Annotated in this window: 90 protein-coding genes, 1 riboswitch and 2 other annotated features (1 of these 93 only partly in view); of the genes, 29 read left to right on the top strand and 61 right to left on the bottom strand. The window is 41.3% G+C overall.

The window, feature by feature from the left end; all coding sequences use genetic code 11:
• The 3 genes from EG2_RS07500 to EG2_RS07515 form a co-directional block, all read right to left on the bottom strand.
• Positions 1-115 carry the 5' portion of a hypothetical protein gene (locus EG2_RS07500; protein ID WP_060814202.1) on the bottom strand. 80 nt of this gene lie to the left of the window's left edge, so 115 of the gene's 195 nt are visible here — the first part of the coding sequence; its start codon is at positions 113-115; the stop codon falls past the left edge of the window.
• Positions 115-327 (bottom strand): hypothetical protein, encoded by a 213-nt coding sequence (locus EG2_RS07505; protein ID WP_060814203.1) that lies wholly within the window; start codon positions 325-327, stop codon positions 115-117. The genes EG2_RS07500 and EG2_RS07505 overlap by 1 nt, the downstream gene beginning before the upstream one ends.
• A gap of 1917 nt (positions 328-2244) precedes the next feature.
• Positions 2245-2598, bottom strand: a complete 354-nt coding sequence (locus EG2_RS07515) for a hypothetical protein (RefSeq protein ID WP_060814205.1) — start codon at positions 2596-2598, stop codon at positions 2245-2247.
• Positions 2599-2625: 27 nt separating this feature from the next.
• Here EG2_RS07515 and EG2_RS07520 point away from each other — a divergent pair, with 27 nt between their 5' ends.
• The 5 genes from EG2_RS07520 (at position 2626) to EG2_RS19545 (ending at position 6781) form a co-directional block, all read left to right on the top strand.
• On the top strand, positions 2626-3183 hold the full coding sequence (locus tag EG2_RS07520; protein WP_255210073.1) for a mannitol dehydrogenase family protein: 558 nt from the start codon (positions 2626-2628) through the stop codon (positions 3181-3183).
• 2 nt (positions 3184-3185) lie between these two features.
• Complete coding sequence (locus EG2_RS07525; protein WP_060814206.1) at positions 3186-4691, top strand: UxaA family hydrolase; 1506 nt, start codon at positions 3186-3188, stop codon at positions 4689-4691.
• A gap of 20 nt (positions 4692-4711) precedes the next feature.
• Entirely contained in the window at positions 4712-6097 is a 1386-nt protein-coding gene (gene uxaC, locus EG2_RS07530) for a glucuronate isomerase (protein WP_060814207.1), read from the top strand.
• 9 nt (positions 6098-6106) lie between these two features.
• Positions 6107-6376, top strand: coding sequence for an SGNH/GDSL hydrolase family protein (locus tag EG2_RS19540; protein WP_249024286.1), 270 nt, complete (start codon positions 6107-6109; stop codon positions 6374-6376).
• Positions 6377-6502: 126 nt separating this feature from the next.
• Entirely contained in the window at positions 6503-6781 is a 279-nt protein-coding gene (locus EG2_RS19545; protein WP_249024287.1) for an SGNH/GDSL hydrolase family protein, read from the top strand.
• Positions 6782-6959: 178 nt separating this feature from the next.
• Here EG2_RS19545 and EG2_RS07540 read toward each other — a convergent pair whose 3' ends face one another.
• The 6 genes from EG2_RS07540 to EG2_RS07565 form a co-directional block, all read right to left on the bottom strand.
• On the bottom strand, positions 6960-9041 hold the full coding sequence (locus EG2_RS07540) for a hypothetical protein (RefSeq protein WP_060814208.1): 2082 nt from the start codon (positions 9039-9041) through the stop codon (positions 6960-6962).
• Between the two features lie 382 nt (positions 9042-9423).
• Positions 9424-10230 (bottom strand): gluconate 5-dehydrogenase, encoded by an 807-nt coding sequence (locus tag EG2_RS07545; RefSeq protein WP_060814209.1) that lies wholly within the window; start codon positions 10228-10230, stop codon positions 9424-9426.
• A 20-nt stretch (positions 10231-10250) separates the two neighbouring features.
• Positions 10251-11093, bottom strand: coding sequence for a 5-dehydro-4-deoxy-D-glucuronate isomerase (gene kduI, locus EG2_RS07550; RefSeq protein ID WP_060814210.1), 843 nt, complete (start codon positions 11091-11093; stop codon positions 10251-10253).
• Positions 11094-11104: 11 nt separating this feature from the next.
• A complete protein-coding gene (locus EG2_RS07555; protein ID WP_060814211.1) occupies positions 11105-12106 on the bottom strand; it encodes a sugar kinase in 1002 nt (333 codons plus the stop codon).
• Between the two features lies 1 nt (position 12107).
• Positions 12108-12755, bottom strand: a complete 648-nt coding sequence (locus EG2_RS07560) for a bifunctional 4-hydroxy-2-oxoglutarate aldolase/2-dehydro-3-deoxy-phosphogluconate aldolase (protein WP_060814212.1) — start codon at positions 12753-12755, stop codon at positions 12108-12110.
• Between the two features lie 110 nt (positions 12756-12865).
• Positions 12866-13618: an IclR family transcriptional regulator gene (locus EG2_RS07565; protein ID WP_060814275.1), complete on the bottom strand. Its 753-nt coding sequence runs from the start codon at positions 13616-13618 to the stop codon at positions 12866-12868.
• Positions 13619-13801: 183 nt separating this feature from the next.
• On the opposite strand from EG2_RS07565, the gene EG2_RS07570 reads away from it, so the two are divergent.
• Positions 13802-14527 carry a MurR/RpiR family transcriptional regulator gene (locus tag EG2_RS07570; protein ID WP_060814213.1) on the top strand — a complete coding sequence of 242 codons (726 nt, stop codon included), beginning with the start codon at positions 13802-13804 and terminating at the stop codon, positions 14525-14527.
• A 172-nt stretch (positions 14528-14699) separates the two neighbouring features.
• Here the strand turns inward: EG2_RS07570 and EG2_RS07575 are convergent, their stop codons facing one another.
• The 5 genes from EG2_RS07575 to recQ form a co-directional block, all read right to left on the bottom strand.
• Complete coding sequence (locus tag EG2_RS07575; protein WP_060814214.1) at positions 14700-16064, bottom strand: gluconokinase; 1365 nt, start codon at positions 16062-16064, stop codon at positions 14700-14702.
• Positions 16065-16401: 337 nt separating this feature from the next.
• Positions 16402-17733, bottom strand: coding sequence for a 6-phospho-alpha-glucosidase (locus tag EG2_RS07580; protein WP_060814276.1), 1332 nt, complete (start codon positions 17731-17733; stop codon positions 16402-16404).
• Positions 17733-19355, bottom strand: a complete 1623-nt coding sequence (locus EG2_RS07585; protein ID WP_060814215.1) for a PTS transporter subunit EIIC — start codon at positions 19353-19355, stop codon at positions 17733-17735. The genes EG2_RS07580 and EG2_RS07585 overlap by 1 nt, the downstream gene beginning before the upstream one ends.
• A 194-nt stretch (positions 19356-19549) precedes the next feature.
• The gene (locus EG2_RS07590) at positions 19550-19969 is read right to left on the bottom strand and encodes a GNAT family N-acetyltransferase (RefSeq protein WP_060814216.1); all 420 of its coding nucleotides are present in this window, start codon (positions 19967-19969) and stop codon (positions 19550-19552) included.
• Between the two features lie 40 nt (positions 19970-20009).
• A complete protein-coding gene (gene recQ, locus EG2_RS07595) occupies positions 20010-21776 on the bottom strand; it encodes a DNA helicase RecQ (RefSeq protein ID WP_060814217.1) in 1767 nt (588 codons plus the stop codon).
• Between the two features lie 152 nt (positions 21777-21928).
• Between recQ and EG2_RS07600 the strand changes: the two genes are divergently transcribed.
• Complete coding sequence (locus EG2_RS07600) at positions 21929-23050, top strand: NAD(P)/FAD-dependent oxidoreductase (RefSeq protein ID WP_060814218.1); 1122 nt, start codon at positions 21929-21931, stop codon at positions 23048-23050.
• Between the two features lie 128 nt (positions 23051-23178).
• Here EG2_RS07600 and EG2_RS07605 read toward each other — a convergent pair whose 3' ends face one another.
• Positions 23179-25002: a glucose PTS transporter subunit IIA gene (locus EG2_RS07605; RefSeq protein ID WP_060814219.1), complete on the bottom strand. Its 1824-nt coding sequence runs from the start codon at positions 25000-25002 to the stop codon at positions 23179-23181.
• A gap of 285 nt (positions 25003-25287) precedes the next feature.
• Between EG2_RS07605 and EG2_RS07610 the strand changes: the two genes are divergently transcribed.
• The gene (locus EG2_RS07610) at positions 25288-26487 is read left to right on the top strand and encodes an enolase C-terminal domain-like protein (protein ID WP_060814220.1); all 1200 of its coding nucleotides are present in this window, start codon (positions 25288-25290) and stop codon (positions 26485-26487) included.
• A gap of 105 nt (positions 26488-26592) precedes the next feature.
• Here EG2_RS07610 and EG2_RS07615 read toward each other — a convergent pair whose 3' ends face one another.
• The 3 genes from EG2_RS07615 to EG2_RS07625 form a co-directional block, all read right to left on the bottom strand.
• Entirely contained in the window at positions 26593-27300 is a 708-nt protein-coding gene (locus EG2_RS07615) for a GntR family transcriptional regulator (protein ID WP_060814221.1), read from the bottom strand.
• Between the two features lie 371 nt (positions 27301-27671).
• On the bottom strand, positions 27672-28676 hold the full coding sequence (locus tag EG2_RS07620; protein ID WP_060814222.1) for a plasmid pRiA4b ORF-3 family protein: 1005 nt from the start codon (positions 28674-28676) through the stop codon (positions 27672-27674).
• 65 nt (positions 28677-28741) lie between these two features.
• On the bottom strand, positions 28742-30277 hold the full coding sequence (locus EG2_RS07625; RefSeq protein WP_060814223.1) for a zinc ABC transporter substrate-binding protein AdcA: 1536 nt from the start codon (positions 30275-30277) through the stop codon (positions 28742-28744).
• A gap of 288 nt (positions 30278-30565) precedes the next feature.
• Positions 30566-30666, top strand: a riboswitch (TPP riboswitch).
• Between the two features lie 91 nt (positions 30667-30757).
• Between EG2_RS07625 and EG2_RS07630 the strand changes: the two genes are divergently transcribed.
• Genes EG2_RS07630 through EG2_RS07645 form a run of 4 tightly spaced genes read left to right on the top strand, consistent with a single transcriptional unit; the run spans position 30758 to position 33980 of the window.
• Positions 30758-31369 (top strand): YkoF family thiamine/hydroxymethylpyrimidine-binding protein, encoded by a 612-nt coding sequence (locus EG2_RS07630; protein ID WP_060814224.1) that lies wholly within the window; start codon positions 30758-30760, stop codon positions 31367-31369.
• A complete protein-coding gene (locus tag EG2_RS07635; protein WP_060814225.1) occupies positions 31362-31964 on the top strand; it encodes an ECF transporter S component in 603 nt (200 codons plus the stop codon). The genes EG2_RS07630 and EG2_RS07635 overlap by 8 nt, the downstream gene beginning before the upstream one ends.
• Entirely contained in the window at positions 31961-33373 is a 1413-nt protein-coding gene (locus EG2_RS07640) for an ABC transporter ATP-binding protein (RefSeq protein ID WP_060814226.1), read from the top strand. Before EG2_RS07635 ends, EG2_RS07640 begins: the two co-directional genes overlap by 4 nt.
• Entirely contained in the window at positions 33300-33980 is a 681-nt protein-coding gene (locus tag EG2_RS07645) for an energy-coupling factor transporter transmembrane component T (protein WP_060814227.1), read from the top strand. The genes EG2_RS07640 and EG2_RS07645 overlap by 74 nt, the downstream gene beginning before the upstream one ends.
• A gap of 113 nt (positions 33981-34093) precedes the next feature.
• Here the strand turns inward: EG2_RS07645 and EG2_RS07650 are convergent, their stop codons facing one another.
• A complete protein-coding gene (locus EG2_RS07650; protein ID WP_060814228.1) occupies positions 34094-34603 on the bottom strand; it encodes a signal peptidase I in 510 nt (169 codons plus the stop codon).
• Between the two features lie 208 nt (positions 34604-34811).
• Here EG2_RS07650 and EG2_RS19550 point away from each other — a divergent pair, with 208 nt between their 5' ends.
• Positions 34812-36662 carry an ATP-binding protein gene (locus EG2_RS19550; RefSeq protein ID WP_249024288.1) on the top strand — a complete coding sequence of 617 codons (1851 nt, stop codon included), beginning with the start codon at positions 34812-34814 and terminating at the stop codon, positions 36660-36662.
• A 44-nt stretch (positions 36663-36706) separates the two neighbouring features.
• Positions 36707-36909: a binding site (T-box leader), on the top strand.
• A gap of 42 nt (positions 36910-36951) precedes the next feature.
• Positions 36952-38385 (top strand): proline--tRNA ligase, encoded by a 1434-nt coding sequence (gene proS, locus EG2_RS07665; protein ID WP_060814229.1) that lies wholly within the window; start codon positions 36952-36954, stop codon positions 38383-38385.
• A gap of 157 nt (positions 38386-38542) precedes the next feature.
• Here proS and EG2_RS07670 read toward each other — a convergent pair whose 3' ends face one another.
• From EG2_RS07670 to EG2_RS07695, 6 genes are all read right to left on the bottom strand, one after another.
• Complete coding sequence (locus EG2_RS07670; protein ID WP_003127112.1) at positions 38543-39547, bottom strand: lipoate--protein ligase; 1005 nt, start codon at positions 39545-39547, stop codon at positions 38543-38545.
• A 19-nt stretch (positions 39548-39566) separates the two neighbouring features.
• On the bottom strand, positions 39567-40304 hold the full coding sequence (locus EG2_RS07675) for an MBL fold metallo-hydrolase (RefSeq protein WP_060814230.1): 738 nt from the start codon (positions 40302-40304) through the stop codon (positions 39567-39569).
• Between the two features lie 180 nt (positions 40305-40484).
• Positions 40485-41300 (bottom strand): DUF975 family protein, encoded by an 816-nt coding sequence (locus EG2_RS07680; RefSeq protein ID WP_255210074.1) that lies wholly within the window; start codon positions 41298-41300, stop codon positions 40485-40487.
• Complete coding sequence (locus EG2_RS07685; protein ID WP_060814232.1) at positions 41285-42367, bottom strand: M42 family metallopeptidase; 1083 nt, start codon at positions 42365-42367, stop codon at positions 41285-41287. Before EG2_RS07685 ends, EG2_RS07680 begins: the two co-directional genes overlap by 16 nt.
• Positions 42368-42454: 87 nt before the next feature.
• Positions 42455-44512 carry an FtsX-like permease family protein gene (locus EG2_RS07690; RefSeq protein ID WP_060814233.1) on the bottom strand — a complete coding sequence of 686 codons (2058 nt, stop codon included), beginning with the start codon at positions 44510-44512 and terminating at the stop codon, positions 42455-42457.
• Positions 44502-45266, bottom strand: a complete 765-nt coding sequence (locus EG2_RS07695) for an ABC transporter ATP-binding protein (protein WP_060814234.1) — start codon at positions 45264-45266, stop codon at positions 44502-44504. The genes EG2_RS07690 and EG2_RS07695 overlap by 11 nt, the downstream gene beginning before the upstream one ends.
• Positions 45267-45563: 297 nt before the next feature.
• On the opposite strand from EG2_RS07695, the gene nrdD reads away from it, so the two are divergent.
• Positions 45564-47765, top strand: a complete 2202-nt coding sequence (gene nrdD, locus EG2_RS07700; RefSeq protein ID WP_060814235.1) for an anaerobic ribonucleoside-triphosphate reductase — start codon at positions 45564-45566, stop codon at positions 47763-47765.
• 190 nt (positions 47766-47955) lie between these two features.
• The gene (nrdG, locus tag EG2_RS07705) at positions 47956-48552 is read left to right on the top strand and encodes an anaerobic ribonucleoside-triphosphate reductase activating protein (protein WP_060814236.1); all 597 of its coding nucleotides are present in this window, start codon (positions 47956-47958) and stop codon (positions 48550-48552) included.
• A 106-nt stretch (positions 48553-48658) separates the two neighbouring features.
• Here nrdG and EG2_RS07710 read toward each other — a convergent pair whose 3' ends face one another.
• The 15 genes from EG2_RS07710 to dnaX all read right to left on the bottom strand — a co-directional run bounded on the left by EG2_RS07710 (position 48659) and on the right by dnaX (position 60045).
• Positions 48659-49324: a DNA alkylation repair protein gene (locus EG2_RS07710; protein ID WP_060814237.1), complete on the bottom strand. Its 666-nt coding sequence runs from the start codon at positions 49322-49324 to the stop codon at positions 48659-48661.
• An 18-nt stretch (positions 49325-49342) separates the two neighbouring features.
• On the bottom strand, positions 49343-50458 hold the full coding sequence (gene dinB / locus EG2_RS07715; RefSeq protein WP_005472399.1) for a DNA polymerase IV: 1116 nt from the start codon (positions 50456-50458) through the stop codon (positions 49343-49345).
• Positions 50459-50638: 180 nt separating this feature from the next.
• A complete protein-coding gene (locus EG2_RS07720; RefSeq protein ID WP_060814238.1) occupies positions 50639-50977 on the bottom strand; it encodes a P-II family nitrogen regulator in 339 nt (112 codons plus the stop codon).
• 14 nt (positions 50978-50991) lie between these two features.
• Positions 50992-52209, bottom strand: coding sequence for an ammonium transporter (locus EG2_RS07725; RefSeq protein WP_060814239.1), 1218 nt, complete (start codon positions 52207-52209; stop codon positions 50992-50994).
• Positions 52210-52367: 158 nt separating this feature from the next.
• Positions 52368-52823 carry a GNAT family N-acetyltransferase gene (locus tag EG2_RS07730; RefSeq protein ID WP_060814240.1) on the bottom strand — a complete coding sequence of 152 codons (456 nt, stop codon included), beginning with the start codon at positions 52821-52823 and terminating at the stop codon, positions 52368-52370.
• Between the two features lie 55 nt (positions 52824-52878).
• Positions 52879-53178, bottom strand: a complete 300-nt coding sequence (locus EG2_RS07735; RefSeq protein ID WP_060814241.1) for a nucleoside triphosphate pyrophosphohydrolase family protein — start codon at positions 53176-53178, stop codon at positions 52879-52881.
• 114 nt (positions 53179-53292) lie between these two features.
• Positions 53293-54150: a 16S rRNA (cytidine(1402)-2'-O)-methyltransferase gene (rsmI, locus tag EG2_RS07740; protein WP_060814242.1), complete on the bottom strand. Its 858-nt coding sequence runs from the start codon at positions 54148-54150 to the stop codon at positions 53293-53295.
• 51 nt (positions 54151-54201) lie between these two features.
• The gene (locus tag EG2_RS07745) at positions 54202-54549 is read right to left on the bottom strand and encodes a DNA replication initiation control protein YabA (RefSeq protein WP_003127096.1); all 348 of its coding nucleotides are present in this window, start codon (positions 54547-54549) and stop codon (positions 54202-54204) included.
• Positions 54550-54568: 19 nt separating this feature from the next.
• Complete coding sequence (locus EG2_RS07750) at positions 54569-55369, bottom strand: PSP1 domain-containing protein (RefSeq protein ID WP_060814243.1); 801 nt, start codon at positions 55367-55369, stop codon at positions 54569-54571.
• Between the two features lie 15 nt (positions 55370-55384).
• Entirely contained in the window at positions 55385-56329 is a 945-nt protein-coding gene (gene holB, locus EG2_RS07755; protein WP_060814244.1) for a DNA polymerase III subunit delta', read from the bottom strand.
• A gap of 13 nt (positions 56330-56342) precedes the next feature.
• On the bottom strand, positions 56343-56672 hold the full coding sequence (locus EG2_RS07760; RefSeq protein ID WP_060814245.1) for a cyclic-di-AMP receptor: 330 nt from the start codon (positions 56670-56672) through the stop codon (positions 56343-56345).
• 31 nt (positions 56673-56703) lie between these two features.
• The gene (gene tmk / locus EG2_RS07765; RefSeq protein ID WP_003127091.1) at positions 56704-57351 is read right to left on the bottom strand and encodes a dTMP kinase; all 648 of its coding nucleotides are present in this window, start codon (positions 57349-57351) and stop codon (positions 56704-56706) included.
• A 19-nt stretch (positions 57352-57370) separates the two neighbouring features.
• The gene (recR, locus tag EG2_RS07770) at positions 57371-57967 is read right to left on the bottom strand and encodes a recombination mediator RecR (RefSeq protein ID WP_003127090.1); all 597 of its coding nucleotides are present in this window, start codon (positions 57965-57967) and stop codon (positions 57371-57373) included.
• Between the two features lie 15 nt (positions 57968-57982).
• Entirely contained in the window at positions 57983-58297 is a 315-nt protein-coding gene (locus EG2_RS07775) for a YbaB/EbfC family nucleoid-associated protein (RefSeq protein ID WP_003127089.1), read from the bottom strand.
• Between the two features lie 20 nt (positions 58298-58317).
• Positions 58318-60045, bottom strand: coding sequence for a DNA polymerase III subunit gamma/tau (gene dnaX, locus EG2_RS07780; RefSeq protein WP_060814246.1), 1728 nt, complete (start codon positions 60043-60045; stop codon positions 58318-58320).
• Between the two features lie 304 nt (positions 60046-60349).
• Between dnaX and EG2_RS07785 the strand changes: the two genes are divergently transcribed.
• From EG2_RS07785 to EG2_RS07795, 3 genes are read left to right on the top strand one after another with little or no spacing between them, the layout of a single operon-like run.
• A complete protein-coding gene (locus tag EG2_RS07785) occupies positions 60350-61582 on the top strand; it encodes an SPFH domain-containing protein (RefSeq protein WP_005472382.1) in 1233 nt (410 codons plus the stop codon).
• Between the two features lie 17 nt (positions 61583-61599).
• Complete coding sequence (locus EG2_RS07790) at positions 61600-62724, top strand: TFIIB-type zinc ribbon-containing protein (RefSeq protein ID WP_003127086.1); 1125 nt, start codon at positions 61600-61602, stop codon at positions 62722-62724.
• On the top strand, positions 62721-63530 hold the full coding sequence (locus tag EG2_RS07795) for a TPM domain-containing protein (protein WP_060814247.1): 810 nt from the start codon (positions 62721-62723) through the stop codon (positions 63528-63530). Before EG2_RS07790 ends, EG2_RS07795 begins: the two co-directional genes overlap by 4 nt.
• 89 nt (positions 63531-63619) lie before the next feature.
• Here the strand turns inward: EG2_RS07795 and EG2_RS07800 are convergent, their stop codons facing one another.
• The gene (locus EG2_RS07800; RefSeq protein WP_060814248.1) at positions 63620-64588 is read right to left on the bottom strand and encodes a pyridoxal-phosphate dependent enzyme; all 969 of its coding nucleotides are present in this window, start codon (positions 64586-64588) and stop codon (positions 63620-63622) included.
• 283 nt (positions 64589-64871) lie between these two features.
• Between EG2_RS07800 and EG2_RS07805 the strand changes: the two genes are divergently transcribed.
• Together EG2_RS07805 and EG2_RS19125 are read left to right on the top strand one after the other, a co-directional pair.
• Positions 64872-65891: a branched-chain amino acid aminotransferase gene (locus tag EG2_RS07805; protein ID WP_060814249.1), complete on the top strand. Its 1020-nt coding sequence runs from the start codon at positions 64872-64874 to the stop codon at positions 65889-65891.
• Between the two features lie 183 nt (positions 65892-66074).
• Complete coding sequence (locus tag EG2_RS19125) at positions 66075-66248, top strand: hypothetical protein (RefSeq protein ID WP_169793129.1); 174 nt, start codon at positions 66075-66077, stop codon at positions 66246-66248.
• A 195-nt stretch (positions 66249-66443) separates the two neighbouring features.
• On the opposite strand, the gene rplL is transcribed toward EG2_RS19125, so the two are convergent.
• The 4 genes from rplL to rplK form a co-directional block, all read right to left on the bottom strand.
• The gene (gene rplL, locus EG2_RS07810) at positions 66444-66815 is read right to left on the bottom strand and encodes a 50S ribosomal protein L7/L12 (protein ID WP_003127081.1); all 372 of its coding nucleotides are present in this window, start codon (positions 66813-66815) and stop codon (positions 66444-66446) included.
• Between the two features lie 55 nt (positions 66816-66870).
• Positions 66871-67371: a 50S ribosomal protein L10 gene (rplJ, locus tag EG2_RS07815; protein WP_003127079.1), complete on the bottom strand. Its 501-nt coding sequence runs from the start codon at positions 67369-67371 to the stop codon at positions 66871-66873.
• A 74-nt stretch (positions 67372-67445) separates the two neighbouring features.
• Positions 67446-67572, bottom strand: a sequence feature (ribosomal protein L10 leader region).
• 61 nt (positions 67573-67633) lie between these two features.
• Positions 67634-68323: a 50S ribosomal protein L1 gene (gene rplA, locus EG2_RS07820; protein ID WP_003127078.1), complete on the bottom strand. Its 690-nt coding sequence runs from the start codon at positions 68321-68323 to the stop codon at positions 67634-67636.
• Positions 68324-68427: 104 nt separating this feature from the next.
• On the bottom strand, positions 68428-68850 hold the full coding sequence (rplK, locus tag EG2_RS07825; RefSeq protein ID WP_003127077.1) for a 50S ribosomal protein L11: 423 nt from the start codon (positions 68848-68850) through the stop codon (positions 68428-68430).
• Between the two features lie 299 nt (positions 68851-69149).
• Between rplK and sdaAB the strand changes: the two genes are divergently transcribed.
• The gene (sdaAB, locus tag EG2_RS07830) at positions 69150-69815 is read left to right on the top strand and encodes an L-serine ammonia-lyase, iron-sulfur-dependent subunit beta (RefSeq protein WP_060814250.1); all 666 of its coding nucleotides are present in this window, start codon (positions 69150-69152) and stop codon (positions 69813-69815) included.
• A gap of 13 nt (positions 69816-69828) precedes the next feature.
• Positions 69829-70704, top strand: a complete 876-nt coding sequence (sdaAA, locus tag EG2_RS07835; protein WP_060814251.1) for an L-serine ammonia-lyase, iron-sulfur-dependent, subunit alpha — start codon at positions 69829-69831, stop codon at positions 70702-70704.
• A 206-nt stretch (positions 70705-70910) separates the two neighbouring features.
• Here the strand turns inward: sdaAA and EG2_RS07840 are convergent, their stop codons facing one another.
• The 5 genes from EG2_RS07840 to rpmG all read right to left on the bottom strand — a co-directional run bounded on the left by EG2_RS07840 (position 70911) and on the right by rpmG (position 74423).
• Positions 70911-71828 (bottom strand): alpha/beta hydrolase, encoded by a 918-nt coding sequence (locus EG2_RS07840; RefSeq protein WP_060814252.1) that lies wholly within the window; start codon positions 71826-71828, stop codon positions 70911-70913.
• A gap of 89 nt (positions 71829-71917) precedes the next feature.
• Positions 71918-73297 carry a DUF1576 domain-containing protein gene (locus EG2_RS07845; RefSeq protein WP_082709538.1) on the bottom strand — a complete coding sequence of 460 codons (1380 nt, stop codon included), beginning with the start codon at positions 73295-73297 and terminating at the stop codon, positions 71918-71920.
• Positions 73298-73423: 126 nt separating this feature from the next.
• Entirely contained in the window at positions 73424-73966 is a 543-nt protein-coding gene (gene nusG, locus EG2_RS07850; protein WP_060814253.1) for a transcription termination/antitermination protein NusG, read from the bottom strand.
• 121 nt (positions 73967-74087) lie between these two features.
• Positions 74088-74258, bottom strand: a complete 171-nt coding sequence (gene secE / locus EG2_RS07855; protein WP_003127070.1) for a preprotein translocase subunit SecE — start codon at positions 74256-74258, stop codon at positions 74088-74090.
• 12 nt (positions 74259-74270) lie between these two features.
• On the bottom strand, positions 74271-74423 hold the full coding sequence (rpmG, locus tag EG2_RS07860) for a 50S ribosomal protein L33 (protein ID WP_005472365.1): 153 nt from the start codon (positions 74421-74423) through the stop codon (positions 74271-74273).
• Positions 74424-74580: 157 nt separating this feature from the next.
• On the opposite strand from rpmG, the gene cbpA reads away from it, so the two are divergent.
• On the top strand, positions 74581-75219 hold the full coding sequence (gene cbpA, locus EG2_RS07865; RefSeq protein WP_060814254.1) for a cyclic di-AMP binding protein CbpA: 639 nt from the start codon (positions 74581-74583) through the stop codon (positions 75217-75219).
• A 91-nt stretch (positions 75220-75310) separates the two neighbouring features.
• Here the strand turns inward: cbpA and EG2_RS07870 are convergent, their stop codons facing one another.
• Positions 75311-75820, bottom strand: coding sequence for a QueT transporter family protein (locus EG2_RS07870; RefSeq protein ID WP_060814255.1), 510 nt, complete (start codon positions 75818-75820; stop codon positions 75311-75313).
• A 1056-nt stretch (positions 75821-76876) separates the two neighbouring features.
• On the opposite strand from EG2_RS07870, the gene EG2_RS07880 reads away from it, so the two are divergent.
• Positions 76877-77845: a diacylglycerol/lipid kinase family protein gene (locus tag EG2_RS07880; RefSeq protein ID WP_060814257.1), complete on the top strand. Its 969-nt coding sequence runs from the start codon at positions 76877-76879 to the stop codon at positions 77843-77845.
• A 60-nt stretch (positions 77846-77905) separates the two neighbouring features.
• On the opposite strand, the gene EG2_RS07885 is transcribed toward EG2_RS07880, so the two are convergent.
• The 3 genes from EG2_RS07885 to EG2_RS07895 are packed head-to-tail and all read right to left on the bottom strand — an operon-like array spanning position 77906 to position 81165.
• Positions 77906-79069: an ABC transporter permease gene (locus EG2_RS07885; RefSeq protein ID WP_060814258.1), complete on the bottom strand. Its 1164-nt coding sequence runs from the start codon at positions 79067-79069 to the stop codon at positions 77906-77908.
• Positions 79056-80222 carry an ABC transporter permease gene (locus EG2_RS07890; RefSeq protein ID WP_060814259.1) on the bottom strand — a complete coding sequence of 389 codons (1167 nt, stop codon included), beginning with the start codon at positions 80220-80222 and terminating at the stop codon, positions 79056-79058. The genes EG2_RS07885 and EG2_RS07890 overlap by 14 nt, the downstream gene beginning before the upstream one ends.
• Positions 80223-80232: 10 nt before the next feature.
• Positions 80233-81165, bottom strand: a complete 933-nt coding sequence (locus EG2_RS07895) for an ABC transporter ATP-binding protein (RefSeq protein WP_029486934.1) — start codon at positions 81163-81165, stop codon at positions 80233-80235.
• A 115-nt stretch (positions 81166-81280) separates the two neighbouring features.
• Between EG2_RS07895 and EG2_RS07900 the strand changes: the two genes are divergently transcribed.
• Positions 81281-82357, top strand: coding sequence for a sensor histidine kinase (locus EG2_RS07900; RefSeq protein WP_060814260.1), 1077 nt, complete (start codon positions 81281-81283; stop codon positions 82355-82357).
• On the top strand, positions 82354-82974 hold the full coding sequence (locus EG2_RS07905) for a response regulator transcription factor (RefSeq protein WP_060814261.1): 621 nt from the start codon (positions 82354-82356) through the stop codon (positions 82972-82974). The genes EG2_RS07900 and EG2_RS07905 overlap by 4 nt, the downstream gene beginning before the upstream one ends.
• A 48-nt stretch (positions 82975-83022) precedes the next feature.
• Here EG2_RS07905 and EG2_RS07910 read toward each other — a convergent pair whose 3' ends face one another.
• The 5 genes from EG2_RS07910 to EG2_RS07930 form a co-directional block, all read right to left on the bottom strand.
• Positions 83023-83256 (bottom strand): hypothetical protein, encoded by a 234-nt coding sequence (locus EG2_RS07910; protein ID WP_060814262.1) that lies wholly within the window; start codon positions 83254-83256, stop codon positions 83023-83025.
• Positions 83257-83350: 94 nt separating this feature from the next.
• Complete coding sequence (gene recD2 / locus EG2_RS07915) at positions 83351-85927, bottom strand: SF1B family DNA helicase RecD2 (protein WP_060814263.1); 2577 nt, start codon at positions 85925-85927, stop codon at positions 83351-83353.
• Between the two features lie 17 nt (positions 85928-85944).
• Complete coding sequence (locus EG2_RS07920; RefSeq protein WP_060814264.1) at positions 85945-86598, bottom strand: histidine phosphatase family protein; 654 nt, start codon at positions 86596-86598, stop codon at positions 85945-85947.
• 27 nt (positions 86599-86625) lie between these two features.
• Entirely contained in the window at positions 86626-87129 is a 504-nt protein-coding gene (trmL, locus tag EG2_RS07925; protein ID WP_060814265.1) for a tRNA (uridine(34)/cytosine(34)/5-carboxymethylaminomethyluridine(34)-2'-O)-methyltransferase TrmL, read from the bottom strand.
• Positions 87130-87426: 297 nt separating this feature from the next.
• Positions 87427-88269, bottom strand: coding sequence for a methyltransferase domain-containing protein (locus tag EG2_RS07930; protein ID WP_060814266.1), 843 nt, complete (start codon positions 88267-88269; stop codon positions 87427-87429).
• Positions 88270-88357: 88 nt separating this feature from the next.
• On the opposite strand from EG2_RS07930, the gene EG2_RS07935 reads away from it, so the two are divergent.
• Entirely contained in the window at positions 88358-89002 is a 645-nt protein-coding gene (locus tag EG2_RS07935; RefSeq protein WP_060814267.1) for a copper homeostasis protein CutC, read from the top strand.
• A gap of 55 nt (positions 89003-89057) precedes the next feature.
• Here the strand turns inward: EG2_RS07935 and EG2_RS07940 are convergent, their stop codons facing one another.
• Entirely contained in the window at positions 89058-90839 is a 1782-nt protein-coding gene (locus EG2_RS07940; protein ID WP_060814268.1) for an ABC transporter ATP-binding protein, read from the bottom strand.
• Positions 90826-92577 (bottom strand): ABC transporter ATP-binding protein, encoded by a 1752-nt coding sequence (locus tag EG2_RS07945; protein WP_060814269.1) that lies wholly within the window; start codon positions 92575-92577, stop codon positions 90826-90828. The genes EG2_RS07940 and EG2_RS07945 overlap by 14 nt, the downstream gene beginning before the upstream one ends.
• A 141-nt stretch (positions 92578-92718) precedes the next feature.
• Here EG2_RS07945 and EG2_RS07950 point away from each other — a divergent pair, with 141 nt between their 5' ends.
• Complete coding sequence (locus tag EG2_RS07950; RefSeq protein WP_060814270.1) at positions 92719-93555, top strand: AraC family transcriptional regulator; 837 nt, start codon at positions 92719-92721, stop codon at positions 93553-93555.
• Positions 93556-93623: the final 68 nt, after the last annotated feature.

Below are 93623 nucleotides of genomic sequence, written 5' to 3' on the forward strand. Positions count from 1 at the left end.
AAACACTTATTATCCATTGAACCATCCAATCTAGAAATGTAAACAAACCCAGGAAAAAGAAACTCACAAATATACCCCCAGCAAATACCAACAACATCATTTCACCAAGTGCCATTACTCAATGTCCTCCTTCACTATGACACAACTTTCATCAAAAGTATCAATCATTTGATGAACCTGTTCCATCGGTATATTCAAAGAATGAGATAAATAGATCATATGCATCGCGCATAAAACAAAAATTGTGTCATCTGATAACCCCTCTGATACAAAGGAGCTTCCCTCATCATTTATTTCCATATGAATATATCCTTTTCCACCTTCCATTTGAATTCCTTCCTTTCTGTTATTTCCTTGATAGGTTGAGGGATACGGGTGTTCATTGAGTAGAGTATGTTTTTTTGAAAGTCATTTTTATCGTTGGAGTTTGTTTATGCCTGTTTTAGTTATTATTTTCACCATTTAGTAAAGAAAGAAAAAAATCAAACACCCGTATCCATCAACCTACCAAAGTTTTCTTCTCTATGGACAGTACCAATATCTATTTTTAAAGCCTTTTTCTCTTTTCGCTTGTTCCCGTGTTGGAAGATAAAGCGTTGGAATAAAAGGCTCTTCTTCAAAATAAAAAGGAACTATCGTGTAATGAATTTTCATATGCAAACCATCTAAATAAAGATACCCATTCTTAACATCATGAACTAAATAACAATAACCGGAACTTGGTGAATAACCAGTCCGTAATAAGATATCCCCCCTTTTGTATGGGCATTCCTGCAATATCTATTCACTTCCTTTCCTGTATAACAAAAAGCCGTCCGAATGGACAGCTTGAATTTTTATTATGCGTGTTCTGTTCTAAAATTCAACTGATTCTTCGTTCATTTTGTCCCTCCTAGTTCATCAACTTTCTCAAACTATTCGAGTAAAGCTCGAATAAACTAGATGATAAACAAAATGATTGAAGTGATCGAAAATATCATGAAACTCAAATTTACTTAGAAACATAAAATAGGAACAGCTTTTTTCTTGTTCTTATTTTTCAGTGACACTATTGTTTCTTTTTTGAAATCCTTCCTGAAGCAATATTCGAACTTTTGTTAGAAATAATCAAAACTTTATCTTCGACTATTTCCTAACAAAAGACAAGCCTAGTTAGGATTCTCTAACTAGGCTTGTTTCGATACTTGGTTGGACAATTATAAACGACATCATCCAACATGTTTTAAAAATGAATATTCTTGTCAATCTTATAATTGTCGAACTCATATATAAGAACCAAACTAAGTAAACCAATACAAAGAAAAGAGTTGATCGCTATCAAAACACGTTTCATTATTAAGTATCATTCTACTTGTTGGAATGTCTGCTTATACTCATAATAACTAAAAATCACTCCAAAGAACGGGCTCAGCTCGTTCTCTTTTTTCGAAGCAATCAACTCTTTCTTCAACCCCTTTTGCTATAATTAGCATTTTGAAGATGCAAGAAGCGTGGAAACGTCCTAGCACCGAAAAAAAGCCGTTTAAGTAAAAGGATAAATAGAATATTTTTTATTCTATTCGGTCAATGATCCATCACTTATTGATCACTCAACGAATAAAATAAAAAAAGCCTTTGTTTTCTTTCACAAAGTCTCGTTTTCTTAACTCTTGTTTATCCGGAGAAATGGACTCTCTTAGTCGGTTGGTGACATTACACTCATAAACTGTTCCTGTGAAAAAGGTCGCAAGGATTGCGTAACGTCCGATTATATCCTCAGAAAAGATTCCCTATTTCTGTAGAAATAACCTCATCCTCTTGTTGGATTCATTTCCCCTAAAACAAGATTCTGACCGATCCACCCACCCTAACGTTACTACGCCCCTCATGACTGACGTGTTGACCGTGCAAGCATTCCTCATGAATACCGCTTCTCTACCTGTATCTTAGGAGTTGCATAAGATAAAATCCTATTCCGTCCGACCACTGACAGATAACGACTCACAACGGACAGTATATGCACTAAACATATACCGGGTGTCGCTGTGCCCTTTTGATAATGGAGCACTATAGGCCTTTGCATTTTCGCCACCTATAGCTTATCGGGCTAACTCCCGCTAGAATTGTGAAATTTACTTCCTCATACCTAGCTCATTTTATTCAATTGTTATTCATAAGTTACATGAATGAGGTGAGTATTCTTTCTTGGACAACGATAATCAACTTTATCAATATGAACGCTAGTTTTCAAACCAACTTGACGCTTCATTTTTCTTCCTTGCGTCGCTCTCTTCGATAACGTTGCTCATATTCGTCTAATTCCCAAAAAGAAAGTTCCAGGAGTCGAGCAATGACTTTTCTCGGCTTTCTCGATCGAGCAAGCTGTTTGTACTCCTCATACTTCGTACGATAGATTACTTCCTTTAACTGGATCCAACAAATCGTAATTCGTAAATAAGCGACTTTTTCTCGTTTCAACTTTCGCTTCATCTTCATTCGAGCAATATCCATTGCCTTCTCTTTTGATTGGTCGAATGTCGTTACTTGAAATACATGCATCTTATTTACGCCGTTTTGTTGAACAGCTACCGCTTCGATCAGCCATTGAAATAATTTCATTGGCTACCTCCATATTAAAAATACTCTATGGTGCTTTGGTCTTTTACTTACCTCTGCACTATAGAGTTTAAACCGCCGCTTGATCCTGATTTTACACGCTTCATTGATGAGTTATTCAGTGAGGAACTGATTCCCATGCTAGATCTGCCGCAAGAAGAATTGCTCCAGTATGCGGAACAGATCAAAGAACGGTTTAAAAATCCTTATGTTCATCATCAACTGCAGTCGATCGCCTTGAATAGCGTCTCAAAATTTAAAGCACGTCTCTTGCCGTTGTTGCTCCGTCATCATCAGCAACAGTTACTGCCGCCAAGAATCATTGCGTCATTAGCCGGACTGATTTACTTGTATTTAACGACCGATTATCAAGACGATGAAGCTGTGCTAGCTCTCTTTGAAAAGGCACGCGCCCTCAAATCTTCTGAACAAGTCAGTTTTATTTTAAGACAAGAAAAGTTATGGGGAGTGGACTTGTGCGTGTTCAACAAAGAAGTTTCACAAATGGTAGTGCTACTTTCAAACAAGGGTTCTCGATACCTCGTTGACTCATTAAAAAATGAGCCGACTCAAAAAAAGGCGGAATGATTATGACAGAAATAAAAAACAAGACCGATTTTCTTAAATTGCATCCAAAAGACAATGTTGCGGTTGCTTTGCATGTAATCACTAAAGAAACACAGCTTACCTTTGAAGGACAATCCTATAGCTTTACAGAGGAGATTCCTCAAGGTCACAAGATCGCACTTATTGATCTGAATAAAGGGGATTACGTCATCAAATATGGCTACCCTATCGGTCATCTTTTGTCTGATGTAAAAGCCGGACAATGGCTGCATACCCACAATGTCAAGACCAATCTTTCAGGAACGCTGGCTTATACCTATGAGCCGAACCTACAACCAGTAGTGTATCCAAAAAGCCAATTGACTTTTAAAGGCTACCGGAGAAAAAATGGCAAAGTAGGCATTCGTAATGATCTTTATGTCGTGCCCACAGTAGGTTGTATCAACGGAATCGCTGAGATCATCGTCGAAAATTTCAAACAAAGTCATCCCGACTTAGGAACTTTTGACTCGATCACGATTCTCAAACATCCTTATGGGTGTTCGCAATTAGGGCAAGATCACCAAAACACCCGGCAAATTTTGATTGATGCTGTGCAACACCCAAATGCTGGTGGTGTGCTTGTTTTTGGACTCGGATGTGAGAACAATACGGTAGCCGAATTTAAAGAAAAACTCGGTCGTTATGATGGGGATCGTGTCAAATTCTTAGTCGCTCAAGAAAGCCAAGATGAGATTGAGGCTGGTGAAGCATTATTGCAAGAATTACTTCAAGCAGCCAAAAATGATCGACGTGAAGATGTCCCTTTGAGTGAGTTAAAAGTTGGCTTAAAATGCGGCGGCTCAGATGGTTTTTCGGGAATAACCGCCAATCCTCTTTTAGGGGCATTTTCTGATTTCTTGGTTTCTCAAGGCGGCAGCACTGTGTTGACGGAAGTGCCAGAAATGTTTGGAGCCGAGCAAGTACTGATGTCCCGTGCCAAAGATCAGGCGACTTTTGAAAAGATTCTTCATCTGATCAATGACTTTAAAGATTATTTTCTTTCGTATGGAGAACCTGTTTACGAGAACCCTTCTCCAGGCAATAAAGCGGGTGGGATCACCACTTTGGAAGACAAGTCTTTAGGCTGCACACAAAAATCGGGCACATCTGCTGTTGTCGATGTCTTGAAATACGGAGATAAGATCCGCGAAAGCGGGCTGAGTCTTCTTGAAGGACCTGGTAATGACCTAGTGGCTGCTTCCGCTCTCGCTTCTGCTGATTGTCAGTTAGTCTTATTTACGACAGGACGAGGAACACCCTTCGGCGCGTTTGTCCCTACGATGAAAATTGCAACAAACCAAGAATTATTCGAGAAGAAACCCCACTGGATGGATTTCAATGCGGGTCGGTTATTGTATGAACCAATGGAAGACGTTCTCGCTGACTTTATCCAAACAATCGTTGCTGTTGCCAGCGGCATGCACACCCGTAATGAAGCAAATAATGTTCGAGAAATCGCCATCTTCAAGAATGGTGTTACTTTATAAACGAAGAAAAGAGGAAGCCAATGTTTTTAAACGACGATTTTTTATTAACGAATAATTTTGCCAAAGACTTGTTTCATCGCTACGCCAAAACTATGCCTATCATTGACTATCACTGCCACTTAGATCCCCAAGAGATTTATGACAATCAGCCTTTCCGCACTATCACCGAAGCTTGGCTAGGCGGCGATCACTATAAATGGCGACTGATGCGGGCCTGTGGTGTACCAGAATCTTTGATCACTGGACCAGCAACCGATTATGATAAATTTGTTGCTTGGTGTCAAACAGTTCCTAAAATTATCGGCAATCCGCTCTATGTCTGGTCCCATTTAGAATTAAAACGTTTCTTTGGTGTCGATCTTTTGATCAATGAAGAAAACGCGCCAGAAATCTGGCAAACCGTCAACCAAAAGCTTCAATCGCAGAGCTTTAGAAGAAGAGAGATCATCGCCACTAGCAATGTGCAAATCATTTGTACCACCGATGATCCGACAGACTCGTTGGCATTTCACCGCAAATTAGCTGACGAAGAAAGCCGCTTTCGGGTATTACCAACCTTCCGTCCTGATAAAGCCTTAAATATCCAACAAAGTGGGTTTAACGACTATATCGATCAATTAGCAACAGTTGTTGGCCATAGGATCGATAGCTATGAAGACTTGTTAACAGCACTTGACTGCCGAATTACTTTTTTTCACCAAATGAATTGTCGTTTATCCGATCACGCATTGGATCACTTACATTTCCTAGAAAACAGCGTGTCTCCTCAAGCTATCTTTGAAAAAGTGAGAAATCAGGAAGTCATTACAGAATCAGAAGCAGCAGTCTATCGCTCTGCCCTCTTGCTTCATTTATTTGAACAATATCACAACCATGGCTGGACGATGCAACTGCATCTTCATGCTTATAGAAACTGCAACACGAATATGCTCAATCAATTGGGACCTGACACAGGTTATGATGGCATCAACGATCAGCCGATCACTAGCCCACTTCAAGCATTACTGGATGCTGCAGAGAGGAAAGAAGCTCTTCCTCAAACGATTTTGTATTCATTGAATCCAAATGATTATGACGTGCTGGTGGCACTAATGGGCTGTTATCAAAAAGAAAGTAAAAATAAAATACAATTAGGTTCTGGCTGGTGGTACAACGATACCCGTGCCGGCATGCGTCAGCAATTGACGAAGTTTGCAGATGGTAGCGTATTAGCAAATTTTGTTGGTATGCTGACTGATTCCCGTAGTTTTCTTTCGTATACCAGACATGAATATTTCCGAAGAGTTTTTTGTGAATGGTTGGGAGAACTCATTCTTCGCGGCGAAGCACCAAGTGATACCAGACAGTTAAAAGAATTTGTTGAAGGTATCTGTTACCAAAATGCAGCGGATTATTTTGATTTTTAGAGGTGGATGATGGTTAAACTAATTATTGTCGGTGATTCAACTGCTGCAACTAAAATGACTGACAAGTGTCCGGAAACTGGCTGGGGAGAAAAAATACCAACCTTCCTCTCCCCAGAGGTTACGGTCATTCATTTAGCAATGAATGGACGTTCAACGAAAAGTTTCATTCAAGAAAAGCGTCTCTTGCACGCAGAACAACTACTTGCATCCGGAGACTATTTCTTGATTCAGTTTGGGCATAACGATCAGAAAACAGATCCTGAACGAGGAACGACGTGAAACGAATATCAAGAAAATTTAGCACAGTTTGTTGCTGTTGCACAAAAAAAGAAAGCAAATCCAGTCTTACTGACTTCTATCACTCGCTTGAAGTTCCATCAGAATAATGACTTGGATCCCCTAGCCGTGGAACCTTATCCAGAAGCTATGAGAGATTTTGTTGCTACCTTTGAGATTCCTTGTCTGGATATATTCACGATGACACAAAACTATTTTTCCACATTTGCACCTGGGAAAGCTCGCCAGTATTTTTTTCATCTTTCAAAAAACGAACATCCGAATTATCCCAAAGCTATCAGTGACAATACTCACTTGAATGATCAAGGGGCTTTAATTGTCGCTCGCTTGATTTGTCAAGCAATCAAAGAATCAAATCTTGCTCTCAGCAGTGAGATACTGCTGTAAGTTGACCAGAATCCTCTCTTTGCCAATCAGCAACAAGCAACGTGTTTCCAAAGGGAGAAAAACACGTTGCTTGTTTATTTCAGCTATATGAATGTCGCAGCCTAGTGAAATAAGGGCTTGTTTCTTACTTTATTTTATTATGAAAAAAGGTTGGACTTTACGGATAGAAAAAATTTTTTTACTGAGGCGCATCTTCAAGCGTCCAGACAAGCGAGCCGCTGTACTCTCCCACATGATCTGTCGGTCGTAATAATAGCTTCAAACGATTCTCAGCTAATGTGGCAGATCCGCTGCCTTCCCAGACCGACTGCTCTTGGTCAGATAAGAGGATGTCCCCTGTTTTATCAACAAAAATCAGTGCATCTCGCAACTCTTGTTGCTGGCTGTTTTTAAGCGGCGTTTCGATTTTTACTTTCACTGTCCATTTACTTTTTTCTAATCGGCTATTGTCTTCCACTTTGATTGGCTGACTTTCAGCAAAAAGATACTGATTAAAAGCTGGAATAGGGTGTGTTCCAAAAGATAAGACTGGCGGCACTTGCTGCCTTGGTCCTGACTCAGGAACAAACACGCGGGTTTCTGCTGCTGATTGATCGCCCTCTTTATTCTCTAGATATAATTTTACCTCTTTGTTAAGCCATTCTTCTGGTACTTTGAAAACGACCGAGTCTTCCGTTTGTGTATTTCCCAAGTCATAGTTACTTAACACTTGTTTTTTCTCTCCGTATTGAGCAACAACTTGGACGCTTTGATGGCTGTCATGGGAAAAGTCATAAGATAACTTGACCTCTTTAGAAAAGCGAGAAATCACGATTTTTTGTTGTCGATCTTTTAATGTAAAGAGCAGTGGTATACCTTTTTTATAGTGATGGAACACTTCTTGTGTACCTGGCATGACAATGATGTGGTCTTTTTCTTCTCGGATCGGATAGTAACCAGTGATGGTGGGATAGAACGAAGATAAGTCAACAGAATGGGTGATCAGCCCTTTGATTTTCCCCGGATCTAAGAGTGGTTGATTGTTTTCATCAACGAAATTGATCTTCACTTCGTTATAGTAGTAAATGGATGCAGAAAGTCTTCCAATTAACTGTTCCCCAGCGCCAGTATCTTCATAAAGAATTGGTTGGAGTTGAAAACAATCATTATCGATCAGCGCTTGATCGACCGGTCGTTCAGCACTTCCTACAAAGGTGTGGTGAATGGTAAATTGATAACTATTGTCGTAAAAGGCCCGTTTTTTTAGTGTAGAAGCTTTTGCATGAACAAGTAAATTCCCCTCATCATCGATGGTCTGGTCAAACCAATTTGTTCGATCCGTTCCAGAAAAATCTTTGACCTCGATTCCTTTTAATTGAAACTGATTTTGATCTGGATTTTCGATTCTATAAGATAAAGTTGTTCGAGAATTGTTTGTTTCAGTGTAAGGAACTGTTTGTTGGAAACGAGTGATCACTTCATTGTTTTCGATGTTCTGAGTGGCTAATGTTTGTGGATAGGCATAAGGAAATTCAACTGCTGGGAAAAAAACGGATAAATATTGTAGTTCAGACTTAAATGTAGCACCAGGTCTCGTATCATTGTTTTTGACAGTAAACTGAAATTTTGAGATAGGTTTTGTTGTGATTGCTAGTTTGCAAGCATCATTCGCCCAATTGTCCGCGTCTCCTTTTCCTTTTAGAGTCAATATTCCTTGATTATCTTCACTGTATGTGATAGTGGAATTGGGGGTGGCAAAAATATGTTCTACAACAGTAGCTGCCTGATGAATACGAATGTCTTTCCATTTATTTAATCCCATCTCATTAAACGTCGTTCTTAATGTAACAGGTTCCAGCTTTTCGTTCAAAAATTCATAAGTAATTTCTGCAATTCCACTTGGCCATATTTGTAATCTTAAAAAGTCTTTATCCGTAAGTAATATATCAGTTCCCGAAGGCTCCAACATCTTCACTATTACTCTAACGTTTATCATATGACCTTGATAATAACCAACATTCTTTATCAGGGCAGAACTTTCTTTTACGGAATCAACACCGGTGATTATTCTTTCATTAGTTACGACTCCAGATAATTTGTCGATAGTCGTAGTATCCCCTTTTCTCATAATAAAGGCATTATCTGCAGGAATCTTCTCGGTTAAAGCGTTTCGGTAATAAGAGGAATCTGTGATCGAGCCCTCCGTTTGGGCAGCTGCCTTTTGGGTACTAACAAAGACACTACAAACAAATAGCATTGCTACTAGAAACCATTTTTTCATCTTAATCCTCCTAATCTAACTTGTTATTTCTATCAATTGATTTAGTGGTAAATCGATAGAATCCCTAATTTATTTACTCATATCCGCTGACAATTGGATAGTCTAAAAAATTTATCAAATAAAGAAAAAAATTAGAGCAGATCTGCGAGGAAAAATCATTGAATTTTTTAGTAAGAGACTAATCTCTTCTTCTTGATAGGACTTGGCTAGAACCACGATCCGCCTTCTCAGAGAAAAGGTTCTTCCATTCATCTTATTTATCGAAAAATTCGCCAAAGAAAACCCCTACTCTTCGCGCAGAATCCATTGAGAATGTGCGGAGAATAGGAGCTTTTTTGATTGTTAAGTTCGCCTGTTTTAGAAATCAGGAACTTTGCGATGTTTATTCAGGTTGTTTGCCAATATAAGCCAAGATACCACCGTCCACATATAAAACGTGGCCGTTGACGAAATTAGAAGCATCAGAAGCCAAGAAGACAGCAGGACCGGCTAAGTCTACTGGTTCTCCCCAACGCGCTGCTGGCGTTTTTGCCACAATGAACTGATCAAAGGGATGACGAGATCCGTCTGGTTGGATCTCTCTTAATGGTGCAGTTTGTGGTGTCGCGATATAACCAGGGCCAATGCCGTTACACTGAATGTTTGCTTCACCAAACTCGGCACAAATGTTTTTGGTTAACATTTTAAGGCCGCCTTTAGCAGCTGCATAACCCGCCACGGTTTCGCGGCCAAGTTCACTCATCATAGAACAAATATTGATAATTTTGCCATGTCCTTTTTTGATCATGGAAGGCAAAACAGCTTTAGAAACGATGAATGGCGCATTCAAATCAACATCAACTACCTGACGGAAATCAGCGGCTGACATCTCCAACATTGGAATCCGTTTGATGATCCCTGCATTGTTGACTAAAATATCAATGACACCTACTTCTTCCTCTATGGTTTTGACCATTTCATTGACTGCTGCTTCATCGGTGACATCACAGACATAGCCATGGGCTTTGATGCCGGCTGCTTGATAATTTTTTAAGCCTTCATCGACTGACTCTTGTGTTAAATTATTAAAGACGATCGTTGCACCAGCTGCTGCCAAAGATTGGGCAATCGTAAAGCCGATCCCATAAACTGCGCCGGTAACTAATGCAATCTTGCCATCTAAACGAAAGTGATCCATTGAAAAATCCATCTTCATCCTTCTTTCTTTTATTATTTCAACTCATCCATGGGAACCATGTCCATATCTGTGTATGTGATGTTCTCCCCGCACATTGCCCAAATAAAGGAATAGTTGCTTGTTCCGACTCCAGAATGGATCGACCAACTTGGGGAAATGACTGCTTGCTCTTCTGCGACTACTAAATGTTTGGTTTCATCTGGTTTACCCATCATATGGAAAACTTTTGTGTCCTCATTGGCGAAATCAAAATAAACATAGGCTTCCATACGGCGTTCATGGGTATGACAAGGCATCGTATTCCAAGCGCTACCTGGTTCTAGGATCGTATACCCCATCTGCAGCTGACAGCTTTCACACACATTCGGATGAATATACTGATAAATCTTCCGTTCATTCAGCGTCAAACCTTCACCTGTTTCCATTGGTTTGACTTGATCGATACTGATTTTTACATTCGGGTATTTATGATGTGCCGGTACACTGGATACATAGAATTTCGCCGGATCATTTGGATCTTTTGAAGAAAAGACTACATGTTTCGTTTCTTTTCCGATATAGTATCCGTCTTGCTTTTTCATGTCTTCTTTGGTGCCGTCAATCTCAATGGTTCCTGCGCCACCAATATTGATCACACCTAGTTCACGGCGTTCCAAAAAGTACTCTACACCTAACTCTTTGCTCAATTGAACCTCTAATGGTTGATCCGTAGGCGTTACTCCGCCAAAAATCATGCGATCATTATGGGTATAAGTCAACTGGATCGTTCCGGGTACAAAAATTTTCTCTACCAAAAATTCATTGCGTAATTGTTCGGTACTATAGTGTCGAATATCTTCTGGGCTGTGTGTATAACGGGTTTCCATTTCTTGCATGCTGGTTCCTCCTAGCGAATGATTTTTCCAGATCCGGATGCTAAAAATTCAGCTACTTCCGCTTCTGTAAATTGATTACAATCTCCATGAATCGTGTGCTTTAATGCAGATGCTGCGGTAGCAAAGTCAATGGTTTCCTGAGAAGAATACCCACTTAGAATGCCATGCAGGACGCCTGCACAAAAAGCATCCCCTCCTCCTACTCGATCAACAATAGGATCGATACGGTGTTCTTGAGAAGCTGTATAATGGCCGTTATGCCAAAGAGTGCCCATCAATATATTGGCACTGGCGGAAAGCACTTCTCGTTTTGTCGAATAGAACAGTTCAATATTCGGATAACGTTGGTTCATTTGTTGGTAATAATACAGCAACTCATTTCCTTGACCTGTATAGGCTGGAATCTCCATAAAAACTTGTGCATCCAACTTGCCCGCCGAGCAATAATCGACCAAAGGAAGTATTTCCTTTAGAAAGGCGGCGGCTTCATTTGTCGTCCACAGTTTGCCACGATAATTGATATCGAAACTGATTTTGCAACCTGCTTTTTTCGCACGCTTAACAAGTGAAAGGGTTAAATCCCGCCACGTCTCGGATAACGCTGGTGTAATGCCGGATACATGGAAAAGTGTGACATCTTTAAAGATCGCTTCTGACCATTCATTGGTCTTGATTTCCGCAAAACTTGACCCTGCACGGTCATAAATGACTTTTGCCGCACGTTCTCCTACTCCAGATTCCATATAGTAAGTACCAAGCCGGGGACCACCGCTTAGAAGCAGACTGCAATCCACTCCGTAATTGCGTAAATGATGGATAACAGCTTTTCCGAGATCATTTGCCGGGACTTTACTTGCAAAGGAGACGTCGTGCCCATAGTTAGCTAAAGAGATAGCAACATTTGCTTCACCACCGCCATAGTGTGCGGCAAAACGCCCACTTTGCTCCAAGCGTACACCAGAACTAGTCGATAAGCGCAACATAATCTCGCCTAAGGTAATAATTCTAGCCATCTCAGTTACCTCGAATGTCATTTAACTTGGCCACATATTGTGAAGCAACCGCTGTCACTTTCTCGAAATCACCACTAGCAGCTGGCGCTAATAAATTACCACCGACACCAACAGCGACCACTCCGGCATTGAACCACTCAGACATATTTTCCAAGCTGACTCCGCCAGTAGGCATAATATTCAATTGGGGCAATGGTGCTTTGAAAGCGGAAATGATACTAGGACCATAGGCACTTCCTGGAAACAGCTTGATGATGTCTGCGCCTGATTTCAAGGCTTCTTTCATTTCAGTGATCGTCATACAGCCTGGCAAATAAGGCACTTGATACAAATTACAAATCTCAGCTGTTTCGCGATCAAATGTCGGGCTGACGATATACTCTGCGCCAGCCATGATCGCTAAGCGGGCAGTCACTGCGTCAAGTACCGTGCCAGCTCCTATGATCACTTCTTGGTCCTCTTGATAGTCATTGGCTAACTCTGCAATCACTTCAGCAGCTTGCGGAACCGTGAAGGTCAATTCAATTCCTTTAATACCGCCTCGGACGATGGCACGGCTAGCTTCCAGCGCTTCTTGACTTGTAGTGCCTCGAACCACTGCAACGATTCCACAGGCTTTTAATTTTGATAATCGCTCTACTTTTTTCATAAACCCCTCCGTTCTTAATTTCCTATTTGGAAATTAAGTTTTATTATAAAGAAATCTTATCTTTATTATACCTGCTCTTTTTTCTTTTGCAAGGGGTTTCCAAAAGTATTTCAAATGGCTGCTTCGATTTTATCTTTTGTGGCACGTATTTCTTGAATCAATGTTTGTTTATAGCTCTCGGTCAATCGGTATTTTGGCAGACTGACTGAGAAAGCACCGACAATTTCCTCATCTTTCAAAAGAGCCGCGCCGATACAAAAAATTTCTTTCTCCATTTCTTCATCATCAAAAGCGATCTTCAACTGACGCACTTCTCTTAACTCTTGATTTAATTTAAGAACATTCGTGATGGTGTTCTCAGTATAAGGTTGTAAAGGTGTTTCATCTAAATAAGCTTCATAGCTTGTCTCATCGAATTCTGCCAATACAGCTTTCCCCATAGCTGAGCTATATAAAGGTCTTGAAATTCCCACCTTCGACGACATGCGAATGGTTTGATTTTGAGGTTCCAGTTTATTGACATACAAGATTTCATTCGCTGTCAAAACCCCCAAATGGATGGTCTCATCGGCTTTTTCCTGCAATTCTTCCAAAAATGGCAGGCTGATCTCTACCAAGTCAAGTTCTTGAATATTTTTATTGGCATATTTGACAAGTTTAGATCCTAAGCGGTATTCTTTTTGCTTGTCCTTTGCCACATAGCCGATCAGCTGTAATGTTTCAAGAATCTTTAACGCGGTTGAATTGGTTAAGTCTGTAGCAGCCGCAATCTCTTGCAACGATTTGTTGGGTTCTTCCGCAAGATAATCCATGATTTTCGCGGCTTTAATCAAAACAGTCCCATAGGGTTTCGTCATTTGTATTCCACCTTTATTTTTTCTATATAAGAAATTATAATCTCTTATAATGAAATAAACAACCAAACTTATCCATCTTCTCCTGCGAAGAATGTGTAAGAAGGTTGTTTAAAAAAAGGATAAAGAAAAAGTTTTACTTTCTGTTTCTCTTCATTGTATGATGAAGTTACGACGAAAAGGAGCAATAGCATGGACTTAAATGTATTGACCAAAGGGAAAAAAATTTCCGAAAGCGAGCAGCACATCCTCACTTATTTGGTGTCTCATACGGACAAAATCGAAGGCGTCCCTTTGCGAAAAATCGCGCAAGAGCTTTATACTTCTCCAGCAACACTGGTGCGATTAGCACAAAAATTAGGTTTTTCCGGCTATTTGGAATTACTTTATTTCTTAAAAAATCGACTGAATCGTCAAATGACCACTGAAGCAGCCATTGACTATCAGATCAACACAGAAGGCATTGCAGCTTCAATTGATGCGATCAAAGAAATTTATGCTCAAAACAATGATAAATTCATTACCATTTATGCCACTGGCTTTTCTGGTATCATAGCAGAATACCTTCATAAAAAAATGTTGGTTAATGGCATTAAAACTTTACTGGTGAGTGCTTCTGATTCCGGCGGTATCATTAGTAATAATATCGACAACATCAGTATGCTGATCACGATCTCTAAATCGGGGGAAACACAGAAAGTGCTAGAAAAAATGCAGCTAGCGAATGACCATCAAATCCCCACTGTCCTTTTTTGCGGCAATGGTGAACACCGAGCCAATCAACTAGCAACTTTTTCTTTTGGTGTCACTGATGAACGACCCTATGATACGCAGAACATCCAATATACGAGTTTTTACGGAAAGCTTTTACTGCTGATGGAGTACCTCGTAGAGGCTTTTACTGCCGAAATCAACTAAAAGAGTCCAGGGCGTACTTCAACATACGGAATAGCCAAAAAATTCTAGGATCACCCCTGCTATCTGGCTGGCCTGCTTCGCCTCTACTCGATAAATGAAGCCATTCAGTTGCTTTCTGATCGTTCAATCTTGTCGTTCAATCTCGCTGATACTTCAGCCGCAACCCTTTGTGCTAGTCAAAATAATGTTCAGCGAGCGACGCGTAGGCTGCGCTCGTTTTTTGATTCGGCGTAATGGTCTGCAAGTGGTCTCTTGCTGCCAAACGATGACCAAAATAAAGATCATAGAGACCAAAAATTGGTTCGTTTGCCGGTGACAAATAACATGTCACGCCCAATATATCAGCTGTTAATTGTGCAATGGCTTTCGATTGGAAAACACCACCGCTGATCGTCACTTCATCGGTGATTGCTGCCATTTCTTTTAAAACACCAATATTCATCAGCATTCCCTCAATTGCTCCGCGAATCATATCTGCCCGAGTATGTTGAATCGTCAAACCATGATAAGACGCCGTGATATCAGATGTCCAATAAGGAGCCCGTTCCCCATTGATAAACGGAAAAAAGCGCAGACCATGGCTGCCGATTGTGGTTTCTTCAATGATTCTTGGGAGACTTTCATAGAAAGTATCAGGATCTTGTGCCAATGTTTCTTTGATCCAAGCAAGGACGCATCCCCCATTATTCGACGGAGCACCAATGACATATTGATCTTCTTTAAGGTAATAACAAAAATTTTGCCGCTGATCGAATACCGGTTGATCCGTTACCTTTCGGACAGCAGCACTAGTGCCGATCGTCAGACTATTTTTGATTCCAGTCGATACATACCCTGCATAAGCCGCCAAACAGCCATCACTGGCGCCGCACATGATCTCTACTGTTTCATTCAATCCATAGCGAGCGGCAGCGGCAGCAGCAATCGGAAACCGATCGGTCGTGTCGCAGATTGGCGCAAACTGTTCAACGGAAAGGTCCAAATAGTGAAGAATCTCTTGACTCCAATTGGCTTCTTCAAGGGAGTAGAGGCCTGTTGCCGATGCAGTACTTCGGTCGATCCAAGGAGCTCCGGTAAATAAAAGCATCACCAATTCTTTCAGCCCATACCATTTTGTCTTGCCATCAAAACCGCCAGCGGATTTGAAGTAAAGCAACTTAGCAAATGGCGACATCGCATGGATCGGTGTCCCAGTCTGCCGATAAAAGGATTCTGATAATGAGGATTGACGAAACTCTGCAATCACTTGGCTAGCCTGATTATCTGACCAAATATAGATTTCTTCAAATTTCTCATTTACCACTGGCATTAGACTATGCATCGCTGTACTGAACCCAATCGCTGTTATTTGCTCTCGTAAAGAGGAAGGAATCTCCGTGATCCCTTTCAAAAGTACAGCTGTAATTTCTGACGCAGACTGTGTGCGACCTTTTTCTGTTTTGGTATAAATAGGAAAAGAACGTTGATAAATGATTTTCCGTTCTTCCAACAAACCGATTTTTATTGCCGTCGTTCCAATATCAATCCCTAAAAACATTCCTCTCGCTCCCTTATCTCTGCTAATTCATTTCTATTTTAGCATACTTAAAAAAGATCACCGCAAAAAGACCATTGCTCATCTCCCTTTGAATTCTTGATAAACATTTAGAATGTCAGTGATTCCAGCAAAAAAATCCGAATGATTGACAAGAGGGTTGGCAATCATCCAGCTTGCAGCCATCAACTACTGCACCACAGATGCACTCCCTCTCGTTTATCATTCAGATCCTCTATATCCTCTGTCATCCTCAGACTTTTTAGCGAACACTAATTGTTGCAAGGTTTTTCAAAGTGAAATCTTTTGATCAGAAATGTTTCTCAGCATGTGAAACATTTCAGTGGAGTCCCGGCCAATAATCACCATTTTCTGAGACCAGATCATCTAAGAGATCTTTGGCTACTTTTGCGCTAGGAATGGTTTTGGAAAGGGTTAACGCCTGCCACATTTTTTGGTAACTCTTTTCCACATATGCCTCCACCACTAATTTTTCCACAGTGACTTGTTGGAACATCAAAGCTTGTTGGAAAGATGGAATCTTGCCTTGTGCCAAAGCTTCTGGTCCATCAGAGCCAACAATACAAGGAACTTCTACCATGGCATCATCAGGAAAGTTAGCGATTGCCCCGTTATTCTCAACAATCATGACCATTCGTTCATGCGTATTGAACGCAATTGCTCGTGCCAGATCCACAATAAAGGTTGCATGAGCATCGATTTCAAATGCGATACCCTCTGCAGATCCTTGTTCGATGATTTTTTTCGCATGGTCGAAGACTCGCTTTTCTCTTCCTTCCATGACCTCATTCGAACGAGTATATTCGGGATGCTCTTTCATATGATCATAAACGTAATCTGGGTATAAGTAATATTTTAAATACGTATTTGGCAAATACTCTGGTGTCAGAGCCAAAAGATCTTTGGCTTTTTTGTGGGTTTCTTGCCAACTAGGATCTGTATGTTGGGTGTCCACTTCAACTTGAGTGAGATAGCCATTCTGTGCGACATATTCCCTGATTTGTTGGATGTATTCGTTGCCTTCTTTGTCCTTGATGCTGGTCCACCAGCCAAAATGATTCAAGCCAAAATAACGAACTTCTAAGTCTGCTGGATTTTTATCAATGATTTGCGACATCCGTCGCAAGGTACCCACTGGCATATCGCAAATATTCAACACTTTTGCATCAGGTCGCAACACACGGCAGGCTTCTGCTACAATCGCTGCCGGATTCGAATAATTTAACATCCAGCAATCTGGCGAATACGTTTCCATATAATCAATGATTTCCAACATTCCGGTGATACTGCGCATACCATAAGCGATACCGCCAGGTCCACAAGTCTCTTGACCGAACACACCATGGCGTAAAGGAACCTTCTCGTCTTTTTCCCGCATGTCATATTTGCCTACTCGAATATGGGCCATACAAAAGTCAGCATCAGTGAAAGCTGCTTGCGGATCCGTCGTATAAGAAAATTCGATCTGTGGGGCCTGTTCTTTTAATAAGATCGTCAATGCTTCACCTAAGGTTCTTTGTCGCGCTTCATCATTGTCATAAAGTGTCAGCTTTCTCAAAGGGAAGCGGCTTTGATTATCTAGCAGCATCATCACGATCCCTGGTGTGAAGGTACTTCCTCCACCAGCAATCACTACTGAAAAATTCTTCATCATTCAATCTCTCCTTCTCGTCCTAGAAACTTTTCTAATTCTTCTCGTACTTTTGGTACGGTCAATCCATAAACAACATGGACATTCTCACCATTCTTGATAACGCCTTTGGCTTGGGTTTCTTCTTTTAGCAATGTCTCATCCACTAGTTCTGGATTTTTTAGTTTCAAACGCAGTCGTGTATAACAGTTGTCAATCGTTTTAATATTACTGTCTCCACCTAAGCCTTTCGTGATCAATGCTGAAATCGAGTCCGTTGGTACAGATGAAGGGATTGCTTCTGCCGTCACTCCAACACCAGCTCCTGCTAACCGTTTCTCTTTGTACTCTTTTTTTGAATACAATTTTGTTTCATTCCCTTCATCTTCCCGACCGACTGTTTTCAAATTCATTTTGGTAATCAAAAAGCGGAAAAGAGCATAATAGAGAAAGAAAAATACTACGCCAATGGCGATATAGATGGGCCAGCGGGTCTTTTCAATCCCTAACGGCAAGTTATACAAAAGGAAATCAATAAAGCCATTCGGACCAATCGCTCTTGAGCCAAAAATATTCAAAGCAACCATACTCAGTCCACTTAATGCGGAATGGATCACGAACAAAACTGGTGCAACGAACATAAACGAAAATTCGATTGGTTCCGTTACCCCAGCAATAAAGGAAGTCACCACTGCTGGGATCAAAATAGCTTTGACCTTGACTCTATTCTCTGGTTTTGCGGTCTGATACATAGCTAGACAGGCACCAAGCAAGCCAAACATTTTTGAAATTCCTCGCGCATCCCAGATGACACTTTGCGAGAGAACCTTTACTGCCGGATCCGCAATTTCTGCAAAGTAAATGTTACGGGCTCCTTCAAAGACTTGACCCCCGACTTCAGCGACTCCTCCAAGTGAGGTATATAGAAATGGCGTATAGATCAGATGATGGAGTCCAGTTGGAATCAATAATCTTTCTAGCGTCCCGTATAAGAAGATACCGAAGTTTCCTGTTTCTTGAATGATTCCACCTAATCCATCAATACCCGTTTGAATCACTGGCCATACAATCGAAGACAGGATGGCCAACAAAACGACGACTGGAATCAAAATGATAAACACAAAACGGGCACCACCATATACCTGAAAGGCGTTATTGAACGTGGTATCGATGAAACGATTATGAATCAATGCAACAATAATTCCTAAAATGATTCCTAAAAAAACACCCATGTCTAAAACTTGAATTCCTAAGACCAGTGCTTGTCCTGATCCTTGAAGTGCATCTGCCGCTACTAGCATCTCCCGAAGTTCCAAGAATTTATTCATGGCATATAAGAATACCAGATAGCCTAATAACGCTGTAAAACCGGCTTCCGCCTTTTTCTTTTTGGCAAGACCAAGAGCGATCCCTACACAAAATATGATGCCGAGATTCGTCAAAATCGGTAGGAGCGAAGCAGATAATATACTCCCAAAACCAGTTGTGATCGGATTATCCAAAAATGGGAAACGCTCAATCAAACGAACATTTGTAAAAACATTACCAATTGCGATCAAGATTCCGGCAATCGGCAATATCAGTACCGGAACAAACATGGCTTTCGAAAACTTCTGCATCGCATCCATCACTTTTTCTTTCATTGATGAGACTCCTTTACTTTTTTATCGGTAGGTTTATTATAGGGAAGTTTGACATTCATTGGAACAGGAACCGCTTTCAAATCAACTTGTTGCAAAGATTGGAATGCGTTTCAGCATTCTAACAAACTCCGCACAAGAAAAAAAGCGAACCTCGAATTGGCTCGCTTGAGATAACGTGATAGACGATTTTTTGATCATAACGGCTTCACAAAAAACAATTCCAACGGCTGTTCAAAACCCGGTACGTCCATAATCAATCCACCGGCATCTTTGTAGCCGCATTTTCGATAGAAATGCTGACCGCTCTCATCAGACTGAGTTGAGGTCATACACATCCCATACCCTTGTTTCCGCATTCCTGCTTCCCAAAGGCGGAGGAAGTGCCTTCCTCTCCCTTTTCTCTGCTGGGATTCGTTGACCACAAGCATGGTACAAAAGGGAATGGTATCCCAAAACAATTGATAGCGAAGAATCCCCACAGGTTCTTCCTCATCGGTCAAGATTAACGCCTGTTGATCTTGGAACTTTTTTGCTAATCCTGCTTTTGACAAATGATTATCTAGCTCTAGCCAGAATGTCGTATCACTTTTTTGCGCATAACGAATCTTCAGCATCTTGGTTTCTCCTTGTTTTTTCCTGAATCGTAAAGCAGCACTATTTTTCTGTTGTTTCTCGGTATTCTTTCAGCACAGCCAGAAATGCATCGCCGTATTTATCTAACTTGTTTTGACCAACTCCTTTGATCTGTAGAAATTCGATAGGGGTTTTAGGCTGCTGCTCCGCAAGTTCCCGCAATGTCTTGTCCGAAAAGACGACATACGGCGGCAAGTTTTGTTCTTGTGCGAGGGTCAATCGCAGGGAACGTAATTGGTCAAACAGTTCGTCATCGACGACCAATTGTCGTACTTTGGCTTGTTTCCGGTAAACTTTTGCCTTGCCTAGAAGAACCTCTACACCGGCAGCCGACACACTGAGCAGGGGGTATTGTCCTTCCGAAGGGACTAAATAGCCTGATGCGGTTAAGTAGTCAATGAGTTGATTGACTTCTTTTTGTGACCATTCTTTCAGTAAACCATATGTCGGTAATTTTTCAAATCCCCATTGGGTGACTTTCTGATCTGCTGATCCGGTCAACACCTTCCCCACTAACGCTTTACCAAAACGTTCACCCATTCGTTTCACACAGGACAACACTTTTTGCGTCTCAACGGTGATATCTACCTGTTCTCGTTCATCTAAGCAATTGCTGCAGCGGCCACAATCGGGACCGTCTTCCCCAAAATACCGCAATATGTAACGTTGAAGACACATTTGTGTATGCCCATATTGACTCATTTCTCTCAACTTGAGGTATTCATTTTGACGATACTGAATATCGGACTCAGATTGATCGATAAAAAATTGCTGAATCTGCAAATCCTGCGGAGCGTATAATAAAATGGCTTCGCTAGGTTCACCATCTCGTCCGGCACGTCCGGCTTCTTGATAATAAGATTCTAAATTACCGGGGATTTGGGCGTGGATCACAAAGCGCACATTGCTTTTGTTGATTCCCATACCAAAAGCATTGGTTGCTACCATCACTTGAAGACGATCAAAAAGAAAATCTTCTTGGTTTTGCGTACGTTCTTCTTCTGTTAATCCGCCGTGGTAGCGTCCAGCAATGATGGATTGATGCTGCAATAAGCGATAGATCCGCTCGACTTCTTTGCGTGTGCTGGCATAAATAATCCCTGATTGGCCTTTGTTCATTTTTAAATAGGTCAGCAAGTAAGTGTCTTTCTGCTCTTTGACGACTTCAAATGACAGGTTTTCACGAGCAAAACCCGTTTTTACTTGGTTTTCAGGTGGAATCACTAGCAAACGTTCGATATCTTGGGCAACTTTTGGCGTTGCCGTAGCTGTCAATGCCACCACCGTTGGCTGCTGATCAAAACTATGGATCGTTTCAGCTAAGCGTAAATAGCTAGGACGAAAATCATGTCCCCATTGTGAAATACAGTGGGCTTCATCAACAGCGAGTAGGGATATAGGAACATAGCGCAGCAATTCGCGAAAATGATCTGATTCCAACCGCTCTGGGGCGACATACAGGAGTTTGATCTCTCCTTTCGATGCTTGCCTTAACCGTTGGTTGATTTCCGGAGCTGATAAGGTACTATTGATATAAGCGGCCGGGATACCCATGTCATTCAATGCATCTACTTGATCTTTCATCAATGAAATCAATGGTGAAATAACTAATGTCAGACCGTCTAACAATAAAGCCGGGAGCTGATAGCATACAGATTTTCCTCCGCCAGTCGGCATGATGCCTAAAACATTTTGATGAGAAAGAATGGCATTGATGATTGATTCTTGACCTTCCCGAAAGCTGGTATAACCGAATTTATCTCTTAAAACTTGATTGATTGATTGCATAATATCCTCTTTTCCATGTCCATTATACGAGAAAATCCAGTCATTTGAAATGGGAACAGTTTGAGAATCACTTTCGACAGTAACTTTCAGTCTTTGATTTTTTGAGAAGAATATGGAACAATGATTGAAACAAAAAAGGAGTTTGCAGTTTTATGGAAAAAATCGTAATTATTGGTGGCGGCATCATTGGGATGACCTTAGCAAATTATCTAGATACGACCAAGTACCAAGTGACCGTGGTTGACGACCCTACGGGACAAGCCACTAAAGCGAGTGCCGGGATCATTTCCCCTTGGCTTTCGAAACGGCGAAACAAACGATGGTATCAACTAGCTAAAGACGGAGCTGCTTTTTTCGAAAAATTGGCCCAAGATTTCTCACTGACCACGGATATTTATCAACGCTCAGGGACATTGATCATTCGCCCAGAAAATCAGTTGGCAGCATTAGCGGAACTGGCGGAGGAACGGCGCAAAGAGGCACCGGAAATCGGTCAAATCACCTGTCTTTCTCCTGCTGAAACGCAGCAAGCTTTACCTTTGCTCAAACCACTACCGGCTTTGAAAATTTCCGGAGGTGGTCGACTAGATGGCGCTGCTTATCTAGCGTTCCTAGAAGAACGGGCCCGTACCAATGGGGTCGTTTTCGTCCAAGGGAAGGCTAGACTTTATAAAGAAAAAAATTGGGTCGTTTCTACTACATACGCAAAAATCCCAGCGGATCATGTTTGTTTAACCGCCGGACCGGGATTAAGCCAACTGTTAGAACACTTGAACTACCACGTCGATGTTCGTCCCCAAAAAGGTCAGCTGCTCTCCTTCGAAACGACAGAGCCAGCAAAAGATTGGCCAGTGGCGATGTTAGAAGGCGAAGGCGATTTGATTCCTTTTGCGAATGGGAAGATCCTTTTAGGAGCGACTCACGAAAATGATGGCGGTTGGGATCTGACTCCCACTGAAGCAGCAAAGCAACAATTGCTGACTGGCATCGGTTCATTTTTGGCAGCCCCCGAGAAATTATTTGCTGCGCCAATGACAGTTCGCGTAGGAACACGGGCCTATACTTCTGACTTTGCGCCATTTTTTGGACTGCTTCCCAGTGAGCCAGGATTAGTGGTTGCCAGCGGACTGGGATCTTCTGGATTAACAACAGGTCCCTATATCGGTTATTTATTGGCTGAATATTTTAATCAAGGTCAGAACCCTTCTGAAAAGAAAAAACTTTTTGAGAAATATAGTAAACCTATAGCTGCCTATATTACTCAACGTCACTGATGGTAAAAAAAGGAGCTGTGACAAAAGTCTTGTCGCAGCTCCTTCTTTCGAACAATTGGATAGAATATACCGCATCTGTTTTTGCCAGATGCATCGCCCCTCTTGTTAAACCTCTTTTTTTCTTGAATTTAAGCGTTTAAAATCACCTTTTCTAATAAGGCACCGGCTTGATGATTTCCTTCAAGACCGATCGTTCCTGAAAATTGTTGGACACGTTCCATGTTCGTGATTAGGACGATGACCATCGTTTCTTTGCCTTGTTGTTTGATATAAGGCAAGTCCATCGCTGCTAGTTTCGATTGTGGGGTTACTTTCTCTCCTACTTTTACGAATACTTCAAAGCCTTTGCCATCAAGAGAAACTGTATCGATTCCCATATGGACTAGAACTTCCACACCATTCGATGTGGTGATTCCCACCGCATGTTTGGAAGGGAAAACCGAAGTGACTTCACCACTGACTGGCGAATAGATTTGGCCGTCTTTAGAGTGAATGGCATACCCTTCACCCATCATTTTTGTTGAAAACACTTCATCGGGTACATCTTCCAATGGAATGTATTCTCCTTGCGTCACCGCATGCAAATCAAGCTCGTTGGTGAAGGTTTCTGTTTCTGCTTGATTAGGAACTAGGAAATAAGTCAGAGCAAAAGAGGAACCGATCGCCAAGACAATGCCTAGGACCGCATAGATAAAGTATTCACCAATATAAGCCGGCAAACTAAAGATACTGGATAAAATATAGCCATAGATCCTTACGCCAAAAAAGCTGATGAACGCTGATGCAATCGAACTACCGATGGTAGCTGCTAAAAATGCTTTTTTATATTTTGATAAAATCCCAAACAATGCTGGCTCAGTGATGCCCAGCAATCCTGACACGGCTGAGGACAGAATGATTGATTTTTCTTCTTTTGATCTTACTTTAAAGTAGATCGCTGCGGTTGCGCCGGTGATCGCCATATTTGCCATGAACATCATTGGCATCAACATATCATACCCTTGATTAGCAAAGTTTTGTAATGCGATTGGCGTCATTGCATGGTGTAATCCGGTAAAGATCGCAATTGGACGAATAGCACCTACAACAATTCCTGCCAATACAGGAGAAATCGTAAACAAGCCAGCCACACCATCTGCAAGCAAATTGCCTAAATGAATACTGATTGGACCAATAACTGTCAGTGTGATCAGTCCAGCCACAAACAAGGAAATCGTCGGTGTAAAGACGGTCCGTAGAACTTGCGGCAATACCTTGTCTACCCAGCGATAAATGTAGCTTAATGCTAAAACAGCAAAAATGATTGGAATAACGGTACCCGCATAATTGAAAACGGGAACTGGTAAAACCCCAAATAGTCGAAAGGCCGAAATATTGCCTTCAGCAACTGCATTCGTCATCGTTGGAAATTGTAATGTTGCAGCAATGGCGATCGCCAAGTATTGATTCGTTTTAAAGATGCGCGCAGCAGATGCAGCAACAAAAAATGGCAAGAAGGTAAATACGCCGCTGGCGATCATATCAATGACTAAATACGTATCTGTTTGATTGGAAATCACATTTAAGGCAACCAATCCTGCCATCAACCCTTTGATCATTCCTGCCCCAGCGATCGCTGGAACGATCGGTCCAAATACACCGGAGACTGTATCCATAAACAACGAGACAGCGCCTTTTTTCTCAGATGAGGCTTGGCTCGTTTCATCCAAATTCAGTTCTTTGGCTAATGGAGCATAATAATCCGCTACATCTGTACCGATCACCACTTGGAGCTGATTGCTTTGATATTTCGTTCCCACCACTTTAGGTATTTTTTCTAAAGCAGTATAGTCAACTTTCTTTTCATCCTTCAAATCAAAACGAAGCCGCGTCATACAATGCCAAGCATTATTGATATTCTCGGATCCACCAACATCTTTTATGATCTGTTTTACGATGTCTTCTTTCATCATCATTTTTTCCTCCTGTTGTTTGCTAACGGACTGAACCTTGAGGCGCCCTTTCAAGTGGGTCCGTTTTCAAACACATAGTAGCATGGCTACACCTGCTTGTAAAACCAGTCCTTTTATTAAAAAAATCCATGAAAAAGGCTATGTATCAATAAATAAATGAGTAATCAACAAAAATTGGACTGGTTTTATGGGCCATAGTCATCTTTTTTTGAACCAAATTGACAGCGGTTGCTCTGCGTGTTTCAATGGCTATATCAACTAGATACAAAAATTGGAGTGAATAAAATGACACCAACTATCATCACCGACATCAAATCCTTTGCGATCAAACCTGATCGCCATAACCTTGTTGTCGTTAAAGTAGAAACCAACAAAGGAATTTCCGGACTAGGCTGTAGTACGTTTCAGTTTCGTCCGTTAGCAGTTAAAACAGTCGTTGACGAGTATTTACGTCCCCTTTTGATGGGTAGAGACGCGAATGAGATCGAAGACATCTGGCAAGTCATGAATGTCAATTCCTATTGGCGCAACGGTCCGATTACAAACAATGCTATCTCTGGTGTTGATATGGCCTTATGGGATATCAAGGGACAGTTAGCTGATATGCCGCTGTATCAACTGCTGGGGGGAAAAGCAAGAACCGCGATCCCTGCTTATACTCATGCGGTAGCAGATAATTTAGACGATCTCTATCACGAAATCGATCGCTTTTTGGCAGCCGGTTATCGCTATATTCGTTGCCAGCTCGGGTTCTATGGCGGGAATCCAAGCCAGTTGCAAACAGCCGAAGAACCAATTTCCGGCTCTTACTTTGATCAGACAGATTATATGGAAACGACTTTGAAGATGTTCGCAGCAATCAAAGAAAAATATGGCAACCAATTTCAAATGCTGCATGATGTTCATGAACGCCTCCATCCGAATCAAGCCATTCAGTTTGCCAAAGCAGCAGAACCTTATCAGCTCTTTTTCTTAGAAGATATTCTTCCGCCTGACCAAAATCACTGGCTGACACAATTACGCAGTCAGTCAGCAACCCCCATTGCAACAGGTGAATTGTTCAATAATCCAATGGAATGGCAAGAACTAGTCAAAAATCGGCAGATCGATTTCATGCGGGCCCATGTATCACAGATTGGCGGCATTACGCCAGCATTGAAGCTGGCTCATTTTTGCGATGCGATGGGGGTTCGAATTGCCTGGCATACGCCTTCTGATATCAGTCCAGTCGGCTTGGCAGTCAATACGCATTTGAATATCCATTTGCACAATGCTGCGATCCAAGAAACGATCGAGCTGCCGGCAAATACCCAATCCGTGTTTGGCGGCAGTCCCCAACCCAAAGGCGGCTTCTTCTATCCAATGGAAAAAAGCGGGATCGGTATTACATTTGATGAAGAAGCTGCGGCTGATTTTCCGGTTGTTTACCGCCCCCATGAGTGGACACAAAGTAGAACGCCGGATGGTACACTAATCACACCTTAAATAATGATCCTAAAAAAACTCAGCAGCCTGACTCAAATTGTTGAATCAGAGCTCTGAGTTTTTTTGATTTATCATCTAGGAAATTTGTGACTCTTCCTCTGCCGATCAATCAATGCGTGAACGATGGATTTCTCGATCGAAAGGTCGAATATAGGTGACTGCATAGTCGATGGCGACGATGTTGCTGAATTCATAAACCCGCCCATCTTCCAAAATTGCCCGATTCGTGATCTGCATCGCTGGGGTCCCCCGTTTGCACAGCAAGATTGCCGATTGAGCCATTGAAGTCGCAATCGGGGTATAACTGCTGATGTAATGGGAAATCCGATACCCGCAACTCTCAACATAGCGCTGAATTGAATGTTCTACTACCTCCTGAGTGACATTAGGAAATAATCTTACCGGTAGTTTCGACGTTTCTAGCTGCTCAATCTTATAATTGACGATTCGCACCCGTTCAAAGGTCCAAACTTCTTCATTGTCTGCTAACTGAAAGATTTTTTGTTCATCTGGGGTAGCGGGTGCTTTACTCAAAGAAATCATTTTGGAGTGGATCCGATCATAAGGAGTCCGTGTCAAGGAATTAAAGATCATGGGATTTTTGACCCACTTCTCATGGATAAAGATTCCTGATCCTTGGACCACACGAACGATGCCGATTTCTTCTAAATTTTTGATTGCTTGTTGAATCGTAAAGCGGGAAACGCCATAATTTCTGGCAAGTTCTCTTTGATTCGGTAATTTTCCTTCGATAAATTCTTCCTGATAAATTTTACTTAGCAAATCTTGAACGATAAATTCTCGTTTTTTCATAAAAACTCCCCTCACTTGCTCTCAGCTGTCGCCAGAACAGATAACCCATTTTCTAGAGCGATTGAAAGATGCACCTCACAGCAGATAGAGCATCGTCGCTTGTCCAGTATCATTACGAACTATTGTACTCGAATGTACTCGAAAATCAATCTGCTGAATCATTGGCTCTAGGGTTAAAAAATTAGAAGCTGTATCAAACCAGGCGTGTCGCCACAGAAATGAGTATTTCCTATGTCAGCTGGCTTGATGTAGTTCATGAATGGTCACACCTTAATCAAACAAGGACCAATCAAAAAAGATGTCACGAACTGTTAAACAGATTCGTCACACCATCGTATGAATCGATTATTGCACTTATTCCGAGAAAAAAATTAGTCGGACGAATCAGTTTCCCAGTAATCCTGGAGTTCTTCAGTGATTGTTTCAACATTCACTGATTCTCGCTGATCCTCTGGTAAATCTTCGTTTGACACATCGCCAACTGCTTTTAAACAAGCAGGCTTGACTGTTTCTCCCACTTCAGCAGCCGTCATTATTTTCTCGATTTTTATTTTGTGGGTCCAGTCAGCACCCATGTCATAAATGTAGGTCAGTGTTTGGCAGGTTTGGAAATCATGGTCGATCACCAATGCATTTGTAGGTTCCGTGTTCGGCACATCAATTGAATTATTGCCGGCAAAGAAAAGATACAAATGGGAATCTTGCCATTCAAATGCGATTTGGATCATACTGTGCAATTGTTCATAACTGATGCCTGCAGGAATGAGCAACCGGCGCCAAATAGGCGGTTTGAAACCTTCCAAATCAATACGGATTTGATAAGCAGCGACCTTTTCTTCGCTGGCTTCAGGAACTTTTTTTATTGGAAAAGGGACGATTTTTTGCGACCGTTGATTTTCATAGGGATGTTCGATCGGAACTAGATCGTGGTCTTCCGGTTCGACATCGTGAAGCATCTCCAGCATTGCCGCTTTCTTCTCTGGAGACCAGAAATGCGGTTTTGACATGCGAGAGTAAAACACAGGCTGTTTTTCTGCAAGAACAAAGATAATCTCTTGGTATTGTTCTTTTGTGATGTGCTGTTCTTTATACATGCAATAATAAAAATCTTCAATAGCTAATTTAGCAAAGGGGAGGAAATTCAAATCATAAGGAATCTCTTGAGGCATCATTTCCGTATAGACCCATTCGACAAACTCTTTGTCTGTCAGCATTCTTTTATTCGTCTTTTGTTCTGCACAAAAAATCAGATAAAAAACCGGATCTAAGTAATGATCTAAATCATCATTGCTGACAACACTCGGACCGCCGAACAATGCGACATGATCCATCATGCGATCAATTACTTTTGCTAACTTTTTCAATGTTTTTTCCAAAAAAATACCGCTCCTTTCTATCAGTTTAACTTTGACGAAAAGAGCAGTAATTGTCAATCTTTTTTTTAATGGGCAAGCATTTCCTGTGCAATTTCTAATCCAGACAAATCTGTTGGATAGAAAGTTGGCCAATGATCCATTTCTGTCAGTAATGTCTCCTGACTTTCGTTGCCAAAATAAAGATGGAAATGATGGGAATCGGTTGGTGCAATCGAGTGATCGCTAAATTGGATATATTTGAAGGCTGCATCGTTATCTTTTGATTCAAACAAATAACGGACACCGCGATTCCCTGCTTGGTAATTCAAGATCTTTTTGCCTACATATTGATAGGTTGCTTTCTTAGTTGTGCCATCATCAAAGGTAAATGACATCGTATCACCTGTGATCGTAATTTCTGCGACATCGGTTTGGTAGCCAGTCGTATAATATTCTTTGTATTCCTCGGCCGTCATGGTTTTATTCTGTTTCGCTTTGTAGTCAAAAACTTGATCCAATGTGCCGTCTTTTAAGTAAGGATAGACCGATTGCCATTGTCCTTTCCAGTCTGTTAGTGAGCGATCTTGAACATCTGCGTCGTCGAAATAGCCATTATAAACGGTCTTTTCTTTTTCTGATTCTTTCACTTCTTTCTCATTGGCTTGAGCGGTCGTTAGCATCAAAGCATCTCGATTTTGTTCCATGATGGAAATGTAGTCTTCCCCACGATCCATTTGCTCTTGAGTCAATCCTTCCAGTGGATTCAAAACGGCTAATCCGACGCCAGCTTCTGACGCCAGTGTTTTTGCAATACTGTCTTTGGCGTTCTCTTCAAAGTAAATCGTTTTGATCCCGGTATCTTCTACAAAGTGTTTCAACTCAGCAATGCGTGCAGCTGAGGGTTCTTCGTTGGGAGACAGTCCGGCAATCGGCACTTGTGTCAATCCGTATTCCAAAGCGAGGTAGCCAAAAGCAGCATGTTGGGTGACAAAATGTGTTTGCTTGGCATTCTCAAATGCTGACTGATAAGAATCATCCAATGACTGTAATTTTTCTAAATAGGCCGCAGCATTCCTTTCAAAAGCAGCTTTCTTTTCTGGATAAGCCCTGCTTAGCTGATCACGAATGCTTGCTACTTGTTTGATTGCAAGGCTTGGGGCTAGCCAGACATGAGGATCTAATTCATGAGAGTGCCCTTCTTCATGATCGTGCTCGTGATCGTGGCCATGCTCTTCATCACCCGGCAGCAACACCATCCCCTCCGTAGCTTTCACAACGGTGACATCGCCTTCTTTCAATGTAGATTCAATGGCAGGCACCCACATTTCCATATTCTCATTATTATAAACAAAGACATCCGCTTCTTGGATTTTTGCCATATCTTTTGCCGATGGTTCATAGTCATGTGAGTCTGTCCCTGCCGGCATCAACAATTCGACATTGCCTTCATTTCCCACCACATTGCGAGTAAAGTCATACATAGGATAAAAACTAGCGACCACTTGAATTGACGGATCACTTGTTTTTGCTGTCCCTTCATCCTCCGATTCCTTTGACCCGCCGCAAGCAGCCAACCCTAGAGCCAAAAGTGAAATACCTGTTATTTTAAAAAAATTCTTCATCTCTTTACCAGCACTCCTTTTTGATTTAGTAAAACGCCGGTCTCTCCTTAGAATCGCATCAGATTCCTTGTTACGATTTACATTTTACAAATCGTAACATTTACGTTTTACTTTCGATTAATTACTTTACACAAGGGATAACAATCTGTCAACACCTAAAAACATGTTTTTTTATATGTATCTCCTTTCATATCAGCAGCGATTCATTTGTCTTCTCATTGATTGCTATCGCTGTCTGACTTGTTCTTCCAAATCGTCTGTGCTACACTCAGGAAGTAATTGAATCGAATTATCCACTAGGGGCGCTTTATGCTGAGATAGACAGTTTGTCTGGTCCCTTTGAACCTGATTTGGTTAATACCAACGTAGGGAAGTGGTAGCGCAGCTTATTTCGCGTTCCCATTTTTCTGTCTACCCGTGGATAGAAAAAGGAGGAGCGCTTTTTTTGTAGACAGAAAATCACTCGAAAGGAAGAATACTATGGAAAATTGCTCAATGAATCAAATCGATATCACAGGGTGCCGCATCAGTCTTTATCCAATGAAAGATGATTTTGCCCCCCACATTCTTCGAAGCATCGAAGAGACCGATACCACAGCCGTTTGGCAGCAGACAGATCTTTTCAGTACACTCTACCGTGGTGAAGCTGCCAGTGTGATTGATGCGGCAGCAGCTCTTTTTGTCAATGCCTATGACCCAACAACACATATGGTCGGTGAGTTCACTTTTTCGAAAGGCTGCCCGGGAGATCTGGCAGGAGATGCCTTTCTCGACGGCAAGAATGAGCAGCCCAATCATCAGCAGATTATCACAAAAGGTACGTTCATCGTCCATTGCAAATATTCTTTCTACGTCTTTGGACGTGAAAACTATATGGAAGAAATTGCACATATCGTCTCATTGGCGGATGCCATGGGCTTACAACCGCAATCGGCCCATTACGTGACGCTACTATCTGGCACAGCCGCTCAATTGTTCGCCTATTTTGAACAAGCACTGGCCTATGCCCACGAAAAGCTGCCACATTATGTTCTTGAAGGAACCGTTTCGGTCAATAGTCCCTCGTTGAAGGAGGCCTCTTTGCATGAGTAAGTGGCAATTAAAGGATGTGATCATGGTAGGCATCGTTTCTCTCGTATTCGGTGTCGTTTATTTAGGGGCCGTTCACTTGGGGGTTCTACTAAGCACCTTGTTAGCCCCATTTGGCCTCGCAATTCTAGCGAATGAATTTCTCTTTGGGATTTGGTTTATGGCGGCTGCATTTGCTGGTTACGTACTAAGAAAACCAGGTGCAGCCACGATTACTGAAATGATCGCCGCTTTGCTGGAGGTTTTCATGGGAAACTTTTATGGTCCAATCATCTTTGTCAGCGGCTTTCTTCAAGGAATCGGCACAGAGGCTGGCTTTGCCGCTTTTCGGTATCGAAAATTCGGCTGGTCTTCTTTGATCCTGGGAGCTTTGGGAGCGACTGTCACCAGTTTTATTTGGGGCATGATCCGTTCCAGCTTTCTTGATTTAAAGTGGCAATTACTGTTGACTATTTTCGTGATCCGTCTGCTTTCCGCTCTCCTTTTTTCAGCTGTTCTTGTTAAAGTGGTTTGTGATCACTTAGCAAAAATGGGGGTTTTGAATAGCTATCCGATTGCTCAACATACTCGCCTCAAACAAAGCCGTGTGAAAGGATGAGTTTGGCGTTAGACTCCTGTGTCTTTACGATTGATGAGCAAAAACTTACTGCTACCTTTGAATTAGCTCCTGGAGAAATCAAAGGGATCTATGGTCCTTCTGGTTCAGGAAAAAGTACGCTTTTTCGCTTATTAGCCGGTTTGTCGGATCAAGGGTTCGAATCTGGACACTATGTGATCGATGAGAAAGATTTTACTGATTTATCCCCCTCGCAACGGATTGCGTCCGTTAGTTTGATGTTTCAAAATCCCGATACGCAGTTTTGCATGCGAACTCCCCGAGAAGAGCTGTTGTTTTGCTTGGAAAACAGAGCCATTCCATTAAACGAAATGACTCGCCGTGTAGAGTCGGCACTCGATTTTTGCGAGATTCGGCATTTAGAAGATCGAGTGCTGACAACCCTCTCGGGTGGGGAGAAACAACTAGTAGCGCTAGCATGCTGTCTTGTTTTAGAAAGTCGCTATCTTCTGTTGGATGAGCCTTTCGCTAATCTCGATTCGCTGACCACCCAATCATTGCTTAAAAAGTTAACAGAAGTTCAACTAAAAAAGAAGATCGGAATTCTTTTGATCGACCATCAAGTAGCACCGGTCGCTGACTGGGTGCAGGAATGGCTCCTATTAACAGATGCTTTTCAGTCGGTTCCTTCTCAGTTGCTTTTAGAGCAAGAAGAACAGCTAAGACAAACTATGATTAAACCGCCCCCCACCGCTATTGAGCAGCAGCCCCTCTTGCGGTTTGAAAATTTTCGTTTGCCAATTGGCAGACATTCTCTGCTGATCAAAGACGAAGTCTTTTCGACCGGAGAACGAATAGGCATCACAGGAAAAAGTGGGATAGGAAAATCAACCTTTTTTAAAGCCCTGTTGCAGCAAGTTCCCTATGATGGAACGATCTATTACCAAGAGCAATGCTTGACCTCTCGCAGTCGTCCTTTCGATCGGATGAGCTGGGTCATGCAAAACCCGCAGGATCAGTTTCTAGCTTCCTCCGTGGCACAAGAATTAGCCAATGGCCAAGAAAGAGAGGATCTCTCTGAAAAACTGAACCAATTGGGACTATGGGAGAAACAGGAAGATTCTCCTTTCCTATTAAGCCAAGGACAACAACGGCGATTAGCTGTTGCCTGTTTGATCGATCGTGAGATCCCGATTTTGCTTGTTGATGAGCCAACCTATGGACAAGATTTGCGGCAGTCTTGGCAATTGATGTCGTTATTGGCAGACAAAGCGGCCAGCGGTACACTGGTCTTCATCATTAGCCATGATTTGCGTCTTCTGTCAGATTTTTGTGACCGAACATTCGATTTTAATCATTTTGTAAAGGAGTCTTTCGATGAAGTACCGAAACCCAACAGTCAAGCTGCTGACTTTATCCGCGCTGGCTTTGCTCGTCTCTTTTCAAAATAATTTGTTGCTAAATAGCAGTTTAACTTTATTTTTCTTGTTGCTGCTCTTGGTTTATCTGCCTCTGAAAAAATTGCTCAAGTTACTTTTTCTCTTGTCTTTAAGTGCAGTCGGGATCTTTTTTACCGGGCTATTATTTTTCCAAGAAGGTAAAAATGGCAGCACGACAGCGGCATATGCCTATGGCATTCGTCTCGCCAGTCGCGTTTACTGTTTTGGGACATTAGGAAGTGTCTTTGCCGCTACGACCTCACTAACAGAGCTGATCTATTCTTTGCAACAGCAACTTCGCTTGCCTTCTGTTTTTGCTCATGGCTTAATGGCAGCTTTTCATATGGCACCTATGATTCCTAAAGAGTACCGCAACATCCAGTTTAGTTTGAAATCACGAGGAATCACTTATTCCAAACTATCCTTAAAACCACTGATTCCACTGATGGTCAAATCGATCCGCTGGTCAGAACTTCTAGCTGCAGCCATGGAATCTCGCGGATTTGTCGGTGATGCACCTCGAACCTATGCAGTGAATTATTCAGTCACCCTTAAGGATTGGTTGTTCGGATTTGGACTTCTTGGCGCTGGATTGATCCTTACCTTGCTTCCAGTATGAAGCTAAAAAAGGGATAGAATAAACAACAAATCTGATTCCAAACAAAAAGATACCGCAAACAGGACAGCACTTGCTGAACTTGTTTGCGGTATTTGTTTATTGATTAGTGGAACTTACATTGCCATTCGTTTCCCTTGTTTGATTTGAGAAATCATCACCAAAAAAGTAGTTGCTGTAATATAAATGGTGAAAACCAAATAAAGCTTTTTTACAATAGAAACAGTTTCGCTCGTGACTAGATGACCGATTCGAGGCAAATGGAACAAAGGTTGGCCAAGTAATTGACTTTTTCTGATTTTGGTCGTTTCCATGTGGTCTTGATTGTCTCCGATCGTATACATCACTTGCTCATTTTGATCAATTGCAGCAATTCGCCGCGTGTATATTTGTTCCCCTTGGTTCACAAAATAAGTGATCTCATCGCCGACAATCAAATTTTCAGCATCCACACCTTTAACAAATAATAAACTTCCAGAAGAATATGTCGGTTCCATTGCATCACTCTTCACAATAGCGATGCGTAACCCTAACATTTGTGGAATAACAATCATGAGTAAAGAAAGAAGCATAATAATTAATGTTGTAAAAGAAAGAAGGATACTTGGTTTAGAAATTTTTTTCATCACAGGTCTCCTTTATTTTTGATATTTTTGTATATTACGTTTATATTATAACGATTAATGATTTTTTTCAAATAATATGAGTCTGCTTTTTCAAATTATTTTTTTATTACTTGTTTTATTATTTCTGGTATAACACCCATTATCATTTGACTTAATCAATTGTTTTGTTTTATTCTAGACGTGAATAAAAAAACAGGAGAATTCATATATGTTTAAAAAAAATAACAAACTGAACTTGAAGAATGCAATTCCCTTCTTGACGATTTCTGCTTTTTCTCTGGGAATTATTTTGTTCTATCTTTCTGCTCTGATTAATCCAGTGATCAGTCTTCCTTCTATTGAAAAACAGGAAGATTGGCTGTATTATTCTGCAGCAGAACCAGAAACAACTTTCGACAGTAACTATGTGAATTTTTTGCCTAACATTCCTACCAATGAGAATTTGGTGATGGAACGTAAAATCACCAATGAACACTACTACCCGACATTGCTGTTGGTGGGCGATCATCAGAAAATGACGGTTTATTTAAATGATAAACTTTTATATACCAATAAAAAAGAAGTAGCAGAAGGTCTTGTGAATCCTGGAAAAACCCTCTCTTTTGTCACCTTGCCAGAAAATTACCAAGGCCAAACACTACGCATCTATGTATCTAGTCCTTTCAAAAATTATTCAGGCTATCCCGCTGAGGTCTTTTTTGGTTCTTCAAACGCTTTAGTCAGTTATGTCTTTCGTCATTCGATTCCCAATATTTTCATGCTTCTTCTGACAGGTTTTATCAGCCTGCTTAATTTGATTTATGTAGGGGTTAAATTAGTTAAGAAACGAAAATTACTCGTTTCGAATTTATTATTCAGTGCTTTTGCACTGTCAGCTGGGCTAGAAGCCGGTTTTGGCGATATTCTTGGAGGGTTGCTCTTTAACCCCACCATAAATTCAGTGATGTTGAATGTCTTATCGATCATTACCCCAATGTTCTTGATCGGCTTTTATTTATCGAAAATGGAAGTCCTTCAACAGAAGTACAAGATTTGGGTAATCTTCCATGGCATTTGTGGTGCAGCAGCCATTTTATCTGTCTTTTCCCATCAACTCCACTTGCCGGAGATTATGGATTATATCCATTTACTGAATATTTTTAGCACTTTTGTGACATCCTTTGCTGCCATCTATGAAGCGGTTAAAAAGAATCAATTTTTTGTTCTTTGTTCTCCATGGATCGTTTTATCCGCGATTGGTCACTGCTTTATCTACATTCAAGATGTCCTAAACAGCCATCAATCAAAAATCAATTGGAATACGATTTTCTTCGTACTCTTGATTATTGTCTGCTGGTGCTATGATTTGCTGCGTTTGTTTTTCTATAATGAAGGGAAAACGAAAAAACAGGATATCGCAGGACTCAAGATTCGCTTGTATGAAGAACAACAACCGATAATTCAACAACAAATCAATCAATGGCAACAAGCTTTTCTCGGTTTTCGCAAACAGTTGACTACTGCAAAAGTCATGCTGGAAGACAACAGTTTGCTGGGAGCTTTTGATCAAATCAACCTAATCGAGCAGACACTAGAAGAATCTTGTCCAACCAAAAGTGAAGATCATTCTCTAACAACCCTGTTATTGACAAGTTATCAGCAATTGACTCAGCAAAAAAGCATTGAATTCTCTTATGATGTGGATATTCCCGCAATCAAAGAACTAGCTGAAGAAGATTTTCTACAATTATTTGCTCATTTAATGGACTATGCAATTCGGGAAACGTATCTACTCAAAGATCGCGCCCTGCGAAAGATTCATCTAAGTGCTATCAAGCAGCAGAATCAGTTGTTCGTCAGCTGTCAGTTTCCAACTTTGGCTACTTCAGAAAAAGAAGCCATGCCGAATGTTGAAACCTTTGAAGAAGAAAACTATTTTGATCTTCAGATTATTGAAAAACTTACCCAGCAAAATTTTGGGTCTTGCTCGGTCTTACATGAGGAACAATCCACTCGTTTTTCTCTGACATTTTCTTCAGATGGGTTGCCAGATTTCCTAGAGCTAGTCAGTAATGAATAACAAAATGACAAAAAAAGCTTGCTTTTTTCCGAGTTTCGATTTAGCATGAATGTAAGATTTGGATCAGTATTCTTATGATGGTTAAAGAGAGTTGGAGCAAGCTGGAAATCCAATACCCGCTGATAAGAAGAACCTGCCAATGGTAGTGACCGCAAAACGGTCGGTGTGAAGACCTTATCCTTCATGAGTTGGACTAGCAATAGTCAACAAAGGTGGTACCGCGAAATTCAAGCATTTCGTCCTTTTTATAGGACGGAATGCTTTTTTATTTTTTAAGGAGGAAAAAACAATGACACAAAAAAATGATTTTACAGAATGGTACATTCAGACCATTCAAAAAGCCGAATTGATGGCTTATTCGCCAGTTAAAGGATCAATCATCTTCCGTCCTGACGGCTTTGAGTTATGGGAACATATTCAAGAAGAATTTAATCGCTTTTTAAAAGCAGAAGGCATTCGCAATGCGTATTTCCCAATGCTGATCCCACAAAGCTTTTTCATGAAAGAAGCGGATCACATTGAAGGATTTGCCCCTGAATTGCCTTGGGTGACAGAAGTCGGTAATGAAAAATTAGAAGAACCATTAGCATTGCGTCCTACTTCTGAAACCATGATCGGTTCAGCCTTTTCTGATTGGATCAATTCTTACCGTGATCTACCATATGAAATCAATCAATGGGCCAATGTTTTTCGTTGGGAAAAGAAAACACTGCCTTTTCTCCGCACTTCTGAATTCTTATGGCAAGAAGGACATACCGCCCATGAAGATGAAGCAGATGCAAGAAAACGGACGTTAGGAATTTTGGATGAATATGCACGTCTTTGCGAAGAATTTTTAGCCATTCCAGTGTACAAAGGACAAAAAACACCTTCTGAACGTTTTGCTGGCGCGGTGGATACCTACTCCATCGAAGCCATGATGAAAGATGGAAAAGCTGTCCAAGCCGGTACGAGCCATTATATGGGGACGAAATTTGCGGAGGCTTTCGATATTACTTATTTATCGAAAGAAAACAAACATACCCATGCACATACAACTTCTTGGGGTGTTTCTACACGTTTATTAGGCGCATTGATCATGACTCACGGTGATGAAAACGGATTGGTTTTCCCACCAACGATCGCCCCTACGCAAATCGTCTTGATGCCAGTCGGACCTTGGAAGAAAAATCCTGCCATTTTAGAAAAATTGGAAGAGTTGTTTGCATCTTTCAAAGCCAAAGGTATTCGTGTTCGCTTAGATGATTCTGACAATTCGCCAGGTTACAAATTTAACGAGTGGGAATTAAAAGGCGCTTGCTTACGAATCGAATGTGGTCCAAGAGATTTAGAAAATGGGCATGTAATGGTCAAAGTGCGTGATCTTGCCGAAAAACAAACCGTAGCCTTTGATGACCTTGCTGATTTCGTGGATCAGCAATTGGCTGCGATGACGCCACGTTTGCTTGAAGCAGCTCGTAACAGAAACAAAGAGAACGAGTATTACGATATCGAAACACTGGAAGAGTTAAAAGCACATATCGAAACCTGCAAAAAAGAAGATAAAGTCACTGGTTTTGTCTTAATTGGTTGGGACGGGACAGAAGAAACTGAAGCCAAGATCAAAGAAGAAACTGGCTTTACTACTAGAAATATCCCGTTTGAAGCTCCTATGGAAAAAACAGTTGACATCGTTAGCGGGAAACCTGCTAAACACACCGTTTGGATTGCCCGAGCTTACTAAGCAAAAAGAAAAAAAGCACAACCCGTAAAAAACGGCATGTTCACTAAGAGAAAAAGCAGCCACAGATCGTAGGATCTGCGGCTGCTTTTTCTTAGCGTATTTCAGTTATTCTATGAATTTTCGTTGTATCCACATCATTTTTTGGTTTGCTGGAAGATCAATAAACTAATTCCAACAAATCCTCAGGGGTAATATTGCCAAAATATTTTTTGACATCAATTTGATCAATCACATCTTTCAATGCAGATTTATCATAGCGAGTGCCGATAAAAGCTTGTTCAACGTCAGCAATATCTCCTAATCCAAAGAAATCTCCATAAATCTTTGCTTCTGTAATCTTGCCTTCTTGAACGTTAAAGCGAACTTCGATCGATCCAATTGGAAATCGTTTGCGGCGTTCAATATCAAACGCGGGAGATTTCCCGTAATTCCAATCCCAATTTCGATAATACTTGTCGGAAATTTCATTGATTTTGACCCAATCTTCCTCAGTCAATGTATAGGTCTTGACTTGGTCGACTGAATCCACACCAAAAATCTTCAAAAGAATCTCTTCACGAAACGCTTCGGTTGTCATATCTTGTTTGTCTTTTGGTAAGAAAGGTTTGATATTCGTCACGCGAGAACGAATCGATTTGATCCCTTTTGATTCGATTTTATCTTTGCGCACCTTCAGCGCATTGACCACTTCATTAATGTCACTGTCAAACATGATGGTCCCATGAGCAAACATACGACCATTGGTGGCGTACATTGCATTACCAGAGAACTTCATATCATCAATGACTAGGTCGTTGCGACCTTTTAATTGTGCCCCTTCTACACCCATTTCATGAAGCGCCTGAACAATTGGTTTCGTCAATTTTTCGAAATCACGGAATGAATTACCGTCATCCGGCATGATAAAGCTAAAATTCAAGTTTCCAAAATCATGATAGACAGCCCCACCGCCACTAAAACGGCGAACCACATGGATTCCATGAGCATCGACATAGTCTTTATTGATTTCTTCGATCGTATTTTGATTTCGTCCAATAATAATCGACGGCTCATTGATATAAAACAGCAGGATCGGTTCATCCACCTTCATTTCCTGCAGCAAAAAGATCTCAATGGCTAGGTTGATTCTTGGGTCGTTGTTTTCATTTGGTACAAAAAGCATCTGCTACTCCTCCTCGGGTTTAAATCTCAAAGATTTTTTGAACTGCTGCCAATTCAACCGGTATCCCGTTGGCCGCCGCTGCTGCCTCTTCTTTCAGTTGCTCCAGATCGCCATGCTGTGGCAGATGAGTCAAAACCAGTTTTTTGACCTTCGCTGCGGCAGCAATTTCTCCGGACTCTTGAGAAGTAAAATGAGCTTTGTGTCGTTCATTCCCTGCAAAGAGGTAGGTATCTGCTAAAAATAAGTCGGCATCTTTGGCAAAATCGACAAAACTTTCTAAGTAGCCGGAATCGCCTGTGAATACAAATATTTTACCTGTACTATTCTCCACAAAGCGCATGGCATAACAAGTTACAGGATGAATCGTCTTCATAAATGTAACAGAAAACGGTCCCAATTCCAACTGTTTTGTTTGTAAATAATCATGCCCTTCTGTAATTCCCGCCATGGTCAACTCATTGAAATGAATACTGTCTTCTCCATGCCCATAGATAGGCAATACGTTCCGCTCTGCTTGCTTAGGAAATAGCTGCCAATAATACTGCAAGACACCCAGATCTGCGATATGATCATGATGGTAATGACTCAAAATCACTGCATCCAATGCTAACGGATCCAAAATTTTTTCCAATTGAATCAGTGTCGTGCTGCCAGCATCCAGCAACAAATGATATCCCTCGGACTCTAATAAATAGCCAGTAGTTCCCTCACCCTTATAGGGATATGCGCCTAAACATCCTAAAACTGTTAGTTTCATACTTCCGCCTCCTTGTCTCTATGCTATCACAAAAGCATTGGATTACTCAAAAATAAACAGCAAAAACGGCTGCGACAACCGGAGCTCATTAGCAAAAGAAATCGATGATTTTCTCTCTCATTGCTGCATTGAGTCACCTAACGTCACAACCGTGGATCATATCTTTACAAAAGGCGTTCTTTAGCTAAGAACTCGATCATTTTCTTTTTCAATCAACGCTTGATAAAAAGCGGCATTCGCAGTGTTTGCGTAGGCCAGCGCCCAAAATAGACCGATAACAAAAGCAAACAAACCTAAAACCATCCATCCTAATAAAGAAATCTGCAGCAAAATATACTGACCGATATGATTCTTCATTAAATGCCAAGCCTCTTTTATCGCTTGCAGCGTCGTCATTTCTGGATGGTCGTATCGTACATAGATCGCAAACTGAAATAATCCGCTTATGATCTGGGAGACAAATAAGAAAAGGACCACAGAAATAAGAAAACTGATGATGAAGGAAATCGACGAACGGAAGAGACTCCAGTCAACAGTGATCCGACTGTTGACATTCAAGACTAAATCAAGGTACTGATTCATTCCGCCAACAACTAAATGGGGTAAAAACGTCACAAAACTAATCAGATAATTTACGAGAGCATTCACCAAATTCAGCAATAGAAAAGGTACGTAATAACGCTTGTCATAAACAAGAAAAATATCCGACACATGGATCTCCCGCTGACGAATCAAGAACAGTGCCATAATATTTAAACTTATCGTCAATGCGAAAAAAACAAAGTATTCCAAAATATAATCAATGATTGTTTCTCGTGTCTGTTGAAAGGTATGGTTTGTCAATGACAGCACCAAACTGCTGACCATGCTTTGAATGGCTATCGTAGCAATAAAGGCTAAAATATACCGCCCCCACATGCCCTTTAATGCACGTGATGCCATGGAGCGGATCTCACTATTTTTTTCATCCTCTACTCCTTCTAATAGCTTCGTAATTCTTTCACGGTTTTGTCATCTAAGCGACGAACAACTTCTGTTACTAATTTTACTGTATTTAAGTAGTCATCTTCATGAATGACAGAAGTATGGGAATGCAAGTAGCGTACTGGAACTGTAATTGCGATCGATGGTACACCATCACGGGTCAGATGCATTTGACCGGCATCAGTTCCCCCACCGGTGATCACTGTATATTGGAAAGGTATCTCTAATTCTTCCGCAACATTGATCACAAAATTCAAGAGTTTCTTATGAGGAATCATCGATGCATCAAAAATCAAAACTTGCGGCCCCTTGCCCAAGACAGAATCTGCTTCTTTTGGAGACATTCCTGGCGTATCACCAGCTGTCCCGGTATCAAGAGCAATCGCGATATCTGGATTCACTAGATGCGTACTTGTCCGTGCGCCACGCAATCCTACTTCTTCCATTACATCACTGCCAGCAAACAAGCAATTTGGATGCCCTTCAGCAGCCAACGTTTCCAACACACGCAAAGAAACTGCAGTTCCAATACGATTATCCCACGCTTTAGCTAGCAAAAACTTACTGTCATTCATCCGTTTGTATTGGATATATGGCGTAATCATATCTCCAGGACGTACGCCCCAATCTTTTGCTTCTTCCTCGCTAGAAGCACCGATATCAATGAACATGTCTTTGATATCATAAGGCTTGTTGCGAACTTCCGGTGTCAACACATGAGGTGGTTTAGAACCGATTACACCATGAACCAATTTGCCAGCTTGCGTTTTGATTTCTACTTCTTGTGCCAGCATCACTTGGCCCCACCAGCCGCCTAATGTTTGAAACTCGATGAAACCTTTATCGGTGATCTTTGTCACCATAAAGCCAACTTCATCCATATGTCCGGAAATAAAAACTTTAGGTCCGCCGCCATCCCCTACATGTTTAGCAATCACGCTTCCTAACCCATCGTAAAAGATATCTTCGGCAAAGTCTTTCGCATATGCTTTGAAGACTTCACGTACTTCTTCTTCATTCCCCGGAACACCACGGGCAGTTGTCAGATCAATCAGTAATTGCTCTTCTTTTTTATCCATCCTATCTACTCCTCTACTCATTTATCCCTTAAATTATACCATTCCTCGTGTCTTGTACCAGCTCAAAATTGAAAAAAATCTGACAACTTACTCTTCAATGATCCGCAAGCATAACTTAACTGTAATCAAATAAGCAATGAAGAATACGACGGCTGCGACACCTGCAAACAGATGTGCCACCCAATACCCTGGACTCACAATGATTTGCGTCAGCGTGTTGATTGCGAATGCGGCATGTAAAATCGCGAGTAATGTACCTGGCATGAAAACCCAAAAATTCTGCCAGTAGACGATCGAACGAATTTCTTTTTTGCTATAACCGAGTGTACGCAATAAACGATAATTTCTTTTTTCCCGCTCCGTATTAGAAAATTGCCGTACAATCAAACTGCTAGACGTAGTGATCAAAACGATCACCCCGACGAATAAAGAAACGAACAAAATAATGCCGCCTTGTCGCCTCATAGCACGCATATTGAGATAGCGATTCGCCAAGTTTAACCGATATCCGTTGAGATAGTCCTTGGACGCCTGTTTTTTTTCAAAAACCCCTGCTTGCAGCAAATACTTGATTTGTCCATTTTCTTGCGTGCGTTTATACGAAAACGGATAGGTCCATTCAATCGGTAAACGTTTTTCCACTGCTTGGCTAAGACTTTCCTGATCCTCTGTATCAACATTGACATAGGTCAATCGATAGTCAAGTCCTGACATTTCTTGAAAGTCTTTGTCATTGACCACTAACACATTAGGTAAAGAATAGCGTAAAGAAATATCACCAAAATAATCTTGGTATGTTTTGTCCAAGAGGAATCTTTTCCCGTTTTCTAGAGCAATATTCTTCTGGAAAGTTCTCAAGTTGTTGGCAATATCATAATTATCATCAAACAAAACAGCTGTCTCTTCTCCTAAAGAAATCTCTGGCGCGTCTGGCACTAATCGCCGAAATGCGTGGTAATCGGATAAAGAAATCGCATTGACCAAGAACGTTTCCTGACCAGTACTGGTTGGATTGGCTAAATATTTCGCACTGGTCGCTAACGGCACGATACGAAAAGTGAGCGTCTGCTCCGCGACGACCTGACTCTGATTTTCCTGAATCACTTGTTTTAACTCTTCTGCATTTTCTGCTGCGACTTGAAAATCGACGGGATAATCACGATTGGTCGCCTGATAATTCAAGGAAATCACTCCCATTGTGCCACCAATCAAAGAAATCGCGATCGCAGTAATGATCGTCAGTAATGAAAAACTTTTCCACGTCCGCTGCAAATAAGCCCGGATATTGTTGAATGCAATCAAGCGTGTGCCTTTGCTGATTTTTTTGCGAGGGAGCGTTAAGACATGCAACAACATTGGTAATGTGCAGTCAAAGAACAAATACGTCGCTGTGATACAGCAAAATAAAATCAGCAATGGGATCCATAAAACAGCAGTATAATCTTCTGTATAATTAATATAGCGCTCCAGTGTCGTTCGTAGCGTCAGAGCTAAGTAATAGCCGATCCCTAACAGAAGCAAACCGATGATCCCCATTGCCATCCGAAATGGGCGACACTTCATTTTGCTCACTGGCAGTGTATAGTTGTTCTTCATTAGATCGATCAAAGGATTCTGCCAGACAAACAAAACCACTTGACCACTCAAAACTACCATGGCAAGTAAGAATACCCACACGGTAGTCAAAATCGAACGAGGCGAATTAAAAAAATGACTAGTGATGGATAGTCCCATCACTCGAATCAAGATCATCGAGAAAAATTTCGAAAATATAATCCCCATGAAAATGCCCACAACAAGGGAGAAAAGATTTAGCAGGAACGTTTCTCGCAGCAACAGCCAGCTTAACTTCGCTCTGCGCAAACCCAGGAGCTGATAAACACTGATCTCTTTTTGCCGTTGATTCAAGAAGAAATGATTGGCACTTAGCATAAAAAAAAGCACCACAACAGCAACGATCGTACTACCAAAACCTAATACGCCATCGATGCGAATGTCTTGCTGCACTCGTTGAGTCAGCAAACGGTCATTCATCATGGCACTAAATGAATAAAAAATCATGACTGCCGTCATCATGCACACAAAGTAAACGACATAATTGCGAAACTGCTGCAAAAAACTGCGCCAGCCAATTTTATAGAGCATGACGATCCCCGCCTCCAATCGTCGCTTGCATATCGATGATTTTTTCGAAAAATTCTTTGCGGGAACCTTTTTTGACTACCTCTGCAAAAAAGACACCATCTCTAATAAACAAAATCCGATTGCAATAACTTGCAGTGAAAGGATCATGGGTCACCATGAGAATCGTCATATCTTCTTGCAGATTGATTTCAGCTAAATAACGCAACAGCTCTGTCGCCGCTTTTGAGTCTAAGGATCCCGTGGGTTCATCTGCAAACAACACGGAAGGCCGGCTGATGATTGCCCTGGCGGCGGCCACCCGTTGCTTTTGACCGACCGATAGTTCTTCTGGGTAGCGGTCTAACAAATGAGCGATTCCCAATAAGTTCGCCAGATGCGCCAAGCGCCGGTCAACTTCACTGACAGAAAGGCGGTCGATCGCCAGTGGTAAGATAATGTTGTCTTTGGCAGTCAACGTGTCTAGTAAATTAAAATCTTGAAAAATAAAGCCGATTTCTTTCCGGCGAAAATCGCTTAGCTCATTTTCTGACAAGCGGGTGATCTCTTGTCCTCCGATTGCAACAGAACCTAGACTCGGACGTAGGATGGAGGAAAGGATATTCATCAGTGTCGTCTTTCCGGCACCACTTGGTCCCATGATTCCCACAAATTCCCCTTGATCAACGGAAAAAGAAAGATTGTCTAGTACTTTGGTTTGATTGAAGCGGGTTCCATAGGTTTTTGTCAGGTGCTTCACATCGATCATTTTTTTCATGCAAATTCTCCTTGATCTATTTCTACTTTTCTTCATATTTTCTTTATGGTAGCACATTTTCTTCTCTATCGCCCCTGCTTCGTTTTTACACATAAAAATTTTTTACAATTTTTATTCATTTTGTGAAACGTGAAACATGTAAGACCTTGTTATCATCAAGTTTTTATTGAAAACCGCTTTTGAATATACACTACATATTGTGCATACTGAATTATTTATCGAATAAAAGCCACTATATATAGTTGCCGAAAACCATGTTTTGTTTTATGATATTGGAGAAGATAAGGAGTGATAGTAATGATGGACTTAAAGAGAAACACTGAACAAAGCGGGGGTAGCCATCCTCAATTATCCCAATTAAAGATCGTGAAACGTGATGGTCGCTTAGTAGATTTCGATGACCAAAAAATTTACGATGCATTAGTAAAAGCCCAAAGAAAAGTTAAAGGAGAACTATCTCCCCTCGATCATGAACGAATTTTAGAAATCGTAGAAGGAATCGATCATGAGATCGCCGAACGGTTTACCAAAAACGTTAAAATTTATGAAATCCAAAATATCGTTGAGCATATTTTATTAGCAAAAAATGAATATGCATTGGCCGAAGAGTATATCAACTATCGGACACGTCGTGATTTTGAACGCAGCAAAGCGACGGATATCAACTTTACGATCAATAAATTAATGAATAAAGATCAAACAGTGGTCAACGAAAATGCCAATAAAGACAGCAATGTCTTCAATACTCAAAGAGACTTGACTGCAGGGATCGTAGGAAAATCCATCGGCTTGAAAATGCTGCCCCCTCATGTGGCGAATGCCCATCAAAAAGGCGATATCCATTATCATGATTTAGATTATCATCCTTATACTCCGATGACTAACTGCTGTCTAATCGATTTCAAAGGCATGCTGAACAATGGTTTCAAAATCGGAAACGCAGAAGTTGAATCACCAAAATCGATTCAAACGGCGACGGCTCAGATCTCTCAAATCATTGCCAATGTGGCATCTAGTCAATATGGCGGTTGTTCTGCAGACCGGACGGATGAATTACTCGCACCTTTTGCTGAATTGAACTATCAAAAACACTTGCAAGATGCGCGTGAATGGATCGACGGCGAGGATCGCCAAGAAGCTTACGCGAAGAGCAAGACAAGAAAAGACATTTACGATGCGATGCAAAGTTTGGAATATGAGATCAATACTTTATTTACTTCAAATGGACAGACACCTTTCACTTCCTTAGGCTTTGGTCTGGGAACAAACTGGTTTGAACGGGAAATCCAACGTGCAATCTTACAGATCCGGATCAACGGACTTGGCAGCGAAAAACGGACAGCAATCTTTCCGAAGTTGATTTTCAGTATCAAACGTGGCGTAAATCTGGAACCCACAGATCCAAACTACGACATCAAAGAATTGGCTCTGGAATGTGCAACGAAACGGATGTATCCAGATGTCTTGAATTATGACAAGTTGATTGAATTGACGGGTAGTTTCAAAGTACCGATGGGTTGCCGTTCCTTCTTGCAAGGTTGGAAAGATGAACATGGCGAAGAAGTCAATGTAGGACGGATGAACCTTGGGGTCGTAACATTGAATATTCCCCGCATTGCCCTAGAAGCTAACGGAGATCGTGACAAATTCTGGTCTCTTCTGGAGCAACGTCTGCAAATCGTCAAAGATGCGCTTGTTTACCGAGTAGAACGTTGCAAAGAAGCGAGTCCGGCAAATGCACCAATCCTATATATGTATGGCGCATTCGGCAAACGCCTCGATCGCAAAGACAGTGTCAACGAGTTGTTCAAAAATAAACGAGCTACTGTTTCCTTAGGGTATATTGGATTGTATGAAGCTGCTGCTGCTTTCTTTGGTGGTGAGTGGGAAAATGATCCTGAAGCAAAAGAATTTACGTTAGCCATCGTGAAAGAGTTAAAAGCCCATGCAGATGCTTGGGGCGATGAATACGGTTATCATTTTAGCGTCTATTCTACACCAAGCGAAAGCTTGACCGATCGCTTCTGTCGTTTAGATACAGAAAAATTCGGCATCGTTGAAGACATCACGGATAAAGAATATTACACAAATAGCTTCCACTACGATGTCCGCAAAAATCCAACACCATTTGAAAAGTTGGATTTTGAAAAAGACTATCCAAAGTATTGCTCTGGCGGCTTTATTCATTATTGTGAATACCCAGTTCTGCAACAAAATCCCAAAGCTCTTGAAGCAGTTTGGAATTATGCGTATGACCGTGTCGCTTATCTAGGAACCAACACTCCGATCGATCATTGTTATGAATGTGGATATGAAGGTGATTTCAATCCAACTGAACGTGGCTTCGAATGTCCACAATGTGGCAATCACGATCCAAAGAGTTGTGACGTCGTCAAACGAACATGCGGTTACCTAGGAAATCCTCAAGCTCGACCAATGGTTCACGGTCGTCACAAAGAAATTTCCGCTCGTGTCAAACATATGAAAAACAATGACTGAAACAAGTGTCCCCTTCGCGACTAAAGCGTAAGCAAATTCTGCTCCTTTCTAACTGACAACTGTTGGCCAGAAGTCCGCAGAAAACGAGTGCTGGAATTGCTCGCGCATTTGTGCTTGCTAATATTTTTTTGCTACAGTCGCGAAGGACATTTTTATCGAATAATCGAATAGTTAGAAAGAAGTTTTGCACATGAGAAATCCTCGTCCCAAAGAATGGCAAGCAAAAGAGTATAGTCAAAATTATATTGCAGATTATAAAGCCTTCAACTTTGTTGACGGCGAAGGTATCCGCAATAGCCTGTATGTCAGTGGTTGTTTATTTGCTTGCGAAGGCTGTTTCAATAAAGCAGTCCAAAATTTCCGCTATGGCACCCCATTCACAGCAGAACTCGAAGAACAAATCATTGAAGATTTGCGGCACGATTATGTTCAGGGACTAACACTATTAGGCGGCGAACCTTTTTTGAATACTGAAGTATGTCTGCAAGTGGTAAACAGAGTCCGTGCCGAGTTCGGTCATGGCAAAGATATTTGGAGCTGGTCTGGTTACACCTTCGAGGAACTACTGTTGGAAACAGAAGATAAGCTTGAGTTGCTGTCTCGCATCGATATCCTAGTTGATGGCCGTTTCGAATTGAGCAAACGCAATTTGAATCTGCAATTTCGCGGCAGCAGCAATCAACGAATCATTGATGTTCCTAAATCCCTAGCACTAGGAGAAGCGGTGATTTGGGACAAATGCAAAGACGCAGAAAAAAGCTATGAACAAATCAAAAAGAGTATTTAACGACTTGAAAAAACTTCAGTTTTCAAACTGATACAAAAGATAAAAACCAGTAGGAGTGCTGAACTACTCCTGCTGGTTTTTATTTCGATCGTAGGACATACCATCATTACAAATGTTTGCTTGCTTCTTTGATACTTAACGGAGCTAACTGATCTTTGTGCGTTAACAGAAAAGCCTGCACCCACTCAGGGTTTGTTTTAGCATAATCGCGCAAACTCCAGCCAATCGCTTTATTGATAAAGAATTCATCGCTACCTAAATTATTTAAAAGGATCGTCTCGAAAAGCTCGCGATCGGTTTTTTCTTTTCTAAGCAGTTGGTGGTCAATGGCGATGCGTCGGAGCCATAAATTTTCTGCTTTGCTCCAAGCAAGCATCTTTTGGCTCAATTCCGGGTAGGTCATAGTCAGCCCGCCAACAACTTTATTCAAGCCATCAACAGTATCCCACCAAGACTTTTGAAGGACTAATTCACTTATTTTCTCCAGTTCGTCTGGTTGGAGGACCGACTGCATCGTTACCAGATAATCGATAGCTACATATTGCATTTCACGATAAGGTAGTTGCCAACAGGTTTCAACAAATGCCCAATCGAGGGCGGCCTTTTTCATTGCAGCAAAATAAGGTTTTTGGATTTGTTTGCGTACAGGTGACGGAATCCCTAAAAAGTCAAATTGGTTCCGCATGTACGCTCGCATTTGAACTCCTCGCGCTGGATTTTTTTGTGCCATGAATTCCTCTAGTAACGCTTTCCATTGATTGTTTGTCGTCATTATGCGCCTCCATATATTTTATTCGGTTTCCCACAAAGGCAATACGATATTTTCATAAGCTAATGGGTCAAGATTCGTAACTGTGATTCCCAATAAGCGGATCCCTTTTTCGATTCCTAGAATCTCCTCCCAAATCAAACTAGCTTGTGAAAAAATAGCTTCTTTCTTGTGCATATATTCTGGCAACGTGACCCGTTTTGTGATGGTGGAGTAATCGGCATAACGCACTTTCAACACCACAGTCTTTCCATGTTTTTGCGTACGTTTCAATGATCTTTCTACTTCTTCTGCCAGATTTCTTAGCTGACTGATGACCTGATCTTCTGTGGTTAACGCATTGCCATACGTATGTTCTTTTCCGACTGATTTTCGTTCTCTCGTCACACTAACCGGAGAATCATGGATTCCTCGAACTTTCCGGTATAATGAGTAACCCATTTTTCCAAATTCTTGGATCAATGCCATTTCGCTCCATTCATAAAGGTCAGATCCCTTATAAATCCCTAATTCATGCATTCTCGGCACTGTCTTTTTACCGATACCATGAAATTTGTCAATCGGTAATTTTTTTAAAAAGACCACGGCATCTTCCGGCATCACTACCGTCAAACCCCGGGGTTTGTGAAAATCCGAAGATAATTTGGCTAAAAACTTATTGTAGCTGACGCCTGCTGAACAAGTAAGCTGGGTCGTCTGCCAAATGTCTTGCTGGATCATGCGAGCAATTTTGATCGCTGAAGGACAGTTGATCTTGTTGACGGTCACATCCAGATAAGCTTCATCGATAGAAACCGGTTCGATCACATCGGTATAGCGCCCAAAGATCTCTCGGACTTGCTGAGAAATTTCGCGGTATTTCTGATGGTTGCCAGGTATAAAGACGGCATGAGGACACAGTTCAAAGGCTTTTTGCGCACTCATTGCAGAATGGATCCCATACTGACGTGCTTTATAATTGGCGGTCGTGACGACACCTCTGCCCCCAGTATCACTTGGGTGGCGGGCAATCACTAAGGGATGCTTAGCCAATTCAGGATTGTCTCTTTCTTCTACTGATGCAAAAAAGGCATCCATATCGATATGGATGATTTTCCGAGAAGTATCGTTTTTTAACGGAAAACGCAACTCAGCCATTTTCACCACTCCATTCCCCTCTATTATAAACGAACAAAAGTTCCCTATCAAGAGGCTCATTCCAAGCATCGGTGATTGTTGCAAACAAAAAGAATCCCTGTAAAAAGACAGAAATTCTTTTTGTTTCCTGTTATGATTTAAGTCTTCAAATTTAGTTTGTTTCGTTAAAAACGTCTAGACTTACAGCGCTGATGGGCCTCGTTCATTGGTTCGGATTCGTACCGCTTCTTCGATCGGGTAAATAAAAATTTTACCATCACCTACTTCACCTGTATGGCAGATAGACAAAATCAGTTCAATGATTGCTTCAACCTCTTCATCTGCAACAACAAAACTCGCCTTTACTTTAGGCAAAAGTGTCGTAATCACTGCTTGTCCCCGAACAAACTCTTTGGCCCCTTTTTGATTACCACAGCCCAATACTTGACTCACCGTCATTCCAGCCATATCTATTTGATCAAGAGCTGCCTTTAATTCTTCTAATTTTTCTTGTCGAATGATCGCTTCTACTTTTTTCATCTGCATTCCTCCATCTATGAATCCAGCCCCATGAACGTTGGATAAGCTGTTTCATCATGTTCACTGCGATCCATCCCAATAGCTTCTTCTTGTTCTGTGACCCGGATCGGTAGCACGCGTTTGATCACATGGATCAATAGAAAGGATATGCCTCCGGCAAATAGAATCGTAAATACGATACTAATGATCTGTGCAATGAACAACTCAGTCCCACCATAGAGCAAGCCGGTGTGATGATTGACAGCAGGATCAGCAAAAATGCCCGTCATGATTCCACCAAAGATTCCGCCAATCCCATGACAACCAAAAGCATCCAAAGCGTCATCCAGACCTAAGCGATGTTTGATGACCGAAATAAAGTAATAACAAAACGGACTCACTAATGCACCGATCACAAAGGATGACCAAAGGGAAACAAAACCTGCGCCAGGAGTAATTGCTACCAGACCCACGACAGCTCCGGTACAAGCTCCGACAATGGTTGGCTTCCCTAATAAAACTTTTTCAATCAACATCCAGGAGAGCATCGCAGCTGCGGCTGCCGTATTGGTCGTTAACAACGCTTGAATGGCGATCCCGTCAGCAGCTAATGCTGATCCAGCATTGAAGCCAAACCAGCCAAACCATAGCAACCCTGCCCCTAATACGACAAATGGAATATTATGGGGACGATACTCCGTTTGATGAAACTCGCGTCTCTTACCCACGACTAATGCTAGCACGAGACCGCTGATGCCTGAACTAATATGGACAACGTTGCCTCCTGCAAAATCAATCGAACCGATAGCGTCTAAGAAGCCGCCACCCCAAACCATATGGGCCATCGGAAAATAAACCAAAAACAGCCAGCAGCCAATAAATAAGAAAATAGCTGAAAAACGCATTCGTCCTACGACTGATCCGGTAATGATCGCTGTTGTGATCAGTGCAAACATCATCTGAAAAGCCGCAAACAATCCTTCAGGAATCCCTTCTCCGTCCGTCATGGAAACTTGCTGGAAAAATAACTTATCGATGTTGCCGATAAACGCACCTGTACCACTGAAAGAAAGCGAATACCCAGCCGTCACCCACAGAACTGAAGCTAGTCCCATGGTGCAAATCACCATCATCATTGTGTTCAAGATATTTTTTCGCCTTTCCAATCCACCATAAAAAAAAGCTAGCGCCGGAGTCATTAAAAAGACCATCCCACTGCAAATCAAAATAAATCCACTATTGCCTGTTTCCATTCCAACCACTCCTTTTTATGTTAGATATCCTACCATCATATTCAGGAGTTCGCTAGTGTTTTTTCTAATTTTTGCAATTTTTCTGAAAAAAGCTCACTTTACATGTTATTAAATCTAACATTCGCAATTCGAGTGATAGCTTTCTTGGGAAATGGCGATCAAAACGACACATAAAAAGTCACATTATCCGTCAAATGCTTAAAGCCATTCTTTTTATAAAAATCTGCAGCTGGCATCTTTTCTTCTGTATCTAATAGTATCGTGGGAATGCCTTTTTTGGCCAACTCTTCTTTGATCATTTCTAAAAAAGCAGAGCCGAAACCTTTCCCTTGATGCTTGCCGGCAATTAAAAAGGTATCGATGACATATTCTTTTCCTTGGTACCACGGCTTGATAAAGCCTAACGAGTACCCTATTTTTTCATTGGTCAATGAGTCCGTTAAATAATAGCCAATATAAGTATTCATCGCCATCATGGATGACACATATTCTGTAATTTGAGGAACGGTTAGCTCATCATTCCATGGTTCCGCTGAAAAGATTGCAATGTACATTTCAACAGCTTCCTTTAAATCTTTTTCTGTTAGCTCACGCATGCTTAAGTTGATTGTCATTTCGTTTCCCACTTCCTTTAACGATTCATTATCAGCCCAATCGAATGACGAACCATCATTCATCGATTCGTTTTGCATACCCATTGCCATAACTGGTATAGCGGCGGGCTTGGTTGATTTTCATTTTTTTCTGAATCTCTCCGTCTAAATCAATCGATAAGATCTCCGCTAAACCGAGAAGGTAGATGGCTACATCTGCCAATTCTTCCCCCACATCTTGATTTTTGCGATAGGCATCAAAAGCTTCAGCCACTTCACCATATAATGACAAAAATTCCTTTTCAATATTGGTGACATTAAATTGATGATCGATTTTGTTTTGATAGATCGCTTTTTGCATGTCTCGTATGTTCATCTTTTTCTCCTTTTTAAACTAGTATATCATTTCCTTTTGTGACAGTTTCACCCAATCATCCATTTCACTAAAAATGAAACTCATTATTAAAAAAAACCGATGCACAGGCATCGGTTAAGCGTCTAAGTGATAGGCATGATAGACCGTTTGTTTTTTTACTTGATTTCGTTTTGCCACTTCTTTGATAGCCTCCTTAGAAGACATCCCGGTCTCCATCAGAGCTGTTACTTGCTCTTTAAGGCTACCGTCATAAACGATTTCGACAGAGTCCGTCGATCCCTCAACCATAAGGCAACACTCTCCTTTGACCGTATTTTCCTCTAGATAGTCCAACAGTTCCTTTAAAGAACCTCGCAAGTATTCCTCGTGGATTTTTGTCAACTCTCGACAGATGACTGCAGAACGTTCTGCACCAAAAACAGTAATCATATTTTCGATCGTCGCTGCCAAGCGGTAAGGTGATTCATAAAAGATCATCGTAGCCGGCTGGTTCGCCAGCTCAGACAATGCTTCTTTTTGCTCTTTCTTTTTTCGAGGTAAGAAGCCATAAAAAAGATTGGGCTGCGGAGACAAACCAGAAGCGATCAAAGCAGTCAATCCCGCTGTAGGACCGGGCAAGGCAATCACTGGAATATCAGCTGCAATGCACGCTTTGACTAATTCATGACCAGGGTCACTGATCGATGGCATCCCTGCATCACTACATTGGGCAATTATTTTTCCAGCTAGCAATTGATCGATGAGTTGCGGCACACGTTCCTTGAAATTATGTTCATGCAAACTTCGTTGCGGTGTCGTTATTTCAAAATGGTTCAATAATTTCTGGGTATTCCTAGTATCTTCGCTGGCAATCAAATCAGCTTCCCCTAAAATTTTGACACAACGAACGGTCATGTCTTCCAAATTTCCGATTGGTGTCGGCACTAAATAAAGCGTTCCGTTCGATTGTTTATAGCTTTGTTGTTTCTGCATACTTTCCCTACTTTCAAAAAAAGACCAGCCACCTGCGCTGGTCATTTCCTATTATCGTCCGCTTTCTCGATAGATTACTTCAAGACAAAAAGCACACGGTTCATCATGTTCTCTTCTAGATCCATATAAGTCATAACAAACATGGAATCCTTCTTCGTATATCTTTTCCAAATTCATTCGCGATTTGGACAATTCTTGTTTGACCGATTCTGCGGGCGCTTCGGCCACTTGATTCAATTCACGGATATGTTCCCGTAAACGTTGATTTTCTAATTCTAGCGTCGTATTTTTTTCAACGATTTCTTGCAAAGACTGTTTCATCTCTGCTAAGTTATTCAACGAATTTTGCAGTTCATTTTCTAACTGATTCAATCCATCATAAATCGATCGCTTGTCCATGCTCATTATGGTCACCTACTTATTTTGTCACTAGTTCTTCGTATTCATAGTCTATGGGCGTTTGTCGATCGTACAAACGGACTTTGATAATGCGCTGCAATAAATCCAGACCGACTACTTTTCCTTTTCCATCCGGAGTCTCAACTTCTTTGCCGCGATCCGGTAATTCTCGTTTTGCTTGTTCATATTCATCATTCTCATACTTCAAACAGCACATCAAACGACCACACAATCCGGAAATTTTCGTCGGATTCAAAGACAGCCCTTGATCTTTGGCCATTTTGATCGAGACAGGGATAAAATCGCCTAAGAACGTCGAACAGCAGAGCTTACGGCCGCATGGACCAATTCCGCCGATCGCCTTTGCTTCATCTCGTACACCGATTTGTCGCAACTCGATCCTTGTATGAAAATGACTCGCCAAATCCTTGACTAGTTCGCGGAAATCAACTCGACCATCCGCTGTAAAATAATACAGCATCTTTGACCGCTCAAATGTATATTCTGCCCTAACAAGTTTCATAGGTAAATTGTGCGCTCGAATCTTCTGCTTGCCGATGATCAGTGCTTCTTCAGCATCTTGACGATTTTTCTTTTCTCTCTCGATATCTTTAGGTGTGGCCTGTCTAATGATTGGCTTTATGTCATAAGGCAAATCTTGCGAATCGATCAACTGCTTAGGAATCGCGACGGTCGCCATAAACTTTGCTTCTTGTGATTCAACGATCACTCGTTCCCCCGACGTGTAATCTCGCTTCTCAGGCGCATAAAAATAGATTTGTCCCGCAGCGCGAAAGCGTACACCGACTACTTCTATCATAACATTGCTCCCCCTTTAGGGTACTGTTATGCCATAGATGATCTTCACTGAAAATTGTTCAGCAACGCCTTGAAAAGCTACATTCGCTTGCAGTTTCTTTTGGGCTTGCAAGGCAGCTTCGATGGCAAGATTGATCTCTTTTCCCCATAAGCCTTGTGCCAATAACTGGTCTCGTTCTTCCTGCAAATAAAATAACAGAATCGAAAAAATAACTCTCTGCTGTTCTTTTTCTTTTGCTAAAGCGAGCAGCTTTTTTTGAACGAAAATAAACGCTTGCGGATCTTTCTTCAAGAGATACTTCACCCATTGTGCAACAGCATCCTTAGTTTCATTAAACCATTCCTCTTGGGAGATTTCAACTGCTTTATGATAACTATTTGTCAAGTAACTCAAAAGACGGCTACTCTCTTGAGAAAGTCCTTCTTTTTGCAGCTTTGTCTGCAATTTATCTTTCGCCAATGGTGAAAAATGAATGATTTGACAGCGGGACTGGATCGTCGGCAAGATACGTCCAACACTTTCCGTTTCTAAAATCGCTAAGAAATTCCCTACAGGTTCTTCCAAAAATTTCAGTAAACTATTTGCTGCACTTGTATTCATTTTTTCTGATTGAGAAAGAATAAAGATTTTCAAGCGACTTTCGAAGCCGCTCTTAGAAAATTCTTCTTGCAATTGACGAATTTGGTCCACTTTGATCGTCTGTCCATCTGGTTCCACCATGAGTACGTCCGGGTGCTCCCCTTGCGCGATCCGCAAACAATTACTGCAAGACCCGCAAGGTTCATTTGATTGAACATTCGTACAAAAGAGACGTTTCGCCAGCCACAAACTCATCTCATGTTTGCCCGTTCCTGCATCGCCTTCAAAAAGATAAGCATGGGCAATCCGCCCATGCTCGACACTTTTCTTCAGTTGGGCAAAAACCAGAGGTTGATATTCTTGTAAAAAAAGTTCCTCCATGGTCTGCTCCTTTTTAATATTGATGGAAGCCCTCGACTGGTAGAACAAAAACCGTCGCACCGCCAACTTCTACTTCCACAGGATAAGGTACTTGCCCATCAAGTGAGATGTCTAACGACATTGGTGTGGAAACATATTGTTTTCTAGACTGACAGGTTTTCTTGATCAGTTCCAATGCGTCTTGGACCCGCTCATCCTCAAGACCAATAATAAATGTACTGTTGCCGGCTTTTAAGAATCCGCCGGTAGATGAAAGTTTCGTAGCGCGAATGTTTGCATCGATGAATTCATTTGCTAATCGGTTGCTGTCTTTGTCTTGCACGATTGCCATAATCAATTTCATGAGATCATCTCCTTATTATTGTCGTCAGCGATCACATTGTTTTGAAGTAGGAAGGATATGCTTCAACGATTGCTGAAAAACTTGTCTCAACGACATCTTGTAATCCCATTCTAGCATCAACCTTATGGATGCGTACAGGATTTTCTTCTGCCAGCTTCAAATAAGCATGACGAACTCGTTGGTGAAATTCTAATCCTTCCGCGTCCAAGCGATCCAACTGATGAGCCCGATGCTCTTGAATCCTTCTTAAACCTGTATCCGAATCAACATCCAAATACAAGGTGAAGTCAGGCTCCGTGCCTTCGGTGGCAAATTCATTGATACGTGCAATCTCAGGAATACCGATCCGACGCCCTGCCCCTTGATAAGCTAAAGAACTGTCTACAAATCGATCACAGATCACGATTTTGCCCTCATTCAATGCTGGTAAAATCACTTGGATCAAATGTTGGCGTCTTGCAGCAGCATACAGCAATGCTTCAGTCCGTTCATCCATCTCAGAATTTTTGGGATCCAGTATGATCCGCCGAATTTTTTCTGCGATTTTTACACCGCCTGGTTCTCTCGTTTTGACAATGTCTCGTTTGGCTTCTAGCTGCAAACGAGGATATAGTTCTTCTAAAACACTGGTTTTGCCAGCGCCATCTGGTCCTTCAATGGTTATGAACAGTCCACTCACCCTTGTTGCCTCCAATTTCTTATAATTCACGTCTTCCTTCCACTGCTTTAAGCAATGTCACTTCGTCCGCATATTCGATATCGCTGCCGACAGATAAGCCGTGAGCCAACCGCGTCACTTTGATCCCCGCTGGTTTGATCAGTCGGGAAAGATAAATCGCGGTAGCTTCACCTTCTGTCGTGGCGTTCGTAGCAATGATCACTTCTTTCACTTGGTCATCATGCAGTCGCTGAATCAAAGGAGCAATATTGATATCTTCTGGTCCAGTACCTTCCATTGGAGACAGGACACCATGCAAAACATGATAGAGCCCATGGTACTCACGGACTTTTTCTAACGCCATGACATCCTTTGGTTCTTCTACTACTAAGATCGTGCCTTTATCTCGTGAAGGGTCACTGCAGATCTCACAGGGATCTCCTTCTGTAATGTTTCCGCAAATACTGCAAAAATGCAGATCACGTTTGACGCTCAACAGTGATTTAGCAAACTCATTGACGACTTCATCTTTCATATCGATCGTATAAAAAGCCAATCTAGTTGCTGTTTTTTGTCCGATACCTGGCAGCTTCATGTAGCTGTCGATTAATCGTGCGATCGGTTCTGGATACTGCACGCCACATTTCTCCTTTTATAAACCGGGAATTCCTTTAGTGTATTTACCCATAGTCCGTTCGGTTTCTTTTTCAATTTTAGTTAATCCATCATTTACTGCCAAGATCAGCATATCTTGTAACATGTCGACATCTTCCGGATCGACGATTGCTTGATCGATCGAAAGATCGCGTAATTTTTTATCACCTGTAAAAGTTGCCTTTACGTAGCCATTTGTTGACTCGCCGATAAATTCTTTACTGTTTAGGGCTTCTTGTTCTTTTACCATCTCTTTTTGCATTTTTTGTACTTGCTTCATCATGCCTTGCATATTTCCCATGCCTCGCATCATTGTTCTTCACTCCAATTCTCTCAATTTTCTTCGATGCTCGCCAATTCACCAAAAAGCTCTTGGGCTTTGGTAACGACGACTTCATTTTCAGGTTCTTCCGTAGTTGGTTCTGGTTCAGCTTCCCCTTCATCTAATTCGCCTGTATTGAAGGTTTGTCCGCCAGCAATAAATTCTTGTCGTAAGATTGGCCAGCTTTCTTTCGTGATAAACACGGCTTGCGGTGCATAATCAGAAATCATCCGTGAAATTTGATTATGCAATGTCAGCTGCAAGTCTTGGTCATTGGCTGCTCGTTGACAGACAATCTCATAATCAAAGGCAATCACTACACCAGATGCACTGGCTGCTTTTGCTTCGCTCGCGTGGAGCATTGCTCGTTGCGTCACCGACAATGACATCAACAGATCATCCCAAATATTCCGCACATTTGCGAGGTCTTTTTTTGTGGCTTCTTTCAAGACTTGAAAGACCCGTTCTTTTGGCACTCGGAAAGTGCTGCTATTTTTGGTCTTTTTGGCAGGTGGATTGACCGGTTCACTGCTGGCCGCCGATGGGTTTTCTTGTAGTTTTCGTACTTCTGACTGCAGCTTCTGAATTTCTTGACGAAGCTGCTGGACTTCTTGATTCGACACCGAAGCTTCTGAAGCTTCTCCTGAAGCTGGTAATCTCCTCTGATTTGCTAGTTTAACAACTGCTACTTCCAAATAAATGGTCGGATTATTGGTGAATCGCACCTCGTTTTGCGTCTCATTCAAAACAGTGATCCAATGGTAGATTTGATCTGCAGTAGCTGCCTGAGCTAAAGTTTTGAAACCTGGTGTGATCTGCAGTGATTTTTCTTCTAATAATTGCGGCGCCTGCTGATATAAGAGCAAGTCACGACAATAGACCAGCAAGTTCTCCAATAACCGCCGTGCTTCTTTGCCCGAAGACAGCAACTGGCGCAATGTTTCTAATGCATCTGGTACTGCTTGGTCTTCACAAAATTGCATCAAGCGATCCATCATCTCATATGATAAGCTGCCCGTTACTTCTAAGGCATCTTGAGTGGTGACTTTGCCATCACTAAAGGCAATGGCTTGGTCAGCGATACTTAAAGCATCTCGCATCCCACCTTCTGCTGCCCGAGCAATCACTTGCAGCGCCTCTTCTTCATAAGCGATTTGACTGCCGTCTAAAACTGTCTTTAGATGATCAACGATATCTTGCGTATTGATTCGCTTAAAATCAAATCGTTGCGTTCGAGAAATAATCGTGGCAGGAATCTTGTGCGGCTCTGTCGTCGCCAAAATAAACACCACATTTTTTCGTGGTTCTTCTAACGTCTTCAGTAACGCGTTGAAGGCGCCGGTCGACAACATATGAACTTCATCCACAATATATACTTTATATTCAGCTTGTGTTGGTGCATAATTTGCACGGTCTCGGATAAAGCGGATCTCTTCGACCCCATTGTTGCTGGCTGCATCGATTTCGATAACGTCCTCTTGCGTACCAGCTGTGATCGAACGGCACATCTCGCATTCATTGCAAGGCTCTCCATTGACTTGGTTTGGACAATTGATTGCTTTTGCAAAGATTTTGGCAGCACTCGTTTTTCCCGTTCCCCGAGGACCGGTAAATAAATAAGCATGCGAAATTTGATTTTGCTCGATCGCATTTTTCAAGGTTTGCGTAATTGCTTTTTGTCCAACGACATCCTCGAACCGTTGGGATCGCCATACACGGTACAATGCTTGATAGGCCATATTTTTCCTCACTCTTTTCAAAATTCGCTATTATCTATTATACGTAATATTTATAAAAAAAACTACCTTGAGTTGCCTATCTGCTGAAAAAGAAATGATTTTTTAAGGGAGCAATCTTTTAATAAAAATCCGCACATCTTAGAGATCGATACTCTGAAAAAAGTATTGCTTTATAGACGATTTTTTATTCAGCTTTCGCCAACACTTCTACAACTTTGGTCTAATACATAGAAAATACGGAGCTATGGTATAATGAATGTACATTCATCCATTGGATGATGAAAATTTGTAAGGAGGACTGAAAATGGGTATTATCAAAGCTGCAACAAGCACGATTGGCGGAGGTCTTGCCGACCAATGGCTAGAGGTCTTCGAACCTGACAATATGGGCGACACGACAGTGATGACTAAAGGTGTGAAGGTACGGCGCAATGACAAACGCGGTTCGAACCGAAAAGGAACGGAGGATGTCATAACAGATGGATCTGTGATCCACGTCTACCCTAATATGATGATGCTGCTGGTCGATGGTGGGAAAATCATTGATTATACAGCAGAGGAAGGCTATTATACCGTCAAAAATGACTTGGCTCCTTCCATGTTCAACGGTTCCTTAAAAGATGCCATCTCTGAAACGTTTAATCGCTTCAAATTTGGCGGCGTAACACCTCAAAAACAACAAGTTTTCTATATCAATTTGCAAGAAATCAAAGGAATCCGCTTCGGGACTTCTTCTCCATTAAATTATTTTGACAACTTTTATAATGCAGAATTATTCCTAAGAGCCCATGGAAATTACTCATTGCGAATTACTGATCCAATCTTATTCTACACCAATGCGATTCCTAAAAATAAAACACAAGTTGACATCAATGACATTAACGAACAATATTTAGCAGAGTTTTTGACTGCTTTACAGACAGCCATCAACAAAATGTCAGCGGATGGCGAGCGCATCTCCTATGTACCATCAAAAAGTATGGAATTAAGCAAATACATGGGTGAGGTTTTAGACGACAGTTGGCGCGAGCTGCGAGGAATGGAAATCGTTTCAGTCGCTGTTGCAAGCATCTCTTATACGGATGATTCAGTGAAACTGATCAACATGCGTAACCAAGGTGCCATGTTGGGTGACCCAAATGTTCGTGAAGGGTATGTTCAAGGTTCGATCGCACGTGGGATGGAATCCGCAGGTAGTAATGCTGCCGGTGCAACAACCGGATTTGTTGGTATGGGTATGGGGATGAACACTACTGGCGGTTACTTGAATCAAGCTGCTCAAAACAATCAGCAACAAATCCAGCAAAACCAAGAAAATCAGCAGAAACAAAACAATGGCGATAGTTGGGACTGCCCTCAGTGTGGAACAAGCAATACAGGTAAGTTCTGCAGTAATTGCGGCACAGCAAAACCTACAGGAACCCCAAGTTTACAAATGAAATGTTCAGAATGTAGTGAAATAATTGATTTAGCAAATGGAATCCCGAAATTCTGTCCCAACTGCGGCAAGCCATTTAAGGGAGTTCCTTTAGACTAAATGAAGGAGGAACTTAAATGGATGTCATTACGCATAAATGCCCCAACTGCGGCGGTGCGCTAACCTTTGATCCTGGTGATCAAAAATTCCACTGCCCCTTCTGTTTGAGTATTTTTACAGAAGCAGAAGTAACAGCCTTTGAACAAAAACAAAAAGAAGCCCAACTTGCAGATGGGACTGCTCCGGAAAATCAGCCGATCACTGATGATACGGAACCGGCGCTAAAAGAAGCTATCACAGAAAAAACCGAAGAAAAGGCGGCCCAAATGGACTTGTTCCTTTGTCCTAACTGTGGCGCAGAGATCGTCACTGATGCTACGACAGCAGCTACTTACTGTTATTTCTGCCACAATCCAGTCGTCCTTTCCGGCCGTCTTTCTGGAGAATTTTTACCTAACAAAGTTTTACCTTTTGCAATCGAAAAAGAAGAAGCAACCGCTAAATTTCTGGAATGGGCACAAAAAAAATGGTTCGTACCAAGAGACTTCTTCGATCAAGCGCAAGTTGAAAAATTGACCGGTGTTTATTTCCCCTACTGGAGGATCGATGCCGAACTAGATGGTCAACTATCGGGAACTGGAACTTCTTTAAGAATTTGGCGTGTCGGCGAGATCGAATATACAGAACACAAACAATTTGCTGTTTCCAGACGCGGAAAAATGCGTATCAATGAACTGATCAAAAACGCTTTATCCAAGAATGTCCAACAAAAAATGGTTACCGGGGTCCAGCCTTTCCCATTGGATAAAGCCGTTGACTTTCGCAGCCAGTATCTGGCAGGATTTCAAGCAGAAAAACGCGACATTGAGTATCAAGCACTTAAGAATGAAGTACAACAGGAACTTTCCGGTTATGCTGAAAACCTCCTAAGCAGTACCGTTAATGGTTATACAAGCTTCAATCGGACCCAACGGGACATTGAGATCACGAAAGAAACCAATCATTACGTCCTACTACCAGTCTGGCTGGTCACTTATCGGGCAGATGATCCGAATAAGAATGCTTTTTATTATGCGATGAATGGCCAAACCGGTAAAGTCAGCGGTGTTTTACCAATCAGCTACAAACGCTTAGGTTTTACGAGTGCAGCGATTTTTGCTGTGATTGCGATTCTAGGGATGATTGGAGGGTATTTCTTATGAGAAAATGTTCCTATTTTTTCCTAATGATTGCCGGCTTTCTGCTAACAACGGTCACTGGCGTGGCGGCAGAAAATACCGTTACTGATAACGCTGGTCTTTTTACTCCCTCCGAAATCCAGAGTTTGAGCGAACAAGCCGACAAGTTGAATGAGAAAATCAAAGGTGAAGTTTTTATCGCAACGACAAATAACGAGATTGACGATATTGAATATACCACCGACCGTTTTCTCGCCGACCGTATCGGAAATGATCAGAATGGCTCGGCATTGATGATCGATATGGGCAACCGGAATTTTCATGTGTCCACGTCAGGAAATATGATCGATTATATCACCAACTCTCGTCGCGAGGACATGTTGGATAATATCTATGATCAGATGGCTGCTGGCAATTACTATCAGGCAGCACGGGTCTACTTGGAGAATGCGGCTAGTTATGTAGAAGCAGGCGTTCCTGGCGGTCATTACCAAGTGGATCGTGAGACAGGAAAGATCACTTACTATAAAGTGCTGACTCCTTTAGAAATAGGCCTCAGCTTATTAGTAGCTGCAGTGATCAGTATTGCTTTTTTCATCATTGTCAAATCAAAGTACCAATTAAAAATGGGCGGATACAAATACCCTTACCAAGAAAAATCCAGCATTAAACTGACTCAAAAAGAAGACCGTTTGGTCAACTCGTTCGTTACTACTCGCAGAATCCCACGTCCCCCTAAAAATAACGGCGGTGGCGGCGGGTTCGGTGGTGGCAGCACCACTCATTCTTCCGGCGGCGGAACATTTGGCGGCGGCGGTCGCAGTTTTTAGTAAACGTTTCTTCTCCTCTGAAAACTGGATCGAAAACGGACTAAAAAAGATGATCTTCAGACGACTAGTTGGTCTGAGATCATCTTTTTTTAAATGATTTCTTTAAAAACAGAGAAATCGATATTCCCGCCTGAAACGATTGCGACTGTTCGTTTGCCTTTCAGCAAATGATCGATTTGTCCACTTAGGATAGCAGCCGTACTCAGAGCACCTGCCCCTTCAGCAATCACTTTTTCTTTTAAAGCCAAATAATGGATAGCAGTTTCGATATCTTTCTCTTCAACTAAAACGGTTTCATCTATGCGCGAGCGCAACGTTTCATAAGTCAATTCTCCCGCCAAAGCCACATCGCACCCATCTGCCAATGTCTTACTGCTGCGATTGGCTACCAGTTCTTGTCGCCATATAGAAGAAATCATCCCATGCACTTGATAAGATTGAACACCAATAATATTAGTTTCCGAACGTAATTGTTTGATTGCTAATGCAATGCCTGCGATCAAGCCGCCTCCACCGATCGGTACGATGACATTATCCACATTAGGCAAATCTTGTAAAATCTCTAACCCAATCGTTCCTTGTCCTTCCATTACCGCTCGATCATCAAAGGGGGAAACAAAGACTTCACCGCTACGTGACATCGCTTCCAAAGTAATTCGTTTTGTATCATCGAATGTCTCTCCTGCTAAGATCACTTCAGCGCCATAATTTCTCGTTGCTTCTATTTTTGTCTTCGCTGCTTGAAGCGGCATAAAGATCCGTACACGTATCCCTAGCAAGGCGCCTGCTAGTGCAACACCTTGCGCATGATTGCCTGCTGAACAAGCAATTACCCCTCTTTTTTTCTCTTCCTCTGTCAATGTTGCTAATTTGTTGTAGGCCCCTCGCGCCTTAAAGGATCCTGTACGCTGCAGATTCTCTAGTTTCAGATAAATTTCTCCTGCCTTTTCTGCGCCCAGAATATTGCTTGGTGCGACAGGTGTATGGATCATGATTGGTGCCAGTCGCTGATAAGCATCCAGGACACCTTGGATTTCAGAAACCGCTTCTTTGATCACCGAAAGTCCTCCTAATCAATTTTTTTCTACCCTTATTGAAGCATATCTGTTCCGTAAATACAATCTAAAGTGCTCGACGTTCTGCCAAAATCCTTCCCCCTTTTTATCAGCAACTGCAGAGCTCCAGATAGACTTGAAAAAAATTCTGTGAATATAAAGCCTATAGTAATAAGCTTTCATCATGATGTTAGAAATGAAAATCATTGCGATGAATTTTCAGAAAATAATGACTTGATGGGCGTTACATGCTATACTAGGAAAAATTAAAAAAGGAAGTGGCTCTATGCAAATCGATTGGGAAAATTTAGGGTTTTCGTATATCAAAACCCCTTGGCGCTTTGTCGCAAAATGGAAAAATGGCTTTTGGGAACAAGGAGCATTGACTGAAGATAATATTCTTCATATTCATGAAGGTTCTCCAGCATTGCATTACGGTCAGCAATGCTTTGAAGGCTTGAAGGCGTATCGACGACCAGATGGCGGGATCAACTTGTTTCGTCCAGATGAGAATAGTAAACGATTGAATCGAAGCGCTCGTCGCTTGCGTATGCCATTCGTTCCCGAAGAGATGTTCCTCGATGCTGTCAATCAAGTGGTCAAAGCAAACCAAGAATTTGTACCGCCTTACGGTACCGGGGCTACTCTATATTTACGGCCGCTATTGATTGGTGTAGGCGAGAATATCGGCGTTGCACCTGCGCCAGAATACTTGTTTATTATTTTTTGCATGCCGGTTGGCTCATATTTCAAAGGCGGACTGGCCCCAACGAACTTTATTGTTTCAGATTATGATCGTGCAGCACCAAATGGTACCGGCGCTGCAAAAGTAGGCGGAAATTATGCTGCCAGCTTATTACCAGGATATGAAGCCCATGAACGCAATTTTTCAGATTGTATTTATTTAGACCCTGAAACACATACAAAAATTGAGGAAGTTGGGTCCGCTAACTTCTTTGGGATCACGGCCGAAAATGAATTCGTGACACCAAAATCGCCATCAATTTTGCCAAGTATCACCAAATATTCTCTCCTTTATCTTGCAGAACATGCTTTAGGATTAACACCTGTCGAAGGTGATGTGTATGTGGATCAACTGGATCGCTTTGTTGAAGCAGGCGCTTGTGGAACTGCTGCGGTTATTTCACCTATTGGCGGAATCCAAAATGGAGAGTCTTTCCATGTGTTTTACAGTGAAACGGAGGTCGGTCCTAAAACTCGTGCGCTATACGATGAATTGACGGGTATCCAATTTGGTGAGCGCAAGGCTCCAGCCGGCTGGATTTTTGACGTTCCTCTTGATTAATCAATGAACTGATTGGAAGAATCAAAAAATTTTATAGAGCTCCCCTCTTTGCTCTCACGCCTGAAAGCACCCAAAACAATGAAAGAATGGCGCACCTTTTTTTCGCTTTGACAGGAGCCTTTTCTTAAAATAATTGCTCTCTCGTCAGTCAATTGTTACAATCAAAGGCAAGGAGGAATTATGATGGCAAAACGCTTATTTTTTTCATTGATTGCTACGGTCATCTATTTGGTCGTATCCAATATTGGGAATCTCTTTTTTGGGATCAGTCGTACCTTTAGTTGGACAACTACTTTATGGGAAGCATTATTCTTTTTTATCTTCATTTTTCTTGTTCAGCAATTTCGCAAAAAATAAACAAGCCTAAGTCAGCGGCGCTCAGCGCTAGTCTTAGGCTTGTTTTTTTATAAAAAGTCCTCGACGCCTCAACCAAAATACGGATCACTAATAGTAAGACAGCGCCATTTTCTCAAACTGAAATTAGAATCATAAACAAAAATGAGCCAGAACCCTTACTTAAAAGGAATTCTAGCTCATAACAATCAAAAATGATTATTTAACTGTTACTGAAGCGCCAACTTCTTCTAAAGCTGCTTTCAATGCTTCAGCTTCGTCTTTAGAGATGCCTTCTTTAACTGCTGAAGGAGCTCCGTCAACTACAGCTTTAGCTTCTTTCAAGCCTAAACCAGTTGCTTCACGAACTGCTTTGATAACTTTAACTTTTTGGTCGCCAGCTGCAGTCAATTCTACAGTGAATTCAGTTTGTTCTTCAGCAGCACCAGCGTCGCCAGCTCCACCAGCTACAGCTACAGGAGCAGCAGCAGATACGCCAAATTCTTCTTCGATAGCTTTAATTAAGTCGTTTAATTCTAAGATTGTCGCGCCTTTTAGCTCTTCGACAATGTTTTCAATGTTCAATGCCATTTTGTTTTCCTCCATTTAATTAGATAGTTTAGTTTATAGTGTGATTATGCGGCAATTAAGCTGCATCTTCTTCTTTTTCGGCCACTGCTTTGACAGCGTAAGCCACGTTGCGGATAGGTGCTTGTAGCACAGATAGCAACATTGAAAGAAGTCCTTCGCGGTTTGGCAATTTTGCCAATGCTGTGATTTCTTCCAAAGAAGAAACTTTGCCTTCGATGATACCGCCTTTGATTTCTAATGCTTTAGCCTCTTTAGCAAAATCGTTCATGATTTTTGCAGGTGCGACAACGTCTTCGTTACTGAACGCTACAGCAGTTGGACCAGTGAATACTTCACCAAGACCTTCTAGACCAGCTTGTTCAGCAGCACGTGAAAGGATAGAATTTTTGATAACTTTCATTTCAACGTTTGCGTCGCGTAATTGTTTACGTAGACGAGTTACTTCGTCAACAGTCAATCCACGGTAGTCAACGACTACTACAGATGCGGCTGCTTTGAATTTTTCACTCACTTCATCCACAATTGCGGCTTTTTTAGCGATAGCTGCTTCACTCATTTTAAATTTCACCTCCTGATTTTGATGGAAGAGTTTCAAGAAAACATTTCTGTCTTCATTTGTCTTTATCGAGAGATAAAAACAAAAAAACTCTATGCCACCGTAGACATAGAGGGACTATTGAAGTTTCTCAATAAACGTCCTCGGTAGGAAATTAAGACTGACGTCACCTACTGTCTTCGGTACAGTTAAACTTTTAACCTTGACTACCTTACCATAGATAAGGCAGCCAAGTCAACAAAAGTTTTGTTTTTTATTCAAATTAGAAAGAAGCTTGATCTACATGGATACCAGGTCCGAAAGTTGTCGTTACAGAAATGTTTTTCATGTATTGACCTTTCGCTGCAGATGGTTTAGCTTTTACTAAAGTTTCGTGGATTGTTTTGAAGTTTTCAACTAATTTGTCATCTTCAAATGAAACTTTACCGATTGGTACATGAACGTTACCAGCTTTGTCAACACGGTAAGTCACTTTACCAGCTTTTACTTCGTTAACAGCTTTTGTTACGTCCATTGTAACTGTACCAGTTTTAGGGTTTGGCATTAAACCTTTAGGACCTAAAACACGACCAAGTTTACCAACAGTTGCCATCATATCTGGTGTTGCAACAACAACATCAAAATCGAACCATCCGCCTTGGATTTTTTGAACCATGTCGTCGTCTCCAACGAAATCAGCACCAGCTGCTTCTGCTTCTTTGGCTTTTTCACCTTTCGCAAAAACTAACACTGTTTGTGTTTTACCAGTACCGTTTGGTAGTACGACCGCACCACGGATTTGTTGGTCCGCTTTTTTAGGATCGACATTTAGTTTGTAAGCAACTTCAACCGTTGCGTCGAATTTTGCAATATTTGTTTCTTTTGCCAAAGCTACTGCTTCTTCAACTGAATAAGCTTTTGCAGCGTCAACTTTTTTCAATGCTTCTTGCATTTTTTTGCTTTTTTTAGCCATTTTGTTTCCTCCTTGATGTGGTTATAACGGTAGAACCTCCCACGTGTCCCATATTTTTCAATATAGAGCCGACTGAGAAGCTACTTCCTTAGGGTCTGTAAAAATTATTCTACAGTGATCCCCATGCTTCGTGCAGTTCCTTCAACCATGCGCATAGCTGCTTCAACGTCAGCTGCGTTTAGGTCTTCCATTTTCAATTCAGCGATTTCTTTTACTTGATCGCGTGAAACTTTTGCAACTTTGTTTTTGTTTGGTTCGCCTGAACCTTTTTCAACGTTTGCTGCTTTTTTCAACAATACTGCTGCTGGTGGTGTTTTTGTAACGAATGTGAATGAACGGTCTTCGTATACAGAGATCACTACTGGAATGATCAAACCTGCTTGATCAGCTGTACGTGCATTGAATTCTTTTGTGAATCCCATGATATTGATACCCGCTTGACCTAGTGCAGGACCTACTGGCGGAGCTGGTGTTGCTTTACCTGCAGGAATTTGCAATTTAACGATTTTTTCTACTTTTTTTGCCACGAGACATACCTCCTTGAGTCCGTGATGTGGTTAATTGGAGATCCATATTTCTCCTCCCACTTTAGTGAATCATGTGCGCACACAAAAAACGTGTGAATAATGCACACTGAAATATTATAGCATCTCAAAAGAAATTTGCAAGAACTCTTGGCGAATTTTTTTGCTTTTTATGGAGAAAATCGGTAAAACAAAAAAAAGATTAAAAAAATCCCATACAGTTTCACTCATTGCTCTATTTCTCCATATTTTATGCTAAACTACATCTGGATTTCTCCCATCAATTAAATGAGGTGAATAGAATGGAACCTTTAAAATACCGAAGTGTCTTTGATATTATTGGACCAATTATGGTTGGACCCAGCAGCTCCCATACCGCAGGTGCTGCTCGAATTGGCAAAATCGTGCGCAACATCTTTGGCGAACAGCCTGACAGTGTCGATATCCTTTTGTATGAGTCCTTCGCGAAAACTTATCGCGGCCACGGCACAGATATTGCACTTGTCGGCGGTTTGTTAGGAATGGAGCCCGATGATCAGCGCCTTGCTGACTCATTGAAGTTAGCCTATGAGCAAGGTCTAGAAGTACTCTTTGTTCCGAAAAACGAAAAAGCCGAACATCCGAATATGGTCAAAATGATTTTAAAAAAAGGTGACCGCAAAATGTCCGTTACCGGCATTTCAATCGGCGGTGGGAATATACAAATTTCTGAATTGAATGGTTTTAAAATCTCATTGACTTTAGGTACCCCTACCTATGTCATCGTTCATCAAGATGTTCCCGGAATGGTCGCACGTGTCACGAATCTACTTTCTGAGGCACAGATCAATATTGGTACGATGACTGTTACCCGAGAATCCAAAGGAGAAAAAGCCATTATGATCATTGAAGTGGATGAACGAAATGATCAATTGGCACAACAAATCAAAGCACTGCCCCACGTTTATAGTGCGGCTTATTTCGATTAAAGGAGGCTTCGTCATGTTTTATACAATTGAAGATCTTGTTCTTCAAAGCAAAAATTATGCATCGATTGCAGAGATGATGATTGCGGTCGAATGCGAAAACTCAGGGCGCACTCGCGAGCAAGTCATTGCACTGATGGACAAAAACCTGACGGTCATGGAACAATCCGTTGCCGAGGGTGTTGCTGGAGTGACCTCTGTGACAGGATTAACCGGTGGCGATGCCACACGAATGAATGATTATATACAAGCTGGTGATTTTCTAAGTGGTGAGACGATCTTGCAAGCCGTTCAAAATGCTATTGCTGTCAATGAAGTCAATGCCAAAATGGGATTGATTTGTGCCACTCCTACGGCTGGGAGTGCCGGTGTTGTCTCTGGTGTGCTGATGGCTGTTCGCGATCGTTTGCAGCTGTCTCGTTCTCAACAAATCGATTTCCTCTTTACTGCCGGAGCCTTCGGACTAGTCATTGCGAACAATGCTTCGATATCCGGAGCAGAAGGCGGTTGTCAAGCAGAGGTTGGTTCTGCCAGTGCCATGGCAGCAGCAGCCCTCGTCTGTGCTAAGGGTGGGAGCGGACATCAAGCCGCTCAAGCAGTAGCCATTACACTAAAGAATATGATGGGATTGATTTGTGATCCTGTCGCTGGGTTAGTCGAAGTTCCTTGCGTGAAGCGAAATGCTCTCGGTTCTTCACAAGCATTTATTTCTGCTGATATGGCTTTAGCAGGAATCGAAAGTGTGATTCCTCCAGATGAGGTCGTCCACGCGATGTACCAAGTAGGACGGCAAATGCCAAGTATTTTTAAAGAAACAGCCGAGGGCGGATTGGCCACAACGCCTACAGCACAACGTCTACAAGCGCAAATTTTAGATGCCGCTGAACGCTGAAAACTAAAAGATGTAAAAGTCTCAACAAACAACATATCCGAATGATCATTAGATAGCTCCCGCGGCTTAGCAGGTTCTCGTTACCTATGCACGAGAAGAATAAGCGATCTCCGATCATTCGGATATTTTTGTCTATTTGGTACTACTAAAAAATACAGATAGAACTTCTATCAAAGTTATTCTTACAGCTTTTTGACGACTATCAGTTATTTCTCCCATAAAAAAGCAGCAATGTCTTCATCTACTTCTTGATTTTCATGCAGCTGGCTATGCTGTGCCTGTGATCCTTTAATGATTTTTTCAGTCACAGAATAGCCATTCGCTGCCAATAAGTGATTGATCGCCAAGGCACTTGTGGTCGGCACAGTGCCGTCCGATAGCTCTTCATCAGATAATTGCCCAGCAATCAGCTCAATCGGTAGTTGATGCCCCCCTTGTTTCAATAGTCCTTGAAATTCCTGATAGCGTGGAGAAGCCTCCGTTGGTCCGTTTGTCACTAAATCAGTGACAGTCTGTTGTGAACTCGTATCAATAAATTCATTGAAAGGCGCTCCGATCGCTATAAATTTAGCTACTTTTGGCAATGCGGGATCCAGTGCTTCAGTCCCAACTGCACTCAGCTCTCCAAATGTTGTGAGATAGCGAAACCCACTAACTCCCCCCATGGAATGTCCAACTAAATTTACTCGCTCTATTCCTTCCTTTTTCAGATAAAGCAACGCTTGTCGGATCCATTCTGCTTGATTCCATTCATTATTTTGATTGTCAGCGAACAGGACTTGAATGGTTGGATTTACTGCTTTTTTAGAAAGCACTCCTTCCGTTGAAACTGTCCCATCTGGGGAAATTGTAAGAACCATTTCATTGCTCACCCAATCTTTTTGGGCAAAACGCTGTAGCATCCCTCCAAATGATGCGGGGCCTCCTTGATAACCATGAATAAAGAGTGTTGGCGTGGTCGTTTTCTGAACGAGTTCGGTGGTTGGTATTTCTGCCGAATCAGTCGTTGTGGTCGTTGTCTCCGTTGGCTTCTGTGTACTTTTTTGTGCTGAAACATTTGAGTGAGTCGCTGCTTGACAGCCGCTAAGCAAAACAACCAGACATAGAAATAGCCATTTTTTCATTTACAGTCCCTCCAAATTGGGTCTAGTATAATCCCTTTTGGAACAAGAAACAAGCAACAGCTAATGTTTACTCTTTATTCAAGAACACTTCATTCTTTACTCGTTGCTTGGTAGGTTACCTTTTCTTTGCCTCCGGACTGTTTCTTCCGTTTAAAAATCGAGGTGTCCGCGATTTGTTGAAAAAAATCGAGCAATGGAATGATCATCATCGCAACGAGCCCTCCGGAAAAGCCATTATTGTACAGATTCAATCCACCATGAAGCACATCGATATTCAAAACCATCGACGTATGAATGAATCCCACGACCATCCCCCCTTTCCACCCGTAAGCATTGGTCACCGCACAGAGCATCATTGCAAAAATAGCCGCTGTAACGGTTACTGTTTCAGTCATTGCGTAGATATTCATTGTATTTGCTAATAGCACACCGGCAAATAAGGGCAACGCATTAAAGACATGGGCACCACAAGCAGAAAAACCAATGACACAAAACATTGCGCCTGCAATGGGACCATTGAGGTTGACACCTAGCATACTCACATAACTCATCAACAGCAATCCCATTAACCCCATATTAATCATCGTATTATAAACGCCACTTTCACGTAAAATATCGTATTCGATTTTGCCGCTATGAGACCATATTGCCCGCATGTTCAACCGCTTGCGTTTAACAGCCATTGCTAACCCATAGCCAATCATTAATAAAGACAGCGACACCATCATAATAACCAGCGAAAGATTGGAGCCTTTAGAAACGATTCCTCGCAATTCGATATCCAAACCAAACATTCGGCAAATTCCTGCGACCATCGTACACAACATGCCAGAAGTAAAGCCGGCACTATAGATACTGACTTTTTTGAATAATGCTTGAAAATGCAGCGCTAAAGGAACCATGATCAATCCAGTCAAAACACCGATCAAATAACCGATGAAGCTACCGAAATAAGCTGGAAGTGAGTCATTGAATGCAAAAAAACTAACGATGGGCGAAACGGAGGAACCGTACAAAGCAATGAGAAGATATTTTTTGAGGGGTTGATTCATTAAGTAGGAATAGAGACGAACACCTAAGAAGATGGGAATAAAATTGAACAGATTTTTGCCAAACAAACCATACCCCGTAACCATGAATACGGCTGATATCATTCCTCCAGTAACCGGAACTCGGTAATGGTAACAGACCGCGATCGCAACAAAAGTCATGATCGACGCATTGAACAGTGCGCCACCTACAGAAGTCAGCGCAACGTAATCCGTTACTAAATGGCTTTCCGAGAACATGATGATAAGCATTTCACGAAACACTTTTTGAGGTTCCATAAAGATCACGGCAGAAAGCAGCAAAAACAAATTAAAAGCAAACAACAAACTGTAACCATTATGTACGGAAATCACACCTCTTTTTTCCAAATGTTGGTCAAAAAAATGGCGCTGATAAATCGCTGCGAGAATTTTCTTCATAGGACCCCCTTCATATAAAACGCTTTCTTTTCGTGAGATAAAAACAGCGGGCCAATAATGGTCCGCTATCCCAAATTTTCAATTTTATTTTACCTTATTTTGACAAAAAACACTACAGTTTTATACTTAGATTTTATCTACTTGTTCAAAATCCAATTCTGTACTTGTTTCTCGACCAAACATATCAATATTGACTTTCAATTTTTGTTTTTCTTCGTCGATCTCAGCGACTTGTCCTTCTAATCCAGAGAAAGCACCTTCGATGATTTTAACTGTTTCACCAATCTCCACTTCCAATTCAACTGTTCGAGTGCTCATACCGATTGAACGTAATATAGAGTTGATTTCTTCTTGTAAAAGCGGAGCTGGTTTACTTCCTGCTCCATGAGAGCCGACAAAACCAGTTACTCCTGGTGTATTACGAACAACATACCATGATTGATCCGTCATGACCATTTCGACGAGGACATAACCTGGAAAAGTTTTGTGAACGATCTCTTTCTTTTTCCCATTCTTTTCTTCCATTTCAACTTCTTCTGGTACGACAACACGAAAAATATAATCGCCCATCCCCATGCTTTGTGCCCGTGATTCCAAGTTAGCTTTTACCTTGTTTTCATAGCCGGAGTAAGTATGCAAGACATACCAATTTTTTTCAAAAGATTCCATTGTATTCGGTCTCCCTATCTTTTTGTAAAATAAAAAAACCTCAGTTGCACCGAAGTTTTTCCTCAAAACGATTATACCACGATTTGTTTTACTTGACTAGTTGCTGATGAGCCAGCACTGCTTATTTCAAAATCAAGTCAAAAACGGTTTGAATCAACGTATCCATCACAAAAAACATCACTGCAAAAATAATTGTGGTTTGGATCACAACAAAAGTATCTCTGCGTAATTGCTTTCTTGATGGCCAAGAAACATTTTTCATTTCAGCAAAAACATTTTTCATAAAGTTCATCAAGATTCCTCCTTACTTCGTTTCACGATGTAGCGTGTATTGATTGCAGTATTTGCAAAATTTGTTGATTTCAAGGCGATCGCCTTTTTTTCCTTCACTGACTGATTTCGAATAGTTGCGGGATCCGCAGACAGAACAAGCCAAAGCTGCTTTTTTTGTTGCCATTTCTGATGTCCTCCCCCTTTATACAAAGTTTTCCAAAGTTAAAAATACCATTTTTCTGCGAAAGTGTCAATTTTAGATTTTGACACGCAAAAATATAGTTTCCACTGATTTTATGGTATTATAGAGATGTGAATTGGGTATTTGGGAGGGAATTGTTATGTTACTAAAAACGATGGTTTACAAAAAACGCGACTTAACTACGATCAAAGAAACAGCTACTTTAGAAGAAGCCTTGGAAATTCTAGAAGAATCTGGCTACCGCTGTGTACCGATCTTAGATGAATCCGGTAAAATCTTCCGGGGAAACATCTATAAAATGCACATCTATCGTCACAAATCGAATGGTGGGGATATGTCATTACCAGTGACACACTTGCTAAAAAACGCAACAAAATTTATTTATGTCAATTCTTCATTTTTTAAAGTCTTTTTCACGATCAAAGAATTGCCATACATTGCCGTATTGGATGAAAACAATGAATTTTATGGAATTTTGACACACAGTTCATTATTGAATATGCTGTCCCAATCTTGGAACGTCGAGCAAGGAAGTTATGTGCTGACAATCGCATCGACAGGCACACAAGGTGATTTAGCGATCATCACGAAAATCATTGCCAAATACAGCAGTATTGCCAGCTGTATCACATTGGACATTGGCAAAGATGAATTTATTCGTCGAACATTGATTACTTTACCAGCGAATACATCAAAAGAGCTGTGCGACAAAATCATTTATCAGTTAGAAGCAAAAAACTTCAAAGTTGTTGAAATTGAAGATTTGAATGCAGAATAACGAAAAAGATCATCTCTACCACAACCTACGGTAGAAATGATCTTTTTTATTTGTTTTTTGGGAACCATCAAAGCAAAAAACAAATTATTTGTTAAAATCGCTTATCGAAGCGAACACCTGCATTCACGATATACATCAAAGGCGCTGTGATTGTCATAATGATCAACTCGCTTAGCGCTGTTGTACCAAAAGTCGCCCAAAATGGTAATGCTAAAGTCAGATGCAGCATGATAGCAATCATGAACATGCTTAATGAAAAGAAAATCGTATTAAGCGCTAAACGGACAAAGACATTCGGAACTTTCTTCTGCAATAGCGCCGTTGCTGATAAAGCAAGCAAGGTCTGTCCCCCGCCAAAGACGACGTCTAAAATTCCCATACCAAAAAATAAATTGTATAATACGACTCCGCCAAAAACACCCCACATCAGTTTTCTGTTAAAGACTACCAGATGATTCAGCCCTTCTGAGACACGAAATTGAATGGCACCAGAAGCCACCGGGGCAACTAAGACGGTCACTGCAACATACAGTGCCATGATCAAGCCATTAGCGACGACAACTCGCAACCGCTGGTTTGATAAAGTGGATGATTTATCCATTTGATCCCTTCTTTCTCCGAGTTTTGATTACGCGGGATGGTTGATGAACCGCGATGCGTTACGCACAAATAATTATTATACAGAAGATTATTGATTTATCAAGCTTACGATTTCAGTTTTCCTCACATAAACTATCAATCCTTGGTCTTAGTCCTATGTATTTTGAGTCTGCAAACTTCTTTCGAATATCACGAAAAAAACGAAAATGTTTTTAATAGTTGTTTCGATATTTATTTATGGTATCTTTGAATGAAAGGAGTGATACAATTGGCAATCATTTTAGTACTAGTAAATATTTTAGGTTTTTTAAGTCTAATCGCCCTGTTGCTTTCCAAAAACTTTTTTAACAAATTGGACAGAATCCAAAAGTTATGTTTCATCGTACTGAGCTTATCCGTGCTCCTTCCCGAAATCATTGATTTTTTTAACGGTTTTGTGAAAGGATTCATGGATCAGCTTTAGCATGTAAATCTAACAATAAAAAAAGAGCAATGAAAATTAGGTAGCACCCTGTCTTAGTACCTTCCTCTTTACTTTGACAGATGGAAACCTACTGGGAATTTTTTCTCGCAGTCTCTAGTCGCAATCCCTGTTAAACCGCTTTTTACCTATAATTTTCTTAAACACAAAGCAGTTCTCGATATCTTTAAATTTATCTAAAGATAGTGACAAAGAGCATGTAAGCGGTTGCTTCTATCCGTTTTCGTGCTATACTATAACTGTAAGGAGCAAGGATTCCCAGTAAAGCAGACGATGAAGGATCTGCAAGAAAAGAATTGTTGTCAACTTAGAAAAACAGACAAAGGATGTGGGAATTTGAGTTACTCCTTACTAATTGAATAGGATTCGGCGAATGTGAGCAATACGGATGTGATCATAGTGGACATAAGAACCTTAGATCACAAAAACAACAGTGAAAATAGTAGCTTGTTGTTACGTACCTTTCGTCGAATCTATTTTTTTGTCAAAAAATAGTTAAGCATCACTAGCCAAACTTGTCAGCAATCGTGCTATAATAAACAGCATTGATTTTAGATTAGATGGAGCATTTATTGTATGAAATATTATTATCATTTTGTCGTTAACCCTGAAGCAGGCAGTGGACGTGGCCTAAAAGTAGCCAAAAAAATTGAAGCAATCGTCAAGAAGCGGCGTTTTCCCCATCAGTTCTACTATACAGAATATGCCGGGCAAGAACAGGAACTTACTACTTCTTTACTGGCACAAGTATTGTTGCCATGGGATGACATCTATCGAGAAAATTCAGAAATGCTTTACCCCTTACTGGTGGTGATCGGTGGCGATGGCACCTTACATCAAGTAGTTTCCTCCCTTCAAGAATCAGAAAAAAATATTCCACTAGGTTACATTCCGGCAGGATCAGGGAATGACTTTGCCAGAGGAATGCGTTTACCTAAGGAACCAGAGCAAGTATTTTGGAAAATCGCTGGGACCGCTACTCCTCAATCGGTTACGATCATCAAGTATCATGATCAAATCCAAGATGAAACTGGGTTCGCAATCAACAATATCGGTATTGGGTTAGATGCATCGATCGTTTACGCAGCAAATCATTCTGCTGCGAAATCAAACTTAAACAAGTTCAATTTAGGTTCATTTGCCTACTTATCTGCAGTAGTGAATGTCTTGTTCCGTCAAAAAGGATTTCCTATCCTGGTAGAAACCAATGGGAAACAATTGAATTTTACAAAGGCTTTCTTGTGCACAACGACAAATCATCCTTACTTCGGTGGCGGCGTAGCGATCGCACCCACAGCAAACCTCAACGAAGATAAGATCGATTTCGTTCTCGTTGAGCGAGTCGCTTTGTTCAAAATTTTTTGGCTTTTAGCCTTACTAACCCGCAAGAAACAAATGAAATCTCGCTACTTCCATCATTTATCTACGAATAAACTCCGAATCGTCTCCACAGTACCACAGCATGGTCAAGAAGACGGCGAAGAAATGGGCAAGCGGCCATTTGATATCACCATGACTACCGCCAAACAACTGATTTGGAGTTAGAAATAGTGAGAGTAGAAAAATGATGCAGCTGTTGAGTCAGCGGCATCATTTTTTTATGACTCATGCAACCCTTTTTTGATTAAACCAGCGGCTGTCTTTTTTCAAAACGAACTGTATTATCAAAAAGGCACAGGCAAATAAGACCAATATCAAGCAGTTCAACCAGAATTTCGTAATGAAATCCGCATTCACTGAGAGGGTGTTCCCAATCAATTGATTGTTTTGTACAAACCAATAAGTCGGTGTAAAAGAAGCGATCTTACTAATAAAGTCTGGTAAAAAATCTGATGAAACAAAAACTCCCCCTAAAAAACAGCTTCCCATAATATACACATTCGAAATTCCATTCAACGCCTCACTATTTTTGACAAATGACGTAACACACGTTGAAAATGTGACAATCGGCAAGAAAAAACACAAAAGATTAATCACTAGATAGCCGGTCATGACAGACCACGTGCTACGAGTAAATAGGAGTAATCCCGCTGTAAAACAACTAGTCAGAAGCAGTGAATACCCCAACATACCAATAGAAACGGCTCGGTTCAACCGCCGTGTTGATAAAGGAGATACTTGATTGCGATTCCGGATTTCTTTCCGATTGAACACTAGATTGACCACTCCATAGCCACTAAAAATAGAAAGAAACAAACCGTAAGCAAGTGCATTGAATACTAAGCTGCCGAATTGCTGGTTCATCCGTTCACTGTATCCACGACTAATCGTTACTTCGCCATTTGCGGCCAAAGTAGATTGCGTATTTTTCAATGCCTCTTCCCTATTGCCAGTTACATGATAAAAAGCCGTATAAGTCGACAAAAAGGTATCTACTTGCCCTTCAATTAATGTTTTGGCAAAAGCATCGGGACGAGATTGTGCATCGATTGCTGACGGTACACCTGCTTCAATATTCGTAGTAAAATCTTTAGGCAAAAATAAAACATAGTCGATTTTTCCAAAATACAGCGCATCATCAATCGATTTTTGGCTCTTATCAGACAATTCCACAACCGTTTGTTCTTCTTTTAAATAGTCAATCAGTGCTTTACTTAATGCGGAGTTGTCTTCTGTAACAATGGTCATTGTCCCCCGATCCAATTTTGCATCCGGTGCTGCTATATTTTGCGCATAGAAGAAGGTGATGATCACAGTTACAATGACTGCAATCAACAAATTTATTTTGTTCGCTTTTAAAATTTTCAAAACGGCTTTATACAGCGACATATTGAACCCTCCTTTCAAACATTAGATTACTAAAGGCTAAGATAACCATAAAGGCTACTAACCAGAAAAGATTCAAATAGAAATCCTCTAGTGAGCGATAAAAATAGAGCTGATAGAAACTCTCACTAATTAAGTTGACAAGATTCAGTTTTCCTAGCACCGGAATGTGCAGATCGATCCAGTATTTGATGTCTTGGGAGCCCATCATACCAGCAAAAAAACTCATCGCCATTGTAACAGCCACACCCAATCCTTCTTTTTGTGCCAGCCCCATATTAGGAAACAAATTCCCAACCAAATTCCCTAATAATAATGCATTCAATGCACCCAAAGCGGATAGGACGAATAACCACTGCCAGCGGTTTCCGAAGTCGACTTGATAAATAAAATGAAAAACACTTAGAATCACTAAAACTTCTAAGAAAAATATCGTGAATCCAGCAAGGATATTTGCTGAAAAAACCAGCAATCGGTTTCGAGGGATGATCGAAAGGCGAATCCCTTTGGAAGACTGATTTGCTTGTTGGTCTTGGGCGTTTCTGACCCCCCACATGAATCCATACAAAATAGCCATTCCCACCAAGGTAAAGAAATAAAAACTTTTGATACTCATGTTTCTAGTCTGATTTTCTTGCTGAACAAAAGATTCTCCAACTAGAAAAGATGTGAGCTGGTCTTCTGTCAAAGTAGAGTCAATTGCCACCAACTTATTGGCCAGGTCAGTATTTTGTAAAAATCGGTCCATCATGTTTTTTAGAATGGTTTGAGAAAGACCGGTACGCGCAATAGCCAATTGGATCGATGACTGTTCAAAGGAATAATAACCAGCAAGATCCCCTGCATCTAATCGTTTTTCAGCCTCTTGAGGAGAAACTTCTTGTAGTGAAAACAATGGTTCTCCACCAGATTTTGTTTGCTTCAAAACATTCATAAATGCGACTTGCTGAGTCAGTTGTCCCTCATTTGTTTTCTGATTTTGTTCTTCTTTGATAATCCCAACGGGAATCGTCTCGATCGTTCCAGCTTGATCAATCTCGCTAAATGCTACAGAAAACATCAACCCTAATAAAATCGGGAAGATCAATGTCCAAAATAGTAAGGAATTATTACGAACTAAAACGTTCAAGCGATACCGATATAAGTGTCCAAACATAATCTCCCTCCTAGTCTCTTAATTCTTTACCGGTAATTTCCAGAAACACATCGTTTAATGTTGCTTCTCCTGTGTGAATCTTAGTAAATGCGATATGTTCATCCTCCAAATAGCTTAGTACTGGTAAAAGAATCTCTTTCATCTTTTTGGCTGTGATCGTCAAACGCTCTTTATCATAGGCAGTTTCAAGAACTTGAGGCAATGACTTGATAAATTCGATCGCTGTATCTGGAAGTAAAGGGATATCAATCACAAGATTTTCCGTACTTCGAACCATGTCCTTCAACTCTTCTTTTGTTCCTTTCGCGATGACTTGTCCCTGATCCATGATCACAATCTGATCACAAAGTATTTCGACTTCCTCCATATAATGAGTCGTATAAACAATTGTTGCACCTTGCTGATTCAACTTTTTGATACTGTCCAAAATTTTGTTCCGACTTTGGGGATCTACGGCAACAGTTGGTTCATCAAGAAAAATCAGTTGTGGTTTATGGGCAATGCCACAAGCAATGTTTAAACGCCGTTTCAAGCCACCACTTAATTGTTTTGGATAGAATCCTTTGAACTCTTCTAATCCCACAAGCGAAATGACTTCCTCGATCAATAGTTTCCGCTTCTTCTTGTCAGCAACATACAGACCACAGAAGTAATCAACATTGTCGTAGACCGTCAACTCTTCAAATACAGCGATATCTTGCGGAACGACGCCAATTTTTTGCTTTATTTCATAACTTGTCGGTGACATTTTTTCCCCGAACAATTTAATAGTCCCTTTATCAAAAGATAATAAGGACAACATACAGTTGATAGCTGTTGATTTGCCGCTTCCATTAGGTCCTAAAAGCCCGAGAACTTCACCTTCCCTGACTTGCAAATTAAAATGATTCAATGCGAGAAAATCACCATAACGTTTTACCAAGTTATCAATTTCAATAATCATCGAAAAAACTCCTTTCCAAACACTTCTTATTCTGACTATAATAAAAAGCGAAAAGAATAACTAGTGAGGATACGCCAAAACAAAAATGACATTTGTCATTATTTAGGAGCCAGATATGAATAAACCATTGTCGATTAATGAGGTTGTTTTTTATTTTCTTCTCTGTGGAGGGCTAATGTCCCTGAATGGCTTCCAAGCCCTAGACTTAATCTATCTTTTGACGACAATCATCTTAAGTGGTCTCTGTCTGCTATTCAAAAAAGGAACGTGGCTGGCATTGGGCATTTTGATAGGTCTTAGTTTGGTTTGGCCAATTTATAGCTATTTTTTCCCATGCGTCTTTCGTTCAGCCCAGATTGGTGAAAAGCAAGAAAAGATCCTCCTGCTCATTCTTTGTATACTCTTATTTTCCTTGGTTCCTTCTTGGCCGATACGGATTATACTGATGCTTTTGGTCTACTCTGCTTCTTACTTGCGAAACGATAGTTTTGAATTTCATTCGTTACAAAAAAAATTCAACTCGACTCAAGATGCCAATTGGGAAAATGAGAGCCGATTGCGTGAGCAAAACGACTACCTTAAAAGCTCTCAAGAAACAGAAGTCGCCTTACAGATCGCTGAAGAGCGGAATCGAATCGCTCGTGATATCCATGATAATGTTGGTCATCTGCTTTCAAGTGCCATCTTACAATTAGGTGCCATTCAAGCAATTAATCAAAATAAGCAACTTCACTTACCATTGGATCAATTGAACCGAACCATGAACTTGGGTATGGACCGCATCCGAGAAAGTGTTCACGATTTACATCATCACTCGCTTCCTTTTCCACAAGCATTAGATCTTTTGCTATCAGACTTTCAATTTTGTACAGTTGAGGTAATAGGAACACCGCCAAGTATTCTCTCTCAAACACAACAAACTGTCCTAATCACGATCATAAAAGAAGCCTTGACCAACGTCATGAAGCACAGTCAAGCAACAAAAGTGACTTGCGATTTTAAACAACTACCTGCTTTTCATCGATTACAAATCAAGAATGACAAACCAAAGGATAGGCTCAATCACACCCACGGGATCGGTTTGCAGACGATGCGCCAGCGAATCAACCAGGTAAACGGACAACTCCATGCCCTTGAAAAAGAGAATTTATTTCAACTTACGATTATTTTACCTAAGGAGGAGGACCAATGATCCAAGTAGTAATCATCGATGACGATCCCCTAGTTACCGCATCATTAAAAACCATCTTGGAAGTTTCAAACGAAATTGAGGTAACAGGCATTGGTCATTGTGCCAAAGAAGCAGTTGCATTGTACGAAGAAAGAAAACCTGCGATTATACTAACAGATATTCGGATGCCCGATGGGACTGGATTAGATGCTGCTCGCAAGATTTTAACCCGGGATCCGAATGCCGTCATTTTACTCTTAACTACTTTTGATGATGATGCCTATATACGAGAAGCTTTGGATCTCGGAGTCAAAGGCTATCTCATCAAGCAAAATCTTTCGGCTATTGTACCCTCTATCAAAGCTGCATACAATGGCCAAGCAGTGTTTGGCGCTGAAATCGTCACGAAGTTTCCTACACTGTTAAAAAATAATGACTCTTATTTGAATACTCATTTCTCAGAACGAGAAAAAATGATCTTGAAGGAAATTGCCACTGGAAAAAACAATAAAGAAATTGCGCAAGCGTTGTTTCTCAGCGAAGGAACGGTCCGCAATTATATCAGTAAGTTATTAGAAAAATTAGAACTTCGGGATCGTACCCAGTTAGCCATTTATTATTACCAGCATTTACAATAAAAAACACGTAAGAGGTAATCTCCTCTTACGTGTTTTTTGATTTCAATCTTAAATGCTTCCTGAACTATTCGGATTGGTTGGATTCGTCGGATTTGTGTTTGGTGCCCAAATTGGCGGAACTTTGTCTAATTTTTTCTCTAAACCGGTTTCCTCTCCTTGTTCGTTTTCGGCATCTGGACTTTCATCAAGTTTGTATTCTTTCTCCAACTCATCCAATTTCTTGAAGTTATTGCTGGATTCTTTTGCTAATTTTTCTAATTTGTCATCTGTTTCTTTCGCCATTTGAAAACGCCTCCTTTTGGTATTAGCTTAGCATGTTTCGCTAAAAAACCAAAAGAAAGCGCTCATTTTCATTAACTGTAAAAAAAATTCTTTTTTAAGAGACGAGAAAATCATATGGAGAAAGATTCTCCATCCCAATCATTGGATCAACCGCATTTTTTTGAACCATTTCGATTGTCAACTCTCTCGAAAGCGGTTCTTTTGAGATAGTTTCTTCTGGTAGTGTTTCTTCGATGATGGATTCACTCGGTGTTGTGGCAAACAAATCAAGTTCCTGTTTCTGAACCGGCTGCTTACTGCTCATCGGCTCATCGGCAGTATCTGTTTTCTTTTCACTTTTCATTGTGGCTGTTGTCTGGGAGTTAGACTCTGCGAAAGGATCATCTGCTTCTTCAAACTGTGCCAACCTTTGACGTTGCAAAGGTGTCATCTCGTCACTGCCGTTGATTCGCTCTTGCAAGGTAGTCAATCGTGTGGCGGACTCATGTGTCACACATGTTTGATAAGCTTGGGGTTCCCCTAATAAAATCAACAGCTCTTTGCTACGGGTCACTGCCGTATAGAGTAAATTTCGTTGCAGCATCCGCTGGTATTGGTGAACCATCGGCATGATCACCATCTTGAACTCGCTCCCTTGTGCTTTATGGATCGAGCAGCAATAGGACAATGTGATTTTATTCCATTCATTTCGCTTATAGGTAACTTCTGTGGCATCGAATTGGATCACTAATTCATCCACTTTGTCTTCCGACTGTTTGGCAGGAATAATGCCGACGATTTGTCCCATATCCCCATTGAAAACATTGTCTTCTGGCGAATTGACCAGCTGCAAGACTTTATCTCCGATCCGATAGACTGTTTCATTCCAAGTGACTTCTTTTTTAGTCCCATCGTTTGGATTAAAGATCTCCTGCATCATCTTGTTTAGTGCATCGATCCCTGCTGCTCCGCGGTACATTGGCGCTAGAACTTGAATGTCTTGCGGTGTAAAGCCTTTCGCTTTCGCCCGTTGCACGATTTGTGCGATCAATGGTTCAATTTTGTAAGCATCACAAGCAAAGAAAGAGCGATCTTTTTGATTTTGTGTAAAATCTGCAGGTAATTGCCCATTTTTTATCGCATGAGCCAATGGAATGATGCTTGACCCATCTCCTTGACGATAAATCTCGGTCAATTCTTGTTTTGGAATCTGTTCGATTTCTAAAAGATCATGCAGCACTTGTCCCGGTCCTACTGAAGGCAGTTGGTCTTTGTCGCCAACAAAAATAACTTGCATATTTGTAGGGATCGATTTGAACAATGTATTAGCCAACCACGTATCCACCATCGACATTTCATCAACAATCAACAAACCGCCTTCAAGTTCTTTCGCAGCGACACTAGGCGTCTTCTCACGGCCGTTAAGCCCCAGCAAACGATGAATCGTCCCACTGGGAAGTCCCGTCGTCTCATTCATCCGTTTGGCTGCCCTACCTGTAGGAGCTGCCAACAAGATGGGGAACATTTCTTCCGTGTATTTTGCGGGATCTAAATCAAGATCATTCAATTCAGCAAATAATTGAACAATCCCATTGATTACTGTCGTTTTCCCTGTTCCAGGTCCGCCAGTCAAAATAAATAATGGTGAATGGATGGCTTCTTTGATGGCTTCTTCTTGGGAAGATCCATAGACGATCCCTAATCGCTTCTCGATTTTTCGCAGTGTTTTTTCAACTGTTTTTTTGGGGTAGTTGATTTCTTTTTTGCGAGCTAATAATCGTTGGATCGAATTGGCGATCCCCCACTCTGAAAAATAGAGACTGTTTTCATACAACTTCGTTTCTTCTTGTTGGATCTTGCCTTCTTCTACCAATCCAATAATCGTATTTGCCAAGTCATCCGGTGGAATTTCGATGGGACGACTTGTTTCCAACAACCGAAGGGTTTGCTCGAGCAAATCCTGTGCGTGAATATATGTGTTCCCGGTCTGTAAAGATTGGGCAAAAATCTGGTGCAAAACTGCCGCACGATAGCGCTGGGGCGAGGTGGCTTCAATTCCTAATTGATCGGCGATGTTATCTGCCCGTTTGAAGCCAATCCCTTCAATATCTTCGACTAATTGATAAGGATTTTCTTGGATGATCTCTAATGCTTCATTTTTGTATGCTTGGTAAATGGCAAAAGAAAGCTGACTACCAAACCCATAGCGGCTTAACCCAACGATCACTTGATCCATCCCATGATTGAGTCGAACCGTATCAAGAATCATTTTTCGTTTGCTTTCATTCAATCCAGGAATTTGCTCCAACAATACCGGGTCCTCTAACATGCGATCGATCGCCTGATCTCCTAGAAGCCCCACAATTTTTTCAGCTGTCTTCTTACCGATACCAGGAAACTTCTCTCCTGAAAGATAATTGATCAGACCTTGCTCTGAAGTAGGTTGTTCTTGCTGATAGCTGTCCACTTTTAATTGGACGCCATATTTAGGATGATTGACTAACTCACCGTAGAATCGGTAACTCTCCTCTTCTTGGATCTCACCGAAGCTCCCAGTGACGACGATCTCAGATTCTTTGTAATCCGCATTATTTTCTGTCACTTTGACTAAAAGTACCTTATAGAAATTGCTAGGATTTTGAAAAAAGATCGCGGCAACATGGCCGACAAAAAATGTTCTTTCTGGATTCACGACGCCGCTCCTTTCACCTATAATAAGGCATCTAAACTGTCTTGATTTTTTAGAAAACTTGCATCATTCCAACAGGTCATCTCAAAAGGCAATTGTTTATCTGTTCCCGTCTCTAAAATGGTCAAGCTATTATTAACAAGACCGCCTTGTTCCCGCAATTGTGCCAATTCTTTTCCGGTCAACCATTGGATGGCTGCCGTCAATGAGGCCCCATGACCGACAAAAAGTAACGGACCATTGTGGGCTTGCACAGCAGTCATCACCACTGTTTCAATGCGCTTCAGTGCATCTTCGATGGGCTCTCCTTGAAATATCGTTGGGTCATAACGGTCAAGATGGTGGCGCAAATCAGACAGTTCTTGCGGGTATTTTGCCTGCATTTCATCAATGAACTGCCCTTCTAAATCGCCTAGTCCAAGTTCACGTAATCCTTCTGTATAAACAATCTCGACTGGTTGCTTTAATCTTTCCACTATCCCTTGTGCGGTTGTACGGGCACGTAACGAGGTACTTGAATAGATTTTTTCAAAAGGAACATCTGCGATTGCGTCACCCAAAAGCTGGATCTCCTGATAACTTTCAGGCAACAATGGTGAATCTCCCATCATTCCTTGAAACCGTCGTGCTTGATTCCATTCTGTTTTGCCATGACGAGTAAAATATAATTGCATCGAACAAGTCTCTCCTATCGATTGTATCTAATCTAATTTGTCATTGTCGTAGTGATGAGTCAATTCTAACTCTGGAAACCCTTGTTGTCGTAAAGCTTCATAAATAATCAACGCGGCTGTGTTAGATAAATTCAATGAACGGACATGGGCATCATTCATTGGAATTCGTAAACATTTGTCCGCATGTTCTCGCATGAATGTTTCAGGCAATCCAGTTGTTTCCTTCCCAAAAAGGAAAAATTGGTCTTCATGAACCGTATAATCTACTTCAGAATAGACACGATTGGCAAATTTAGAAATCAGGTACAGTGGACGATCACCTAAAAAGGACATAAATGCCGCTAAATCTTTGTGGTAAGTAATGTGAACATCATGCCAGTAATCAAGTCCAGCGCGTTTCAAATGCTTGTCATCTGTTGAAAAGCCTAATGGTTCAATCAAGTGTAAATGTGTATTGGTGGCTGCGCAAGTCCGAGCGATATTGCCGGTATTGGCAGGGATTTGTGGTTCAAATAAAACAATGTGATTCATCTGGTAAGACTCCTTTCAATTGGTTCGAGCCAATTGTCTCTCAATAGATTCTATAGTACCATATTTTAACGAAAATCGTTTTGCGAACTTCTATCTGATTCACTGAAACTTTGAGCATAAAAAAAAACGTACCAACTCGGTGTCAATCACTGCGAGTCGTTACGTTAGTGAAGCTCTTTTCACTAACTTTTATCAGAACAGGAACCTGATAAAAACCAATGAAAAATGACTTGAGAACAATATATCACTCCCATGACATGATTGCAAGGGTAAATAACAAAAAAGTTCAAAAATTTTTCAAGAAACTTTCGCGACTAACAACTCAATATCGACTGTTATTTCGTATAACGGGTTTTCCCGAACTTTTGCTATTTGCTCGTTTGACGCACCCCACTCCAATGGCGACATCGCCAACAAGTCCAGTCGCCGGTCTTCTGGGATTGAGAATGGATAACAAATCCGTTCTCGGCTCGCTTGCGGATATTTTTCAAAAAATTTATCAACGACCCGTTCATTAGAATAGACTTGTTTTGCAGAATCATCTGGATAAAAAGCTTGCCGCAGCTCTTTAAGGTAGCCTGCTGCTGGCACAACTTTGATCACTTGTCCGCCCGGCTTCATGATGCGGTCGAATTCCTGATAATTGGAAGGCGAAAATAAATTCAAAATCGTATCAAAACTAGCGGGGGCAAAAGGAAGATTCGTGAGATCTGCGACACACCAAAAGGCAGAAACAGTATGATTGGTTGCCAAATAGACGCCTTCCTTGGCAATGTCAAATCCTACTGCCGTTTTTTCTTGTCCGTCTAATAATTGGGTAAGAAAGCTGCCTTCCCCACAGCCAATATCTAAAATGTTTTCGGATTGTTCAATCTGGTGGGAGATGGCCTCTAAGACTGGACGATACATCCCACTTTGGATCATTCGACTTCGAGGAACAAACATTCCTTGATCGTACTCCGTTTTCACAGGATGATCCAAAAAAAATAAAGTCCCCTTTTTTGAAAGATCAAAACGATGACGATTCGGACAAATCAGTCCACTCTCATTGGCAAAGACCTGCTGATGACACAATGGACACTCAAATAAGTCGCTATGGGCCTCAAGAAAAAGTCGCCCACGATCGATTTTTTTTAACATATCAAATCCCTCTTCTCTTTCTTACTTTAGCATAGATTTATGGTAAAATGCTAGTGTAGAATAACAGCTGAAAAACGGAGGGAAACAGATGTTAAAAGAATTTTGTGCCGAAAATTATACGATGATCCCATTAGCGATCGGCCGAGGAGCAAAACGGATCGAGTTATGCGACAATTTGGCTGTCGGCGGAACCACACCTAGCACGGGTGTGATCGAAGAAGCATTGAGTTACGCCGGTGAAAAAAGTGTGCCGATCATGACAATGATTCGACCAAGAGGCGGCGATTTTGTTTATAATGACATTGAGTTAAAGATCATGCACACAGATTTGATTGAAGCCAAGAAATTAGGAACTGACGGTGTAGTATTCGGCTGTTTGACGCCTAATGGCTGGCTAGATGAAGAAGCATTGGAACTTCTGATCGATACAGCTGAAGGATTACAGATCACTTTTCACATGGCATTTGATGCCATTCCGGAATCTCGCCAATTTGAAGCCATTGATTGGCTTGCTGCTCATGGCGTCCACCGCATCCTCACACATGGCGGACCGGCAGGAACAGCTATCGAAGAGAACATAGAACGGTTAAAAGCATTGATCGACTATGCAGGAGATCGGTTGATTATATTGCCAGGAGCAGGTATTTCATACAAGAATGCCCAATCAATTGCTGATCAGCTTGGTGTTTCTGAACTCCACGGAACGAAAATCGTTGATTTGACAGATCATTAAGAAAAAAAGACATTCGCTGATAAACGAATGTCTTTTTTGTACAGAGCCCACTATCTTATATCGCTTGCAACAAATCATACTGTGATTGGTACAAGTGATGATAGAGCCCTTTTAAGGCCATCAGCTGGTCGTGATTGCCCGATTCAGCAATTTTCCCTCCAGCGACATAGAAAATACGGTCGGAATTTTTGATTGTTGACAGACGATGGGCAATAATAAAGGATGTCCTGCCTTCCAGAAGTTTTAAAAGCCCTTCTTGCAACAGCTCTTCTGTCTTTGTATCAATACTTGAAGTTGCTTCGTCTAGAATCAATATCTTTGGATCTGCCAGTAATGCTCGGGCAAAGGAAATTAACTGGCGTTGCCCTGCGGATAACGTGCTCCCCCGCTCTTCAACAACCGTGTGGTAACCGTCTTTCAAATCCTTGATGAACTCGTGTGCCCGAACGATCTTCGCAGCTTCAATGATTTCTTCTTCGGTTGCTGCTAAATTTCCATATCGAATGTTTTCCATGATTGTCCCTGAGAAAATAAAGGTATCCTGCAGCATGACACCCATTTGTGAGCGCAATGATTCCAACGTCACATCGCGAACATCATAGCCGTCAACTTTGACACTTCCCTCATTCACATCATAAAAACGACTCAACAAATTAATAATCGTCGTCTTGCCTGCGCCTGTAGGACCAACTAACGCAATGCTTTCTCCTGCCTGGATGTGGAAGTTAACATCGGACAAGATATTTTTGCCTTCTTCGTAACGGAAAGTCACATGATCGAAATCCACTTCCCCTTTGATGCTCGGCAATTCTTTCGCATCGGTTTTGTCTTCAATATCTGGTACTTCATCCATTGTTTCAAAGATCCGTTCGAGGTACGCCGTTGCCGTGATCAATGAATTATAAAAATTACCGATATTGATTACTGGATTCCAAAAATTATTGATGTAACTAATAAAAGCAATCAAGGTGCCAGTACTGACTTCAACACCAATTTGACGAATACCAACAAAATAAATCAAACAAGTGGTAATCACAGAAATGTTTTGCACCCCTGGCCACATCAAAAATTGGACCCTGACAGCCTTCATCCAAGATGTGCGGTAGTCATTGCTGACTTCTTCAAAAATTTGAGCATTTTCTTCTTCACGGGCAAACGATTGGGTGATCTTGATACCCGCGATACTTTCGTGAATGTACGCATTCAGATTGGACTGTTTGTTGCTTAAGACCTGGTAAGCTTTCCGCTGTTTGTTCTTGATCACCATGACCATCACGAAGAGAATCGGTAAGAGTGCCAATGAATACAATGTCAATTTGACATCGATGACCAACATGAAAATCAGTGTGATCACCACATTGAAAATATCGGAGATCAAATTGATCAGCCCATTGCTTAATAGATCACTCAGTGTATTGATGTAGTTGACCACTCGGATCAAAATCTTCCCGTGAGGTCGCGTATCAAAATAGGAAAAAGGCAAGCGCTGTAAATGTTCAAAGATATCGTAACGCATATCTTTTAGGACGTCTTGACCAATATTCGTAATATGATAAATCCGGTAACGCATGCACAGTCCAATGATCAGCAATGTCACAACAAAAGCGACACCGATCAAGATCAGTTGTGTTTTATTTTGGTCAGGAATGGCTGAATCGATTGCAATTTTTGTAAATACCGGAGCCAGCATTCCCGCCAAATTGGCTAAGATGATCGTAAAGAGAACTTTGCCGATACTTGCTTTATAAGGGACGACATATCGTGCCAATCGTTTAAAGTCTTTCCAACTGAATTCCTGTTCCAGTTCTTCATCCACATCAAATTTATTGCGCGCCATTGTCGTCACCTCCAGTCAATCCCAATTGTTTTTGGTATACCTCGAAGTATCTGCCTTTTTTGGCAACTAGTTCTTCGTGGGTTCCCTGCTCGATCACGCGTCCTTTTTCCATCATCAGAATTTGATCTGCTTCACGGACAGAAGAGATCCGATGAGCAATGATGAAAGTCGTTTTTTCTCCAGTTAGTTTGGTTAGCTCTTGTTGGATCTTGGATTCTGTCTCCATGTCAACCGCTGAAGTGGTATCATCAAGAATCAGGATCGACGGATCTTTCGCCAAAGCCCGTGCCAATGAAATACGTTGTTTTTGGCCGCCTGATAATCCTACCCCTCGCTCGCCGACAATGGTTTCATAACCTTGAGGCATACGAGAAATAAAGGTGTCGGCATCTGCTACCACTGCCATTTGACGAATAAAATTTTCATCTGCTAATGGATTACCAAAAGCGATATTGTCAGAAATCGTGTTAGAAAACAAGAACACATCTTGCATGACCATTGAAATGTTCTCCCGCATTTGACGGACCGGATATTCTTTTGCACTTTTGCCATCAATCAGTACTTCGCCCTCAGTAGGATCATAAAACCGTCCCACAAGATTGACCAATGTTGTTTTACCAGAGCCTGTTTCACCTAAGATCCCTAACGTTTGCCCAGGTCCTATTTTAAAGCTAACATCTTCCAAAACATTTTGATCCGGATCATCGGAAAAATGAAAGGAAACATTTTTAAATTCCACAAAGCCTTTGATTGGTTCCAACACTTTCTTTTCATGGACAGGAATTTTCGACTCTTGTGCGAGCATTTGACGAATCTTGATACAGGCGGCAGAAAAACGTTGAACATCATTGATCAGCCAGCCACTCATTCGCATAGGATTATTCAGCATCCATAAGTACCCGTTGAATGCCACTAGATCACCTAATGTCATATCTCCGTTGATAACAAAGATTCCTCCTAAGACCAAAGCAATGACATTCAAACTTCCGGCCAATCCATCCAACCATGGCAAATAGGTTCGGGATACTTCGGCAGAAGCCATGTTGCGGGTCTTGAAATCTTGGTTGTACGCTTTAAACTTGTCGATCTCATAGTTTTCTCTGGCAAATGCTTTGACGACGCGATTGCCACCAATATTTTCTTCTACCATCGAATTCAACCGAGAAAAACTTTCCCGAATCTCAAAGAACAATGGATGAGCTTTTTTTGACATTTGATTCGTTAGTAGAAAGATGATTGGCGTCACAGCGACTAAAGCAAGCATCAATTTCCAGTCAATAAAACTCATGACCACTACGGCTGAGAAAAACCACAAAAAACATTCGGCTATATTATAGGTCACCCAAGAAACAAAGTGTCGAATAGCATCGGTATCCCCTGTCATTCGCGCCATAATATCCCCAACGCGCGTATGATTAAAGAAGTCAAAATCCAGTTCTTGCAGTTTGTGATACAAATCTTCTCGTAAATGATAGAGCGTGTTTTGTCCAACTCGTTCAAATAATAGTTGATACGCATAGCGGACAATGGTTCGGATAACTGTCGTTGCAATCATAATCAGTAATAATGGAATCAATAAGTGCGTTTGCTGCTGATTGATCACATCATCGATCACCATTCCCCCTAGATATGGATTGACGACGATCAACGCAGCATTAATAAGTAAAAACAGGATTGCTAAAATGATTCGGCCACGATTTTTTTTCGCATATCGCCAGATCCATTGTGTGTTACTCATCTAATTCCCCCTCTCGTTGTTAAGCTTAGCGATTTACTAGGCGATTAAAATGGTTTTTCTTACTCATTTTGATGTAAAATATTACTAAGAAGCCGTCGACCTGAAATTACCAGGTTCTGACACCATTGGAGTGATAAATGAATGAATCTAGTAAATCCCAGAACCTTTAATCCCGAAATCATCTACTTGTTTGATCCTTGGACACAGTCTGAAAGTCATGGAGAGATGCATCACCATGATTTCTTGGAAATCAGTATCGTTTTGGAAGGAGAAAGCAATTATTATTTTGAAGAGGCGCCTGCTACTAAAATCAAGGCAGGCAGTATCATGTTGTTTAACCCTGGTGTCAATCATTGTGAGTTTCAGGAGTCAGGGACTTGTTCCCACCAACTGCATATTGGCTTAAAGAATATTTCTTTAGAAGGATTCAAACGCAACTTTTTCCCCAACAAGCAGCCTTTACTGGATTTAGGAAAATACCACCACCAAGTTTTAGATAAAGCGTGGCAACTCGTTTGGGAGAGTAATGAGGAGCAAGATGAATTCCAATTAATGCAAAAAGCATTGATCATCGAGATGCTGGTCTATATATTAAGAGGCTTAAACGACAAACGTCTGAATGTGGTGCCCTATCTCACGAAAAGCCAACGCCGCCACCAACAAATCGTTAACTACACCATCTACTTTTTAGAGAACCACTATAAAGAAGAAATCACTTTAGAAAAGCTAGCTCAAGATCAGTTTCTCAGTCCAACCTATCTTTCAAAAGTTTTTAAAGAGGCTACTGGAGTCAGCCCGATCAATTATTTAATCGAGATCCGGCTAAAACGTGCGCGAGATATGCTGACAAACGAGAAACTCACAATCAAAGAAGTAGCTTCTGCTGTTGGTTATCAAGATGCGTATCACTTTAGCAAGTCTTTTAAAAAACTTTTTGGCGTTTCTCCTTCGTCAGTCATTCCCAAGTTGGAAAAATAAATTTACCATCATGGTCCCATTATCGATACAAATAAGACAAAAAAGCGAGGCGTCTCTTATAGAAAAGA

This window comes from Enterococcus gallinarum NBRC 100675, from assembly GCF_001544275.1.
Classification (GTDB): domain Bacteria; phylum Bacillota; class Bacilli; order Lactobacillales; family Enterococcaceae; genus Enterococcus_D; species Enterococcus_D gallinarum.

What these genes read in the sequence shown, in the direction of transcription:
- recQ (WP_060814217.1), bottom strand. Translation starts at nt 21,776, where the DNA reads ATGCAATCAATCAATCAAGTTTTAAGAGATAAATTCGGTTATACCAGC.
- EG2_RS07730 (WP_060814240.1), bottom strand. Translation starts at nt 52,823, where the DNA reads ATGACAATCAACTTAAGCATGCGTGAGCTAACAGAAAAAGATTTAAAG.
- rplJ (WP_003127079.1), bottom strand. Translation starts at nt 67,371, where the DNA reads ATGAGTGAAGCAGCTATCGCTAAAAAAGCCGCAATTGTGGATGAAGTG.
- sdaAA (WP_060814251.1), top strand. Translation starts at nt 69,829, where the DNA reads ATGTTTTATACAATTGAAGATCTTGTTCTTCAAAGCAAAAATTATGCA.
- EG2_RS19125 (WP_169793129.1), top strand. Translation starts at nt 66,075, where the DNA reads ATGGCAAAACGCTTATTTTTTTCATTGATTGCTACGGTCATCTATTTG.
- EG2_RS07555 (WP_060814211.1), bottom strand. Translation starts at nt 12,106, where the DNA reads ATGGCTAGAATTATTACCTTAGGCGAGATTATGTTGCGCTTATCGACT.
- EG2_RS07630 (WP_060814224.1), top strand. Translation starts at nt 30,758, where the DNA reads ATGGAAAATTGCTCAATGAATCAAATCGATATCACAGGGTGCCGCATC.
- dnaX (WP_060814246.1), bottom strand. Translation starts at nt 60,045, where the DNA reads ATGGCCTATCAAGCATTGTACCGTGTATGGCGATCCCAACGGTTCGAG.
- EG2_RS07615 (WP_060814221.1), bottom strand. Translation starts at nt 27,300, where the DNA reads ATGAAAAAACGAGAATTTATCGTTCAAGATTTGCTAAGTAAAATTTAT.
- EG2_RS19540 (WP_249024286.1), top strand. Translation starts at nt 6,107, where the DNA reads ATGGTTAAACTAATTATTGTCGGTGATTCAACTGCTGCAACTAAAATG.
- EG2_RS07930 (WP_060814266.1), bottom strand. Translation starts at nt 88,269, where the DNA reads ATGTTAAAAAAAATCGATCGTGGGCGACTTTTTCTTGAGGCCCATAGC.
- EG2_RS07950 (WP_060814270.1), top strand. Translation starts at nt 92,719, where the DNA reads ATGAATCTAGTAAATCCCAGAACCTTTAATCCCGAAATCATCTACTTG.
- EG2_RS07690 (WP_060814233.1), bottom strand. Translation starts at nt 44,512, where the DNA reads ATGCTCTATAAAATTGGCTGGCGCAGTTTTTTGCAGCAGTTTCGCAAT.
- EG2_RS07935 (WP_060814267.1), top strand. Translation starts at nt 88,358, where the DNA reads ATGTTAAAAGAATTTTGTGCCGAAAATTATACGATGATCCCATTAGCG.
- EG2_RS07695 (WP_060814234.1), bottom strand. Translation starts at nt 45,266, where the DNA reads ATGAAAAAAATGATCGATGTGAAGCACCTGACAAAAACCTATGGAACC.
- EG2_RS07805 (WP_060814249.1), top strand. Translation starts at nt 64,872, where the DNA reads ATGCAAATCGATTGGGAAAATTTAGGGTTTTCGTATATCAAAACCCCT.
- EG2_RS07540 (WP_060814208.1), bottom strand. Translation starts at nt 9,041, where the DNA reads ATGAAAAAATGGTTTCTAGTAGCAATGCTATTTGTTTGTAGTGTCTTT.
- EG2_RS07720 (WP_060814238.1), bottom strand. Translation starts at nt 50,977, where the DNA reads ATGAAAAAAGTAGAAGCGATCATTCGACAAGAAAAATTAGAAGAATTA.
- EG2_RS07605 (WP_060814219.1), bottom strand. Translation starts at nt 25,002, where the DNA reads ATGATGAAAGAAGACATCGTAAAACAGATCATAAAAGATGTTGGTGGA.
- EG2_RS07775 (WP_003127089.1), bottom strand. Translation starts at nt 58,297, where the DNA reads ATGATGCGAGGCATGGGAAATATGCAAGGCATGATGAAGCAAGTACAA.
- EG2_RS07945 (WP_060814269.1), bottom strand. Translation starts at nt 92,577, where the DNA reads ATGAGTAACACACAATGGATCTGGCGATATGCGAAAAAAAATCGTGGC.
- EG2_RS07685 (WP_060814232.1), bottom strand. Translation starts at nt 42,367, where the DNA reads ATGGATAAAAAAGAAGAGCAATTACTGATTGATCTGACAACTGCCCGT.
- EG2_RS07640 (WP_060814226.1), top strand. Translation starts at nt 31,961, where the DNA reads ATGAGTTTGGCGTTAGACTCCTGTGTCTTTACGATTGATGAGCAAAAA.
- EG2_RS07735 (WP_060814241.1), bottom strand. Translation starts at nt 53,178, where the DNA reads ATGAACATACGAGACATGCAAAAAGCGATCTATCAAAACAAAATCGAT.
- nrdD (WP_060814235.1), top strand. Translation starts at nt 45,564, where the DNA reads ATGATGGACTTAAAGAGAAACACTGAACAAAGCGGGGGTAGCCATCCT.
- EG2_RS07880 (WP_060814257.1), top strand. Translation starts at nt 76,877, where the DNA reads ATGAAATATTATTATCATTTTGTCGTTAACCCTGAAGCAGGCAGTGGA.
- EG2_RS07560 (WP_060814212.1), bottom strand. Translation starts at nt 12,755, where the DNA reads ATGAAAAAAGTAGAGCGATTATCAAAATTAAAAGCCTGTGGAATCGTT.
- kduI (WP_060814210.1), bottom strand. Translation starts at nt 11,093, where the DNA reads ATGCAAGAAATGGAAACCCGTTATACACACAGCCCAGAAGATATTCGA.
- secE (WP_003127070.1), bottom strand. Translation starts at nt 74,258, where the DNA reads ATGAACTTTATGAAAAATGTTTTTGCTGAAATGAAAAATGTTTCTTGG.
- EG2_RS07635 (WP_060814225.1), top strand. Translation starts at nt 31,362, where the DNA reads ATGAGTAAGTGGCAATTAAAGGATGTGATCATGGTAGGCATCGTTTCT.
- EG2_RS07710 (WP_060814237.1), bottom strand. Translation starts at nt 49,324, where the DNA reads ATGACGACAAACAATCAATGGAAAGCGTTACTAGAGGAATTCATGGCA.
- EG2_RS07870 (WP_060814255.1), bottom strand. Translation starts at nt 75,820, where the DNA reads ATGGATAAATCATCCACTTTATCAAACCAGCGGTTGCGAGTTGTCGTC.
- EG2_RS07790 (WP_003127086.1), top strand. Translation starts at nt 61,600, where the DNA reads ATGGATGTCATTACGCATAAATGCCCCAACTGCGGCGGTGCGCTAACC.
- EG2_RS07515 (WP_060814205.1), bottom strand. Translation starts at nt 2,598, where the DNA reads ATGAAATTATTTCAATGGCTGATCGAAGCGGTAGCTGTTCAACAAAAC.
- EG2_RS07505 (WP_060814203.1), bottom strand. Translation starts at nt 327, where the DNA reads ATGGAAGGTGGAAAAGGATATATTCATATGGAAATAAATGATGAGGGA.
- EG2_RS07795 (WP_060814247.1), top strand. Translation starts at nt 62,721, where the DNA reads ATGAGAAAATGTTCCTATTTTTTCCTAATGATTGCCGGCTTTCTGCTA.
- rsmI (WP_060814242.1), bottom strand. Translation starts at nt 54,150, where the DNA reads ATGCAGAAACAACAAAGCTATAAACAATCGAACGGAACGCTTTATTTA.
- EG2_RS07525 (WP_060814206.1), top strand. Translation starts at nt 3,186, where the DNA reads ATGACAGAAATAAAAAACAAGACCGATTTTCTTAAATTGCATCCAAAA.
- EG2_RS07545 (WP_060814209.1), bottom strand. Translation starts at nt 10,230, where the DNA reads ATGGATTTTTCAATGGATCACTTTCGTTTAGATGGCAAGATTGCATTA.
- uxaC (WP_060814207.1), top strand. Translation starts at nt 4,712, where the DNA reads ATGTTTTTAAACGACGATTTTTTATTAACGAATAATTTTGCCAAAGAC.
- EG2_RS07645 (WP_060814227.1), top strand. Translation starts at nt 33,300, where the DNA reads ATGAAGTACCGAAACCCAACAGTCAAGCTGCTGACTTTATCCGCGCTG.
- EG2_RS07900 (WP_060814260.1), top strand. Translation starts at nt 81,281, where the DNA reads ATGAATAAACCATTGTCGATTAATGAGGTTGTTTTTTATTTTCTTCTC.
- proS (WP_060814229.1), top strand. Translation starts at nt 36,952, where the DNA reads ATGACACAAAAAAATGATTTTACAGAATGGTACATTCAGACCATTCAA.
- EG2_RS07675 (WP_060814230.1), bottom strand. Translation starts at nt 40,304, where the DNA reads ATGAAACTAACAGTTTTAGGATGTTTAGGCGCATATCCCTATAAGGGT.
- cbpA (WP_060814254.1), top strand. Translation starts at nt 74,581, where the DNA reads ATGTTACTAAAAACGATGGTTTACAAAAAACGCGACTTAACTACGATC.
- EG2_RS07920 (WP_060814264.1), bottom strand. Translation starts at nt 86,598, where the DNA reads ATGCAATTATATTTTACTCGTCATGGCAAAACAGAATGGAATCAAGCA.
- EG2_RS07725 (WP_060814239.1), bottom strand. Translation starts at nt 52,209, where the DNA reads ATGGAAACAGGCAATAGTGGATTTATTTTGATTTGCAGTGGGATGGTC.
- EG2_RS07760 (WP_060814245.1), bottom strand. Translation starts at nt 56,672, where the DNA reads ATGAAATTGATTATGGCAATCGTGCAAGACAAAGACAGCAACCGATTA.
- EG2_RS07580 (WP_060814276.1), bottom strand. Translation starts at nt 17,733, where the DNA reads ATGAAGAATTTTTCAGTAGTGATTGCTGGTGGAGGAAGTACCTTCACA.
- nusG (WP_060814253.1), bottom strand. Translation starts at nt 73,966, where the DNA reads ATGGAATCTTTTGAAAAAAATTGGTATGTCTTGCATACTTACTCCGGC.
- EG2_RS07590 (WP_060814216.1), bottom strand. Translation starts at nt 19,969, where the DNA reads ATGCTGAAGATTCGTTATGCGCAAAAAAGTGATACGACATTCTGGCTA.
- EG2_RS07750 (WP_060814243.1), bottom strand. Translation starts at nt 55,369, where the DNA reads ATGATAGAAGTAGTCGGTGTACGCTTTCGCGCTGCGGGACAAATCTAT.
- EG2_RS07845 (WP_082709538.1), bottom strand. Translation starts at nt 73,297, where the DNA reads ATGAAGAAAATTCTCGCAGCGATTTATCAGCGCCATTTTTTTGACCAA.
- trmL (WP_060814265.1), bottom strand. Translation starts at nt 87,129, where the DNA reads ATGAATCACATTGTTTTATTTGAACCACAAATCCCTGCCAATACCGGC.
- EG2_RS07625 (WP_060814223.1), bottom strand. Translation starts at nt 30,277, where the DNA reads ATGAAGAATTTTTTTAAAATAACAGGTATTTCACTTTTGGCTCTAGGG.
- EG2_RS07890 (WP_060814259.1), bottom strand. Translation starts at nt 80,222, where the DNA reads ATGTTTGGACACTTATATCGGTATCGCTTGAACGTTTTAGTTCGTAAT.
- EG2_RS07885 (WP_060814258.1), bottom strand. Translation starts at nt 79,069, where the DNA reads ATGTCGCTGTATAAAGCCGTTTTGAAAATTTTAAAAGCGAACAAAATA.
- EG2_RS07840 (WP_060814252.1), bottom strand. Translation starts at nt 71,828, where the DNA reads ATGAAAAAATGGCTATTTCTATGTCTGGTTGTTTTGCTTAGCGGCTGT.
- nrdG (WP_060814236.1), top strand. Translation starts at nt 47,956, where the DNA reads ATGAGAAATCCTCGTCCCAAAGAATGGCAAGCAAAAGAGTATAGTCAA.
- EG2_RS07785 (WP_005472382.1), top strand. Translation starts at nt 60,350, where the DNA reads ATGGGTATTATCAAAGCTGCAACAAGCACGATTGGCGGAGGTCTTGCC.
- EG2_RS07940 (WP_060814268.1), bottom strand. Translation starts at nt 90,839, where the DNA reads ATGGCGCGCAATAAATTTGATGTGGATGAAGAACTGGAACAGGAATTC.
- holB (WP_060814244.1), bottom strand. Translation starts at nt 56,329, where the DNA reads ATGGAGGAACTTTTTTTACAAGAATATCAACCTCTGGTTTTTGCCCAA.
- rplA (WP_003127078.1), bottom strand. Translation starts at nt 68,323, where the DNA reads ATGGCTAAAAAAAGCAAAAAAATGCAAGAAGCATTGAAAAAAGTTGAC.
- dinB (WP_005472399.1), bottom strand. Translation starts at nt 50,458, where the DNA reads ATGGCTGAGTTGCGTTTTCCGTTAAAAAACGATACTTCTCGGAAAATC.
- EG2_RS07610 (WP_060814220.1), top strand. Translation starts at nt 25,288, where the DNA reads ATGACACCAACTATCATCACCGACATCAAATCCTTTGCGATCAAACCT.
- rpmG (WP_005472365.1), bottom strand. Translation starts at nt 74,423, where the DNA reads ATGGCAACAAAAAAAGCAGCTTTGGCTTGTTCTGTCTGCGGATCCCGC.
- EG2_RS07905 (WP_060814261.1), top strand. Translation starts at nt 82,354, where the DNA reads ATGATCCAAGTAGTAATCATCGATGACGATCCCCTAGTTACCGCATCA.
- EG2_RS07520 (WP_255210073.1), top strand. Translation starts at nt 2,626, where the DNA reads ATGGTGCTTTGGTCTTTTACTTACCTCTGCACTATAGAGTTTAAACCG.
- sdaAB (WP_060814250.1), top strand. Translation starts at nt 69,150, where the DNA reads ATGGAACCTTTAAAATACCGAAGTGTCTTTGATATTATTGGACCAATT.
- rplL (WP_003127081.1), bottom strand. Translation starts at nt 66,815, where the DNA reads ATGGCATTGAACATTGAAAACATTGTCGAAGAGCTAAAAGGCGCGACA.
- EG2_RS07745 (WP_003127096.1), bottom strand. Translation starts at nt 54,549, where the DNA reads ATGGACAAGCGATCGATTTATGATGGATTGAATCAGTTAGAAAATGAA.
- EG2_RS07570 (WP_060814213.1), top strand. Translation starts at nt 13,802, where the DNA reads ATGGACTTAAATGTATTGACCAAAGGGAAAAAAATTTCCGAAAGCGAG.
- EG2_RS07910 (WP_060814262.1), bottom strand. Translation starts at nt 83,256, where the DNA reads ATGGCGAAAGAAACAGATGACAAATTAGAAAAATTAGCAAAAGAATCC.
- EG2_RS07670 (WP_003127112.1), bottom strand. Translation starts at nt 39,547, where the DNA reads ATGCTTTTTGTACCAAATGAAAACAACGACCCAAGAATCAACCTAGCC.
- EG2_RS19550 (WP_249024288.1), top strand. Translation starts at nt 34,812, where the DNA reads ATGTTTAAAAAAAATAACAAACTGAACTTGAAGAATGCAATTCCCTTC.
- EG2_RS07600 (WP_060814218.1), top strand. Translation starts at nt 21,929, where the DNA reads ATGGAAAAAATCGTAATTATTGGTGGCGGCATCATTGGGATGACCTTA.
- EG2_RS07650 (WP_060814228.1), bottom strand. Translation starts at nt 34,603, where the DNA reads ATGAAAAAAATTTCTAAACCAAGTATCCTTCTTTCTTTTACAACATTA.
- EG2_RS07585 (WP_060814215.1), bottom strand. Translation starts at nt 19,355, where the DNA reads ATGAAAGAAAAAGTGATGGATGCGATGCAGAAGTTTTCGAAAGCCATG.
- EG2_RS07895 (WP_029486934.1), bottom strand. Translation starts at nt 81,165, where the DNA reads ATGATTATTGAAATTGATAACTTGGTAAAACGTTATGGTGATTTTCTC.
- EG2_RS07575 (WP_060814214.1), bottom strand. Translation starts at nt 16,064, where the DNA reads ATGTTTTTAGGGATTGATATTGGAACGACGGCAATAAAAATCGGTTTG.